105 protein-coding genes, 3 tRNA genes, 1 rRNA gene, 1 pseudogene and 1 riboswitch (1 of these 111 cut by a window edge) are annotated in these 111,389 nt (G+C 65.0%); of the genes and pseudogenes, 58 read left to right on the top strand and 52 right to left on the bottom strand.

All coding sequences use genetic code 11. The features are described from left to right. The 6 genes from AB7G19_RS38555 to AB7G19_RS38530 form a co-directional block, all read right to left on the bottom strand. Nucleotides 1-211 carry the 5' end (the start) of a peroxiredoxin gene (locus AB7G19_RS38555; protein ID WP_007597501.1) on the bottom strand. Its footprint begins 275 nt before the window's first position, so the window shows 211 of its 486 coding nt (coding positions 1-211); the start codon lies at nt 209-211; its stop codon lies off the left edge, out of view. Between the two features lie 96 nt (nt 212-307). After that, nucleotides 308-862 carry a DUF924 family protein gene (locus tag AB7G19_RS38550; protein WP_085400955.1) on the bottom strand — a complete coding sequence of 185 codons (555 nt, stop codon included), beginning with the start codon at nt 860-862 and terminating at the stop codon, nt 308-310. Nucleotides 863-878: 16 nt separating this feature from the next. Further along, nucleotides 879-2,564 (bottom strand): long-chain fatty acid--CoA ligase, encoded by a 1,686-nt coding sequence (locus AB7G19_RS38545; protein ID WP_085400957.1) that lies wholly within the window; start codon nt 2,562-2,564, stop codon nt 879-881. A 191-nt stretch (nt 2,565-2,755) separates the two neighbouring features. Then, entirely contained in the window at nt 2,756-4,225 is a 1,470-nt protein-coding gene (locus tag AB7G19_RS38540) for a D-alanyl-D-alanine carboxypeptidase family protein (RefSeq protein ID WP_135215749.1), read from the bottom strand. Nucleotides 4,226-4,401: 176 nt separating this feature from the next. Continuing rightward, complete coding sequence (locus AB7G19_RS38535) at nt 4,402-6,198, bottom strand: glucan ABC transporter ATP-binding protein/ permease (protein WP_085400960.1); 1,797 nt, start codon at nt 6,196-6,198, stop codon at nt 4,402-4,404. A gap of 91 nt (nt 6,199-6,289) precedes the next feature. Further along, complete coding sequence (locus tag AB7G19_RS38530; RefSeq protein ID WP_085400962.1) at nt 6,290-7,339, bottom strand: ABC transporter substrate-binding protein; 1,050 nt, start codon at nt 7,337-7,339, stop codon at nt 6,290-6,292. 227 nt (nt 7,340-7,566) lie between these two features. Between AB7G19_RS38530 and AB7G19_RS38525 the strand changes: the two genes are divergently transcribed. The 7 genes from AB7G19_RS38525 (at nt 7,567) to AB7G19_RS38495 (ending at nt 13,333) form a co-directional block, all read left to right on the top strand. After that, nucleotides 7,567-7,944: a hypothetical protein gene (locus AB7G19_RS38525; RefSeq protein ID WP_441268782.1), complete on the top strand. Its 378-nt coding sequence runs from the start codon at nt 7,567-7,569 to the stop codon at nt 7,942-7,944. 133 nt (nt 7,945-8,077) lie between these two features. Further along, nucleotides 8,078-8,482: a phosphoribosyl-ATP diphosphatase gene (gene hisE / locus AB7G19_RS38520; protein WP_028147364.1), complete on the top strand. Its 405-nt coding sequence runs from the start codon at nt 8,078-8,080 to the stop codon at nt 8,480-8,482. 133 nt (nt 8,483-8,615) lie between these two features. Further along, nucleotides 8,616-9,218 carry a YqaA family protein gene (locus AB7G19_RS38515; protein ID WP_081369120.1) on the top strand — a complete coding sequence of 201 codons (603 nt, stop codon included), beginning with the start codon at nt 8,616-8,618 and terminating at the stop codon, nt 9,216-9,218. Between the two features lie 122 nt (nt 9,219-9,340). Continuing rightward, nucleotides 9,341-9,880, top strand: coding sequence for a hypothetical protein (locus tag AB7G19_RS38510; protein ID WP_085400964.1), 540 nt, complete (start codon nt 9,341-9,343; stop codon nt 9,878-9,880). A gap of 27 nt (nt 9,881-9,907) precedes the next feature. Next, complete coding sequence (locus tag AB7G19_RS38505; RefSeq protein ID WP_014491544.1) at nt 9,908-11,308, top strand: aspartate ammonia-lyase; 1,401 nt, start codon at nt 9,908-9,910, stop codon at nt 11,306-11,308. Between the two features lie 155 nt (nt 11,309-11,463). Then, nucleotides 11,464-12,432, top strand: coding sequence for an NAD(P)H-dependent flavin oxidoreductase (locus AB7G19_RS38500; protein WP_085400966.1), 969 nt, complete (start codon nt 11,464-11,466; stop codon nt 12,430-12,432). Nucleotides 12,433-12,559: 127 nt separating this feature from the next. Further along, entirely contained in the window at nt 12,560-13,333 is a 774-nt protein-coding gene (locus AB7G19_RS38495) for a thioesterase family protein (RefSeq protein ID WP_085400967.1), read from the top strand. A 422-nt stretch (nt 13,334-13,755) separates the two neighbouring features. On the opposite strand, the gene AB7G19_RS38490 is transcribed toward AB7G19_RS38495, so the two are convergent. Continuing rightward, the gene (locus AB7G19_RS38490) at nt 13,756-15,318 is read right to left on the bottom strand and encodes an AMP-binding protein (protein WP_085400969.1); all 1,563 of its coding nucleotides are present in this window, start codon (nt 15,316-15,318) and stop codon (nt 13,756-13,758) included. Between the two features lie 108 nt (nt 15,319-15,426). Here AB7G19_RS38490 and AB7G19_RS38485 point away from each other — a divergent pair, with 108 nt between their 5' ends. The 7 genes from AB7G19_RS38485 to AB7G19_RS38455 all read left to right on the top strand — a co-directional run bounded on the left by AB7G19_RS38485 (nt 15,427) and on the right by AB7G19_RS38455 (nt 21,143). Then, nucleotides 15,427-16,392: an NAD(P)H-dependent flavin oxidoreductase gene (locus tag AB7G19_RS38485; protein WP_085400971.1), complete on the top strand. Its 966-nt coding sequence runs from the start codon at nt 15,427-15,429 to the stop codon at nt 16,390-16,392. 169 nt (nt 16,393-16,561) lie between these two features. Next, entirely contained in the window at nt 16,562-16,810 is a 249-nt protein-coding gene (locus tag AB7G19_RS38480; RefSeq protein WP_028147356.1) for a hypothetical protein, read from the top strand. 131 nt (nt 16,811-16,941) lie between these two features. Next, nucleotides 16,942-17,649: a hypothetical protein gene (locus AB7G19_RS38475; RefSeq protein ID WP_085399489.1), complete on the top strand. Its 708-nt coding sequence runs from the start codon at nt 16,942-16,944 to the stop codon at nt 17,647-17,649. A gap of 87 nt (nt 17,650-17,736) precedes the next feature. Further along, entirely contained in the window at nt 17,737-18,420 is a 684-nt protein-coding gene (locus tag AB7G19_RS38470) for a hypothetical protein (protein WP_085399483.1), read from the top strand. Nucleotides 18,421-18,550: 130 nt separating this feature from the next. Next, nucleotides 18,551-18,772: a hypothetical protein gene (locus AB7G19_RS38465; protein ID WP_144030652.1), complete on the top strand. Its 222-nt coding sequence runs from the start codon at nt 18,551-18,553 to the stop codon at nt 18,770-18,772. 8 nt (nt 18,773-18,780) lie between these two features. After that, nucleotides 18,781-19,248, top strand: coding sequence for a hypothetical protein (locus AB7G19_RS38460; protein WP_085399481.1), 468 nt, complete (start codon nt 18,781-18,783; stop codon nt 19,246-19,248). 2 nt (nt 19,249-19,250) lie between these two features. Next, nucleotides 19,251-21,143 (top strand): PQQ-binding-like beta-propeller repeat protein, encoded by a 1,893-nt coding sequence (locus tag AB7G19_RS38455; protein WP_085399480.1) that lies wholly within the window; start codon nt 19,251-19,253, stop codon nt 21,141-21,143. A gap of 131 nt (nt 21,144-21,274) precedes the next feature. On the opposite strand, the gene AB7G19_RS38450 is transcribed toward AB7G19_RS38455, so the two are convergent. Further along, a complete protein-coding gene (locus AB7G19_RS38450; protein ID WP_014491555.1) occupies nt 21,275-21,499 on the bottom strand; it encodes a hypothetical protein in 225 nt (74 codons plus the stop codon). A 226-nt stretch (nt 21,500-21,725) separates the two neighbouring features. Between AB7G19_RS38450 and AB7G19_RS38445 the strand changes: the two genes are divergently transcribed. Further along, nucleotides 21,726-22,007: a hypothetical protein gene (locus tag AB7G19_RS38445; protein ID WP_085399488.1), complete on the top strand. Its 282-nt coding sequence runs from the start codon at nt 21,726-21,728 to the stop codon at nt 22,005-22,007. 137 nt (nt 22,008-22,144) lie between these two features. Here AB7G19_RS38445 and AB7G19_RS38440 read toward each other — a convergent pair whose 3' ends face one another. The 5 genes from AB7G19_RS38440 to AB7G19_RS38420 form a co-directional block, all read right to left on the bottom strand. Beyond that, complete coding sequence (locus tag AB7G19_RS38440) at nt 22,145-24,082, bottom strand: sensor histidine kinase (RefSeq protein WP_085399479.1); 1,938 nt, start codon at nt 24,080-24,082, stop codon at nt 22,145-22,147. After that, the gene (locus AB7G19_RS38435) at nt 24,079-24,762 is read right to left on the bottom strand and encodes a response regulator (protein WP_038933185.1); all 684 of its coding nucleotides are present in this window, start codon (nt 24,760-24,762) and stop codon (nt 24,079-24,081) included. Before AB7G19_RS38435 ends, AB7G19_RS38440 begins: the two co-directional genes overlap by 4 nt. A gap of 121 nt (nt 24,763-24,883) precedes the next feature. After that, nucleotides 24,884-27,631 (bottom strand): DUF2235 domain-containing protein, encoded by a 2,748-nt coding sequence (locus AB7G19_RS38430; protein WP_135215747.1) that lies wholly within the window; start codon nt 27,629-27,631, stop codon nt 24,884-24,886. A gap of 273 nt (nt 27,632-27,904) precedes the next feature. Further along, nucleotides 27,905-28,156 (bottom strand): GCG_CRPN prefix-to-repeats domain-containing protein, encoded by a 252-nt coding sequence (locus AB7G19_RS38425; protein WP_085399477.1) that lies wholly within the window; start codon nt 28,154-28,156, stop codon nt 27,905-27,907. Nucleotides 28,157-28,180: 24 nt separating this feature from the next. Then, the gene (locus AB7G19_RS38420) at nt 28,181-28,423 is read right to left on the bottom strand and encodes a hypothetical protein (RefSeq protein ID WP_063985829.1); all 243 of its coding nucleotides are present in this window, start codon (nt 28,421-28,423) and stop codon (nt 28,181-28,183) included. A 297-nt stretch (nt 28,424-28,720) separates the two neighbouring features. On the opposite strand from AB7G19_RS38420, the gene AB7G19_RS38415 reads away from it, so the two are divergent. Beyond that, nucleotides 28,721-29,680, top strand: a complete 960-nt coding sequence (locus AB7G19_RS38415; protein ID WP_135215746.1) for an AraC family transcriptional regulator — start codon at nt 28,721-28,723, stop codon at nt 29,678-29,680. A 7-nt stretch (nt 29,681-29,687) separates the two neighbouring features. Here the strand turns inward: AB7G19_RS38415 and AB7G19_RS38410 are convergent, their stop codons facing one another. Next, complete coding sequence (locus tag AB7G19_RS38410) at nt 29,688-29,918, bottom strand: hypothetical protein (protein WP_063985827.1); 231 nt, start codon at nt 29,916-29,918, stop codon at nt 29,688-29,690. A gap of 125 nt (nt 29,919-30,043) precedes the next feature. Between AB7G19_RS38410 and AB7G19_RS38405 the strand changes: the two genes are divergently transcribed. Beyond that, a complete protein-coding gene (locus AB7G19_RS38405) occupies nt 30,044-30,505 on the top strand; it encodes a DUF6314 family protein (RefSeq protein WP_085399475.1) in 462 nt (153 codons plus the stop codon). A gap of 35 nt (nt 30,506-30,540) precedes the next feature. On the opposite strand, the gene AB7G19_RS38400 is transcribed toward AB7G19_RS38405, so the two are convergent. Together AB7G19_RS38400 and AB7G19_RS38395 are read right to left on the bottom strand one after the other, a co-directional pair. After that, a complete protein-coding gene (locus AB7G19_RS38400; RefSeq protein WP_085399474.1) occupies nt 30,541-30,843 on the bottom strand; it encodes a hypothetical protein in 303 nt (100 codons plus the stop codon). 192 nt (nt 30,844-31,035) lie between these two features. Beyond that, nucleotides 31,036-31,120 (bottom strand) — tRNA-Leu (locus tag AB7G19_RS38395). 158 nt (nt 31,121-31,278) lie between these two features. Here AB7G19_RS38395 and AB7G19_RS38390 point away from each other — a divergent pair. Continuing rightward, complete coding sequence (locus AB7G19_RS38390) at nt 31,279-31,818, top strand: disulfide bond formation protein B (protein ID WP_085401904.1); 540 nt, start codon at nt 31,279-31,281, stop codon at nt 31,816-31,818. Nucleotides 31,819-31,987: 169 nt separating this feature from the next. On the opposite strand, the gene AB7G19_RS38385 is transcribed toward AB7G19_RS38390, so the two are convergent. Both AB7G19_RS38385 and AB7G19_RS38380 read right to left on the bottom strand, forming a co-directional pair. After that, entirely contained in the window at nt 31,988-33,073 is a 1,086-nt protein-coding gene (locus AB7G19_RS38385) for an AbrB family transcriptional regulator (protein WP_085401905.1), read from the bottom strand. Nucleotides 33,074-33,174: 101 nt separating this feature from the next. Next, a complete protein-coding gene (locus tag AB7G19_RS38380; RefSeq protein ID WP_085401906.1) occupies nt 33,175-33,462 on the bottom strand; it encodes a PsiF family protein in 288 nt (95 codons plus the stop codon). A gap of 199 nt (nt 33,463-33,661) precedes the next feature. Between AB7G19_RS38380 and AB7G19_RS38375 the strand changes: the two genes are divergently transcribed. Next, nucleotides 33,662-34,153, top strand: coding sequence for a hypothetical protein (locus tag AB7G19_RS38375; RefSeq protein WP_063985822.1), 492 nt, complete (start codon nt 33,662-33,664; stop codon nt 34,151-34,153). Between the two features lie 40 nt (nt 34,154-34,193). On the opposite strand, the gene AB7G19_RS38370 is transcribed toward AB7G19_RS38375, so the two are convergent. Continuing rightward, nucleotides 34,194-34,742, bottom strand: coding sequence for a TetR/AcrR family transcriptional regulator (locus AB7G19_RS38370; RefSeq protein ID WP_085401907.1), 549 nt, complete (start codon nt 34,740-34,742; stop codon nt 34,194-34,196). A 111-nt stretch (nt 34,743-34,853) separates the two neighbouring features. Here AB7G19_RS38370 and AB7G19_RS38365 point away from each other — a divergent pair, with 111 nt between their 5' ends. From AB7G19_RS38365 to AB7G19_RS38355, 3 genes are all read left to right on the top strand, one after another. Then, nucleotides 34,854-35,279 carry an acyl-CoA thioesterase gene (locus AB7G19_RS38365; RefSeq protein ID WP_014491606.1) on the top strand — a complete coding sequence of 142 codons (426 nt, stop codon included), beginning with the start codon at nt 34,854-34,856 and terminating at the stop codon, nt 35,277-35,279. A gap of 3 nt (nt 35,280-35,282) precedes the next feature. After that, nucleotides 35,283-35,759, top strand: a complete 477-nt coding sequence (locus AB7G19_RS38360; protein WP_085401908.1) for a PaaI family thioesterase — start codon at nt 35,283-35,285, stop codon at nt 35,757-35,759. Nucleotides 35,760-35,857: 98 nt separating this feature from the next. After that, nucleotides 35,858-36,517 (top strand): DsbA family protein, encoded by a 660-nt coding sequence (locus tag AB7G19_RS38355; RefSeq protein WP_028147336.1) that lies wholly within the window; start codon nt 35,858-35,860, stop codon nt 36,515-36,517. A 78-nt stretch (nt 36,518-36,595) separates the two neighbouring features. Here the strand turns inward: AB7G19_RS38355 and AB7G19_RS38350 are convergent, their stop codons facing one another. The 3 genes from AB7G19_RS38350 to AB7G19_RS38340 all read right to left on the bottom strand — a co-directional run bounded on the left by AB7G19_RS38350 (nt 36,596) and on the right by AB7G19_RS38340 (nt 38,962). Then, nucleotides 36,596-36,802, bottom strand: a complete 207-nt coding sequence (locus AB7G19_RS38350) for a hypothetical protein (RefSeq protein ID WP_085401909.1) — start codon at nt 36,800-36,802, stop codon at nt 36,596-36,598. Nucleotides 36,803-36,884: 82 nt separating this feature from the next. Beyond that, nucleotides 36,885-37,955, bottom strand: coding sequence for a phospholipase (locus tag AB7G19_RS38345; protein WP_441268781.1), 1,071 nt, complete (start codon nt 37,953-37,955; stop codon nt 36,885-36,887). 35 nt (nt 37,956-37,990) lie between these two features. Beyond that, nucleotides 37,991-38,962: a S1C family serine protease gene (locus AB7G19_RS38340; RefSeq protein WP_085401911.1), complete on the bottom strand. Its 972-nt coding sequence runs from the start codon at nt 38,960-38,962 to the stop codon at nt 37,991-37,993. Between the two features lie 284 nt (nt 38,963-39,246). Here AB7G19_RS38340 and AB7G19_RS38335 point away from each other — a divergent pair, with 284 nt between their 5' ends. The 6 genes from AB7G19_RS38335 to AB7G19_RS38310 all read left to right on the top strand — a co-directional run bounded on the left by AB7G19_RS38335 (nt 39,247) and on the right by AB7G19_RS38310 (nt 46,549). After that, on the top strand, nt 39,247-40,665 hold the full coding sequence (locus tag AB7G19_RS38335) for a M20 family metallopeptidase (RefSeq protein WP_085401958.1): 1,419 nt from the start codon (nt 39,247-39,249) through the stop codon (nt 40,663-40,665). 261 nt (nt 40,666-40,926) lie between these two features. Continuing rightward, nucleotides 40,927-42,717: a peptide ABC transporter substrate-binding protein gene (locus tag AB7G19_RS38330; protein ID WP_085401912.1), complete on the top strand. Its 1,791-nt coding sequence runs from the start codon at nt 40,927-40,929 to the stop codon at nt 42,715-42,717. A gap of 29 nt (nt 42,718-42,746) precedes the next feature. Beyond that, nucleotides 42,747-43,706 carry an ABC transporter permease gene (locus AB7G19_RS38325; protein ID WP_063985816.1) on the top strand — a complete coding sequence of 320 codons (960 nt, stop codon included), beginning with the start codon at nt 42,747-42,749 and terminating at the stop codon, nt 43,704-43,706. Beyond that, entirely contained in the window at nt 43,672-44,589 is a 918-nt protein-coding gene (locus AB7G19_RS38320; protein WP_014491615.1) for an ABC transporter permease, read from the top strand. The genes AB7G19_RS38325 and AB7G19_RS38320 overlap by 35 nt, the downstream gene beginning before the upstream one ends. After that, entirely contained in the window at nt 44,589-45,584 is a 996-nt protein-coding gene (locus AB7G19_RS38315; RefSeq protein ID WP_014491616.1) for an ABC transporter ATP-binding protein, read from the top strand. Before AB7G19_RS38320 ends, AB7G19_RS38315 begins: the two co-directional genes overlap by 1 nt. Continuing rightward, nucleotides 45,581-46,549: an ABC transporter ATP-binding protein gene (locus AB7G19_RS38310; protein WP_071909320.1), complete on the top strand. Its 969-nt coding sequence runs from the start codon at nt 45,581-45,583 to the stop codon at nt 46,547-46,549. Before AB7G19_RS38315 ends, AB7G19_RS38310 begins: the two co-directional genes overlap by 4 nt. Before the next feature lie 24 nt (nt 46,550-46,573). Here the strand turns inward: AB7G19_RS38310 and AB7G19_RS38305 are convergent, their stop codons facing one another. From AB7G19_RS38305 to AB7G19_RS38290, 4 genes are all read right to left on the bottom strand, one after another. Next, nucleotides 46,574-47,197 carry an HAD family hydrolase gene (locus AB7G19_RS38305; protein WP_244623344.1) on the bottom strand — a complete coding sequence of 208 codons (624 nt, stop codon included), beginning with the start codon at nt 47,195-47,197 and terminating at the stop codon, nt 46,574-46,576. Between the two features lie 129 nt (nt 47,198-47,326). After that, nucleotides 47,327-48,352: a helix-turn-helix domain-containing protein gene (locus AB7G19_RS38300; protein WP_085401914.1), complete on the bottom strand. Its 1,026-nt coding sequence runs from the start codon at nt 48,350-48,352 to the stop codon at nt 47,327-47,329. Nucleotides 48,353-48,581: 229 nt separating this feature from the next. Further along, the gene (locus tag AB7G19_RS38295) at nt 48,582-50,486 is read right to left on the bottom strand and encodes a sensor domain-containing diguanylate cyclase (protein WP_085401915.1); all 1,905 of its coding nucleotides are present in this window, start codon (nt 50,484-50,486) and stop codon (nt 48,582-48,584) included. 179 nt (nt 50,487-50,665) lie between these two features. Beyond that, a complete protein-coding gene (locus tag AB7G19_RS38290) occupies nt 50,666-50,887 on the bottom strand; it encodes a dodecin (protein ID WP_085401916.1) in 222 nt (73 codons plus the stop codon). A 146-nt stretch (nt 50,888-51,033) separates the two neighbouring features. Here AB7G19_RS38290 and AB7G19_RS38285 point away from each other — a divergent pair, with 146 nt between their 5' ends. Further along, complete coding sequence (locus AB7G19_RS38285; RefSeq protein WP_085401917.1) at nt 51,034-51,915, top strand: DMT family transporter; 882 nt, start codon at nt 51,034-51,036, stop codon at nt 51,913-51,915. Nucleotides 51,916-51,920: 5 nt separating this feature from the next. Here the strand turns inward: AB7G19_RS38285 and AB7G19_RS38280 are convergent, their stop codons facing one another. Next, nucleotides 51,921-53,168: a glycosyltransferase family 87 protein gene (locus AB7G19_RS38280; protein ID WP_085401918.1), complete on the bottom strand. Its 1,248-nt coding sequence runs from the start codon at nt 53,166-53,168 to the stop codon at nt 51,921-51,923. Between the two features lie 331 nt (nt 53,169-53,499). On the opposite strand from AB7G19_RS38280, the gene AB7G19_RS38275 reads away from it, so the two are divergent. Together AB7G19_RS38275 and AB7G19_RS38270 are read left to right on the top strand one after the other, a co-directional pair. Further along, the gene (locus AB7G19_RS38275; protein ID WP_085401919.1) at nt 53,500-54,501 is read left to right on the top strand and encodes a glycoside hydrolase family 16 protein; all 1,002 of its coding nucleotides are present in this window, start codon (nt 53,500-53,502) and stop codon (nt 54,499-54,501) included. A 2-nt stretch (nt 54,502-54,503) separates the two neighbouring features. Next, complete coding sequence (locus tag AB7G19_RS38270; RefSeq protein ID WP_085401920.1) at nt 54,504-55,997, top strand: GH1 family beta-glucosidase; 1,494 nt, start codon at nt 54,504-54,506, stop codon at nt 55,995-55,997. Between the two features lie 42 nt (nt 55,998-56,039). Here AB7G19_RS38270 and AB7G19_RS38265 read toward each other — a convergent pair whose 3' ends face one another. Next, nucleotides 56,040-58,181, bottom strand: coding sequence for a WG repeat-containing protein (locus AB7G19_RS38265; RefSeq protein ID WP_135216228.1), 2,142 nt, complete (start codon nt 58,179-58,181; stop codon nt 56,040-56,042). A gap of 158 nt (nt 58,182-58,339) precedes the next feature. Between AB7G19_RS38265 and AB7G19_RS38260 the strand changes: the two genes are divergently transcribed. Further along, nucleotides 58,340-59,629 (top strand): NAD(P)/FAD-dependent oxidoreductase, encoded by a 1,290-nt coding sequence (locus AB7G19_RS38260; protein ID WP_245344110.1) that lies wholly within the window; start codon nt 58,340-58,342, stop codon nt 59,627-59,629. Nucleotides 59,630-59,719: 90 nt separating this feature from the next. On the opposite strand, the gene AB7G19_RS38255 is transcribed toward AB7G19_RS38260, so the two are convergent. The 7 genes from AB7G19_RS38255 to AB7G19_RS38225 form a co-directional block, all read right to left on the bottom strand. Further along, entirely contained in the window at nt 59,720-60,277 is a 558-nt protein-coding gene (locus AB7G19_RS38255; RefSeq protein ID WP_063985805.1) for an HNH endonuclease, read from the bottom strand. A gap of 221 nt (nt 60,278-60,498) precedes the next feature. Next, nucleotides 60,499-61,476 (bottom strand): peptidyl-alpha-hydroxyglycine alpha-amidating lyase family protein, encoded by a 978-nt coding sequence (locus AB7G19_RS38250; RefSeq protein ID WP_085401923.1) that lies wholly within the window; start codon nt 61,474-61,476, stop codon nt 60,499-60,501. 129 nt (nt 61,477-61,605) lie between these two features. Further along, nucleotides 61,606-63,381: a flavin-containing monooxygenase gene (locus AB7G19_RS38245; RefSeq protein WP_085401924.1), complete on the bottom strand. Its 1,776-nt coding sequence runs from the start codon at nt 63,379-63,381 to the stop codon at nt 61,606-61,608. Between the two features lie 77 nt (nt 63,382-63,458). Continuing rightward, nucleotides 63,459-64,544, bottom strand: coding sequence for a DUF2855 family protein (locus AB7G19_RS38240; RefSeq protein ID WP_085401925.1), 1,086 nt, complete (start codon nt 64,542-64,544; stop codon nt 63,459-63,461). Between the two features lie 98 nt (nt 64,545-64,642). Next, complete coding sequence (locus AB7G19_RS38235; RefSeq protein WP_085401926.1) at nt 64,643-66,169, bottom strand: acyl-CoA synthetase; 1,527 nt, start codon at nt 66,167-66,169, stop codon at nt 64,643-64,645. 10 nt (nt 66,170-66,179) lie between these two features. Continuing rightward, nucleotides 66,180-67,355, bottom strand: coding sequence for an ABC transporter substrate-binding protein (locus tag AB7G19_RS38230; protein ID WP_085401927.1), 1,176 nt, complete (start codon nt 67,353-67,355; stop codon nt 66,180-66,182). A 51-nt stretch (nt 67,356-67,406) separates the two neighbouring features. Further along, nucleotides 67,407-68,381, bottom strand: coding sequence for an NAD(P)H-dependent flavin oxidoreductase (locus AB7G19_RS38225; RefSeq protein WP_085401928.1), 975 nt, complete (start codon nt 68,379-68,381; stop codon nt 67,407-67,409). A gap of 180 nt (nt 68,382-68,561) precedes the next feature. Between AB7G19_RS38225 and AB7G19_RS38220 the strand changes: the two genes are divergently transcribed. Next, on the top strand, nt 68,562-69,449 hold the full coding sequence (locus tag AB7G19_RS38220; protein ID WP_085401929.1) for a LysR family transcriptional regulator: 888 nt from the start codon (nt 68,562-68,564) through the stop codon (nt 69,447-69,449). A 149-nt stretch (nt 69,450-69,598) separates the two neighbouring features. Here the strand turns inward: AB7G19_RS38220 and AB7G19_RS38215 are convergent, their stop codons facing one another. After that, entirely contained in the window at nt 69,599-70,252 is a 654-nt protein-coding gene (locus tag AB7G19_RS38215) for a DNA-3-methyladenine glycosylase family protein (RefSeq protein WP_085401930.1), read from the bottom strand. A 224-nt stretch (nt 70,253-70,476) separates the two neighbouring features. Between AB7G19_RS38215 and gluQRS the strand changes: the two genes are divergently transcribed. Both gluQRS and AB7G19_RS38205 read left to right on the top strand, forming a co-directional pair. After that, nucleotides 70,477-71,349, top strand: coding sequence for a tRNA glutamyl-Q(34) synthetase GluQRS (gluQRS, locus tag AB7G19_RS38210; protein ID WP_441268780.1), 873 nt, complete (start codon nt 70,477-70,479; stop codon nt 71,347-71,349). 103 nt (nt 71,350-71,452) lie between these two features. Further along, the gene (locus AB7G19_RS38205; protein ID WP_085401931.1) at nt 71,453-72,727 is read left to right on the top strand and encodes an ATP-binding protein; all 1,275 of its coding nucleotides are present in this window, start codon (nt 71,453-71,455) and stop codon (nt 72,725-72,727) included. Here AB7G19_RS38205 and AB7G19_RS38200 read toward each other — a convergent pair. Continuing rightward, the gene (locus AB7G19_RS38200) at nt 72,654-73,547 is read right to left on the bottom strand and encodes a YihY/virulence factor BrkB family protein (protein WP_085401932.1); all 894 of its coding nucleotides are present in this window, start codon (nt 73,545-73,547) and stop codon (nt 72,654-72,656) included. The two genes, AB7G19_RS38205 and AB7G19_RS38200, sit on opposite strands and share 74 nt — an antisense overlap. A gap of 241 nt (nt 73,548-73,788) precedes the next feature. Here AB7G19_RS38200 and AB7G19_RS38195 point away from each other — a divergent pair, with 241 nt between their 5' ends. The 6 genes from AB7G19_RS38195 (at nt 73,789) to AB7G19_RS38170 (ending at nt 77,901) form a co-directional block, all read left to right on the top strand. After that, nucleotides 73,789-73,983 carry a twin transmembrane helix small protein gene (locus AB7G19_RS38195; RefSeq protein ID WP_085401933.1) on the top strand — a complete coding sequence of 65 codons (195 nt, stop codon included), beginning with the start codon at nt 73,789-73,791 and terminating at the stop codon, nt 73,981-73,983. 2 nt (nt 73,984-73,985) lie between these two features. Beyond that, nucleotides 73,986-74,558: a cob(I)yrinic acid a,c-diamide adenosyltransferase gene (locus AB7G19_RS38190; protein WP_085401934.1), complete on the top strand. Its 573-nt coding sequence runs from the start codon at nt 73,986-73,988 to the stop codon at nt 74,556-74,558. Nucleotides 74,559-74,683: 125 nt separating this feature from the next. Next, nucleotides 74,684-75,433, top strand: coding sequence for an electron transfer flavoprotein subunit beta/FixA family protein (locus AB7G19_RS38185; protein WP_071909337.1), 750 nt, complete (start codon nt 74,684-74,686; stop codon nt 75,431-75,433). Further along, entirely contained in the window at nt 75,433-76,377 is a 945-nt protein-coding gene (locus AB7G19_RS38180) for an electron transfer flavoprotein subunit alpha/FixB family protein (RefSeq protein WP_063985793.1), read from the top strand. Before AB7G19_RS38185 ends, AB7G19_RS38180 begins: the two co-directional genes overlap by 1 nt. A 210-nt stretch (nt 76,378-76,587) precedes the next feature. Next, nucleotides 76,588-77,469, top strand: coding sequence for a 3-hydroxybutyryl-CoA dehydrogenase (locus tag AB7G19_RS38175; RefSeq protein WP_063985792.1), 882 nt, complete (start codon nt 76,588-76,590; stop codon nt 77,467-77,469). A gap of 237 nt (nt 77,470-77,706) precedes the next feature. Then, nucleotides 77,707-77,901 carry a hypothetical protein gene (locus AB7G19_RS38170; protein ID WP_014491648.1) on the top strand — a complete coding sequence of 65 codons (195 nt, stop codon included), beginning with the start codon at nt 77,707-77,709 and terminating at the stop codon, nt 77,899-77,901. Between the two features lie 10 nt (nt 77,902-77,911). Here AB7G19_RS38170 and tlpA read toward each other — a convergent pair whose 3' ends face one another. Beyond that, complete coding sequence (gene tlpA, locus AB7G19_RS38165) at nt 77,912-78,577, bottom strand: thiol:disulfide interchange protein TlpA (RefSeq protein ID WP_063985791.1); 666 nt, start codon at nt 78,575-78,577, stop codon at nt 77,912-77,914. Nucleotides 78,578-78,686: 109 nt separating this feature from the next. On the opposite strand from tlpA, the gene argH reads away from it, so the two are divergent. The 3 genes from argH to lysA all read left to right on the top strand — a co-directional run bounded on the left by argH (nt 78,687) and on the right by lysA (nt 81,760). Beyond that, a complete protein-coding gene (gene argH, locus AB7G19_RS38160) occupies nt 78,687-80,084 on the top strand; it encodes an argininosuccinate lyase (RefSeq protein WP_135216224.1) in 1,398 nt (465 codons plus the stop codon). A gap of 93 nt (nt 80,085-80,177) precedes the next feature. Then, nucleotides 80,178-80,471, top strand: a complete 294-nt coding sequence (gene lptM, locus AB7G19_RS38155; RefSeq protein WP_063985789.1) for an LPS translocon maturation chaperone LptM — start codon at nt 80,178-80,180, stop codon at nt 80,469-80,471. A 23-nt stretch (nt 80,472-80,494) separates the two neighbouring features. After that, entirely contained in the window at nt 80,495-81,760 is a 1,266-nt protein-coding gene (gene lysA, locus AB7G19_RS38150; protein WP_085401935.1) for a diaminopimelate decarboxylase, read from the top strand. Between the two features lie 209 nt (nt 81,761-81,969). Here lysA and AB7G19_RS38145 read toward each other — a convergent pair whose 3' ends face one another. Further along, nucleotides 81,970-82,878: an NAD(P)-dependent oxidoreductase gene (locus tag AB7G19_RS38145; RefSeq protein WP_085401936.1), complete on the bottom strand. Its 909-nt coding sequence runs from the start codon at nt 82,876-82,878 to the stop codon at nt 81,970-81,972. A gap of 117 nt (nt 82,879-82,995) precedes the next feature. Then, complete coding sequence (locus tag AB7G19_RS38140; protein ID WP_014491654.1) at nt 82,996-83,379, bottom strand: carboxymuconolactone decarboxylase family protein; 384 nt, start codon at nt 83,377-83,379, stop codon at nt 82,996-82,998. 178 nt (nt 83,380-83,557) lie between these two features. On the opposite strand from AB7G19_RS38140, the gene AB7G19_RS38135 reads away from it, so the two are divergent. Together AB7G19_RS38135 and AB7G19_RS38130 are read left to right on the top strand one after the other, a co-directional pair. Continuing rightward, a complete protein-coding gene (locus AB7G19_RS38135; protein ID WP_085401937.1) occupies nt 83,558-85,675 on the top strand; it encodes a TIGR02302 family protein in 2,118 nt (705 codons plus the stop codon). 3 nt (nt 85,676-85,678) lie between these two features. Continuing rightward, nucleotides 85,679-86,584 (top strand): DUF4175 family protein, encoded by a 906-nt coding sequence (locus AB7G19_RS38130; protein WP_071909343.1) that lies wholly within the window; start codon nt 85,679-85,681, stop codon nt 86,582-86,584. 32 nt (nt 86,585-86,616) lie between these two features. Here AB7G19_RS38130 and AB7G19_RS38125 read toward each other — a convergent pair whose 3' ends face one another. From AB7G19_RS38125 to AB7G19_RS38115, 3 genes are all read right to left on the bottom strand, one after another. Continuing rightward, a complete protein-coding gene (locus tag AB7G19_RS38125; RefSeq protein ID WP_085398134.1) occupies nt 86,617-87,792 on the bottom strand; it encodes an IS481 family transposase in 1,176 nt (391 codons plus the stop codon). 199 nt (nt 87,793-87,991) lie between these two features. Next, on the bottom strand, nt 87,992-88,366 hold the full coding sequence (locus AB7G19_RS38120; RefSeq protein ID WP_028147294.1) for a response regulator: 375 nt from the start codon (nt 88,364-88,366) through the stop codon (nt 87,992-87,994). 59 nt (nt 88,367-88,425) lie between these two features. Then, nucleotides 88,426-89,304 (bottom strand): MJ0042-type zinc finger domain-containing protein, encoded by an 879-nt coding sequence (locus tag AB7G19_RS38115; protein ID WP_085401938.1) that lies wholly within the window; start codon nt 89,302-89,304, stop codon nt 88,426-88,428. 181 nt (nt 89,305-89,485) lie between these two features. Here AB7G19_RS38115 and ftsE point away from each other — a divergent pair, with 181 nt between their 5' ends. The 4 genes from ftsE to AB7G19_RS38095 all read left to right on the top strand — a co-directional run bounded on the left by ftsE (nt 89,486) and on the right by AB7G19_RS38095 (nt 92,668). After that, complete coding sequence (gene ftsE / locus AB7G19_RS38110) at nt 89,486-90,145, top strand: cell division ATP-binding protein FtsE (protein ID WP_014491659.1); 660 nt, start codon at nt 89,486-89,488, stop codon at nt 90,143-90,145. Then, a complete protein-coding gene (locus AB7G19_RS38105; RefSeq protein WP_063985782.1) occupies nt 90,138-91,106 on the top strand; it encodes a cell division protein FtsX in 969 nt (322 codons plus the stop codon). Before ftsE ends, AB7G19_RS38105 begins: the two co-directional genes overlap by 8 nt. 72 nt (nt 91,107-91,178) lie before the next feature. Further along, nucleotides 91,179-91,883 (top strand): YdcF family protein, encoded by a 705-nt coding sequence (locus AB7G19_RS38100; protein ID WP_085401939.1) that lies wholly within the window; start codon nt 91,179-91,181, stop codon nt 91,881-91,883. Nucleotides 91,884-91,894: 11 nt separating this feature from the next. Then, entirely contained in the window at nt 91,895-92,668 is a 774-nt protein-coding gene (locus AB7G19_RS38095) for a lysophospholipid acyltransferase family protein (protein ID WP_085401940.1), read from the top strand. On the opposite strand, the gene AB7G19_RS38090 is transcribed toward AB7G19_RS38095, so the two are convergent. Next, nucleotides 92,665-93,276, bottom strand: coding sequence for a gamma-glutamylcyclotransferase (locus AB7G19_RS38090; RefSeq protein WP_028147288.1), 612 nt, complete (start codon nt 93,274-93,276; stop codon nt 92,665-92,667). The two genes, AB7G19_RS38095 and AB7G19_RS38090, sit on opposite strands and share 4 nt — an antisense overlap. Before the next feature lie 110 nt (nt 93,277-93,386). Between AB7G19_RS38090 and AB7G19_RS38085 the strand changes: the two genes are divergently transcribed. Continuing rightward, on the top strand, nt 93,387-94,571 hold the full coding sequence (locus AB7G19_RS38085) for a DUF2125 domain-containing protein (protein ID WP_441268779.1): 1,185 nt from the start codon (nt 93,387-93,389) through the stop codon (nt 94,569-94,571). Between the two features lie 111 nt (nt 94,572-94,682). On the opposite strand, the gene AB7G19_RS38080 is transcribed toward AB7G19_RS38085, so the two are convergent. Genes AB7G19_RS38080 through AB7G19_RS38070 form a run of 3 tightly spaced genes read right to left on the bottom strand, consistent with a single transcriptional unit; the run spans nt 94,683 to nt 97,597 of the window. After that, a complete protein-coding gene (locus tag AB7G19_RS38080; RefSeq protein ID WP_014491665.1) occupies nt 94,683-95,621 on the bottom strand; it encodes a prephenate/arogenate dehydrogenase family protein in 939 nt (312 codons plus the stop codon). Continuing rightward, on the bottom strand, nt 95,618-96,712 hold the full coding sequence (locus AB7G19_RS38075) for a pyridoxal phosphate-dependent aminotransferase (RefSeq protein ID WP_441268778.1): 1,095 nt from the start codon (nt 96,710-96,712) through the stop codon (nt 95,618-95,620). The genes AB7G19_RS38080 and AB7G19_RS38075 overlap by 4 nt, the downstream gene beginning before the upstream one ends. A 36-nt stretch (nt 96,713-96,748) precedes the next feature. Beyond that, nucleotides 96,749-97,597: a chorismate mutase gene (locus AB7G19_RS38070; protein ID WP_085401942.1), complete on the bottom strand. Its 849-nt coding sequence runs from the start codon at nt 97,595-97,597 to the stop codon at nt 96,749-96,751. A 204-nt stretch (nt 97,598-97,801) separates the two neighbouring features. Then, nucleotides 97,802-97,881: riboswitch (SAM riboswitch) on the top strand. A gap of 91 nt (nt 97,882-97,972) precedes the next feature. On the opposite strand from AB7G19_RS38070, the gene metX reads away from it, so the two are divergent. Further along, nucleotides 97,973-99,175, top strand: a complete 1,203-nt coding sequence (gene metX / locus AB7G19_RS38065; RefSeq protein WP_085401943.1) for a homoserine O-acetyltransferase MetX — start codon at nt 97,973-97,975, stop codon at nt 99,173-99,175. Nucleotides 99,176-99,190: 15 nt separating this feature from the next. Beyond that, nucleotides 99,191-99,853, top strand: a complete 663-nt coding sequence (gene metW, locus AB7G19_RS38060) for a methionine biosynthesis protein MetW (RefSeq protein WP_014491669.1) — start codon at nt 99,191-99,193, stop codon at nt 99,851-99,853. A gap of 59 nt (nt 99,854-99,912) precedes the next feature. On the opposite strand, the gene AB7G19_RS38055 is transcribed toward metW, so the two are convergent. Continuing rightward, entirely contained in the window at nt 99,913-100,776 is an 864-nt protein-coding gene (locus tag AB7G19_RS38055) for an alpha/beta fold hydrolase (RefSeq protein WP_085401944.1), read from the bottom strand. 215 nt (nt 100,777-100,991) lie between these two features. On the opposite strand from AB7G19_RS38055, the gene AB7G19_RS38050 reads away from it, so the two are divergent. After that, nucleotides 100,992-101,678 carry an NlpC/P60 family protein gene (locus AB7G19_RS38050; protein ID WP_063985774.1) on the top strand — a complete coding sequence of 229 codons (687 nt, stop codon included), beginning with the start codon at nt 100,992-100,994 and terminating at the stop codon, nt 101,676-101,678. A gap of 125 nt (nt 101,679-101,803) precedes the next feature. Here the strand turns inward: AB7G19_RS38050 and AB7G19_RS38045 are convergent, their stop codons facing one another. Further along, a complete protein-coding gene (locus AB7G19_RS38045) occupies nt 101,804-102,592 on the bottom strand; it encodes an MOSC domain-containing protein (RefSeq protein ID WP_085401945.1) in 789 nt (262 codons plus the stop codon). 241 nt (nt 102,593-102,833) lie between these two features. Between AB7G19_RS38045 and clpB the strand changes: the two genes are divergently transcribed. Then, a complete protein-coding gene (gene clpB / locus AB7G19_RS38040; protein WP_085401946.1) occupies nt 102,834-105,473 on the top strand; it encodes an ATP-dependent chaperone ClpB in 2,640 nt (879 codons plus the stop codon). Nucleotides 105,474-105,552: 79 nt separating this feature from the next. On the opposite strand, the gene AB7G19_RS38035 is transcribed toward clpB, so the two are convergent. From AB7G19_RS38035 to AB7G19_RS38025, 3 genes and pseudogenes are all read right to left on the bottom strand, one after another. Further along, a complete protein-coding gene (locus AB7G19_RS38035; protein WP_071909352.1) occupies nt 105,553-105,819 on the bottom strand; it encodes a hypothetical protein in 267 nt (88 codons plus the stop codon). A gap of 83 nt (nt 105,820-105,902) precedes the next feature. Next, a pseudogene (locus tag AB7G19_RS38030) lies at nt 105,903-106,157 on the bottom strand (hypothetical protein); the annotation flags it as partial. 95 nt (nt 106,158-106,252) lie between these two features. Next, nucleotides 106,253-108,316: a M23 family metallopeptidase gene (locus AB7G19_RS38025; RefSeq protein ID WP_085401948.1), complete on the bottom strand. Its 2,064-nt coding sequence runs from the start codon at nt 108,314-108,316 to the stop codon at nt 106,253-106,255. Nucleotides 108,317-109,450: 1,134 nt separating this feature from the next. Between AB7G19_RS38025 and AB7G19_RS38020 the strand changes: the two genes are divergently transcribed. The 3 genes from AB7G19_RS38020 to AB7G19_RS38010 all read left to right on the top strand — a co-directional run bounded on the left by AB7G19_RS38020 (nt 109,451) and on the right by AB7G19_RS38010 (nt 111,313). Next, nucleotides 109,451-110,939 (top strand): 16S ribosomal RNA (locus tag AB7G19_RS38020). A 188-nt stretch (nt 110,940-111,127) separates the two neighbouring features. Next, nucleotides 111,128-111,204 (top strand) — tRNA-Ile (locus tag AB7G19_RS38015). 33 nt (nt 111,205-111,237) lie between these two features. Beyond that, a tRNA-Ala gene (locus tag AB7G19_RS38010) sits at nt 111,238-111,313 on the top strand. The last annotated feature ends 76 nt before the right edge of the window (nt 111,314-111,389 follow it).

The raw sequence follows: 111,389 nt of genomic DNA, 5'->3' as shown, positions 1-111,389 counted from the left end.
TGTCGACGCCCTTGTCCTTCATGGCATAGGCGTTGAGGAAGATGCTCGGCAGATGCATCTTGTGGCAGGTGCCGGTGTAGGCGCCGGGCACTGCGAACAGCGCCACTTTCTTGCCCTTGAAGATGTCGTCGGTGGTCTTCACCTGCGGACCCTCGGCCGTCATCACGCGGAATTTCGCCTCGGGCAGCTTGTCGCCAGTCTGGATCGCCATCGTCAGTCTCCCTGAAAATCGGTCCCGCTTTTTAGACCGTGCGGCGGCGCTGCACAACATTGGCGGCGAGGGTCGTGGTCCTTCACCGTTATGTCATCAGCCGGCAAAACCGCCGGCGTCGAGGAAGGCCTGTTCTTCCTCGGTGGTGGCGCGGTCGAGCAGGCGGTTGCGGTGGGGAAAGCGGCCGAACCGCTGGATGATGTCGGCGTGCTCCCGCGCGTATTTCAGGTTCTCGGCATTGTCTGTGTTCTGAAACAGCGCGACGCAATGTAACTGGTCGGGCAGGTGCTCGGAATGCATGAAGGGCAGATAGAGGAATTCGAGCAGGATGGGATCGATCCTGCGATCGACGCCCCGATCGATTGCGCGGCGGGCGACGTCGCGCGCCGGCGCGTCGCTGGCAAAGGCTTCCGGCGTGCCGCGAAACATGTTGCGGGGAAACTGGTCGAGCGCGATGATGAGCGCGAGCGCGCCCTCGTCGCTTTCTTCCCAGGAGGCCAGCTCGCCGGCGGTCGCCCGCTTCCATAGCGGAAGAAAGCGACGCCCGACCTCCGCGTCGAAAGCGTCGCTGCGCTTGTACCAGCGCTCGCGGCCGGCCTCGCGCCAGAAGGCGAGAATGCCTGATGGCGTGATGTCGCCGACGTCAGTCATGAACCCAAGGCGCGGCTTACGCCGCCTCCGCCTTCTTCTCGTCGCGGAGCTGCCGGCGCAGGATCTTGCCGACATTGGTCTTCGGCAGGTCGGTGCGGAATTCGATGTGCTTGGGCACCTTGTAGCCGGTGAGCTGCTCCTGACAGAACTTGATCACGGCTTCCGCGGTGAGGTTGGGATCCTTCTTCACCACGAACGCCTTCACCGCCTCGCCCGACTTGGAATCGGGGATGCCGATCACGGCGCATTCGAGCACGCCCGGATTGCTCGCGATCACTTCCTCGATCTCGTTCGGATAGACGTTGAAGCCCGAGACCAGGATCATGTCCTTCTTGCGGTCGACGATCTTGGTGTAGCCCTTCTCGTCCATCACGCCGATGTCGCCGGTGCGGAAATAGCCGTCGGCGGTCATCACCTTGTCGGTCTCTTCCGGCCTGTTCCAGTAGCCCGACATCACCTGCGGGCCCTTGGCGCAGATCTCGCCGGGCTGGCCGAGCGGGACTTCGTTGCCGTCGTCGTCGCGGATCGAGATCCAGGTCGAAGGCACGGGGATGCCGATCGATCCCGAGAACTCGGTCGTGGTCGCGGGATTGCAGGTCAGTGTCGGCGAGGTCTCCGAGAGGCCGTAGCCTTCGGCGATGAAGCAGCCGGTCACGGCCTTCCACTGCTCGGCGACGGGGCGCTGCACCGCCATGCCGCCGCCGTTCGAGATCTTCAGCTTGGAGAAGTCGAGCTTCTTGAAGTCGGGATGGTGCATCAACCCGTTGTAGAGCGTGTTCACGGCCGGGAAGCTGTTGACCTGGTACTTCGCCAGCTCCTTGACGAAGCCCGCGATGTCGCGCGGATTGGGGATCAGCAGATTGCAGCCGCCGGCGCGCACCGCGAGCAGGTAGCAGGCCGTCAGCGCGAAGATGTGATAGAGCGGCAGCGCGCAGACGATCATCAGCTGATCGACATGCGGCGGCGCGGCGAGTGCCGGCTGGAGCCAGGCGTCGTTCTGCAGCACGTTGGCGACGATGTTGCGGTGGAGCAGGGTGGCGCCCTTGGAGACGCCGGTGGTGCCGCCGGTATATTGCAGGAAGGCGACGTCGCCCGGCGACAGCTTCGGCTTGTTGAACGTCAGGCTGCGGCCGGCCGATACCGCGTCGTTGAAGGACACCGCGCCTGGCAGCGACCAGGCCGGCACCATCTTCTTGACGCGGCGGACGACGACGTTGACGATCATGCCCTTGAAGCCGAGCAGGTCGCCCATGCTGCCGACGATGACATGCTTGACTTGCGTCTTCGCGATCACCTGCTCGACCGTGTGGGCGAAATTCTCCAGCACGATGATGGCTTCGGCGCCGGAATCCTTGAGCTGATGCTCGAGCTCGCGCGGCGTGTAGAGCGGGTTGACGTTGACCACCGCGAAACCGGCGCGCAGCACGGCAGCGGTCGCGACCGGATATTGCAGCACGTTCGGCATCATGATCGCGACGCGGGCGCCACGTTGCAGGCCACGGCCCTGTAAATAGGAGGCGAGCGCCAGCGACATCTGGTCGAGGTCGCGATAGCTGATCGCCTTGTCCATGCAGATGAATGCCTTGCGGTCGGCGAACTTGGCGAAGCTCTCCTCCAGAAGGTCGACCAGCGATGCGTATTGGGTCGGCTCGATATCAGCAGGGACGCCGGGCGGATATTGCTTGAGCCAGATGCGCTCCATGGAAAACTCCCCTCAATTTACCAGAGCCCGTTGTGTCTCGGGCTTGCCTCATTGCGGCCAGTATCGAGCCTGCCGGAACGGGTGGCAAGCCGGTCGAGGCTTAGGACAAAGGTCAGGGAGTGGCTACTGGAATTGTCGCAAGCCGCTCTGCCGCAGGTGCGAAGCGCGGGCGCGGCTTGCGATGGGTGCCGTTAACTGTTGTTGGCCGGCTTGGCGGCGGGCTTGGTCGCGGCCTTGGGCTTGGCGGGCTTGGCCGCCTGATCGCCGCCTGCCGCAGGCTTCTCGGCGGGTTTCGCCGCCGCATCGTGCTTGGCCGCGGCATGCTTGGTCCCGGCCGGCTTCGCAGCGGACTTGGTATCGCTCTTGGCGTCAGGCTTGGCGGCAGCCGGCTTTGCCGCCGCCGTCTTGGCATCCTTCGGCTTGTCGGCTGGCTTGTCGGTCGCGTCGGGCTTCCTGGCGACGCGCGACTTCTTGCCACGCGGCTTTGGCGTGGCCTGCTGGTCGGCATCGGCCGCGACCGCCGCGATCAGGGCAGTGCCGGTGCGGGTCGGGCCGGTATAGACCAGCACGGGCTCGGCCGCCGCGGGCGCCGTGGCCATCAGCTCGGAGGCCTTCATCAGGGGCGGCTGAAGGCCCGCGGTGAAGAAGGTCACCTGGGCTTCGCCGCCGGTGGCGGAGGCCGATCCGGACGTGCCGCCATTGGTGGCGATCAGCGCGTCGTCATCGTCGCTGGCCGGCCGCTTGCGATGACCGCCGCACATGTCCTCGCGCAGGTTCGGCGGCGAGGCGTCGACCGGCACCAGCCTGTCGACGGTGCCGAGCGAGGGGCGGAGCCAGGTAAGATTGTCCTGGCTGAAGCCGCGCTCGAGCAGCTGCGCCGCCTTCACCGCACGCGCAGTGCCGGAGTTGGCGCCGAGCACGACGGCGATCAGCCGGCGGCCGTTGCGCGTGGCCGACGCCACGAGATTGTAGCCGGAGGCGCAGATGAAGCCGGTCTTGAAACCGTCGGCCCCGGGGTAGCGGCCGATCAGCTTGTTGAAATTGCCGGTGACGCGCTTGCCGAAGCGGATTGCCGGGATGTGTACGAAATATTCGTATTCCGGCAGGTCGCGCAGGAACGAGCGCGCGAGAATGCCGAGGTCGCGCGCGGACGTGATCTGGCCGTCAGCGGGCAGGCCGTTCGGATTGACGTAGCTCGTCTGCGTCATGCCGAGCTTCTGCGCGGTGTCGTTCATCATCGCCGAGAAGCCGTCGATCGAGCCGCCGACGCCTTCGGCGAGCACCACGGCCATGTCGTTCGCCGACTTCACCATCATCATCTTCAGCGCGTTGTCGACGGTGAGCTGCGTTCCCGGACGGAACCCCATCTTCGACGGCGATTGCGAAGCCGCCGTCGGCGACACCGTGATCAGCGTGTCGAGCGTGAGCCTGCCGTCCTTCACCGCCTTCAGCGTCACGTAGGCCGTCATGATTTTGGTGACGGAGGCCGGATACCACGGGATGGTCGCGTTCTCGGCCTGCAGCACCTTGCCGCTGTCGGCTTCGATCAGCAGCAGTGCTTCGGCGCTGGCCGTGCGCGGCGCAAGCAGCACCGCGGATGCGAGGGCCGCGGCGAACAGGTTGAACAGGGACTTGCGAAGCAGCGGGCGAAGGGCGTGCACTATCCGATTCCGGTCCTTGGAGACCCGCCGGTTCCGGTCGGCTCTCGTGATCTGATGTTCGGTTCTGAAATCCGGCGCCGCCGCTTGCGGCGTCGCAAACCTATACCGGCTTGTGCGTCGAGAATAGGGGCTTCGGCCGGGTATTCCGTGATGAAATAGGCCGAATTTCGACGATGCTATGGGGACTTGACCGCAGTCGCCGCAGCCTCAGCGGCCGTCACGCTGGCCCGTGCATTTTCCTGAACCATGAACTGGGCCCTGGCGAGCTCGGCAAAATGGCCGCCTTTGGCCACGAGTTCATCGAAAGTTCCGCTTTCGATCACGCGGCCGTTCTCGAACACCAGGATCCGCGTGGCGTTGCGGATGGTGGAGAGACGGTGGGCGATCACGAACGTGGTACGTCCCTTCATCACTTCGTCGAGAGCGGCGTTCACCTTGGCCTCGGTGACGGCGTCGAGCGCGCTGGTGGCCTCGTCCAGGATCAGGATCGGCGGATCCTTCAGCAGCGCGCGGGCGATCGACAGCCGCTGGCGCTCGCCGCCGGAGAGCATGCGGCCGCGCTCGCCGGCGTTGGTCTCGAAGCCGCCGCTGCGCTCGATGAATTCGAGCGCCTGCGCGCGCTCCGCGGCCTTGCGCATCTCCGCTTCGGTCGCATCCGGCTTGCCGACGTGCAAATTCTCCGCGATCGAGCGGTTGAACAGCAGCGCCTCCTGGAACACCACGCCGATGTTCCGGCGCAGCGACGTCAGCGTCACGCCGCGGACGTCCATGCCGTCGATCCTGATGAAGCCGGACTGCGGATCGAAGGCGCGATGCAGAAGCGCGATCGCGGTCGACTTGCCGGCGCCGGTCGCACCGACCAGCGCGATGGTCTGGCCGGGCAGCGCGGTGAAGGAGAGGTCCTCGACCGCCGGCCGCTTGCCGTCATAGGAGAAGGTGACGTCGTTGAATTCGACGAGGCCGGAGAGCCGCCCCGCATCGATCGCGTCGGGGCGGTCGTGGACTGTGGGCACGGCGTCGAGCACGTTGAAGAACTCGCGCAGCCGCGGGGCTTCCATGAACACGTTGTTGATGAAGCTCACGACCTGCTCGAGCTTCTGGATCAGCATCGTCGCGAAGCTCACGAACATCACGATCTCGCCGACGGAGGTCAGCCCCTGGTCGTGCAGCGCGATGCCGAGCGTGAAGATCGCGAGCACCGTGATGGTGGTGGAGGCGCGCGTGATGACGGTGACGAGCGCCCACCACGACAGCACCGGCATCTGCGCCGCGAGCAGGTCATCAGCGACGGAGCGCAAGCCCTTCACCTCGGATTCGACGCGCACAAAACTCTGCACCAGCGCGACGTTGCCGAGCGCGTCGGAGGCGCGCGCGGAGAGCTCGCTGTAGTGCTCCTCGACCTGCATCTGCATGCCGAAGGTTCGGCGCACGACGAAGGTCGTCAGCGCGGTGAAGACGACGCAGAGCACGAACAGCAGGACCGCGAGCCGCCAGTTCAGGTAGAGCGACAATGGCAGCAGCACCACGACCGACAGGATCGCGGCAAAGTGCTCGCGGAAGAAGCCGAGCCACAACCGCCACAGCGCATCGGTGCCGTTGAGCATCACCTTCATGAGCCGGCCCGAATGGGTGCCTGAGTGGAAGGTCAGCGGCAGTTGCAGAATATGCTCGAAATAGTCGGTCAGCACCGCTTGGCGCTGGCGGTGGGAGAGCCGGTCGGCTTGCAAAGCCACGATCGCGCTGCAGCCGATGGTGAACAGCCCGAACGCCACCCAGGCCAGCAGGAACGGCCAGGCCGAATTCGACCCGGCGACCGACTTGCCGGAGAGCACGTCGACGATCCGGCCGAACAGCACGGGTTCCGCGAACTGCGAGGCGGCGAGCAGCAGATTGGCGAACGCCAGCAGCCAGCCCAGCCGCGCCTCCTTGCCGAGCAGCTCGAGAACGCGGGTGTAGAGGCTGAAAATGGACATGCGGGCGAGGAACTCAGGCGGATCGAACGAGGTGAGTCCACATTCTAATCAGGGATCGCCCGCGAGATACAGCGGAAGCTGCGGGTTTTGCTCAGTTGATCAGTCGTCCCGCGACCGGCGGCAGGAACCGGTCGTCGAAGATATCGCCGGCCGCCGGCCGTTTGCGAAATTTGAAATCCTGCGCGATCTGGTCGATCGAGCGGTCCAGGCGCGCCGGGTCGATGCCGCCGAGGCCGTTGCGCTTGACCTCGTCCGTCAGGATGTTGTCGATGAGCACGCTGCGCAGGCGTTCCCGCTCGAGGTCGCGGTCGCCGTCGTCGATCCGGCTCGTGGCTTCGTCCGCCGCACGGGCCGGCTCTTTGATGGTCGCGTTGACGCCGGCGATCAATGCGCGGACGAAGCCCTTCACGGCGTCGGGCTTCGCGGCGGCGAAAGCGGGGTTGGCCACAACGGCGAAGCCGTAGGCCTCGCAGCCATAGTCGGCATAGCGGAGTACCACGAGATCGCCACCGGGAACGCCGCGGTCGCGCAGGTTCACCGCCGAGAGATAGCTGAAGCCGGCGACGGCATCGACCTGGCCCGCGGAGAGGAGCGGCTCGCGGACCGCGGCGCTGATCTTGTGGAATTTCACTTGCGACGCGTTGATGCCGTTCTGCTGCGCCAGCGCCGGCCACAGCCGCATCGACAGATCGCCGTCGGCGACGCCGACGGTCTTGCCGTCGAGGTCGGGCAGCAAGTGAATGCCGCGGCTCCTGCGCGCGACGATCGCGTAAGGCGCGCGATTGAACAACACGAACACGGCTTTGACCGGCGCCGCATCGTCCTTGTCGCGAAAGCGGATCAGCTCGTTGATGTCGACGAGCGCGAGCTCGCTGTCGCCCTTGGCGACGCGCGCGAGCGCCTCCGGCGATCCGGTGGCGCTCTTGAAGGACACGTTGAGACGCTCGGCGCCGAAATTGCCGTCCTTCGCGGCAAGGAAGAACGGCGCCATGCTCGCATCGACAGGACGATCGAATGTGAAGTGGATCGCGGTGGACGGCGCAGCAGTCTCGGCCGCGCTGACGTCGCGCGCAGCCAGCGCGGCGAGCGAGATTGCAATGGCCAGCAGGCCGCGAAGGGCGATCGTCTTGAATGCAAACATCAGTGGCGCCGGTCCCGCATTGTTGTGGTTTCGTGACGCTCGCAGCGCCGGCCAGCGACGAGCCTGCGCGCGCCAACATGAACGGCGGATGAGCGGGGGTTGCGTGATCATGACGCAACCCCGTTCAGCTTCTGTTGGGGTTCCGGAACCCAACATGGGCTGCGGGTGTTTGAAAGACATGAGCCTGTCGTCAGGCACCATTCGAGGTCCCAAGGAGGGTCCAGGACATGTTTGACCGATTTTCGAGATTTGCCGGCCGCAAGGCCGTCTTTGCCACCGCCGCGGTGCTGGCGCTGACCGCGGTCGCCCCGACCGCCTCATACGCAGGCGGCCGCCACTGGCATGGCGGTGGCGGCGGTGCTGCGGCTGCCGCGGCCTTTGCCGGCATCATCGGCACCGGCCTTGCGATCGCTGCGACCCGTGACGCCTACGCTTATGATTACGGTCCGGGTCCGGGTTATGGCTATTACGGCGGCCCTGCCTATTACAGTGGCCCCGCCTACGGTCCTTACTTCGGCCCGGGCCCGAACTACCAATATCAGCGCTATGGCGGCACGGCTCCGTCGGAGCTCTGTGGCCAGGGCTACATGCAGAACTGCTACTAGCCTTGGCTACCAAGTCCTTGGCTACCAAGTCTTGACCACAACGGGCCGTCGCGCTTGCCGCGGCGGCCTGTTTTTCGCTTTTAACCCTGCGCGTTAACGCGCTCGCCATTGGTTTAGGGTAGTTTTGAGTACCATGAGTGATTCGCTTGAGCGGCTATATCTGGCTGTGCTCGCGGCCAAGGATCTTGATCCGGCAACATCGCGTACCGCCCGGCTGTTTCAGCGTGGGCCATCCAAAATGGCGAAGAAACTGGCCGAAGAAGCCATTGAGGTCGTCATCGACGCGGTCAATGGCGATAGCGAGGCCGTGATCCGGGAAAGCGCCGACCTGCTCTACAATCTCACGGTGCTCTGGGCCTCGGCCGGCGTGCGCCCGGAGGATGTCTGGCGCGAGATGGCGCGGCGGGAAGACATGCTCGGCATTGCCGAGAAGCTGCCGAAGTCGCCGATGAAGCTGCCCAAAGTCGCGTCACCGCGCGTTGCCGCCAGGCGGCCAATTGTCGCGCTGGAAGGGCGCGTCTCGCGCAAGCGCCACTAAAGCGCGGTGAAACCGGAGCAAAGCGTCATCGCGCTTTAGGTTGTTGTTTGCGCGCGATCTTTCGGAAAACCGCGACACACTGTTCCGGATCACGCCAAATCGTCACAAAACTCGCGATGGACAAATCCGTCCCATGGTGCTTCATCGCGGCGCCATGCTGAAACGTATCTACGACTGGTGCATCGACGCCGCCCACAAGCCCTACGCGCTCTGGATCATGGGAGCCGTGGCTTTCGCAGAAAGCTCCTTCTTTCCGGTCCCGCCGGATGTGATGCTGATCCCGATGTCGCTGGCGCGCCCGCAGCGCGCCTGGCTCTACGCCGCGGTCTGCACCGCGACCTCGGTGGTGGGCGGTCTGCTGGGCTACGCCATCGGTGCGCTGCTGTTTGACTCGGTCGGCCATTGGCTGATCCAGGTCTATGGTCTCGGCGACAAGGTCGATGCCTTCCGCGCCTCCTATGCGGAATGGGGCGCGGTGATCATCCTGCTCAAGGGCCTGACACCGATCCCCTACAAGCTCGTCACCATCACCTCGGGCTTTGCCGGTTACAATATCGGCCTGTTCATCCTGTGCTCGATCGTCGCGCGCGGCGGCCGTTTCTTCATCGTCGCGATCCTGCTCAACCGCTATGGCGACTGGATCCGCGTCAGGATCGAGAAGCATCTCGGTCTCTGGGTGGCGCTCGGCGCCGCCGTGCTGGTGCTCGGCTTCGTCGTAGCGGTCAAGCTGATCTAGGGAATGATCCGGACCCGAAGGGCCGCCTCAGCGCAACGTGTGAAGCCGTTCTCCGCAAAGATCATGTTCGCTCAATAACCCCGCGCTTTGCCGCTGCGCCGGGTTCGGCTACGGTTGCCGTCATGATGGTTCGATCCGGCAATCCGGTCCTCCGACCGGGGACGCTGATATTCGCAGTGCTTTCGCTCCTGCTCGGTGCCGGCAGCACCAGCTGGCCGCAATCCGCGCCGCCGGCGCTCGGCTTGCAGGAGCAGGGACCGCAGACCGCGCCGCCGCCCTCGACATCAGCTCCTTCGTCGCCGCCGGCGCGCGAGGAAAATCCCGGACTGATCAACGAAATGGGCAAGCTGTTCGACAAGCTGCCCTCGATCCTGCCACCGATCAAAAGCCCGAGCGAGACCATGAACGACCTGTCGCGGCTGGCGACGCCGTCGGCCATGGTGTCGGGGCGCATGGCCTGCCCCGCCTCGTCGAATGGCGCGCCCGACTGCAAGCAGGCCGCCGACCAGCTCTGCCAGAGCAAGGGCTACAAGGAAGGCAAGAGCCTGAACGCCGATTCCGCGGAAAAATGCTCGGCCAAGGTTCTGATCCCGGGCCGGCAACGCAAACCGGATGACTGCCGCACCGATACCTTCGTCACCAGCGCGCTGTGCCAGAACTGAGGACGTAGCGCCAGCAAAGGAGCGCCCATGAGCCGCACGGAGCAGGACTTCCTCGGACAGCGCGAGATCGCCGACGACATCTACTACGGCGTCCAGACCATCCGCGGGAAGGAGAACTTCCACATCACCGGCATTCCGATGAACCAGGAGCCTTACTTCGTGAAGGCGCTCGGTTACGTCAAGAAGGCTGCCGCGATGGCCAACCGCGACCTCGGCGCGGTCGATGCGAAAGTTGCGGACGCGATCATCCAGGGCTGCGACCGCGTCATCGCCGGCGACATGATGGATCAGTTCGTCACCGACTTCATCCAGGGCGGCGCCGGCACCTCCACCAACATGAACGCCAACGAGGTGATCGCCAATCTCGCGCTGGAATCGCTCGGCTTCAGCAAGGGCGACTACCAGCATGTCAGCCCGAACGACCATGTCAATTACGGCCAGTCGACCAACGACACCTATCCGACCGCGTTCCGGCTGGCGCTGATCCTGCGGCTCGAGAGCTACATGACGGCGCTGCGCCAGCTCCAGGAGGCCTTCTTCACCAAGGGCCGCGAGTTCGAGCGCGTGCTGAAGATGGGGCGCACGCATCTTCAGGACGCCGTGCCGATGTCGCTCGGCGCCGAATTCCGCGGTTGGGGCACCACGATCGGCGAGGAGGTCGACCGCATCTCCGAGGCGCGCGCGCTGCTGCGCGAGATCAATCTCGGCGCCACCGCGATCGGCACCTCCGTCACTGCGGCTGTCGGCTATCCAAAACTCGCGGTCCGGCATTTGAGCGCGCTGACCGGCGTCGACTTCATCCTCGCCGGCGATCTCGTCGAGGCGACCTCGGACACCGGCGCCTATGTGCAGCTCTCCGGCGTGCTCAAGCGCACGGCGAGCAAGCTGACGAAGATCTGCAACGACATCCGCCTGCTGGCCTCGGGCCCGCGCGCCGGCTTCAACGAGATCAACCTGCCGCAGCTCCAGCCGGGCTCGTCGATCATGCCGGGCAAGGTCAACCCTGTCATCCCCGAGGTCGTCAACCAGACCAGCTTCCTCGTCATCGGCCTCGACACCACGGTGACGCTGGCCGCAAGTGCCGGCCAGCTTCAGCTCAACGTGATGGAGCCGGTGATCTCGTTCGCGCTGTTCTTCTCGATCCGCACCATGGAGCGCGCGGTCAACAGCCTGCGCGAGAACTGTGTTGTCGGCATCACCGCCAACGAGGAGCACACCCGCAACATGGTGCTGAACTCGCTCGGCATCGTTACGGTGCTGAAGCCGCTGCTCGGCTACAAGCAATGCGCCGAGATCGCGCGCGAGGGCTACAAGAGCGGCAAGTCGCTGCACCAGATCGTGGTGGTCGAACGCAAGCTGCTGACGCAGGAGAAATGGGACGAGATGTTCTCGTTCGAGCGGCTGATCAATCCGGATTTGATCGGGTGATGCCGCCCGCGTTTGCGTAGCGAATTCCGCATGTTGGAATTGCGGTAACGGCATCCGCCACGGCGTCAAAACGCAATACTTGACAGTGGAAAGATTGCCTTGTTGGTATGGCCTCCAGCTTTCGATTTGCTCGCCACCAAAGGATCGTTTCGCCTATGTCCATGCCTGCCTTGTTCAAGGGGCGCTTGTCGATCCCCGTGATCGGTTCGCCGCTCTTCATCATCTCGGTGCCCGATCTCGTGATCGCGCAGTGCAAGGCCGGCGTGGTCGGCTCGTTTCCGTCGCTGAACGCACGGCCGCCGGAGCTGCTCGACGAATGGCTGGCGCGGATCACCGAAGAGCTCGCGGCCCATGACCGTGCCCATCCCGACAAGCCGTCGGCGCCGTTCGCGGTGAACCAGATCGTGCACAAGTCGAACAACCGGCTCGATCACGACATGCAGCTCTGCGCCAAGTACAAGGTGCCGATGATCATCTCGTCGCTCGGCGCGCGCGAGGAGCTCAATCAAGCGGTGCACGGCTGGGGCGGCATCGTCTTCCACGACGTGATCAACCAGAAGTTCGCCCACAAGGCGATCGAGAAGGGCGCCGATGGCCTGATCCTGGTTGCGGCCGGCGCCGGCGGCCATGCCGGCACCATCTCGCCGCTGGCCTTCGTTGCAGAAACGCGAAAATGGTTCGATGGCCCGATCGCGCTGTCGGGTGCGATCGGCAACGGCAAGGCGATCCGCGCCGCGCGCATCCTCGGCGCCGACTTCGCCTATATCGGCTCGGCCTTCATTGCGACCAAGGAAGCCAACGCGGTCGAGAAATACAAGGAGATGATCGCGGGCTCGACGGCCGACGACATCGTCTACTCCAACCTCTTCACCGGCGTGCACGGCAACTATCTGAAGCCGTCGATCCTCGCGGCCGGCATGGATCCGGAAAACCTGCCGACGTCCGATCCGTCCAAGATGAACTTCGGCACGGATGCCTCCGGCGAGCGCGCCAAGCCGAAAGCCTGGAAGGAGATCTGGGGTTCGGGCCAGGGCATCGGCAGCGTCGACGGCATCATCCCCGCCGCCGATCTGATCGCGCGCTTCAAGAAGGAATATGACGAGGCGATCGATCCGCCGCTCTAACCGCTCTCGTGTCCCGGACGCGCTGCAGCGCGCAACGCTGCTGCGCAGAGCCGGGACCCATCGCTGCAGCACATGACCCCGGCGCTGCGCTGCGTCCGGGGGACGCCAGCCGAGATACCGTGCAAACATGACCGCCATCTACCGCGTCGACGGCAACAACGTCGTCACCAGCCCTAATGCTGCCGGTCCGTGGGACCGGCGCATGCAGCACGGCTCAGCGCCGTCCGCGCTGGTGACGTGGGCGGCGGAACGCATTCCGACGCCGGTGCCGATGAATGTTGCGCGCGTCACCATCGACTTGATGCGCCCGGTGCCGGTGGCGCCGCTCACGATCGAGAGCGAGGTTTTGCGCGAGGGGCGCAAGATCCAGCTCTGCGAGATCAAGTTGTTCGCCGACGGTATTCAGGTCGTCGATGCCACCGTGCTCAAGATCAAGCGGCAATCACAGCCTTTGCCGGACGACGTCAAGGAGTTGCCGGTCACGCTGCCGTCGCCCGAGGACTCGCTGGTCGAGGACGGCCATGGCGCGACCAGTCCGTTCGCAGGCATGGTCTCGATGCGCGCCGCGCGCGGCCGGTTCGGCCAGGCCGGGGCCGGCGCGATCTGGTTTCGCCTCGACCATCCGCTGGTCGAAGGCGAAGCGGTCTCGCAGGCGATGCGCGCCGTGGTCGCTGCCGATTTCTCCAACGGCACCGCCTCGACGCTCGACTTCCGCGCCTGGACCTACATCAATGCCGACCTTACTGTGAACCTATCGCGCCAGCCGGTCGGCGAGTGGATCTTGCTCGACGGCGAATCCTGGATCGGTCCCGACGGCGCCGGCCTCGCGATGTCGCGGCTCGCGGATCGTCGCGGCTATTTCGGCCGGGCGGTGCAGAGTCTGGTGATCGAAAAGCGGTAAGCGTGTCGGCAAGCGCCGTGATCGCTCCTTGCGCCGATGGAACGGCAGACTTCCGCCGCCGCGGAAGGGATGCCCTGGTCGCGAACCTCTTCTTGTCCGGAGGTCTCTGTTCGACGCCAGCGTCCTGCCAGTTCAGCTGCCGTAGACGATCTTGATCTCCCACAGCAGGACGATGATAGCCGTGATCAACGTGATCGCGGCCAACGCACTTTCCAAGGAAGCGACTCTCATTTGATACTCCGCTTCCCAGCCCCGTCAGCGGTCTAATTGATTCGTTGATTCGCCTGCAATTGCGCGGACGGCGTGCCTGAAAAGTCCCTTCCGAGCTGTTGTTCGCGGGTCACAGCGACCCGTAGAACCCCGGAGTGCGGCCGCGGGAATACGTGCGGTGCTACCTGCCACAAGTTGCAGATCGGGGATGACTACCCCACCATCCGGTCCCGTCCACTCCAGAAGCCCGCGCGCAGCACCTTCTTGTCGACCTTGCCGACGCCGGTCATCGGCAGCTGCTTGACGAACTGGATCTGCTTCGGTGCATGTGCCGAGCCTTTTCGCGTCCTCACCAGATTGATCAGCTCGTCCGGATCGGGCTGTGCCCCCTCACGCGGCACGACGATGGCGGTAACGGCTTCGCCCCATTTCTCGTCGGGAATGCCGACGACCGCGACCATCGCGACATCCGCATGCTGCGACAGCACGTCCTCGACCTCGCGCGGAAAAATGTTGAAGCCGCCGGAGACGATCATGTCCTTCTTGCGGTCGAGGATGAACATGTAGCCGCGCTCGTCCTTGCGCGCGACGTCGCCGGTGTGGACCCAACCATGCTTCAGCGTCTCGGCCGTGATGTCGGGCCGCTTCCAGTATTCGGCCATGACATGCGGCGCGCGCACGCAGATCTCGCCGGCTTCGCCCGTCTTTACTTCCTGGTCGTTGTCGTCGAGAATCCTGACCTCGCAGGTCGAGATCGGGAAGCCGCAGGACAGGAACAGCTCCGGCGTCCTGGGATCGTGATCAGCCTTTCGCAGCACCGAAATCGGATAGCATTCGGTCTGCCCGTAAAGCTGCGAGAACACCGGCCCAATGCGTTCGATGCCCTCGACCAGCCGGCTCGGCGACATCGCGGAGGCGCCGTAGAGCACGAGCTCGAGTGAGGACAGATCGGTCCTGCTCAGCGCGGGATGATCGAGCAGCACATAGATCATGGTCGGCACGAACAGCGTGAAATTGATGCGCTCGCGCGCGATCGTCGCCAGCACCGCCTCGGGATCGAAGCCTTTCAGCATGTGCACGGTGCCCCCGCGCATCAGGGTCGGCACTACTTTCGTGCCGGCGACATGGCTGATCGGGGCAACCGCGAGGTAGTGCGGGGTGTCAGGGATCTCGAAGTCGGCGAGGATCGCGGCAGCACCACCGGCGTTCTCGCGGTGATAGCGCAGTGCGCCCTTGGATTTTCCGGTCGTGCCACCGGTGTAATTCAGCGTTGAGAGATCGTCGGGGCCGGCGAAGCAATGCGCGCCGGCGTAGCCTTCGATCTCGATCGCCTGCAACAGGTCGACGCCATAGTCGGCCGGTCCCGTGGTGAAGACCGCCTTGAGCCGGCTCGCACTCGCGGCAAGCTCGCCGCCGCGATCGCGGAAGGTGGCGGCATCGACCACCAGCATCTCGGCCTCGGAATCCTCGAGCTGGAAGAGCTGGTCTGCCCTCGATCCCAGCGGATGCAGCCAGGTGACGCAGAGCCTGGATAATTGCGCGGCGACACCGGCGCACCAGGTGTCGGCACGGTTCGCGGTGAGGAACGCGACGCGCGCGCCGGGCTGCAAGCCCAGCCGCATGAACACGGCCTGGATGCGTCCGATCAGGTCGATGGTGCCCTGATAGCTCAGCGATCCACCGGGCCAGGCGAAAGCGGTGCGGCCGGGATAGCGCGACAGTGCCCGCAGCGTCTGCGCGCAAGTCGGGGACGATGCGTGGAGCGGATCGGACATATGTTTCCCCGTTGTTTTGTCATCGGCTTTTGACGTGCCAATGTTTGTGCGCAACGCTAGCACAGAGAATGCGGGATGGAACGACAAAGCCCGTGCAAGGAGGCGTGAGTGACATCCGATCGACTGCAACACTTCCGTGATCGTCTCGCTCTGCCCTTGATCGCGGCGCCGATGTTTCTGGTGTCGGGCGTCGAGCTCATGGTCGCGGCCTGTCGCAATGGCGTGATCGGCAGCTTCCCCACCGTGAATTGCCGCGGCACGGAACAGCTCGAGGCGTGGCTCACCGAGATCGAAACGCGACTGCGGCAACACGAAGATCACACAGGTCGTAAGGCCGCGCCGCTTTGCCCGAACCTGATCGTGCATCGCTCCAACGCGCGGCTGGAGCAGGATCTCGCGGTGCTGCTGCGACACAAGCCGGAGATCGTCATCACCTCTGTTGGATCGCCCGCGCCGGTGTTGAAGCCGCTGCACGATGCCGGCGCGCTGGTGCTGGCGGACGTGGCCTCGATCCGCCACGCCCAGCGTGCGGCGGAAGCCGGCGCCGACGGGCTGGTGCTGCTCACCGCGGGCGCAGGCGGGCAGACCGGCTGGCTCAATCCGTTCGCTTTCGTCCGCGCGGTGCGCGCATTCTTTGACGGCATCATCGTGCTCGCCGGAGGCATCAGCGACGGCCGCGCGCTGCGTGCGGCTGAAGTCCTCGGCTGCGATCTCGGCTACATGGGCACGAAATTCATCGCGACGCGCGAGAGCATGGCGGACGAGCGCCACAAGGAGATGCTGGTCGACAGCAGCGCCGACGACATCCTGCTGACCACCGCGTTCACGGGGTTGCAGACCAGCATGCTGAAGCCGTCGATCTTGGCTGCGGGCCTCGATCCCGACGATCTGCCGGCACGTGGCGCGATCGATATAGGCAAGGACATTGACGTCGACGCGCGCGAAAACCGCCCGAAACGCTGGCGCGATATCTGGAGCGGGGGACACGCGACATCGGGCGTGACCGACGTGATGGCGGTCGACGATCTCGTGGCGCGGACCCTCGCCGAATATCGCGATGCGGGCGGGCGGTAGGCGGCGTCCTTCCCCTCGCCCAGCTTGCGGGGGAGGGAGAGGAGGGGCCGTCGCTCCCGATCACAGTTAATCGAGCGCTCCTCCGCGGCCCCGTACTTAACGGCAGATTAACCAACGCCCGCCAAGAATCCCCCTCACGGCCGCCAATCAGGACCGAGAGGGACAGGCGATGGACTTCGATTTTCTCAATAGCAAGACAGCCGCGACGCTGGACGAAATCCGGGTCCGCGTGGCCCATGCTCTGGCCCGTCATCCGCTGTGCCGCAACGTGCGCTTCGACATCCTCAGCGTCCCCCGCACCCGCCGGGGCGGCAATTGGACGGTGACGCTGCAATCGGTCGAGCCGCGCGCGGTCTGGGAGGCCTCCGAGATCGTCGCCGACATCCAGGATGCCTACGACCTGGCGCTAGCTGCCTGATTTCCTTGAGATTTCGGGGCATGTCGCCACAGTCCGCGCGATTGCCGTCGCGATGGCTCGGTTAAGCCTTATTTACCGCCCAGTTTCCGGGCACTCGTCACGTGGACTTGAAGCTGGGCCTGGAGAGACGTTTGTCCAAAGCCATCACCATCGTCGTGCTGACCTGTTTCCTCGTCCTCGGCGCCGCCACCACCGCCATCCTCGGCCGTGACAGCGTGCCCAGCGTCAGCGCGGAGATGATCACGCAGGCCCCGCCGCCCAAGCAGCTTTCGACAAATCGCGCCGCCAAGGCCGACCGCCTGGTCCCGACGCTGGCACTGGCCTCGGCCGCGATCGATCCGGTCCAGGTCTCCGCCGACAAGCTTTCGCAGGCGCCGGTGCTGACCGAGCCGCTGCGCCAGGCGTTTGCCGCCGCAACGCCCGCCGATTTCCCGATGCCCAAGGCGAGTGTGCATGAAGCGCCCGCTGCCGCAGAGGCTCCCGTCGAAGCTCCGGCCAAGCCGAAAGCCGCCGCCAAGCCGCAGCCGCAGAAAAACTATTCGTTGCTGTCCGACGTGCAGATCGCGGGCATCAGAGATCGCCTGAAACTGTCGTCGTCGCAGGAATATTACTGGCCCTCGGTCGAGACCGCGCTGCGCAATGTCGTCCGCAAGATCTCCGCGAACAAGCTCTCCAATCCGAACGCGCCGGGCGTGCCGATCGATCCGAACTGCGACGAGGTCCAGCAGTTGAAGTCGGCCGCAATGCCGCTGCTGTTCCAGCTGCGCGAGGATCAGAAGGAAGAAGTTCGCAAGCTCGCCCGAATCATCGGGCTTGAAAAAGTCGCGCAGCAGATCTGACGCGCAAGTTCCTCCGGGAACTGCGTCCCGCATCGGGAACATCCGGCAATCGACAAACGTTGCCCGCTCCAAAGAGGGAGTGGACCAATGCGCGCCTCGACAGCTTATTTCGTCGGTGCCGGAACGATCGTCGCGGCCATCGCCATTGGTCTCGGTGGCGGCATCGTCGCCGGCAATATCATGAATCCGGTCGCGCCCAAGCAGGGGCCGGACACGAGCAAGATGGCGCAGCGCGCTGAAGCTGCCAAACCCGCGATGACGGACGCGCCTTCCGAGCGCTTGCAATATCTCACCGGCTCGCAAGCCTTCGGCGCCATGATCGCCGCGCCGGCGCAGGCCGAAGCCAAATCCGAACCCGCAAAGCCCGACACGCAGGCAAGGCAAGCGAACGCCGAGCCGCCAGCGCCGCAGCCTTCCCAGGCGGCCGCGGCCGAGCCGCCCAAGCCGGCACCGGCATTGCCTCCGCAAGTCGCAAAGCCTGCCGAGCAGCAGGCATCGACAGAGCCGCCATCCTCACCCGACAACGCCTATGCCAAGGCCAGAGATTCCGACATGAAGCGCGCCGCGTCCGAACGGCGCCGCATGGAGCGCCGCGAGCGCTGGGCCGAGCGCCGGCACTACGATCCCCGCGAGCCGCGCGGCATGCGCGACCGCACCGATTGGGATGACGTCGCGCGCAACATCCGCGAAGATTCCGATGCGCGCGATGTCGCGAGCCGGCCGCGCAGCGGCTTGCCGCAGATCAGGCTGTTCGGGCCCGACGACGACTAGCGCCCATCCTCGCCGTCGTGCACGCGATCGTGAGCGACGGTTCGTTCTGCGGACGCGCTTGCCTCGAATTTCAACTTCCAGACGATCTCCGTTCAATGCATGATTGGCGTGGCTAGCCAAAGGCCTCGTCATGGGCGTAGCGCTGTTAGCTCGGGGTCGCTTCTTCGCGCCGTACCGCGAAGGCGTCACCGTGCCGACGCCGGTTGATAGAGCCGGCATTGCCTGGCTGCTCCACTTTCTCGCGCGACACGCGCGGAATCGCGGTTTCACCGCGCTGCAATTGCCCTCGAAGGCGGACGACGGGGCGGCCTTCTCGACTGACCTCACTTATCTCGCATTGCAAACCTTTTAGAGGTTTCCATGTCGATACATCTGTTGTGGACGTCCGCGGACAGTCTCATCGTGGCCTTTGCGCTCGCACTCATCGTTCCGCAACCGCATGTGCTGCCGCTCATTCTGATGTTCGGCGCTTGCGATGCGCTGGGTTCCGCGCTCGGCGTCACGATGCCGGTCGCGGGCGGGCTCGCAGCGATCCTGTTGATCGCGTGCGGCGCATCGCTGGTGGTGCGCCACCCCATCGCGCAACGTCTTTTGAATGCGCCGGGGTGGTTCTATGTGCTGCCACCGCTGCTGGCGATCGACAATCTCGTGTCGCGCACGCCTGATGCGCCGGCCGTTGCCGCACTGTCGAGCGCGATGATGGCCGGGCTCGGCTTTGCCTGCGGAGCCGTCGTGTCGCGCGGGTGGCGCGCAGGCTTGCGCGACGTACGACCGCTTGCAGCGGCTTGCCTGATTGCGGCCGGAAGCCTCCTCGCCTACGGAGCCTGAGCATGGTCGCCTCCGTCACGACCCGCAGCTACGACCGTGCCCGTACCGGTACGAACAATTCCGAGACGGTGCTGACGGCGACCGCCGTCCGCAGCAGGGGCATCGTCAAACTCTTCAGCCTTCCGATTCCCGACGATCCCAGGCTCGAGGCGCAGCCGCTGGCGGTCGGCGGCCTGCACACAGCCGACGGCAAGATCCGCGACCTGATCTTCCAGGCCAGCATGGGCAATTGGGTCTATGCATTCGACGCTGTGACCGGCGAGAAGATCTGGGCGACCAACTTGGGGCGTCCCATCGTCGGAACGAGGGCGATCGACGGCCACATGACCAACGTCCATTGGGGCATTCTCTCGACCCCGGTGATCGACGAGGGGGCGGGCATTCTCTATGCCTGCGCCTGGATCAGCGACGACGGCAGCGTCGCCAAGGGGCAGCATTTCCTCGCGGCGCTGCGGATCCGCGACGGCTCGAAGGTGCACGGGCTGCTGAACCTGGAGGGCGCGGTCTACACGCCGCCGAGCGGCCTGCCGGTGCAGAAATTCGTCTCGGCCCAGCGCAAGCAGCGCAGCGCCCTGACGCTGACGCGGAACCACGTGCTGATCCCCTTCGGCACGATCGCCGAGACCTCGAAGACGGCGCGCGGCTGGCTGCTCGCGGTCGACGTCCATGCCTGGCGGCTCGCTGCGTCGTGGTGCTCCACCGTCACCGGCTCCGGCGGCGGGCTGTGGCAGAGCGGGGCCGGCCCGGCCCTCGCTCCCGACGGTTCAATCTACGTCATCACCGGCAACGGAGCGTTCTCGCCGCAGCATGGCGATTTCGGCGAGAGCATCGTGCGGCTCGCCTTGCACACCGGAAGCCATGCGCATTTCGAAGTCATGTCGTGGTGGGCGCCATGGACCGACGCCAACCGGGTCGGCGCGGCTGCGGACGCAGCAACCGCCGACGATGACGACAATGACGAACTGCCGCTGCCGTCGAACGTTTCCCTGCCCTCCGTGATCGCGCATGCAAGGCGTATGGGAATGACGCTGAAGCCTCGGTATGCGCGCGAGATGCCGCATGTCGCGGTCACCTCGGGTCGCAGTGCAACCGATGCGCAGATCGCGCCGGTCGTGGCGCATCACATGGAGGCGATGAACGAGTCGATGTGGGGCGACCAGGATTTCGGTTCCGGCGGTCCGGTCTATGTCGCCTCCGCCCATGCCATTCTGGCCGCGGGCAAGGACGGCATCCTCTACACCGGCAATGCCAATGCGCTCGGCAAGACGCAGCCGGGCGAACTTGCGGCCGGCCATTTCGCGGCGAACTACAACAGGCTTCTCATGCCACCGATCCTGTACACGTATTTCGATCCCGCCGTGCCGCCTGCGCCGGCGTCACCGATGGAGCTGAACGTGTTTCCCGGCGGCGCGACGCGGCATCTGCATGGCACGCCGCTGCTGTTCCAGTCCGCCACCCACGGCACCATGCATTTCGTCGGCGGCGAGAACAGCGCCTTGCGGGCATGGTCGATTGCGGCCGACGGGAGAACGACCTATCTCGCCGGGGGCAACGAGATCGCCTCGCCGCAATCGCCGCGTCCGCCGGGCGGCATGCCCGGCTGGAGCATCACGCTTGCCGCCAACAACGGCACTGATGGCATCATCGTGGCGATGGTGCCCTATCAGGACAGCAACATGATTCTCAGTCCGGGCCGCTTCCTGGTCTACGATGCGCAGAATTTCGCCACCAATCCGGATGGTTCCAAACGGCTCCAGGTGATCTGGGACAGCGAGGACTGGGGCCCGGAGCACGCCTTCATGCATCCCAAGTTCAACCGTCCGATCGTCTGGAAAGGCCGCATCTATCGCCCGACTTATGACGGCCGCATCGACGTCTATGGCCTGACGAATTAGCTGCTGTCCCTCTCCCTTCTTCGCGGGAGAGGGTGGCTCGCGGCAGAGAGTCTCTGCTCTTGGTGCGTCGAGGCAGCTCTCATCCGCCTTGCCATCGGCAAGGCACCTCCCACAGGAGGGAAGGAAGAAGATCACCCGCCGTGCGACTCCACCACCTTGCGGCAGGCGTCCGAGAGCTTTGTCTTGTTCTCGCGCAGGCAGGCATTCATCTGCGGCGGCTTGCCGATATGTTCGGCGCAGAATTTGCCGGCGTCGCCGCGGCAGGCCATCTGCTCCTGCGGCGTCGGACCGGATTGGGCAGCGGCGGGCAGGATGGCCGCAGCGAGCAGCAGCGCGGCAAGAACTGAAGTCTTCATGAAACACCTCTTTGGGATTGTGAAGGGTCCCGCTGGGATCGGGTGAGCCGGACCATCTCGCGGAGGGCCGTTGCCGGTCCATGCCATGTTCATGGCATCGGCTCGCTCGGCGCACCCCCATCTTCATGGCATGTATCCGCGCGCCGTCTTTTGCCATTCAGGCTGCACGTCGGCTGCGAAACCCGGTGATTGCATCGGGGCGCCGAACGGGAAGCAGGAGAGCAAGATGTCGAAAAACGTGGGAGCGCTGAGCGCCGGGCTGACGGTCATGATGCTCGCGGGCGCGGCGATGGTGTCGCTGGGCACGAGCCCGGCGCAGGCGGTGGTCTATTGCAAGACGGTCGGCGTGCCCAAGGGCTGCGTGGTGCGGCCGGCCGGGGCGGTGGTGGTCGCGCCGGCCGCCGCGGTCGCGGTGGCGACGCCCGGAGTCGGCGCGCCCGGCGTCGGCGTTCGTGCGGGAACGCCGATGAATCGCGGAGGCCCGGTCAATCGCGTCGGCGTGCGCTGACGATCTCGTTTGATTGAGTTGATTGCATTGCTTCGGGCGAAAGGATGATCTGCGGACGACCCCCCCGTCCTCCGCATGACGATAATCCGGCCCGTCCCCTCTCTCCGTGCGTCCCACACGTTCGGGGAGGGGGCTTTTCAGCCCGCGGCGGCGGCGTCGCTATCGGGAAAGATTTTCGGCAGTTGCAGCCGCACGCGCGTCCCCGAGGAATCCGAGGCCAGATCCAGCACCGCGCCGCAGCGCGCGGCGCGGCTTCGCATGTTGCGCAGACCCCGCGCGGTCTGGCCCGCACTGCCGGCTTCGCCGTTGCCGGACAGGGCAAAGCCCTTGCCGTCGTCCGCGACGCTGATCATGCCACACGGCCGGTCACCATCTCCTTGGCCATCGTCGAGCGTCTCGATGGTAACAACGATATGGCGCGCCTGCGCGTGCTTGACCGCGTTGGTCACGGCCTCGTCGAGGATGCGCACGATCTGGATGACGTGCCATGGCCGCAGTTCGGGATGGAGCGGCAGGCCCTGCGGCGTCGCCACGTGCCATTCGAGTGCGACGTCGTGTGGCCGCAATTGTGCCGCCGCACGCTCGCGCCAGGAGCCGAGCGCAAGCATCAGGTCGCCGCCGATGTCGTCCATGGAATCGATGACCAGGCGCAGATCCTTCAGCGCGGCGCGCGCAGCGTCCGTGATGGTCGCGCCCTCGTGTCCACGCTCGGAGAGCGCGACGATGCTGACGAGCTGACCGCCGAGGCCGTCATGCAGGTCGCGCATCAAGCGCGTGCGCTCGTTGGCGAGTGCGGCGGCACGGGCGCGCTCTTCTTCGCGGGCGAAGCTTGCCTTCAGCCGCTCCTCCGCCTCGCGCACGCGTGCGATGAGCTGGCCGGCGAAGCTGTCGACCTCGTTGAGCGCGCGGGCGAAGCGCCAGGTCAGTCCGGCGCCTATCGCCACCAGCATCGCGGAATAGGACAGCCGCGTGACGAAGGTGCGATCGTCCGGCACGAACTCGAACGCCGAGAGCATGTCGTGAAACCAGCAGGTCAGCACGATGGTCACGGCGCAGCCGAAGGTAAAGCTCGCCGCGTCCTGCCGCCTGATCACCGCCCACGTCAGGATGACGACCAGCAGCATCAGGCACAGGCCCACGGTCGGCACGCCGAGGAACAGGAAGGTGATGCGCGGGATCGGCTGGCCCGCAAAGAGCCCGACCAGCAGGATGACGAGCCCCGGCGCGAACAACAGCAGCCCGTAGCGCGGCCAGCGCCAGCCGAAGAACAGCACCGCGAACGTCACGACCAGCGCGCTCTCGATCGGCGCGGACGCCAGCAGGATGGCGGCCAGCCGCGGATAAGGCGCGGGCGGCAGCGGCGCCGGCGCGAAGGCCTGCATCGCGCCGACGAGCATTCCTGCCGCCAGCACGCCATAGACCGGCTCGCGGCGTCGCATCAGCCACATGATGGCGAGGATCACCGCCAGCAACGATTGCCAGGCCGAGAACACCACGGGCAGCGTCACGAACAGCAGCGTGCGCGTCTCGTAGGCTCCCCGCAGGCTTTCGTCCGGCCCGACATAGACGGTGTCGAGGAAGCCTCGCAGCGGACCCCACACCAATAGCCGCACGGTGATGGCGTTGCTGCCGTCGCGCAGCAGCGACGACGGGATCACTGTGATCTCCGGCGTGTTGCGGTCGGGCCGGTTGGCGGTGGGATCGCGCCGGGAGTCCAGGATCGCGACGCCGTTGACCGCGACCTCCACGCCATTGCTGAAGCGCGGCAGAAAGACCGACCAGGCCGTGTTTGCCGCATCGGGCTTGAAGACGAACGTGCCCGAATAGAGCGGCGGGTCCTGGAGCGCGTAGCGCGACGACGTGAAATGCGGCAACGTCACCGCCCGGGTCGTGCCGTCCTCCCGCAGCGAAAATTCGCTCACGGCAAAATCGTCGGGGTCGCTGGGCTGGAGCAGCCGCAGCCCCTGGATGGTGACGATCACGATCAGCGCCTGGAGCAGCAGATAGGGCACGAGGCGCGCCGCGATCAGCCGGCGCCGCGGTCGCGCAGGTGCTTTCGCTGCAATCTCGCTCACAGCTTGATCAGGCCCTGCTGCACCGCCTCGAACACCGCTTCGCTGCGCGTGTGCACTTCGAGCTTGCGATAGATGTTCTTGATGTGGCCGGGCACGGTCTGCCTGGACAGGCCGAGATGGCTAGCGATCTCGGCGTAGCTGAAACCCTTTGCGATGCCCCAGAGGATATCGATCTCGCGCGGGGTGAGTCGTGCGGTGTTGAGCACGGGCCCGCGCGGCGGCTCGGCCGAACTCGGCGCGGCGCCTTGCGTTCTGCGCACGATGAAACGGGCGATCGAGGCCGAGATCGGCGAATGGCCGGCGACCAGATCGCGCACGGTGGTGGCGATGTCGGTCGGGAAGGCGTCCTTCAGGAGATAGCCGGTGGCGCCGACGGTGATCGCCGAGATCACGCTCTCCTCGTCGCCGAGCGCCGAGATCACCATGATCTCGGTGTCGGGAAAGCGCTGCCGGGTCTCGCGGATCAGCTCGATGCCATGGCCGTCGGGCAGCCGCAGATCGGTCAGCAGCACGCGCGGTGCGCCGCCGTTCAGGGCCTGGCGCGCCTCGCCGAGCGTTCCTGCGCTGCGCACCTTGTAGCCGGCCTTGACCAGCGCATCCTGGAGCCGCCAGCAGGTCGGCGCGTCGTCCTCGACGAGGAGGATGGTGATGGCCTCACCCGTCTCGCCCTGTTCGCTCATGTTCATCGTCCCGCACCGCGTGTCCCCCGCGGCGCGAGGCCAAGTTTAGCCGCGGCGCGGACGCCGCGACACCCATAATCATGGGGGCGTTGTCACTCTTCCGCTCCGGTGTGGCCGGCGCCTACTGCTTTGCCGCAGCCGATGGCGTCGGCGGCGCGGGCAGACGCTGTACCGTGATCCGCGCCGTGCCGCTGTTGTTCTTGTAGTATTGTTCGTCCGGCCCGAAATAGTCGACGTATTTTGCCGGGGCCAGCCATCGCAGGAAGCCCGGGACGATCTGCACGGCGTCGTTGACGTAGAAGAACAGCTCGCCGGAATCAGGTGCGGTGAATTCGGCCACCATCCGGTCTGCAAGTTTCTGCGTGTCCCAGACCTTGCGTGCCGACTCGTCTGGCGGAAGCGCATCGAATGTGCCCATCTTCGCGATGTCAGCCTTGAGTGTCGTCAGCTTCGCCGCATCGTCCGTGCTCGATTCCTCAGCGTTTTCGATGCGGACGGGATATCTGTTTTTTGGCTCATCCTGAGCATTTTCCTCGGGAAGGGTCGGGTCAATGCGGCGCGGCAGTTCATCTGCCGACATCACGTTCATGGCCTGCAGCGGCTGATCGTTCAGGCCCTTCTCGCCGACGCGTACGACCGGCTGGAACCAGTCCGCGCCGAACAGTCGCCGGGTCGGGAGAGCGAGGTAATGGTGGTTTTCGTAGGTCTGGAATCCGGTGACGCCGGTCATGATCGTGCGGTCGAACCAGCGTTGGTCGATATCGATCCAGACCCGGTATTTGCGGCCCTTCTCCACGGCGAGCCTGCTTGCCCAACAGAACTGGTTGACGTTGAAAAGCTCGACCGCAGGAAGCGCGTTGTCGCCCACCGGCTTGGCAGGCGGAATGTCTACCGCGACGTTCGCTCCCTTTCTCTTCGCCTCTGCGGCTTTTGTTTCCGGGGTTTCACAAACCTGTCCGGTCGCGACGCGCCAGGTGAAGAAGCTGCTCGAGGCGATCAGCAAGGCCGCGGCGTAGATGACGACGATGGAGACGATGGGAAAGATGATCTTGGTGAACGGAAAGCTCATCCACCGCGCATTTCGCTGCATCAAACCGCCAAACCTGAACAACAAACTCATCCGGCTGAGGTTTTTTGCGCTCGCCTTCCGTTCCGGCCGGTACCAGGCGAGTCGCGCCCGCTCCTGGATGCCATCACGCAGCGAGGCGTTGATGCTCCAGACCCACCACGTGACCAGCACGACGAGTGCGGTCGCGACAGGATAATAGAGTGCGATATTGAGCCATGGCCCCGCATAGGAGGGCAACACGTTCTTGAGCAGGTTCGCGACGGAGCCGAGTATGGCGCTGAAACCCCAGTCGATGTTGCTGACAAAATCGCGCAGGCTCTTGCCGGATGTATCTATGATCTTGCGGGCGATCCACGGCCAGGCGGCGATGATGCCCGTCATGATCAGGAGCGAGAAATAGGCCACGCGTCGCCACCACACGGCGCCGCGCGCCAGATTCGCCATGTCCGCGTCTGGCGCTTTCATTCCAGTGAAGGCGTCGGATTCCTCCTTGCTTATCGGGCGCCTCGCTTTCTTCGCGTAGGCGTCATGCATGGCTTGGTGCGCGCCGTCATTGGTGAGCTCCCTGATGCTTCCGTCGGGCATCAGCACCCGCGCGTTCGCCGGCAGCATGATCGGCGCATAATCGTCGCATCCGAACAGCATTCGTTCGACCACGGCGAAGTGAACGACCGGTTTGCCGCCGTTCACATCGCCTTCGAGGATCGGCCGCGGACCGTAGCGGTAAAGCACGGCGGCGCCGCTGCGTGAATCGTGCTTTGGCCCGATCGCCGATTGATACTCGCGGAAGCGCTCGATCGTGCCGTTCTGGAAGCGCAATTGGCCACCGAGCTGCTCGGTCATCCAGACCAGCGGAACGAAGGAGAGGGTGGATTCCGGGTAACCGCCGCCAATGTCGGAATGGACGCCCGCGAACCACACCTCCTTGACAGTCTGGTCATTCGCTAGACGGCTCTGGTCGATCCGCAGCGGATGAAAGGTGGTGCGCTCGTCGTCGAGCGCGAGCGCGTGACAGATGTGCTTCGCCTTGCGCGAGGGCCGGTGATTGCGGAACGAAATCGGCCAAATTGCCCAGTCGATCGCGACGCGCAGCTCCTCGATCGGTACGCCGAAAGCCTCGACGGTGTCGAACAGCCCGAGGAATTCGATCTTGACGTTCTTGCGGCCGGCCATGGCCTTGCGGACCGTGCAATAGGAGCGGTGCCCGCAGACGAAATGGTAGATGATGAGCAGCAGGTCGCGAATCCAGCGCGTAATCCAGATCGTCGGCAGGCTGCGATAGCCCACCGATTCCTTGCGGTATTCCCGCCATGCGGACATGGCGTTGCGCTCCATCTCGGCATGCGAGACCGGCTCGCCCTTGATTTCCGCCGGCACTAACCCCTGACTCGCGATCAGCGCCGCCAGCGTGCGCGCAGTGAAGGCGCCGCGGCTGAAGCCGAAGATGTAGATCTCGTCGCCCTCGCGCCAGTTCCAGCACAGGAAGCGGTAGAGCTTGCGGACGTTGGAGGGAACGCCGATGCCGGTGGCGCCGTCGATGGCTGCGAGCGGCGCCCAGCCGGCGGTGCCGACACCCTTGATGTAGTGGGCGATCTGGTCCGGCTGGGTGTGGTCGAGCGCTTCATAGAGCCGCCAGACGCTGGATTCCTGGGCGGTGAACGCGTTGCCCGTGCCGTCGGCGAACAGCACCAGCTTGCGCTTCGACAGGGTGGTGGCGGTCGTCCCGCCGGCGCTTGCATCGTCATGCGTGTGCTTGGGTCTGGCAGAATCACCATTCTGCGCGCCATCATGCTGGGTCATGGGGCCCCTCTGGCAATCGACGGTGAAGCACTTCGGGCTGGAGCCGTTCAGCACTCCACGATTTCAATCAATGGTTGTGTTATGAAAAACAGGTGCATTCTGTGCATAGTCCCGTTGAGGTAGCAAGCGGGATCGCGCCGCCGCCCTGCCGCGGTCGGACGCCGCGGCATGACGGTTACGAAAACGTTTGGTCTTGCTGGTGCCGGTGGCGAGAGGCGTGATGTCGGCGGACGCCTCTCCCCTGCGAGCGGGGAGAGGCGGAGTGTTCAGCTCCTACCTGCCATTGCCGCGGCAAGCGCCGCCGGGGCCGATATGGTAGCCGCGCGGGCAGGCATGCGCGGCGGGGTTGGCGTAGTTCCTGAGGCAGCCGCCATAGGGGCCGCGGTGCCAGCCGGGGCCGCAGCCGCCGGCGACCGCGATGACGTCGCCGTTCGCGCCTGCGTTGAGCAGGGTGAGCGGCATGGCCTGGGCAACGCCCGTGATCACGCCGAGCGTGAGAGCCGTGGCAAACAGGGTGCGTATCATGTCTTCCTCCCGAATGCCCTTGCTTCAATGGCCGGCGGCGAACGCGATGCCGGCGCGTACTTCGGCGATCGCCTGGTCGATCATCCCGATCGCCTTCTCGCGATGACCGCCCTTGTTCGGCTCTGCCTTGCCGAGCTCGGCGCGGGCCGATTGCAGGATCGCGATGGCTTCGTCCATGTGCGGCTGCGCGCCAAGCGCGTAACCGATGCAGAGGCTGGTCGCGATGGCGCCGCCGAGCACGAGGCTGCGGGGTAGAGAGGTTCGCATGTCGTTGTCTCCTCCAGCGGGCGTCAGGCTGGGGCCGCCCGTTTGCCCGGATGCAGTCCTTGTGTGGCGTGCCGCATCCGCTGCCTGAATAGGGCCCGCTTGTGTGGGGCGTCTTGGACTGTCCGGCGCCAGCGCCGTCGCAGCTTGGACTGACCGGCGCGGCTTGATTCACGTTGGCGTGCTGATAGCTTGCGGTATGCTGGTCTTCTGCGGGCGTCTGTTTGGCGTGCGAGGTTCGGCGAGCGCCAAGCCTTTTTTTAAGAACTTAGAAAAGCCATTCTCGAAAAGTCGTTCTCGATGTCCGTCATCAGGAAGTCGCTCTCGACCGAGATGCTGCCACAGGACTTGTCCGACCGGCAGCGCTTCATCCGCTTCGCGGAGCTGTTCGAGCATTTCTCCAACACCGGCGAGCTCGATCCGGCGTCCGACGTGCCGTTTCGCGCCACGATGAACTCGATCCATATCGGCACCACCATGCTCGGCCGTTGCGACGGCAGCTTCGTCACGGTCCGGCGCGAGAAGCGCCAGGTGATCGAGACCGGCGACGACCGCTTTTGCCTCGCGCGCAACACCGGAGATCTTCCGTCTCAGGTGATCCATCGTGGCCGCGAATTCACCATGCGGCCGGGAGCGATGGTGCTGCTCAAGCTGGACGAGCCGTTCTTCGCGGCCGACGGCGCGAGCCAAAAGCGTTTCACCAACGTGCATCTGCCGGTCGATACGCTGCGCGCGATGGTCGCCGACATCGACGATCTCGTCGGCTGCGAGCTCGAGCCCGGCGGCGCGCTGTTGCTGGCGATGGATTACAGCGATCTCCTCCTCCGCAATCCCACGGCCGCCGACGAGGCCGGCATGGCGATCGCCGGCCATCTGCTCGACCTTGCCGCGATCGGTCTCGGTGCCCGCAGCGATATCGCCACTGCCGCGCGACGCGGGGGCCTGCGCGCCGTGCGGCTCAAGGCCGTGCTGTCGATTCTTGAGGCGCGCTTCCACGAGCCGGGTTTTTCCGCCCAGAAGCTTGCCGCCGCCGGCGGCCTTTCCGAGCGCTACGTCAACGAGCTGCTGTTCGAGGCCGGCGCCAGCTTCACCACCCGCCTCACTGAGCTGCGTCTGCGCAAGGCCGCCGACCTCCTGGCACATCGCGAGGGCCGCATCAGCGACATCGCCTTTGCCTGCGGCTTCAACGATCTCTCTTATTTCAACCGCTGCTTCCGCAGGCGGTTTGGGTTGACGCCGACCGCGGCGAGGGGGAAGTGAGAGAGCGCTAGGTCTCCACCCTCGGTGGCGGATAGCGGCGCGCCAGCGCTGACAGCGGCAGGTGCCGTTCGCCTTCCGGCAGCTCGAGAAAGGCCAGCACTTGCGGCCGCTTCCAGTCACCGATGCCGAAATCCATCGCCATCCATTTCTGCGGCTCGGGGCCTTCGAGGCCCCGGACCCAGACGAAATAGCGGGGGAGGTCGTCGGCGTCCGCTTCCGTCGTGCGTCTCCTGGCCATCGAAGCTGCTCACTGCATCACCATTTCGTTGCGATAGGATATAGGTATCGGCTCGCTGAAGTCGAACTCCCGGCTGCGGGTCCTGAGAGGCTGGGCCGGCTGGTTAATTGCGCAGGTCTGAAGATATGAATGAAGTGATGATCGACGGCTGGGGTGACGCCTCGGACGTCACGAAAAGGCTGATCGGCTCGTGGTCCTTCAACCGTGTCATCGAAGGCCAGGCTACGATGCAGGGTATCGCGATCTTCACGCCACTGGACGGGGGGCGGTTGGCCTATCGCGAGCAGGGACATCTGAAGCTCGCGAACGGCGCCATTGTGCAGGCCGAACGCGAATACGTCTTCAGCAACAGCGAGGGCGGATTCAAGGTCTTCTTCAGGGAAGATCCGCCGCGGCTGTTTCACGAGATTTCATTGTCCGCATCTTCCGGGGGAGAGCTGAGCGGACGTGCGCGCCATCTTTGCAAGCACGACGACTATCAGTCGGCCTACATGTTTCGGCCGGATGGAACGTTCGTCGTCCGTCATGTCGTATCGGGTCCACGCAAGGACTACACGATGAACACGACCTACACGCGTCTCGCGTGATCAAGCCGGGGCGATGGCGACGGCCGTGCCGCCTCTCACCGCCAGAGCTCACTCTCCGCCACGCGGTTGATGTCGGCGAGCCGGCGGTCGGCGTCGCCGTGAATATCGATGCTCTCGACCAGCGTTAGCAGACGCTGATATGCGCCATCGGCGATTTCGACCGGCAGCGGCTCCTCGTCAAAGGCCTCGACATAGCTGCCGACGAGGCCGCTCAACAGGCGGCAAAGACCGCGCTGGGCGGGATCGTCCCGGCCGAGCGTCTCGAGCTTTTGCTGAAATGTCCGGAAGGTGCGCAGGCCGTGGTGCTGCTGCGAAAGCCACGTATGCAGGTCGTTCATGTGAGCTCCTTCGAGTTACAGAAGAAGCTACCGGTTTATACAGGTTGGATGTGACGATTGGAAGGGGAGGGAAATACCGGACTCGTTGATCTAGTCCGCCTTCGCCAAGGCTTCGGCGGGACAGCCTTCCCTGCTTCGCATGGATAGACCTCCGCCCGGCTCGCCCAGCCGTAGCTGCGAAGCAGCGAAGGCTGGTGCCCCTGGCCGGAATCGAACCAGCACTCCTTGCGGAACTCGATTTTGAGTCGAGCGCGTCTACCAATTCCGCCACAGGGGCTCCCGGTCGGCCCCTGGAAAAGGGCCTCGCAAAGCGGGCGGACTATAGCCATGGACAGGGCAGGGTCAACCCGCGCCAAAGTGATCCCGGCCGTTCTCGACAGCCGCCTGGGCCGGGGTTAGAGCCTTAAGAAAGCGACCCATCCGGAAGAGGCTGCCGTGACGACCCAGAGTGCCGCAATACCTGCATTCAGGCCGGCTGGGACCGGTCCCGCGCTGACCGCCTCGGTGCTCGTCACGCTGATTGCCGCCGCGACCATCGCCGGCGCCTGGTTCTTCCAGCTCGTGCTGGAGATCCTGCCCTGTCCGCTGTGCCTGGAGCAGCGCTACGCCTATTATCTCGCGATCCCGGTCGGTGTGCTCACGGCGCTTGCGGCGCGGAGCGGGGCGCCGCGGCCGCTGCTGCTCGCGGGCCTTGCGATCCTCGCGCTGGCGACACTCGCCAATGCCGGCCTCGGCACCTACCACTCCGGCGTCGAATGGGGTTTCTGGAAGGGCCCGACCGATTGCTCCGGTCCCGTCATCAATCTCGGCAATGCCGCCGACCTTCTGTCCAAGCTCGATACCGTGAAGGTGGTGCGCTGCGACGAGGTGCAGTGGCGGTTTCTCGGCCTTTCGCTCGCCGGCTACAACGTGCTGATCTCGCTGTTGATGGCCGCGATCGCGGCGTGGGGATTTTTGCGGACGGCGAGGCGTTAGGTAAGCTGCCGTAGGGTGGGCAAAGCGACTTGTCCGCCGTAGCTCGAAGAGCGAAGGCGGAAGCGTGCCCACCATTTTTAGCGATATTGCGGGAGCATAGTGGGCACGGCGCTAGCGCGCCTTTGCCCATCCTACGAGACCGGAGCTCCGCTACGACTGCGGCGCTTCGCTAATCATCCACATCGTCCTGCGTGCGGCCGAACAGGTGCACGATGCCCGGGGTCGCGATCGTCACGAACACGAAGCGCGACAAATGATGGGCGCCGACGAAGATCGGGTCGATGTGCAGCGTGAGCGCGAGCGCCAGCATCGCATCCATCGCGCCCGGCGCGAAGGCGACGACGACATCCGATAATTTCACCTGCGCGGTGAGCGCGACGATGCCGACGAAGATGGCCGAGACGGCGATGGCCACGGCAAACGAGCCCAGCGCCGCATGGATGTGGCCGGCGAGCGTCTTGATCCGCATCCGCGCGAAACGGCTGCCGATCAGCGCGCCGATGCCGATCAGCGCCACGCCGCGCACCCAGTTCGGCAGGCCGCCCTCGACCCAGCCTGCGCCATGCAGCACGCTGGAGGCGATCATCGCGCCGAACATCCAGCTCGCCGGAAACTTGATCAGCCGCAGCAGGAGCGCCGCGGCCAGCGAGGCCGCGACCAGCTCCACGAGCTCGAGCGGCGAGGCGATCGTCGTCGTCAGCGACGGCGCGACGGAGGGCGCCACGCCCGCGAACGCGAGCACCATCGGCAGCGCCGCGGTGAGGATGATCACGCGCAGGGTCTGCACCACCGCGATGCCGGGCAGGTCGGCGCCGCGCTCGACCGCCAGGATCGTGATCTGCGACAGCGCGCCGGGGCTGCCGGCGAGGAAGGCCGAGGTGCGGTCCCAGCCATGAATGCGCTGGAGGTAATAGCTCGAGCCGAAGGTCGAGCAGAAGGTCGCGAGCGCAAGCAGGCCGATGGTGAGGGGATAGGCGCTGACCTGTTGCAGCAGGTGGCGCGAGACGACCGAGCCCAGTGAAATGCCGAGCAGCACCAGCACGGTCTGGGTCAGGATCGGCGGCAGTGCCAGCTGGCGGCCGGCGATCGCGGCGATCCCGACCGCGATCATCGAGCCCGAGATCAGTCCCCCGGGAAGTCCGGCGACCAGAAACACGAGGCCGCCGGCGGTGCCGATGACGAGCGTCTCCACCGTGCTCAAGATCTTGGCACGGCTTGGCCATTCGAACGGCAGGGAGGCGGTGATTTGCTTCACGCCACCTTATCGCAAATCAACGAGAGGCGCACAATTGCAGCCTCGTCATGCCGCAATGCGCGCGCCTCTCACGGATGCTCGCGAGCCGTAGTGTGACGGATTTACTTCTTGTCGGCGGCGGGGGCGGCGGTGCCGGCCTTCGCTTCCTTCATGCACTCACGGCGGAATTTTTTGCGCTCCTTGCCCTTCAGTGCCTTGGCGTCCGCTTGCTTGGAGCATTCGAGCGACTCCGCCGAGCGCTCCTTCGACGCCTTCTTGTCGGCGGGGGCGGCGGCAGTTGTGGTCTTGGCGTCGGTCTTGGCAGCCGGCGCGGCGGTCTGCGCGAAGGCGGTGCCGGTGGCGAGCAGGGAGGTCAGGGCGACGATGGCGAGGCGAGACGTGAAGGTCATGGTGGTGCACTCTTGCGAGATTGCGGAGGGTTGGGAACGTCGGCTCGCCTTGCTGAACGCGACATGAATAATCCGAACCGGGGGGATCACTATATTTTGGCGGCAGGCGCCATCGCTTCCTTGTCGCGGCCGGGCGGCACGCTAGGATAGCAATCCTCGTTTCGCTTCCGTCGGGGAAGACCAAGGAGGAGGACCAAGGATGACCATTCAATCAAAATTGCTGTGTGCGGTTGCATTGACGGGCTTTGCCGCGCTGGTCGCGAGCGCGCCGGCGCAGGCGCTGACCTCGCAGGAGTGCAGTGCGAAATACCAGGCCGCCAAGAAGGACGGCTCGCTTGGCACAACGAAGTGGAATGACTTCCGCAAGGCCCAGTGCGGAGCGGATGCGACGCCTGCCGCCGCGCCGGCCGCCGCTGCTCCGGCTGCGCCCGCCGCTCCCGCCGAGCCGAAGCAGGCGAAGAAGGAGGCGGCCCCCGCTGCCGCGCCAACCCTGCCGGCCGGACCTGCGATCTATCCGAACGCCGTCGATCCGAAATACGCCAAGGAGACCGCCGGCAAGGCGCGCCTCCACACCTGCGTCGACCAGTACAACGCCAACAAGACCACCAACGGCAATGGCGGCATGAAGTGGATCGAGAAGGGCGGCGGCTATTACAGCGAGTGCAACAAGAAGCTGAAGGGCGCCGCCTGAGCTTCGACATGATGCGATGGCCGGAGCAAAGCTCCGGCCATTAGCCCAACAGCTTCTCGGCCGACTTCGCCACGAGCTGCGAGCGTTTGCGCGGACCGCGCTCGACGAACAGCAAGCTCTGGCCGAAGATGAAGCAATAGAAAAGGAAGGCCTGCGCCTCGGCCGCCTCGGCCTCGAGGCCGGTGGCGCGGTAGAGCTCGGCGACGTGCTTGAGCCGCGCCGCGTCCACGCTCGCGACTGCCGTGGCGGCGTTTTCGTCCGAGCGGGCCCATTGCCGGATCGCGAGCTCGATCGCCATACCCTCCGGATTGAGCCGCTCGGAATAGAGCTGGATCACCGCCTTCAGCCGCTCGCGGGGCTCTTGTCCATCGAGGCTTGTCTGCTGCGCGATCGACGCCGCGCGTCCCTCGCGCCAGCGTTCCAGCATGGCATCGAGCAGCGTGGCACGGTCGGCGAAGCGGCGGTAGAAGCCGCCCTTGGTGACGCCGAGATTCTTGGCGAGCACCTCGACCCTGACACCCTCGACCCCCGAGCGGGCAAGCTCGGTAAACCCTGCCTCGACCCAGACATCGCCCTTGCCGTCGTTCATGAAGGAAGCCTCACCGGTTCTTGATACGGTGCCGTATTGCTAACGCGAGGAGGCGCTGATACGCTACCGTATCAATGATCAGAGGGTGGAAAAACAGCAGGAGGAATTGCGATGCAGGAGGCGACCTATCGCGGCACGGTCTATCCGTGGCAGTGCGATCATGTCGGTCACATGAACATCATGTGGTATGTCGGCAAGTTCGACGAGGCCAACTGGAATCTGTTCGCCCGCCTCGGGCTGACGCCGAGCTATCTGCGCTCTTCCGGCCGCGGCATGGCCGCCGTGCAGCAGAACATCACCTACAGGCGGGAGCTGCTTGCCGGCGACATCGTCGAGATCCGCAGCCATTTGCTGGAGGTCCGCGACAAGTCGATCCGCTTCCGGCACGACATGACCAATGCCGAGACCGGCGAGATCGCCGCGTTCTGCGACATCACCGGCGTGCACATGGACCGCAGCCAGCGGAAGTCGGCGCCATTCACGGATGCGATCCGCGCGGTCGCTCTGCAGCATCTTGCCGAGCCGGCCGAGGCCTGAGCCATGGCCGCGTTCGAGCCGAAAAATCCGGGCTATCGCGCTGCTACCATTGCCATGTTCGACGGCCAGCCGGCGATGCGCACGCTCGGCATCGTGATCGTCCGCCTCGCGCCGGGCGAGGTCGAACTGGCCATGCTGCATTCGGCGGCCTTCACGCAGCAGAACGGTTTTGTCCATGCCGGCATCATCACGGCAGGCCTCGACAATGCCTGCGGCGTCGCCGCCTTCACCCTGATGCCGCGCGAGGCCGACATCCTGACCGTCGAGTTCAAGACCACGCTGCTGGCACCCGCCCGCGGCACGCGCTTCGTCTTCAAGGCCGAGGTGGTCAAGCCCGGCCGCACGCTCACCTTCTGCGAGGCCCGGGCCTTTGCCGAGCACGAGGGTAACACCACGCTGATCGCCACCATGACCGGGACGCTGATGGCGATGCTGCCCCGCGCGGCGGCTTCGCCAGCGCCGGCGGCGATCCGCGCATAGCATGGCGATGACATCGCGCCCGCAACGCTCTATATGACGCGTAACAGGTCCCGGTCGCGAACCGTATTTGCAGCGATGGGACCGAAACGGGACGAGATATGGCTGGATTCAGGAACAAGGGCCTCGTGGCGACGCGGCGTGCGGCGCTGACGCTGATCGGGGCTGGTGCCCTTGCGGCAGGTCGGATCACCTCTGCGCGCGCGGCCGCCGCCGATGACGAGGTGCTGACCGAAGCCAAGGTGTTGCGCGACCCCGATGTTCCCGTCGCCGGTAATCCCGACGGCAACATCAGCATTATCGAATGGTCCGACTACAATTGTCCCTATTGCCGCAAGCTCGAACCGGAGCTGCGCCAGGTGGTCCAGGACGACGGCAAGGTGAGGCTGGTGATGAAGGATTGGCCGATCCTCGGGCCGGTCTCGGTCACCGCGGCGCGGATCGCGCTCGCGGCAAAATTCCAGGACAAATACCATCAGGCGCATGATGCCATGATGGGTGTCAGCTCGCGCCTGACAGAGCCGCGCATCAACGAGCTGCTCGCGGCCGCCGGCGTCGACATGGACCGCCTGAAGCGCGATCTCACCGACCGTGCCAAGGACATCGACGCCGTCCTCAAGCGCAACAACGAGCAGGCCGAAGCCTTCGGCTTTAGCGGTACCCCCTCCTTCATCGTCGGCAAGTATCGCGTGCCGGGCGTGCTCAGCATGACCGAGTTCGAGCAGGTCATCGCCGATGCCCGCAAGGCCAAGATGAACTGACGCGACCGCATCGATCGCCGTCAATACAAAGGCGCCGCCGCGGACCCGCGACGGCGCCTTGTTCGTGATACGGCGTCGTTACTTCGACGAGATGCGGACCCAGTCCTTGTGCGCGCGATCGCGCAGCGCATCCCAATCGGCCTTGGCGACGTCCCAGTTCACGATGGTGCGATTGGACGTCGCGACCTCGCCATTGGCGACCGACGACGTCTGCATGGAGTCATAGACGTACACGCCGCAACCGAGCAGCAGCGCGCCCAAAATCATTCCGAAAAACGTCTGCATCTGCGAACCTCCGGTGACGGGCGATAACGTCGGCCCGGAGTGATGGTTCCGCGGCAGTACGGCGCAGATAAGGACGACCCGTTCATCCGCGGTTCAGCCACTCCAGCAGCTCTGCGTTGATCTCGCGCGGATAGGTGTGGCTGAGGTCGTCGATCTCGCGATAGGTGACATCGGCGCCGGTGGCGGAGAGGGCCGCCTGCGTCTGGCGCGCGGTCTGTACCGGAAACATCCAGTCGAGCTTGCCGTGGGTGATGAAGATCGGCAGCCCCTGCAGGCGCACGGCGTCCGCCATCTCCGCCATCAGCGGATGGAAGGTCGCCGACACCGGCGCGAGATGCGTGAAGGGCGAGGCGCCGTCGAGCCCGGTGACGTAGCAGAAGGTGCCGCCGTCACTCATGCCGGTCAGCAGCAGGCGCGAGCCGTCGATGGTCCAGCGGCTGCGCACCGTATCGAGAATGCGCATGAGGTTCGGCGTGTCGCTATCGTCGCCCATCAGCGCCCATGTCGGGCCGGTCGCGGTCGGCGCCACCAGGATCGCGCCAAGGCTGCGGGCATCGCGCAGCCAGCTCCAGAGAAAACCGCGGCCGTTGCCGCTGCCGCCATGCAGCGCCATCACCAGCGGCATGGCGCGCTCCGGCGAATAATATTCTGGCACATAGACCGAGAAGCCGCCGCGGCTGCCGGGCTCGTTGTGGTCGTGGAAGATGCCGGTGTGTTCGTCCGCGCCGGCTTCCAGCCGCGCCAGCAGATCGTCATTCTCGCGATTGGCGGCATTGAGGAAGAAGCTGCTCACCGGCGGAAACTGGGTCGACAGCGGATACAGCGCCTCCTGCGCACGAGGCAGATGGCGTAGCGCGCGGAAGACCGCGACGAGATCGCCATTGCCGCGCTCGACCTCGCGTATGCCGGCAAAGGCGGCGAGCGTCTCGTTGCAGGCGCGGTCGAGCCGCTCGCGCAGCCCCGTGAACTGCTCGGGCCAGGCGCCGATCGCAGCGTGCGCCGCCTGCAGCGCCGCGTCGGGCGCGCCGATCGCATTCATCACCGAGGCAAAGGCCGGCGGATGCAGATTCCGGGTGAAGAAGCCGAGTGCTTCCAGCGCGTTGAGCAGCGGCGGCAGCACGGTCACGATGTCGTCAACGACGGCCTCGCTCATCGCCGCTTTCCTTGCCTGATGTCGGTTCGATCTCGTCAGTGCAGCTTCGGCGCCTTCAAGAGCTTGAAGCGGTCGGTCGACGTCACCGTGACGTCGAAGGTGACACCTTCATGATGCACGGTCAGCGGCACGTCGACGCCGGCGGCGCCGAGCGCCCACATCGTCTTGTAGAAGGCGGTCTGGCTCGTCACCTCCTGGCCGTCCACCGCAAGGATGACATCGCCGGTCTTCAGCTCCGCGCGCGCGGCCGGGCCGTTGGTGGAAATCCCGATCACCACCAGGCGGTTGTCGATTTCGGTCGAATAGAGCCCGAGCCAGGGGCGCGACGGCTTGTTGACGCGGCCGAATTTGCGCAGATCGTCGAGCACCGGCTTCAACAGGTCGATCGGCACGATCATGTTGACGTGCTCGGCCTTGCCTTCGCGTTCGCGTTCGAGCTGCAGCGAGCCGATGCCGATCAGCTCCCCGCGCTCGTTGAGCAGCGCCGTGCCGCCCCAGTTCGGATGTGCGGGATAGGTGAACACGGCCTCGTCCAGCAGATATTCCCAATAGCCGGCGAATTCCTGCTTGGCCACGATCTGGCTCGCGACCGATCGGGTGCGCCCGCCGGCGCCGCCGACCACGACGCGGTCGCCGACCCTTGTTTTCGCCGAGTTGCCGAGCGGCAAGGGTTCGACGTCGAGCTGACCGAGCGCCTGCACGAGGCCGAAGCCGGTGACGGAATCGAAACCGAGCGCATGCCCTTCGACGACGCGCCCGTCGGCGAGATGCAGCCACACCGATTCCGCCTCGGTAATGAGGTAGCCGATGGTGAGCACCAGCCCGTTGTCGATCACGACGCCGTTGCCGGCGCGTTCGGTGCCCAGCGTTTCGGCACTGAAGGCGTCGGGCGGGATGATGGCGTGCAGGCCGACGACGGACGCGAGCGAGCGGTCGAGATCGAAACCGTAGTCGCTCGCGCGCGGCTGATTGGCCGGCGGCACTCTCCATTCGGTCAGGGCGGGCATGGAGTTCTCCTGGCTGAGAGCATTGCTCCGCCTTGGCCGGCGGAACGACGCGCGAAGCACTCATAATTTAGGCTGGAGGAGGCCGTCTTGAAAGCCTCGTTCCCAACTATTCCGGAGATCGCCGCGTGAAATCTTCGACAGGCACAGGACGCCCGCACAGGTGGCAAGCGGCCGCGCGATCCAGCACCGGCCGCATGGCTGCTGTCCCGCGACGTGCTAGGCGGGGTGCAATGAAGCTGCTAACCATTGCCGCTTCGTTTGACCAAGAGATCACGGACCGAAGCATGGATAACCGCAGCGACATCTGGCGTGGCGTCGACACGATCAAGGCGCGTTTCATCGACCTCAGCGACAGGGTCTGGGGCATGCCCGAGGTGTGCTACACCGAGGCGCGGTCCGCCGCCGAGCATCTCGCCGAGCTGCGCCACCAGGGTTTCCGCGTCACCGAGAACGTCGCGGGCATCCCGACCGCGGTGATGGGCGAGTGGGGTGAGGGCGGTCCGGTCATTGCCTTCATGGGTGAATATGACGCGTTGCCGGGCCTTAGCCAGGAGGCCGGCGTCGCCGAGCACCGTCCGGTCGAGACCGGCGGCCATGGCCATGGTTGCGGCCACAACCTGCTTGGTTCCGCGGCCCTGCTCGCCGCGACCGCGATGAAGGACTGGCTCGCCGAGAACAAGGTGCCCGGCCGCGTTCGCTATTACGGCTGCCCGGCGGAAGAGGGCGGCGCAGCCAAGGCCTTCATGGTGCGCTCGGGCGTGTTTGAAGACGCCGACATCGCCATCACCTGGCATCCGCATAGCTTCTGGGAAGTCGCGGTAACGCCGTCGCTCGCCAACACGCGTGCGGATTTCATCTTCACCGGTCGTACGTCGCACGCGGCGGCCTCGCCGCATCTCGGCCGCTCCGCGCTCGACGCGGTGGAGCTGATGAATGTCGGCGTGAACTACATGCGCGAGCATATGCCGAGCGACGCCCGCGTGCATTACGCCGTGCTCGACACCGGCGGCATCGCTCCCAACGTGGTGCAGGCACATGCGCGCGTGCGCTATTCGATCCGCGCCCGCGATCTGCCCGGCATGAACGAGCTGGTCGGACGCGTCAGCAAGATCGCAGAAGGCGCAGCGTTGATGACCGAGACCAAGGTCGAGATGAAGATCATCTCCGCGGTCTCCAACATCCTGCCGAATACGCCGCTGGAGCAGGCCTTGCACCGGGTGATGGAAGAGCTGGGGCCGCCGCATTTCGACGACGCCGACAAGGGGTTTGCCAGCCAGATCCGCGCGACGCTCAGCGACAAGGACATCGCGTCGGTCTATTACGCGATCGGCATGGAGCCGACCGATCGGCCGCTGGCCGACTTCCTGGTGCCGCTCGATGCCAAGCGCAACCCGCTGGTCGGCTCGACCGACGTCGGCGACGTGAGCTGGGTGGTGCCGACCGTGCAGGTTCACGCACCGACGGTTGCAATCGGCACGCCGTTCCACACCTGGCAGGTGGTGGCGCAGGGCAAGAGCGGACACGCTCATAAGGCCATGGTGCAGGCGGCCAAGGCGATGGCCGGGATCGGCATCAAGGCGTTGACCGATCCGGAGCTGATCAAGGCCGCGAAAGCGGACTTGCAGAAGCGGACCGCCAAGACACCTTATGTCTGCCCGCTGCCGGACCACGTCGCGCCGCCGCTGACCATGTCCGTGGCGTAGAATTTCGCCTCGATACTTCGTCTGATGCCGCGAACAAATTTTCCGCAGTGCAACGTGGATTCCGGCGCGATTTAGCGCCGGATTGCCGAACGCTTGGGCTGCGGAACAGAGTTTTGCCCAACAGACAGCCAGAACACCGTTTGCATACACATGGTCGCAGTTGACGCGCGGCCTATTCGGTGTGCCATCTACCGCCAGCAAAAACCCGGCGGCCGCGGTGCGGCTGCCTGCATCCATACGGGAACCAGACGGGGGACAACCATGCTGGATAAAGAACTGCGTTCGATGATCGGTGACGTGAAGGACGGCCGGATGGACCGCCGTGCCTTCATCATGCGTATGGCCGCGGTCGGCCTCACCGCCCCCCTCGCCAACCAGATCCTCGCGCTCGGCGGCGTCGCCATGGCGGAAGGTGCCCAGACCTACAAGCCGACCAAGCGCGGCGGCGGCGGTGCGCTGAAGCTGCTGTGGTGGCAGGGGCCGACCCTGCTCAATCCGCATTTCGCCACCGGCACCAAGGACCAGGACGGCGCGCGCCTGTTCTACGAGCCCCTCGCCTGCTGGGATCCCGACGGCAACATGAAGCTGGTTCTGGCGGCCGAAATTCCCTCGATCGAGAACGGCGGCCTCGCCGCCGACGGCAAGTCGGTGACCTGGAAGCTCAAACCAGGCGTCAAATGGCATGACGGCAAGCCGTTCACCGCCGATGACGTCGTGTTCAACTGGGAATATGCCAGGGATCCGGCGACCTCCGCCCTGACCATCGCGACGCTCCGCGACATCACGGTCGAGAAGGTGGATGACCTCACGGTTCGCATCCTCTTTAACAAGCCGACGCCGTTCTGGGCCGACGCCTTTGTCGGGGCTCCCAACACCATCATCCCCAAACATTTGTTCGCCGACTACAAGGGGTCCAAATCGCGGGAAGCGCCCACCAACCTCTCGCCGGTCGGCACTGGCCCCTACAAGTTCGTCGAGTTCAAGCCGGGCGATCTCGTCCGCGGCCAGCTCAATCCCGATTACCACATGCCGAACCGGCCTTATTTCGACACGGTCGAGATGAAGGGCGGCGGCGACGCCGTCTCTGCGGCGCGCGCGGTGATCCAGACCGGCGAATATGATTTCGGATGGAACATCCAGGTCGAGGACGACGTGCTGCTGCGCCTCGAAAAGGGCGGCAAGGGCAAGACCGTTTATGCCGTGGGCGGCGACACCGAATTCATCGCGCTCAACTTCACCGATCCGAACACCGAGGTCGATGGCGAGCGCTCCTCGATGAAGACCAAGCATCCGCTGTTCTCCGATCCGGCGGTACGCAAGGCGCTGTCGATGCTGGTCGACCGCGAGTCCATCAAGAAGGCGATCTACGGCCGCGCCGGCCGCACCACCGCCAACTTCCTCAACGGTCCCGAGAAGTTCGTCTCCAAGAACACGACCTGGGAATTCAGCATCGAGAAGGCCTCGAAGCTGCTCGACGACGCCGGCTGGAAGCCCGGCGCGGATGGCATCCGCGAGAAGGACGGCAAGAAGCTGAAGCTTCTGTACCAGACCTCGATCAACGGACCGCGTCAGAAGACCCAGGCGATCGTCAAGCAGGCCTGTCAGAAGGCCGGCATCGACGTCGAGCTGAAGTCGGTGGTGGCGTCCGTGTTCTTCTCCTCCGATGTCGCCAACCCCGACACCTACGCGCATTTCTACGCCGATCTCCAGATGTTCCAGATCCCGCTGAGCCAGCCGGATCCGTCTCAGCATATGCGCCGCTATCTGTCGACCAACGTCGCCACGAAGGAGAACAAGTGGCAGGGCACGAACTTCCCGCGCTGGGTCAACAAGGACTATGACGCAGCGATCGAAGCAGCCGAAGGCGAAATGGATCCGGTCAAGCGCGCGGCGCACTATATCAAGGCCAACGACCTCATGTTCCAGGACACCGTGTTCATCCCGGCGCAGCATCGCCTAAAGGTGGAAGCGGCAGCCAACAATCTGCGCCCGATCATCAGCGGCTGGGCCAACGAAACCGACAATCTGCACGATTGGTACCGCGAGGAATGATCCCCCAGCTCTAGACGGGGTCTTTCCCTATGAGTCAGTACGTCCTGCGTCGCCTCCTGATCGCGATTCCGAGTCTTCTCGGAATCTCGGTTGTGCTGTTCGTCGTGCTGGCGCTTGCGCCAGGCGATCCGTTCTCGGAACTGGCGACGAACCCGAACGTCCCGCCCGAGGTGCAGGCCGCACTTCGGGCCAAGTTCGGCCTCGACGATCCGATCCACCTCCGTTACCTGCACTGGCTCAACGCGATGCTGCACGGCGACTGGGGTTTCTCCTTCGTCAGCCGGATGAATGTCGACACGCTGATCCTCCAGCGTCTGCCGGCGACGCTCTACGTGATCGGCTCGGCGCAGATCCTGGCGCTGCTGATCGCGATCCCCGTCGGTGTCTATGCGGCAACAAAGCCCTATTCGCTGTTCGACCAGATCGCCAATACGCTCGCCTTCGTCGGCTTCTCGCTGCCGACCTTCTTCACCGGCATTCTGTTCATCCTGATCTTCTCGGTTACGCTGGACTGGCTGCCTTTCGTCTATACGACCGACATCAAGGGCACCGGCATCCATTGGGTGCTGGAGATGATCCGGCAGGCGATCATGCCGGTGGCGGTGCTCGGTCTGTTTCAGGCGGCGTCGATGACGCGTTTCGTTCGCTCGGCGATGCTCGACGTGATCCGGCTCGACTACGTCACCACGGCGCGCGCGAAGGGCCTCGGACAGGCCACGGTCATCGTGAAGCACGTGATGCGAAACGCGATGATCCCGGTCGTCACCCTGATTGCGCTGCAGATGCCGGCCGTGTTCGGCGGCGCCATCGTCACCGAGCAGATCTTCCGCATCCCCGGCATCGGCTCGCTGCTGATCTCCTCCATCCTTTCCAACGACACGCCGGTGGTGATGGCCGTTACCTTCGTCTTCGCGTGCCTCGTCGTGCTGTTCAATCTCATCGCGGACGTCCTTTATGGCTGGCTTGACCCTCGCATCTCCCTCCGCTGAGCGGCGCGTCTACTCGCCCTGGCGCGAGATGTGGCGGCGCTACAGCCGCCACAAGCTCGCCGTGGTCAGTGCGTTTCTGCTCCTCATTCTGATCCTGGCGGTGGTGGCCGGCCCCTTCGTCTGGCGGGTCAAGATCGACGACATCGATATCGTGGCGGGCATGCAGGGGCCGTCGCTTGCCCATCCGTTCGGCACCGACGATCTCGGGCAAGACATCCTGGCCCGCATGATCTATGGCGGCCGCATCTCGCTCGCGGTCGGCCTTGCCGCGATGCTGGTCTCGGTCTTTATCGGTGTCCTGATCGGTGCGCTCGCCGGCATGTCGCGCGGCGCGCTCGGCCACGGCCTGATGTGGCTCACCGATCTCTTCCTGTCCCTGCCGCAACTTCCGCTGCTGCTGCTGCTGATCTATCTCTTCCGCGACGGGCTGAAGCAGATGTTCGGTCCCGAGGGCGGCATCTTCATCCTGATCGTGCTCGTGATCGGCGGCTTGCGCTGGATGCCGGTCGCGCGGCTGGTGCGCGCACAGTTCCTGTCGATCCGCGAGAAGGAGTTCGTCGAGGCCGCCCGTGCGCTCGGCGCAAGTCCGGTGCGCCAGGTGGTGCGGCACATCCTGCCCAATGCGCTCGGTCCCGTGATCATCGCCGGCACCATCGACGTCGCTGCCGCCATCATCGCGGAATCGACGCTGTCCTTCCTCGGCCTCGGCTTCCCGCCGGATACGCCGACCTGGGGCCGGCTCTTGTACGATGCCAAGGATTTCCTCGACATCGGCCCGCACTGGGCGCTGTTTCCGGGCGGCGCGATCTTCATCGCGGTGGTCGCCATCAACTTCATCGGCGACGGCCTGCGTGACGCGCTCGATGCGCGACGGGTGATCTGATGGCGCCGCTGCTGGAAATCAAAGGGCTGAAAACCCACTTCTCGACCGACGACGGCATCCTGCAGGCCGTCGACGGTGTCGACATCTCCATCAACAAGGGCGAGACGCTCTGTGTCGTCGGCGAATCCGGCTGCGGCAAGACCGTGACCGCGATGTCGATCCTGAAGCTGATCGCCATGCCGCCGGGCCGCATCGCGGCGGGCCAGATCATCTTCGAGGGCCGCGATCTCGTGCCGCTGACGAGCCGTCAGCTCGACGAGATCAGGGCCAAGGAGATCGGCTTCATCTTCCAGGAGCCGATGACCTCGCTCAATCCGGTGCTCACCATCGGCGAGCAGATCGCCGAGAGCCTGCGCCGCCATGAAGCGGTGACGAAGAAGCAGGCGCTCGAGCGCACCATCGAGATGCTGAAGCTGGTGCAGATCCCCAACGCCGAAGGCCGCGTGCACAACTATCCGCATCAGTTCTCAGGCGGCATGCGCCAGCGCGTGATGATCGCGATGGCGCTTGCCTGCAGGCCGAAGCTGATCATCGCCGACGAGCCCACCACCGCGCTCGACGTCACCATCCAGGCGCAGATCCTCGACCTCCTGCAGGATATGAAGGAGCGCTTCGGCATGGCGGTGATGCTGATCACCCACGCCATGGGCGTCGTCGCCGAGACCGCGCAGCGCGTCGTCGTGATGTATGCCGGCAAGGTGGTGGAGGAAGCGCTCGTCGACGACCTCTTCGGCAATCCCGGTCATCCGTATACACAGGGCCTGATCCGCTCGATCCCGCGCATCGATCTCGACAGCGAGCACAAGACAAGGCTCGAAGCGATCGGCGGCTCGGTCCCGATCCTGATCAATCCGCCGGTCGGTTGCCGCTTCGCCCCGCGCTGCAAGTTTGCCATGAACGTCTGCACCGAGAAGGAGCCGCTGCTGCGCGAGATCGCGCCCGGCCACCGCATGGCCTGTCATTTGGGAGATACGCAGTTGGGAGGCACGGCATGACCGAGCCCTTGCTCCGCGTCAGCGGCCTGAAGAAATATTTCCCCGTGCACGGCGGCCTGTTGTCGCGCCAGGTCGGCAGCGTCTATGCGGTCGACGGGGTCTCGTTCTCGGTCAACCGCGGCGAGACGCTCGGCCTCGTCGGCGAATCCGGGTGCGGCAAGTCCACCACCGGCCGCTGCGTGCTGCGCCTGATCGAGCCGACCGACGGCGAGGTCGTGTTCGACGGCCAGGACGTGCGCCAGCTCAGCGGCAATGATTTGCGCGCGATGCGGCGGAACATGCAGCTGGTGTTCCAGGATCCGTTCGCCTCGCTCAATCCGCGCATGACGGTCGGCGCCATCCTCGGTGAGGCCCTGATCATCCATAAGCTCGGGTCGTCGGCCAAGGAGCGCGAGGAGCGCGTCGCCAGCCTGCTCGTGAAGGTCGGCCTCAAGGCCGAGCACATGCGCCGCTACCCGCACGAATTCTCGGGCGGCCAACGCCAGCGCATCGTGATCGCGCGGGCGCTCGCGGTCGAGCCGAAGCTGATCGTCTGCGACGAGCCGGTGTCCGCGCTCGACGTGTCGATCCAGGCGCAGGTGATCAATCTGCTGGAGGATCTCCAGGCGGAGCTGAACCTCACCTATCTGTTCGTCGCGCACGACCTGTCGGTGGTCGAGCACATCTCCGACCGCGTCGCCGTGATGTATCTCGGCCGGATCGTCGAGCTGGCGAAAGCGAGCGATCTCTACCGCAATCCGCAGCATCCCTACACCAGGGCGCTGTTGTCGGCGGTGCCGGTGCCCGATCCCAAGCTGAAGCGTGAACGCATTCGCCTCAAGGGCGACGTGCCGAGCCCGATGAAGCCGCCATCCGGCTGCCACTTCCACACCCGCTGCCCGATCGCCCAGCCGCGCTGCGCGGAAAGCGCACCCGAGCTGAAGGAAGGGGCGGGCGGGCACTTCGTGGCGTGCCACCTCGCCTGACGTCGCGCGAGGCGGTGCGCCCGTTCATCCGTCCCTGAGCAGGCCGTGCGCCGAAAGGGCCTGCCGGAAAGCCTCCACCGACGTGTGATGATGCGCGGAGAGGCCCGCTTCCCGCGCGCCGGCGACATTTGCCGCGAGGTCGTCGACGAACAGAACGGTCTGCGGCGTCCTCTGTAGCTCCGACAGGCAGAGGCGATAGCAGCGCGGGTCCGGCTTGGCCGCCTTGAACCGGGCCGACGTGTAGATGCGGGAGCCGAACAGCGGACGCAGTTCCGGCAGCAGCGTGTCGATATGGTCGGCGACCAGCGTGGTATTGTTGGTCAGGACGGCAACATCGACGGTTTCATGCAGGCGGCGGGCAATCTCCAGCACCGCGCGATCGGCCTTCATCGAACGGCGGCGTGCCTCCACCCACTCATCGAGCGACAGGGGATAGCCGATGCGCTCGCCAAATCCCCGCAAATAGTCGGCGGCATCGAGGGTGCCGGAGTCGCCTAGAAGCTCGAATCCGCTCTCCCAGATCGCCTTGTAGACGAACTCACTGGTGGTCCCCGCAAGCTCCGCCAGAAACGCGACGCGCCTTCCTCTGTCGTATTCGCAGAGGACATTGTCCATATCAAAGAGGACAAGCTTGATCTCGTCAGGCACGGGAACGCTCCCGGCCGGACCGAAACATCCGGCCGTGCTCAAAGTCATATCCCACTGGAACGCGGGCGACAAATCCGGGCACAAAGGCCGGACGTTGCGATACTGGTGTCGAGCGTAGCAGCTTCATGGCTACGAGGTGCGGCGGCGGGCCAGTTGATGCAGCACCGTGTCGATGGTCGGGACCGCACCGGTCTCGCGGAGCCAATTGTCGGCCAGCTCCCTCAGTTCGCCCGGCGTCAAGCCGAACTTGCGGCGGAATGCGCGAATGAATGTGGAATCGCTGCTGAAGCGCATGCCGACGGCGAGGTCGATCAGCCGCGTGTCCTCCGCGGACGGCGATATCAGCTGGCGGAAAGCGAGATTGAGGCGCTGCTCCCTCACATAGTGCGAGAGCCCGCCATCCGCCTCGAACAGCCGATAGAGGGTCGCGCGCGAGATCTGGAAGTGGCGGCACAATTCGTCTGCGGTGAGCGCGTCGGTCTCGAGATTATCCGCGATGCGGCGCTTGATCACCGCAAGATAAAGATGTCGCTCGGCGCGTTCGACTCCGGCCGCAATGTCGGCGGTCCCGCCGGCGGCCGCGGCAACGATGTCGGCGATCGCGTCGATCGTAGCCTCGGCGCTGCCCGCCTCGGGCTCGGGTGGCAGCGTAAGCGCCGCGTAATGGCTGGCAAGCAGGCGCGTATGAGGATGGTTTGACGGCAGCAAGGTAGCCGTCGCCGAATCCGGATGAGCAAGCCGTGGTGCCAGCATGGCGCGTTGCAGGATGATCGCCATCAGGCGGGTACGACTGCCGCCGCCGCGCAACACCGTCCGGTTCGGCTGCGCCATGTCGATCAGGCAGATGGCGCCGGGCCCCATCGTCACCTCGCGCCGGCCCGAGCTGAACCGCATCTCGCCTTCGACACACAAGGTGATCTGAAAGTGGTCCATCGCACCGCGGGCGACGTGCGCGGGCGTCCGGTCGTATTCCTGATCGGTCGCGCGGGTATCGACCAGCAACGCATTGCGGGTCATCATCGTCACGGTGGTGACATGGAAGTCGTCCTCCGTGGTGAGCGGAACGACATCGCAGATGTCGGCTGTCATGGCGCGCAACTGTCTCAGCGCGTCCACCCCGCGCCCCGGGATGTCCGCCGGCATGGTCTCGTTCACGGCCGTCTCGTCTGCATTGCCCCACGATGAGGCCGTGCCGCATGGACCCGATCGTCGAAGTCCGGCGGCCCCCCAACATCGCCTCGGGATGTAGCCATTCAGAAATCAGTGCGCAAGCGATGGTGGGCAGGAATTGGCGCGCGCCGACGTGCCGCATGTGCACACCGCGTTAGCCGCGCTTGCCAGCTACGCAGGAAAGGGCGGCGTTCGCTACGCCTGGCAGGATTCGTCACGCGCTCTTCGCGGGCCAGGGCACGACCTGTCCCGACATCACCATACGGTCGCGGCCGCTGTCCTTGGCGGCGTAGAGTGCGCGGTCGGCGCCGGCGACCAGCGTGTTGCAGTCCAGCGCGGTCTGAGATGGAAGGCTTGTCGCAGCGCCGATGCTTGCCGTAACCAGCCGGGAGGGCGGATTCTGCGCATGCAGCATGGCGAGGTCGTGCAGTGCCTCGCGAATCCCTTCGCCGACTTCGGCGCAACCATCCGGGCCGGTGTTCGGCAACAGAACGGCGAATTCCTCGCCGCCGTAGCGCGCCGCGAGGTCAGCCGGGCGCCTGGCCTGAGCGGACAGGATCCGGCCGAGCGCGCGCAGGCAGCCGTCGCCCGCCTGATGTCCGTAATGATCGTTGAATTTCTTGAACTGATCGACGTCGATCAACAGGAGCGAGATCTGCGTGCCGTCGCGCCGGGCGCGCGCCCATTCCTCCGCGAGGCGTTCGTCGAACGCGCGGCGGTTGGCAAGGCCGGTCAGGCCATCGGTGGTCGCGAGCGATGCCAGTTTGTCCTGCAAGTCCTTCTGCTCGGTCATGTCGCGCACGACCGCGACGACACCGTCGACCTCGCCGCTGTCGGAGGCTCGGGTCACGTGCAAGGCCGCCTCGGCCCAGATATCGCCCTTGTCGCGATGGCGCTGGCGATAGACGAACCGCGCTTCCTCGGCCTCGCCGTTCTTCAGCGCTGCGATAGCCTGCTCGACCCGCTCCATGTCGTCCGCGTGGATACCGGCCACCGCCGACGTGCCGAGCAGCTCCTCGGGAGACCAGCCGGTGATGCGCGCGCACGAGGGAGAGACGTAGAGCAGCCGGTTATCCAGCCCGATCCGGGATACCATGTCGCTGGATTGCTCGGCGAGCAGGCGGAAATGGGCTTCATTCGCGACTAGGGCCTGCGCCATTCGCTGCCGCTGCCAGAGCTGGCGGACCAGGTAGAAGCCGATCACCGCGATCAGCGCGACGAGGCCGAGCACGAAGGCCGTGCGTGCGGCTGCCGCGCGTCGCCAGGGCGCCAGCACGTCGTCCTGCGACTTGCTCGCCAGCACCATCAGCGGATAGCGGCTGCTGCGCTGATAGTAGCTCAGCCGCTGCACGCCATCGAGCGGCGACTTGAAATAGTAGACCGCAGCCGCCGGGCGACTTTTCCATTCCCTGAACAGCGGCGCATTGGAGAGGTCGCGCCCGATGAAGGCGCCGCTCTCGTCGTGGCTGCGCGCCAGCATGATACCGGCGTCGTTGAGCAGCGATGCCGAGCCGTTCGACCCGACGTCGAAGCGCTCGTAGAATTTCGCGAAATAGGCGACGTCGATCGTGAGCAGCGCGACACCGGCAAAGCTGCCGTCGGGGTGGTTGATCCGGCGTGACGCGGTGATGATCCACTGGCCGCCGGCGCGGCTCTTGATGGGCCGCCCGATCAGCGTGTCCTTCGCCGGGGAATCACGGTGCTGCCGGAAATATTCGCGATCGCTGTTGTTGAGCTTGGAGAAGTCGACATGCTCGGTCGTGGCAAGCCATCGGCCGGTTTCGTCATAGACGAAGATGCCGCGGATGCGCTCCGATGATTTGCGGGTCGGCAGGTAAGTCTGGAGCTTCGCGATCGTGTCCGGGCCGGTTCCGTCGAGTTCGAGCCGATGGACCAGTCCGACCAGGATCGTATCGGCGAGCTCGAACGTGTCGTCCGCGTGCTGGACCAGCGAATGCGCGAGGTTGGCGACGTCGATCTCGGCGTTCCTGAGATCGGCGTTGTGCGTTTCCCATTCGCGCCAGACGCTCAAGCCGAGGATCGCCACGCAGATCAGCACGACGAATCCCGCCGCCCAGAGCGGAAGGCGCGTCTTGCCGAGTTCGCGGTCCGTGACCATCGGCTTGCTCCAAATCGGAGCAAACCTCTCACTTTGGTCTTAACGGCCTGTTGCAACTTCCGCGATGATTTTGCGCGTCCGTAGTCAGCCGGAGGAGATCGTCGATATTTTGATCGACTCTCATCGTCGGATGTTAACTACGCCGCCGCGGCGTGATGTTTCGTGCGGCGTCTGCCGCGTCAGTCCATCAGCGTGAAGCCGACGCGCAGCGTCACCTGGTAGTGGCGGACGGCGCCATTCTCGATGTGACCGCGTGTCTGCACCACCTCGAACCATTTCATCTCGCGAACGGTCTTGGCGGCGCGGCTGATCGCGTTCTTGATCGCATCCTCGATCGAGGTCTCGGATGATCCGACCAGCTCCAGGATCTTGTAGACGTGATCCGACTCGGCTGTGGGCATGGTACGTCTCCCTCGTTTGCGTTGCGGCACCACCGCCACCCGCTCCCATTTGAACGGGTACCGGCGTTCCGGGTTCCATCGTCCGCCATGGCCCGCATGCGCCAGCCGAGGTGGAGTGCGCCGCACCCGCCTGCTAAGCGCTGTCCATGGATACGGCGCGGCGCGACAGGACGATCGGCTCTCTCTGCCTCGGCGTGACGGCGTTCGGCTGGGCGCTGAACTGGCCATTGATGAAGCTGCTGCTCCAGCAATGGCCGCCGCTGTTCGCGCGCGGGCTGGCCGGCGTCTGCGCCTCGCTCATTCTCGGCGCGCTGGCACTGAGCCGGAAGGAATCCTTCGCCGTTCCGCGCGAGGCGATTCCGCGGCTGTTGTTTGCGACCCTCACCAACGTCCTTGCCTGGATGGGGCTCGGCACGGTCGCGATGAAATATGTGACCGTGAGCGAGGGGGCTCTGCTCGCCTATACGATGCCGATCTGGGCCATGCTGTTCGCCTGGCCGGTGCTGGGTACGCGGCCGACCATGCGGGATATTTTGGGTCTCGTCCTCGGTGTCGCCGGCGTCGCGCTGCTGCTCGGCGGCAACGGCTTTGCGTTCGGCGCCGACAAGCTGCTCGGCATTGCGCTCGCACTGCTCTGCGCCATCCTGTTCGCGCTCGGCAATGTGCTCAACCGCAAGCCGCTGCCGATGCCGCCGCTCGTGGTCGTCGCCTGGCAGGTTGGGCTCGGCTGCGCCACGATGCTGATCCTCGGTATCCTGTTCGAGCATCCCGACATCACCGCGATCACCCCGCTGGGACTCGGCTGCTTCGTCTATATGACGCTGGTGCCGATGGGCGTCTGTTACGTCACCTGGTTCGAGACGCTGCGCCGCCTGCCGCCAACCTCCGCCTCGACCGGCATGCTGATCGTCCCCGTGATCGGCGTCGTCTCCGCCGCGGTCATCCTGGGCGAGCCGCTGGGCCTGCGCGAATGGGCGGCGATGGCGCTCACGCTCGGCGGCGTGACGCTGGCGTTGCAGCGGGCGTAGAGGCGTTATTCCGCGGCCTGCGACAGGATGGGCGCCGACTGCGTCCCGCGCCACAGCAGCCGCAGCAGCAGGACCAGGAGCGCCATCAGGGCGAAGCCGCCCAGGGCGGGCGCGAAATGTTGGTCGGGATCGGCCTTCTGCCCGAATTGCACTGCGAGCCGCCCCGATTGCAACAGCCCATAGGCTCCGGCGAACAGGATCAGCCCGTATATGACGCTCCGCTCGCGCGGGCTCGCCATCCTGGCGAGATCGGGCAGCATCAGGGCCAGGCCGATCCCGACCATCGGCAGATCGTAATCATACGCATAGGGGCTGATCATCACGGATACCATTACGGCGGCACCGAGCGTGAAGGCCGGTGAAGCGCCCCGCGCCGCACCGAGAAGGACGGCGAACAAGGCCAGCCCGGCAACGGCCGTCTGTCCCCAGAAGGCGGCGCTTGCGGGAAGGCCGGCCTTGTACAGCGCCGCATAGGTCGAGATCATGCGGAAGAGTGGGTAGAAGCCCTGCTCGAGATAGCCCGCCGATTCCCTGATCGCTCCGAGCCACGCGAACCAGATCTGCCACCCGAAGAGGAGCGTGCAGAGCAGTGAGCTCGTCAATACGACGGCCGCGGCCGTTCCGAGCGCAATCCAGCGCCGCGTCACCAGCAGATAGACGCCGGCGGCAATCGCCAGGTGCGGCTTGATCACCATGGCGCCGAGCGCGAGGCCGGCCAACAGCTGACGACGCTCAACGTTGAGGCAGACGAGCCCGATCAGCGCCCCCGTCAGAAAGCCGTTCTGCCCGCAGCCGATGGTGATCGCCATCGCCGGAAACAGGATCACCAGCACCTGCGCGAAATTCCGGTCGGCGATCGCCCGGAGCGTCACGAGATAGAGCGCAAGTGTCGCGGCGGTGAAGAGGAGATAACCGACGCCGACCGGCAGGAATGCGAACGGCGCGAGCAGGAGGTCGTATTGCGGCGGATAGGTCCAGGGCATGAAACCGGTGGCGCCGCCGGCGGCCTCCATCTGCATCTTCAGCAGGGCATCGAAATGATAGACTTGGTCGAGATCGCCGCGCCAGACGTGCTGCGCGACGATGTGAAAGGCATCGAAATCGGCGAGCTCGCGATCCGTCCAGCCGCCGAAACGTGCGAACCAGAAGGTCTTGAAGACGGCGATCGACGCCAGCGCCGCCAGCACGTAGCGGATATAGGCAGTCCGCTTCGACGGCGAGGACTGAACCGCTTCCAGCGTCTCGGCAAACATGAGCGACGACCTTGGACCTGATGGATCGGCGGTTGGGCGGGCAGGGCCGCGGATCCCGCCCAAACTGCCATCGGAGGCTTAAGGGACGGTAACGAATGCGGAAGGATTTGGCGCCGGCGCCCCTCTGGCGGAGCCGGGCGCGCGGAACTGGCCCGGTTAACCGCCGATCTTGCGCCGGGGTGACGCGATTCCCGGCCGGCCCGAATGCGATGTCGAGATGACCATTTCGAAATCGCCCGCCGGCACAGATGGCCGTGCTTGCCCGCTCGAAGACAGGCGAGCTAACCTGCGCATATCCTGCGAAGCTTTCTGCCAAGTTCGATGTGCGGTGATGATCGACAGTTGGACGAAGGGCGCTCTGGTTGCGATCGGCCTGTCTGCCGTGCCTGCGCCGGGCGTCGCGCAGGACGATCTCGATGCTGCGCCCGGCACGATGACGCTGCAAGTGACCACCGATCCCTCCATGATCGAGTGCCGCAAGCTTGAGACGGTCAATCCCGCCTTGCTCGCGTTCCTGCCGCTGCGCCGGACTTTCAACGATGACTTTGACGAGCATCCGCTTGCGACAGGTCGCTGGGTGCCGCATTACGCCGGCGGTGCGGCGTGGCCGGAAGCGCGCTATTGGGGCGGTGACGGCTCCGACTTCAAGCGCAAGACCAGCGCCAATGGCGAGCAGCAGATCTACGTCGATCCGCGCTATTCGGGGCGTGCGGGGATGCCGCTTGGGCTCGATCCGTTCAAGGTGAAAGACGGTGTGCTCTCGATCGTCGCCAGCCGCACGCCGCCGGAACTGAAGTCCGTTCTGTTCAACAACGAGTACATCTCGGGAATCCTGACCACGCAGGGCACGTTCGCGCAGAAGCACGGCTATTTCGAAATCCGCGCCAAGGTGCCGGTCGGTCACGCCGTGTGGCCGGCGTTCTGGATGCTGGCGGACGACGGCGGCTGGCCGCCGGAGGTCGACGTGCTGGAAGGCCGGGGCGAACGGCCCGGCGATCTCGTGATGACGACGCATTGGCGGATTCCGTCGACCCAGAAGATTCAGTCCTGCGGCTTTGACTATGCGGTCGGCGATGCCTCCAGCGTGTTCCACAATTACGGTGTGCTGTGGGAGGAGGATCGCCTGGTCTATTTCATCGACCGCAAGCCGGTCTCCGACATCAAGGTGCCGATCGGCTTCGACGATCCCATGTACATGATCGTCAATCTCGCGATCGGATCGAAATTCTTTCTCGGTGTCGGTCCGGTCGATGCGGAATCACCGCCCACCGTCGCATTCGAGATCGACCGGATTTCCGCCTATCAGATCGACATGGAGCAGGCTCGGAGATAGCGATGTCAGCTGATGTCTCGCGGCGCGATCTTGCGAAGCTCGCGGGGCTCGCCGCGCTTGGTGCAGCGGCGGGTGCCAAAGCTGCAGATAACAAGGCTGCGGATAACAAGGCTGCAGATAATGAGACGCCCGCATCGGCCGATCGCCACGCGCCCTTTCCCAAGGACTTTTTGTGGGGCACAGCGACCTCGTCCTACCAGATCGAAGGCGCCGTCGATGAGGACGGCCGCGGCCAATCGATCTGGGATGTCTTCAGCCACACGCCCGGCAAGATCGAGGACGGCTCGACTGGCGACCGCGCCAACGAGCATTATCACCGCTACAAGGACGACGTCGCGCTGATTAAGGCGCTCGGCGTCAAGGCCTACCGCTTCTCGATTGCGTGGCCGCGGGTGTTTCCGGATGGATCGGGCCAGCCCAATCCGAAGGGGCTCGATTTCTACAACCGGCTCGTTGACGAGCTGCTCGCGAACGGCATCGAGCCCTATGCGACGCTCTATCATTGGGACCTGCCACAGGTGCTCCAGGATCGCGTCGGCGGCTGGCAGTCGAGCGACACGTCGAAGGCTTTTGCAGATTACGCCGCCTATGTCGCCGCGCGCCTGACCGATCGCGTCAAAACCATCTTCACCGTGAATGAGGTCGGGCGCTTCGTAAATTTCGGCTATGGCTGGGGCATCGACGCGCCCGGCCTCAAGCTGCCGGCGGCGCAGCTCAACCAGGCGCGCCATCACGTCGCGCTGGCGCATGGGCTTGCCGTGCAGGCGATCCGCGCGTCGGGCCGCGCCGGCACCCGCGTCGGTGCCGCCGAAAACATCGCGGCCTGCGTGCCCGCGATCGCAACGCCGGAAAATATCCGCGCCGCCGAGATCGCGACGCGTGAGCTCAACGCCGGCTTTCTTGGCGTGGTGCTGGAGGGCAAGTACACCGACGGCTTCCTCGCCTATGCCGGCGCGGATGCGCCGAAATTCACCCCTGAGGAATTGAAGATCATCGGCACGCCCAACGATTTCGTCGGGCTCAACATCTACGCGCCGCAATACTACGTCACGGCCTCTGATCGCGCGCCGGGCGTCCGCGTGCTGCCGTTCCCAACCTCGTTCCCGCACATGAACTCGGAATGGCTGCGGGTCGGCCCTGAGGTGATCTACTGGGCCCCGCGTCTCGCCGCAAAAATCTGGAACATCGAGACCATCTATATCAGCGAGAACGGCACCTCGTCCGAGGACAAGATTTCCGCCGACGGCCAGGTTTACGATCTCGACCGCATCATGTTCCTGCGCAATTACCTGACCCAGATGCAGCGTGCGATCGCCGAGGGCGTGCCGATTCGCGGCTATTTCCTGTGGAGCCTGATGGACAATTTCGAGTGGATCTACGGCTACGGCAAGCGCTTCGGCCTCTACCGGGTCGACTTCGAGACCCAAGCGCGCGTGCCGAAGCTGAGCGCGGCGTTCTATCGCGACGTGGTGATGCGGAATGCGATCGGGGTGTGAGCCGAAGGCGACGCTTCTATCGTCGTCTTGCGCACATCGAACTTACGGCTCGATCTTGCATTCGAACGGGGGCGCCAGGGATGGCGCGGGATTGACATCGGAGCATGCGATCCCCGGGACCGAATGGTTGCGCCGGTCGATCGGGCACCATCTACCTTCTTGCCTGGCCCAGGCGATGCCACGATTGCGTGGCGCGAAATAGACGGGTTCGTCATATTGCGGCTCGACCATCACGTGTCCTGCCGTGTCGACCAGCCCCCATTTGCCGTTTCTCAAGAACGTCAGAAGTCCGAAGTCGAGATTGGCGCCGACGCGCTCGGCATCGGCGTCGATCCAAACCTCGCCGGCGGGAGACAGGATCACGCGCTTTCCGCCAGCCTGCGACATGAGCGCGCTGCTGATATCGCACATGACGCCCGGGCGAGGTTGCATGACCCAGGATTGATCCTTGAGCCGCATGATGCCTGTCGCTCCGTCGGTCGAAGCAAAGACGGTGCCGTCTTGTCGGATTCGAACGGCGTCGAATTTGGGCTCGATCAGCCATGTCCCATCCGATTTCATGACGCCGCGCTTACCGTCAATGGACGCGACAAAGGGATCGGGATTGGTCGAAAGGTAGTCGAATCGGGGCTCGACGAGCCAACTCCCGTCGGACCTGATGCGTCCCCATTTGCCATCGACTTTGGCATTCCTGGCATCCCGTCCAATTCGCACGACTGCCTCGAACTGCATCGGCGCGATAGGCTGCAAGCGTGCGTCAACAAGCTGGAACGTGTCTCCGGTTTGCAGGGTGTACGGCGGTGCGGCGCCGCATGTCGCATCGATCAACCGGCTTCCAGGAGGTTGCAGAGGATTTCCGCCTTCCGTGAAATACAGCCATTGCTTGTTCTTGTAGGCGATCAGCCGCTTGTCTTCACAATGCTGGACGGGTTGATCGAACGCTGCGTCGAGCACAGTACGGCCGTCGAGGTCCAGAAGACCCCAGTGGTCCGCCTGCTTGAAGTGCCATCCGTACGGCACCTCGGAGGAGCCTTCGTTACGGGCAATCGCCAGATAAATTTGCTGGTGACTGGTTTGGAATATCCAGGATCCGGACTTGTCAATCACGCCGAAGCTGCCGTCTCGTTCTGCCGATGTGCGCCCAACGCCGAGCCTGAACGGCCAGGCCGTGTCGAAGACGGGCTCGATGGCGAATTTCCCTGTGCCATCAATGAAGCCAACCTTGCTGCTGAGAGTCACGCGCGCCAGGCCGTCACTTAGGGCTTCCGCCCGCTGAAACTTCGGCTCGACCAGCCAGCTTCCATCGGCTTGCAACAACCCCCACAATCCGCCTCTTTCGACCCAGCGAACTGATGGACTTGTCTTGTCGAATTCGCGCGATGGCGGCGCCGCCGGTTCTATCCATTGTCCGGAGAGATCGATCACGCCATTCGTCTTGAATTCGAAGGGGGCGGAGACACTGACGCTGTTTGAGGTGTAGGTGGTCCTTATCCCCGAGAAATCCTCGGCGCCAATGGTTCCGCCGCGTCGCGGAAAATCCGACACGCGGAAGCGGTCGGGACCGATCGCCTCGATGAAGCCGTATGTCGGCGCGAAGATCATCTTGCCGTCACGATCGATCAGGCCCGACTTGCCCCCGACCTCGACTTGCGCAAAGCCAAACTTGTAGTCGTCCACGAGGCCGTATTGCGGTGCGGCGACCTCGTGCCCCTCGTCGTCGACGAAGCCGTACAGTCCTCCGCTGCGAACTGCGGCGCGTTTGTCCGAGAAGTCGCCGACCCAATCGTATCGCGGCGGCACGGCCACCGAACCGTCAGGCCGAACCGCGCCGCACAGGCCGCCCGGGAAGGTGCACACGGCCAACGGAGAGTCCACCGGCTTGCCGGATCCCGAGCGGTCCTTGGCCGCGATCTCGGCTTGAAGGACGGCCTTGCCGACAGGCGTAAGCTCCGACGGCATGTCCTGTGCAGTCGCGCCATTCGTGAACGCGAGAACAAACAATGCGACTCTGAACCAGCTGCATGCACCCATCGCGACTTTCCCGGTATTCCGATTTTGGTCGAATACCGATGATCCGTGGCGAGAACGTGTCAGAACATGGTGTTGCAACCTAAGAGATTGCGCCGCATCGAGTCTGGCGAGTACCGCAGCTGAACGCGGCGTTCTGTCGTAACGCTTGGGCATCGCGGCCGCTCCGTTGCAATCGAAACAAAGATCCCGCGATTGGAAACATTCCCGTAGTGCGGTCCACGCACAGAAAGGTGGTGAATCGAACCAAAGGAATAAGTATGAGCCGTCATTTTGGGCAACGCGCGGTTGTCATCGGAGCGGGGATTGGAGGATTGTCTGCCGCCGGTGCGCTTTCTTCCGCCTTCCAGGAAGTCGTCATTCTCGAACGCGATGTCCTGCCGGCTTCGATCATGTCCCGCGCCGGCGTTCCCCAGGATCGGCATCCGCATCTTCTTCTGGCCGGTGGGCTGCAGGCCCTCGACTCCCTTTTCCCGGGTTTCGCGCAGGATCTTGCCGCCGCCGGTGCAGTTCCCGTGAATGTCTTCAAGGACGTCCAGTACGAGCGGCCAGATGTCGGCGCGCTGCCAAGGCGCGACTGCGGGACGTCGCTGCTGTGCGGCTCGCGGCCGCTGATCGAGCATACGCTGCGCCGAAAGGTGACTGCGATCGCCAATGTCAAAGTGCAATCGCAGAGCCGCGTGATGGAGATTGTGCCGGCTGCAACCCGGCCGATGGTGAAGTTCGAGAACGACGCAGGCGTTGGTGCGGCGATCGAGGCGGATCTCGTGGTGGACGCATCCGGCCGCGGCGCGCCGACGCTCGGCCTGCTCGATGTGCTTGGCTGGGAGCGGCCGCAGGAGACCGTCGTGGGCGTCGACATCAGCTACACCACCGCGGTTCTGCGGCCGGGGCGAACCTCGTTCGACTGGCAAAATCTGGTCACGTTGCCCGATCCCGCCGCGTCGGCGACAGCCGGCTTGATCATTCCTCTCGAAGGCGGGCGCTGGTTTACATCGATCTCCCATCACGGCGCGACGAATTGCCCCGGCACGTGGGAGGACTATCTTGCGGCTGCGCGCCAATTGAAGACGCCGGCGATCTACAACGCAGTCTACAAGCTCTTGCCACCCGGAGGCCTCCGGCATTTCGTGTTTGACGCGAGCCGCTGGCGGCATTTTGAACGGCTCAAGCGGCTGCCGCGCGGGATTCTCCCCGTGGCGGACTCGCTGTGCCGGTTCAATCCGGTCTACGGGCAGGGCATGACGGTCGCCGCGCGAGAGGCAAAGTTGCTGCGCGAGATCCTGGATCGCGTCGCCGGGGAGGCGGACCCGATCGAGGCCCTCCAGGCTGGGTTCATGTCCGAAGTGGGCGCGCTGCTTCAGGCACCCTGGAACATGGGCGTGAACGCTGACTTCGCCTATCCAACCACGCGCGGCGAGCGCCCGGAGCGGTACGAGGAAAGCCGGCAGTTCGAAGCCGCTCTATTCCGGGCTGTCGTGGCCGATCCGGTGGTCCAGCGCGCGTTCTCGGATGTCGTGCAACTCATGGAGCCGTTCGACCTGATCAATTCGCCCGATATCCGCCAACGAATCGAGGCTCATTCGCTGGCGCAGAATGCGTGACGTTCGATAAAACGAACCGAGGACCCGACGGGTCCTCGATCTTTCGATTTCAGCAGGTCGCACGAACGGCCGAGCGCGAACAGCGTCGCCCTACGGATCCAGCTCCGTATCCCAGTAGAGATAATCCAGCCAGCTGTCGTGCAGATAGTTCGGCGGGAACAGGCGGCCGTTGCGGTGGAGCTGGTGCACGGTCGGCGCGAACGCGCTCTGGCGCGGAAACATTTTTGCCTGCGCCGGCGTCAGATTACCCTTGCGCAGATTACAGGGCGAGCACGCCGCGACCACGTTCTCCCAGGTGGTCTGGCCGCCTTTGCTGCGCGGGACGATGTGGTCGAAGGTGAGGTCTTCGGGCGAGCCGCAATATTGGCAGGCAAAACGATCGCGCAGGAAGACGTTGAATCGGGTGAACGCGGGATGCGTGGTCGGCTTGACGAAGGATTTGAGCGAGACGACGCTGGGCAGCTGCATTTGCAGCGTGGGACTGTGGACCGCCTGATCGTAATGCGCGACGATGTTGACGCGGTCGAGGAACACCGCCTTGATCGCGTCCTGCCACGACCAGAGAGACAGCGGGTAGTAACTCAGCGGCCGGAAGTCCGCATTCAGCACCAACACCGGCCAACTGCCTTGCGAGACATGTGCGTTCAAGTAACGCTCCTGGCCTCCAATATACGCTGCGAAGCAGCATGTACTGACATACTACATGCAGCGTGACGGGATTGTGAAGCCCGTTGAGCGACTTATTCAGATGCACGCAATGCGGCGGCGGGGTGGCAAAGCGCTCAAAACCGCCGTGATTTGGGGGGCGAGGACGACGCCGGGGGGAGGCAGGGTCGGCCCGACAGCGCATCGCGGCTTCGCCCGCCCAACTATTCCCGCACCCGCTCCAGCTTCTGCAAGCACCGCGTGGCGCGCACCACGGCCGGCATCTCCTGGTCCGGAAAACTCGTCTTCCAGTCGGTGACGCCGACCTCGCCGACATAGATGTCGCCCTTCGAATCCAGCGCGATGCCGTGCGGAGCCAGGAATTTTCCGCTGGCGACACCCGGCCCTTCTTCGCCGCCGAGCCGCGCGATGCGTTTGCCTTGTGCGTCCACGATCGACAGCCGCGGGCCGAGATTGGGCACCTTGCGGTTGACGGCGAGGCCCGGGCCGAGCTCGCCGATTACGAATGTCGGGCTCTTGCCGCCACCACAGCAGCACAGTGCGCAGGGCCGGTGCAGGTTGTTCCACTGCGTCTCGTACCTGCCCTCCCCATCGAACACCTGCACGCGATGGTTCTCGCGGTCGGCGACATAGACAAAACCGTCGGCGTCGGCGGCGATGTTGTGCACGATGTTGAACTGGCCGGGATCGGTGCCGGGCTCGCCCCAGCTCTTGAGCAGCTTGCCGTCCGGCGTGAACTTGTGCACGCGCGCATTGCCATAGCCGTCGGAGACGTAGATATCGCCCTTCGGCGACAGCGCGGTATGGGTGCAGCGATGGAACGGATCGCCGCTCATGAACGGCGACGGCTTCTCGGGGATGCCGATCGTCAGCAGGACCTTGCCGTCGGTGGTGCATTTGCGCACGGTGTGGTCGCCGTCATCGGTGCAGTAGAGATTGTCGTCGGCATCGATGTGCAGGCCGTGCGCGCGGGAGAACAGGCCTTCACCCCAGCTTCGGAGGAAATTGCCCTCGCGATCCAGCACCACCATCGGATGGCCCCCCCGGTTGAAGACGTAGACGCGGTCCTTGCTGTCGACGGCGACCGAGGCGACGTCGGTCAGCGTCCAGCCGTCGGGCAGCTTCGCAAAATTGTCGACGACGCGGTAGCGGTGCTCGCCGGTGCCGAGAATGGCAGGCATTTGTTTTTCCTCTTCTTCGTTTCAGCGGCGCGATCGTCTCTACACTGTCATTGCGAGCGCAGCGAAGCAATCCAGACTGTCTTCGCGGAAAGATCCTGGATTGCTTCGCTGCGCTCGCAATGACGAGGCTTAAGCGGCGCCCGCCTCACGCCCCAAAATCCCTTCCTCGATCGCCTTGATCTGGAGCGCGAGATATTTCGAGTTGATCCGGCACTGCGCGAGGCTGCCGGCGATGAACCACAGGCCGGGCTGCTTCGTCCGCGCGTACATGTTGCGCAGCTCCAGGCCGTCGCCAAAGCCCCAGACCGGGCCGACGCGGTCGGCGACGCCGTCGCCGAACAGTTTTCGCACCAGATATTCCTGCGGCTTGTAGCCGGTGGAGAGCACGATGAGGTCGGCCGGAATGGTCGCGCCGTCCTTCATCCGTGCGCCTTCGGCCGTGAAGCTCTCGACGTCTGCAAACTGCCTGAGCCCGATCGCGCCCTCGACGATCAGGTTGGAGCAGCCGACATTGAAATAATAGCCACCACCGCGGGTGAGGTATTTGAACTGCCAGCCGGTGCCGGCCTCGCCGAAGTCGAGCTTGAATCCGACTTTGCGCAGGCCGTCGAGCAGCTCCTTGTCGAGCTCCTTCGACTGCTCGGTCAGCATCACATGGGTTTTCTTCGCGAGCGGCGTCGGCATCGAGGTCGCGATCAGGTCGTTGTCCTCGAGCGTGCCTTCGTTGTAGGTCGCATAGGCGAGCTGGGCCGACGGCTCGATATTGGTGACCAGCGTCGGCGAGCGCTGCACCAGTGTCACCTCGGCGCCGCTGGAGCAGAGATCCTGCGCGATGTCATGGCCGCTGTTGCCGGTGCCGATCACGATGGCGCGCTTGCCGGTCCAGTTCTCGCCGTCCTCGTAGCGGCTCGAATGCAGCAGCGTGCCTTTGAAATTGGCGAGGGTCGGAATATCAGGCACATTCGCGATGCCGCTGACGCCAGTCGCCATCACCACATGGCGCGGCCGCATGGTGCGCTTGCTGCCGTCGGCGCGCCGCAGCGTGACGGTCCAGCAGCCCTTCGCGTCGTCATAGCTGCCGCCCTCGAACTCGGCGCCGGTCCAGAAATCCAGCTCCATCGCGTCGACATAGGCTTCGAACCAGTTGGCGAGCTTGTCCTTCGGGATGTAGGTCGGCCAGTTCGGCGGGAACGGCATGTAGGGCAAATGATTGACCTGCACCTGGTTATGCAGGGTCAGCGCGTGATAGCGCTTGCGCCAATTGTCGCCGATCCGCGTCTCGCGATCGACGATCAGCGTGTCGATCTTCAATTGCTTCAGCCGTGCTGCAATCGCAAGGCCGGCCTGGCCGCCGCCGACCACCAGCACGGCAGGATCGCGATCGGCGTAGTCGCGGGCTGCGTTACGCAAATCGAGCCAGTTCGGCCCGCGGAAATCGCGTGAATAGGCCTGCCCCCGCGGACGCGACGTGCCGAGTTGCTCCTCGAAGCCTTTGAGCTCATCGAGCGCGGTGAGCAGCGTCCACGCCTTCAGCCGGTCGCCATCGGCGGTATCGGGCACGAGCCGGACGATGCCGCTGCCGCGACCGATCACGGTCTCGAAATTGAAGATGATCTCGATATTGCTGGTGCCGGCGCGCGTAACCCAGCGCGGCGCCGCGCGGTTGGGCGCGATCGTGAAGCTGGTCGGCGCCGCCCGTGGCGCGAGCGCCCTCAGCGCTTGGGCAATCCGGTCGTGGCCCGCGATCGTTTGCAGGTTCCAGCTCAGCGCCAGCACATCGCGCCAAAAACTGTCGGCGAGGAAGAGATGGTCCAGTGCGGCCGGATCAGGCTTGCCGAGCGAGCGCTCGAACTCATCGAGCCAGGCTTGCGCCGAGACGGAAATATCCTTCGTCTTGTCCAGCATGCGCGACCTCGTGGCCGTCTTCGCGGCGTTTCCTCTGAGGTTGACGCTATACCGGTTCGAGGAGCCTCGAAAGCGGTTTACCCGAGCAGAGAGAGCATGTGGCCCTGCTCCGGCGGAATACGCCCTTTCAGCGTATCGAGAAACACCTGCCGCACCGCGTCGGGTCCGCGGCTCTCGACCACGGTCAGGCTTCTCTCCAGGAGCGGCGCAAAGCCGGACCATGCCGCGCCAAAGCGCTGCTCGATGCCGCCCGGGCCCCATTCCTTGGCGCGCTTGCGGATCTGGTCGGGCGCGAAGAACCAGCGCGGCTTTGCACCGGGCAGCTCGCCTTCGTCGGGCTCGGTGGCGCGATGCGTCAATCCGACGCGTACGGAGCATTTCATCCGGTCGCCGAAGTGCCGATGCAATCCGGCGCGCAGCGCACTGTTGCCGGCCATGTCAACGAAGGCGATCGGCGCGCCCGATGGCAACGACGCAATGCGGTCATAGGTGACGACCTCGTCACAGCAACCGAGCGACGAGACAAAGTCGACATTGCCGGCGGACGTCAGCCCGATCACCTTGCGGCCGCGCGCGTGCAACAGATGCGCAAGGCCGAACGCGGTCTTGCTCGAGGCGCTGGAGAGCAGCACGGTGCGGGCGCCGAAATCGTCGTTCTCGGCCAGAAAGTCGTCGACCAGGAACGACAGCATGAATAGCGGCCGCAGCAGCGCCTGGTAATCGCCCTTCCGGCCGGCGTAAGCGGGATCGCCGCTGACGCGGGCATAGGCGTTGTAGACCGGCGCCACGCCCTGCCGGTGTGCGGCACCGTCGCGAAGGCCGCGCTTGCTCACGTCGGTCGCCTCGATGACGAGATGCGTCGCCATCGGGAAATAGCCGAACAGGCGCTCGCCCACGGCGATGTTCGGATGACTGGACGCGAGCACCTCGCCAAAGCCCCATACCGGAATGTTGCCAAAACCGTTCGGCGCGGGAAAGAGCTGCCAGTATTTCAACTCGTCGCCCATCACCGCATAGGTGATGTTGTTGGCGGTGAAGGCGAAGCGGTCGACCTTCACGAGCAGGGCGTCAGGCGGCAGCGTATCCGCGCCGGGAAGCTCGGTCGTGACCACCTTGCACTGGTCGAGGTTATCTTTCGCAACGACGAAGTCGATCGATGTCATGGCTTTGATCCGGGCTCTGTCTGCGCCGGCATTTCATCGTTCACCCATGATCTTTTTGCAACAGCAACATAGTTTAAAACGCCGTTCGCAGCCGTTCGTTACGCGCCGGCGCGTGCGTGGCCCGCCCAATAGGGCTCACGCAGCTTGCGCTTGAAGATCTTTCCCGTCGCCTCGCGCGGCAGCGCGTCGCGGAATTCGACGTCCTTCGGCACCTTGAAATTGGCAAGCCGCTCGCGCAGGAACGACTGGACCGCCGCGGACGAGAGCGCTGCGCCCGGCTCCGGCTCGACATAGGCGCAGAGCCGCTCGCCAAATTCCGCGTCGGGAATACCGAACACCGCGCAATCGCGCACGCCGGGCATTCCGATCAGCGCATTCTCGATCTCCGCCGGATAGATGTTGACGCCGCCGGAGATCACCATGTCGCGCTTGCGGTCGCACAGGAACAGATAGCCGTCCTCGTCGAGATAGCCGACGTCGCCGACGCTGACGAGACCGTCGCGGCCCGCCTCGGCGCGGGCCTCGGCCTTGCCGTGATAGTCGAAATCCGGCACCGAGGCCTGCCGCATGTAGATTTCACCGGGTTCGTTGACGTCGCACGGGCTGCCGTCGGCGCGGAAGATCTTGACGACACCGCCCTCGATGGCGCGGCCGACGGTGCCGGGCTTCTTCAGCGCCTCCGCCGCGGAGTGCCACACCGGAATTCCGGTCTCGGTCGAGCCGAAATATTCGTTGATGACGCCACCCCACCAATCGATCATCGCCTTCTTCACGTCGGGCGGGCAGGGCGCCGCGCCATGAACGACAAAGCGCAGCGACGACAGGTCGTAACGCCGCTTCACGTCGTCGGGCAGCCGCAGCAAGCGGACGAACATCGTCGGAACCATATGCATGTGCGTGACGCGATGGCGCTCGATCAGTTGCAGCAGGTCTTCGGGATCGAAGCGCGGCTCCAGCACGATGGTGCAGCCACTGCGATAGGCTAGCATGCCGTAGGAGTGCGGAGCGGAATGGTACATCGGGCCGTTCATCAGCACGACCTGATCCTCGTTCGGCTTCACACCGTAGGCGATCGCCCCGACGCGCTCGGAGGCTGCGACCTGCTCGGGGCGCATCGGCATGCGCCGCACCCCCTTCGGCATGCCCGTCGTGCCCGACGTGTAGAACATCGGCGCGCTGCGGCGTGGCGGCTGGGTGAGTTCCGCCTGGCTGTCCCGCCATTTGTCCCAATCGGTCAATCCGTCCGGCACCTTTGCGAGTGCAGCGGGGATGTCGAACGCGCCGGCGATCTCCGGCGGCGTCGGCACGACCATCAGCGCCAGTTCCTCCGGCAGGCCGTCGCGAATCTGCGGCAGCAGGTCGGCATGGCAGATCAGGATGTCGGCGCCGCTGTCGGCCAGGATATAGCGGACTTCGGCAGCCTTCAGATGCCAGTTGATCGGCACCACCGGTCGGCCGAGCGCGGCGGAAGCCGCGACCACCTCGAACAGGGCGAAGTCATTGCGCAGCATCATGGCGACCGGCGTGCCCTCGCGCCCGCCGAGCGCGCTGATCCCGCCTGCGGCCCGCCTGATCCGCGCATGGAGTTCTGCATAATCGATCCTGCGCTCGCCGCTGATGATCATGGGATGTCCTCTACCGGTCATCGAGAATGCCGCCGAACGGCACCCAGCTCTTGCCGTTGAAGCGGCGGAGCTGCAGCTGCTGGAACGGCAGATAGTCGTCCGGACCGGTCGACACGCTCATTCCGGGCAACAGCAGCGGCAGCTTCACCTCTTTCAGCGACGCGGCCTGCTTCAAGATGTTGTCGCGGCTGACATCGTCCTTGCAGGCGTTCAGCACCGTCATCAGCAGCGTGGCATAGTGATAGCCCGCGGCGTAGTTGGAGTTCGAGAGATCCGCGGTCGGCATGTATTGCTTCATGAACGCGAAATATGACTTCACGCCGGGATCGTCGGCCCATTGCGGGTCCATCGTGTCCTTCTGGTTGCTCGACGAGATCAGCCCGACCGCATTGTCCAGTCCCGCCGGCTCCAGGAACGAGATCGAGGAGGCCGAGGTCGGCACGAACAACAGCTCCGGCTTCCAGCCGATCTCGGCTACACCCTTGACCATCTGCGAGGTGAACTTGCCGAGCACCACGCCAAACAGCACGTTGGCGCCTGACGCTTTCAGCGTCGAGAGCTGCGAGCTGATCGTCGGCGCGCTGGTCTCGTAGCTCGCCTCCGCGATGATCATGCTTGCGGCCTTGGGCCCGAGCGCGCGCTTGAAGCCCGCGACATAGTCGCGGCCGAAATCGTCGTTCTGGGACAGGATCGCGATCTTCGCGTCGGGCTTGGCCTGCAAGATATACTTGGCATAGACGACGCCCTCGGATTCGTAGGCCGCCATGCCTGGCATCGTCCAGGGATTCTTCTGCGGATCGGCCCATTTGGTGGCGCCCGAGAGCACGAACAGCTGCGGCACCTTCTTGGCGTTGAGGTAACGCTGCACGGCGCTGTTGGTGGCGGTGCCGAGCGAGCCGAACATCATCAGCACCTCGTCCTGCTCCACCAGCTTGCGGGTCTGCTCGACCGTCTTCGGCGGCGAGTAGGCGTCGTCCAGCGTGATGAACTTGACCTTGCGGCCGTTGATGCCGCCCTCCGCGTTGACCTTCTCGAAGAACGCCTCCTGCGTCCGTCCGATCGCGCCGAAGCCGGATGCCGGACCGCTATAGGGCAGGGTCTGCCCGATCCGGATCTCGTCCGCACCGGCGCTGCCGGCGGCAAGCGTCAGCAAAGACAGGCCTGTCAGCGCGGCTGTCAGCTTCATGATGTCCTCCCGTTTGTCTTGTCAGTCCAATTTTCTTGTCGGACCAAGCCGTCAGGCGCTGGCGCGCATCAGGAAATCCTGCCGGGCCTGATCGAATTCGCCCTTCATCCGGTCGACCAGCTCGGCCACCGGCGGCGCATCCAGGATCTGGCCGATGCCCTGGCCCGAGCCCCAGATGTCGCGCCACGCCTTGGATTTCATGTTGCCGCCGGAGCCGAAGTTCATTTTCGTCTTGTCGGCAACCGGGAGATTGTCCGGATCGAGCCCGGCGGCGGCAATCGAGGGGCCGAGATAGTTGCCGTGCACGCCGGTGAACAGGTTGGTGTAGACGATGTCGTGCGCGGCGTGCTGCGTCAGCGCGGACTTGTAGGCTTCGTCGGCATTGGCTTCCTGTGTCGCGATGAAGCGCGTGCCCATATAGGCGAGGTCAGCGCCCAGCGTCAGCGCGGAGGCGATACCAAAACCGTCGCTGATTGCGCCCGACAGCAGGATCGCGCCGTCGAACCATTGCTTGACCTCGCGCACCAGCGCGAAAGGCGACAGCATGCCGGCATGCCCACCCGCGCCGGCGCAGACCAGGATCAGGCCGTCGACGCCCTGCTCGGCGGCTTTCCGCGCGTGCTTGACGTTGATGACATCGTGGAACACCAGCCCGCCATAGGAGTGCGCGGCCTCGACGATCTCGGCGGGCGGCCGCAGCGAGGTGATGATGATGGGCGCCCTGTGCTTCACACAGGTTTCCATGTCCTTCATCAAGCGGTCGTTGGAGGCATGGCAGATCTGGTTGACGGCGTAGGGCGCGACCTTCTTGCCGGGATTGCGCGATTTGTATTCGCCGAGCTCGTCCTCGATGCGGCTCAGCCACTCGTCGAGCTTTTCCACCGGACGGGCGTTGAGCGCCGGAAACGAGCCGACGACACCGGCCTTGCATTGGGCGATCACCAGCTCCGGCCCGGAGACGATGAAGAGGGGCGAGCCGACCACGGGCAGCTCCAGATTGTTCTTGAGCAGAGCGGGCAGTGCCATCCGATCCTCCTGACGACGCGCGTCAACGGCCTGCCGGCCGGGGTGAGCGCTTCCATGTCGATTGTCGCGCCGGCGGGGTGTCCGCCGCTTGCGTGTTTGACCCCACTATAGGGTTGGACGGCGCGCAGGGGATCGTTCAATATTGAACAAGCGGATATTCAGATTTGTACGGAGCCGGCGGTGGATTGGGATCTCTGCAAGACCTTCGTCGCGGTCGCCGACACCGGCAGCTTCACCGCGGCGGCAAAGCGCCTGCACGCCAGCCATCCGACCGTCAGCCGCAAGATCGCGGCGCTGGAGGCGCAGCTCGGCACCAAGCTGCTGGCGCGGGCCGCCGATGGCTTCGTGCTTACCGCCGATGGACGTACGCTGCGAGAGCATGCCGAGGCGATGGCGGCTGCCGCGCTCCGCGCCGAAGCCGCCGTAGGCGCCGGCGGGCGTAAGGCGCGCGGCACGGTCAAGCTGTCGATCGGCGCAACGCTGGCCTCGCACTGGCTGATGCCGCGGCTGCGCTCTTTTCTCAGCGCACATGATCACATTCGGCTCGAGATCATCACCCATCCGTTTCCGGCCAGCGTGCGCCGCCGGGAAGCCGACGTCGTGCTGCGCCCGGTCGACAGCGGTGAGGAAAATCTGGTCGGTCGCAGGGTCGGCCGCCTCGGCACCGGCTTCTATGCCTCGCGCGACTATGCCGCGGGCCGGTCCATGCCGGAGCGGAGCAGCGAGTGGAAGGGGCACAGCGTCATCGGCTTCGCCGACCAGGATTCGAACGCGCAGCTGGCGCGCTGGAGCGATGCGATCACCCGGCAAGGCACCATGGTGATGCGCTGCTCGTCGCAGGGCGACATGCTGGCGGCGGTGCGCGCCGGAATCGGAATCTCTGCGCTGTCCTGCTTCGTCGCGGAGAGCTATCCGGACCTCGTGCGCGTCGCGCCGCAGAAACTCGTCAGCGTCGCCGATCTCTGGCTGCTCGCCCATCCCGATCTGGTCGAGTTGTCCGCGGTGCGGGCCGTCGTCGACTTCGTGGCCGAATGCGCCCGCGCCGATCGCGAGCGGCTGCGAGGCTAGGGGGCCTGGTGCCCCGGACGCAGCGCAGCACGCAGTGATGCGCTGCTGAGCCGGGGCCCATGCTCCAACTCGCCAAGCCCATGGGTCCCGGCTCTGCGGTGCGTCACTTCGTGCCGCACCGCGTCCGGGACACGACCTATCTGTCGTCGTCAGGCCTGACCTGCGATGACACCTTCGCGCTTCTTGATCACGCGATAATAGCTCCACCACAGATGCGCGGCTGCTCCGCGCAGGGGACGCCAGGGTTCGGCGAGTGGCGCCATCTGCTTTTCCGTCGGCCGCGCCTTGAGCCCCAGGCCAACTTTGATCCCCTCCTGCACGGCGATGTCGCCGGCCGGCCAGGCATCGCCGTGTCCAAGGCAGAACAGCAGATAGACATCGGCCGTCCACGGACCGATGCCGGGCAGCGCGATCAGCGTATGGTGCGCGGCCTCGGCGTCTTCCTCGGCGAGCACGTCGAGGTTCAGCCGCTGCGCATTGATCTCGCGCGCGAGATGTTTCAGCGTCTTGATCTTGGCGGCGGACAGGCCGAGCCGTCCCAGCCGGTCGGTGCGGGCGCGGCTCACGGCCTCATGGTCGAACGGATCGAACGCGGCCGACAGCCGCCCCCAGATCGCTGCGGCGCTCGCGGTCGAAAGCTGCTGCCCGCAAACGATGTGGGCGAGCCCCGTAAAACCCGGCTCACGCCGCCGCAAGGCGGGCATGCCGGCGATCTCGAGCACGGGCTTGAGGCGCGGGTCGCGCTTGATCAGCGCGTGGACGGCCTCTTCGAGATCGGACTGGGTTTCGAGGTGGATGGTCATTTGGGTCGGCAAACTCTCTCCGGCGTCAGGGCCGGGCTTGACCCGGCCATCCACGTCTCTCTAACCACACGACATGTCTAGCATGGGTGACAGTGTTCGTATCTGTCCACGACTTGACACGATCGCTGTATCGCACCGAAGAACGTGGATGGCCGGGACATAGGCGAGCGGAAGCGACGCCGTCCCTTCGGACGGCTATGCCCGGCCATGACGAGTTTCACCGCATGGCGCCACCCGTTTTCCGTTTTGCCCCCAGTCCGAATGGCCTCTTGCATCTCGGCCACGCCTATTCGGCGCTGCTCAATTTCGACCGCGCGCGCGAGACCGGCGGGCGGCTGTTGCTGCGGATCGAGGACATCGACGCGACGCGCTGCCGGCCGGAATATGAGACGGCGATCTACGACGACCTCGCCTGGCTCGGCATCGCCTGGGAAACGCCGGTGCGGCGGCAGTCGGAGCATCTCGCGGTTTATCGCGCCGCGCTCGAAAAACTCTCTGCACTTGGTCTCGTCTATCCCGCGTTCGAAAGCCGCGCGGAGATCGCCAGGCTCGTGACCGCGCGCGAGGCCGCCGGGCCATGGCCGCGCGATCCCGATGGCGCGCCGCTTTATCCGGGTGACGCCAGATCGCTGTCGGCCGGCGAGCGCGACCGGCTCATTGCATCTGGCGTGCCTTACGCGCTCCGGCTCGACATGGCGGCCGCCTGCCGACACGTTGCCGGTCTGACCTGGAACGAGCTTGGCGAGGGGCCCGATGGCGCGCGCGGCATCGTCGCGGCGCGACCGGAGGCCTGGGGCGACGTCATCCTGGCCCGCAAGGAGACGCCGACCAGCTACCATTTGTCCGTCGTCGTCGACGACGCGCTCCAGGGCATCAGCGAGGTCGTGCGGGGGCAGGACCTGTTTCACGCCACCTCGGTTCACCGCCTGCTCCAGGTCCTGCTCGATCTGCCGGAACCCGCCTATCGCCACCACGCGCTGATTCTGGACGAGGCGGGCCGGAAGTTGTCGAAATCGGGTCGCTCGACCGGCCTGCGCGAGCTGCGCGCTGCCGGCGCCACGCCCGCCGGCATCCGCCGGTTGGTGGGATTAGGTTAAGTTTCTCTGGGGGTTAGCGAAACGCCGCCGTGACTCCAGGGGTTCCGCCGTGCGATGCTTGCTTGAGAGCCTGGGGATCGAAGGGGACCCTTCGAAGGGATTCATGGCGGCGAAAACGCGCTCAGCGCGCACCACGCGAACGTCCAGGCGACCGCCTCGGAAGCGGTCCGGGGCGACCGGCCGGTTGCGCAAGCGCAGCGCCAAGGCCGTGGCGCCGGACGTGGTCCAGGCCGCGCTCGCCGCCTTCGCCCATGAGGTCCGTACCCCCCTGACCGGCATTCTCGCGATCAGCGACCTGCTCGCCACCTCCGATCTCGGCGAGCGGGAGCGGCGCTGGGCCGACACCATCAAGGCCGGTGCCGAGCATCTGGCGAGCCTTGCCACCCTGTTCGTCGATGCCGCCAGGACCGGCAAGGGGGCGGGCAAGGGTGGAAGTGCCTTGCGGCAGGACTTGTTCGATCTGCGCGCGCTCGCCCGCAGCGCCGGCGATTCGCTCGCCGGACGCGCCGCGGCCAAGGGCCTCCAGGCCCAGGTCGATATCTCCGAGAAGCTGCCGGGGCTGGTGGTCGGCGATTCCGTCCGCCTGCGCGCCGCGCTCGAGAACCTGATCGACAATGCCGTCAAATTTACCGAGCAGGGCGGTGTCGCGCTCGCGGTCGCGCCTTGGCGTCCCGCCAAAGGCAAGGCCAGAGACAAGGCGAAGGGCAAGGTCGGCGTCGCCTTCGCGGTGTCCGACAGCGGCATCGGCCTGACCATGGCCGAGATCAAGCGGCTGTTCCGCCCCTTCACCCAGGCCAATGTCACCATCGCCTCGCGCTTCGGCGGCGCCGGCTTGGGCCTTTCCTCGGTCAAGCAACTGGCGCGCGCGATGGGCGGCGACATCACGGTCGCACCGCGGCGCGGCGGCGGCGCCACCTTCACGTTGACGATGTCGCTCGACGCGACGGAATCGCGCAAGTCCCGCAAGTCGAAGGGCGAAGCCGAGGCGGATGCGATAGCCGCGCTGCGCGTGCTCAGTGTCGAGGACAATCCGTTCGGCCGCGTCGTGCTCAACACCATCCTGACCGAGCTCGGCCACCATGCCGAGTTCATCGGGCGCGGCGAGGACGCGGTGAACCGGCTCGCGCAGGGCGCGTTCGATGCGGTGCTGATGGACATGGTGCTGCCTGGCATCGACGGCGTCGAGGCCATCAGGCGGATCCGGACCATGCCGGCGCCGCTGGCTCAGATCCCCATCATCGGCGTGTCCGGCCGTGGCGAGGACGAGGCGGCCTCGCGCGAGGCCGGCGCCGACGCCTTCCTGGTCAAGCCTGTGTCTCCGCGCGCTTTAGCGACTGCGCTGCTTGAAGCGAAACGCCGTGAGGAAGCTGCGACTTGATGATCGCGGCGTTGAGTTCGCCGCCGTAGACGAATATCGCGGCGATGAAATACAGGAACACCAGCGCGATGATCACCGAGGCGAGCCCCGCATACATCGTCACGTAGTTGTTGGCGAAGCGCGCCAGATATTGGCCGAACACGATGCCCGAGATCAGCGACGCCACGATGGTGAAGACGATGCCGGGCAGGATCTGGAGGAAGGTGCGCCGTCCCGCCGGCAGCCAGGCATGCAGGATGATCAGCGCCACCACCAGCGCACCCACGGTGATGCCGTAGCGCAGCCAGGTGAGGATGCTCTCGTTCGACTCGACGACCAGCGGGATATGGCGCCGCGCCGCCTCGATGAAGAGCGGGCCAAGCACGATCAGGAACGCCATGGCGAGCGCGGTGAAGGCCGCGACCAGCGTGTAGCCGATCGATTCAAGGCGCAGCCAGTACCAGCGCCGCATCTCCACCACCGCATAGGCGCGGTTCAGCGCGACGCGCAGCGCCTCGACGCCGTTGGAGGCGAAATACACCGACAGCGCTGCGCCGATCGTCAGCACGCCGGTGCGGGTCGTGGTCAAAACGTCGTGGACTTCCCCCGAGATCGAATCGGCGACCTGCTTGGGCCAGACCTGAAGCATCAGGCTTGCGGCCTGATCGGCAAGTTCCTTGGAGCCGAAGAAGCCGGCGAGCGAGGTCAGCACGATCAGGAACGGGAACAGCGCCATCAGCGTCGACAGCGCGATATGGCTCGCGATCGCCCAGCCGTCGTCGGCGAGGAAGGTGTAGAAGGCGTCTTCCACGACGACGTAGATGGTGCGGATTGCCCTCACGCGCCCACCTACACGACAGGTGCCGCTCGCTCGCCCCGTGCGCGGGGAGAGGCGAAAAAGCCGGGCAATTGGCGCAGACCAGAAATCATCGCACTACCATCTGATATTATTGACCTAAAAGCCAGATCGCGAAGCGCCCCCGCCGTCATTCCGGGCTCGATGCTTCGCATCGCCCCGGAATGACGGCGGCGGCTGCCGCGGCACCATGGCGCATCCGCAAGCACGGTGTTATCTACCCCAAATGGCATCTCTCCTGAGTACTTTCATCCTGCCGGTAGCGGCCGGCGCCGTGGCGGTGGTGCTGCTGCTCGGTCTCGTCAACATGATGCGCGGCGGCTCGCCAAACACCTCGCAGAAGCTGATGCGCTGGCGCGTGCTGCTTCAGTTCGTGGCGATCGTGATTGCCATGCTCTCGGTCTGGGCGATGGGGCGTTAAAAATGGTCACGCTGAATCGCATCTATACGAAGACCGGTGACGACGGCACGACGGCGCTCGGAACGGGCGAGCGCCGTCCGAAATACGATCTGCGCATCGAAGCCTATGGCACCGTGGACGAGACCAATGCCGCGATCGGCGTTGTCAGGCTCCACACCCATGACATGTCCGAGTTCGACGCGATGCTCGGCCGCATCCAGAATGATCTGTTCGACCTCGGCGCGGACCTCGCGGTGCCCGAGCGTGAAGGCAAGGCCGAGCGGCTGCGGGTGGTGGCAAGCCAGGTCGAGCGGCTCGAACGCGACATCGACGCGCTCAACGACAAGCTGGCGCCGCTCACCTCCTTCGTGCTGCCGGGCGGCACGCCGGCCGCCGCCTACCTCCACGTTGCCCGTACGATTTGCCGCAGGGCGGAACGCGTGATGGTGGAACTGGCGGCCCGGCCCGGCGAGCCCGTGGGCGCTGCTGGCATCCAGTATATGAACCGCCTGTCGGACTTCCTGTTCGTTGCCAGCCGTGCCGCCAACGATAATGGTGCCGGCGACGTGCTCTGGGTTCCGGGCCAGAATCGCTGACCCATTGAGGTCGATATTTCTAAGGTCTAAAATTTGGCCCTGTCGCGCGTTGACCGGGCCGGATCAGGCCTTTAGGTTCCGCGCCAGTTGATAACCCCCCTCCCAAATTGAGTGAAAGAGGATCGATGAAGGTCTTGGTGCCGGTAAAGCGGGTGGTTGATTACAACGTCAAGGTCCGCGTCAAGGGCGATGGATCGGGCGTTGAACTCGCCAACGTGAAGATGTCGATGAACCCGTTCGACGAAATCGCGGTCGAGGAAGCGTTGCGCCTGAAGGAAGGCGGCAAGGCCACCGAGGTCGTCGTGGTTTCCATTGGACCGGCGCAGGCCTCGGAGACGATCCGCACCGGTCTCGCCATGGGCGCCGACCGCGGCATCCTGGTGAAGGTTGATGGCACCGTCGAGCCGCTCGCGGTCGCGAAGATTCTGAAGAAGATCGCCGACGAAGAGCAGCCCGGCCTGATCATTCTCGGCAAGCAGGCGATCGATGACGACAGCAACCAGACCGGTCAGATGCTGGCCGCGCTGCTCGGCTGGTCGCAGGCGACGTTTGCTTCGAAGCTCGAGGTCGAAGGTTCTGACTTCAAGGTCACCCGCGAAGTCGACGGCGGTCTGCAGACCGTCAAGCTGAAGGGACCGGCGATCGTCACCACGGATCTCCGTCTCAACGAGCCGCGCTATGCCTCGCTGCCCAACATCATGAAGGCCAAGAAGAAGCCGATCGCGGAGAAGACCGTCGCCGATTACGGCGTCGACGTCGCCGCGCGTCTCGAGGTTCTCAAGACGACGGAGCCGGCGGGCCGCAAGGCGGGCGTCAAGGTCAAGGACGTCGCCGAGCTGGTGTCGAAACTCAAGAACGAAGCCGGGGTGCTCTGATGACGACGCTTCTGATTGCCGAACACGACAATGCGTCGCTGAAGGACGCGACCAACAAGGCCCTGACCGCGGCTGCCGCACTCGGCGCGGATGTCGACGTGCTGGTGGCCGGCCAGAACGCCAAGGCTGCGGCGGATGCCGCCGCCAAGCTTGCCGGCGTGAAGAAGGTGCTGCTTGCCGAGGGCGAGACCTACGCCCACGATCTTGCCGAGCCGCTGGCCGCGCTGATCGTCTCGCTGGCTTCCGGCTATGACGCGATCGTCGCGCCCGCGACCTCGCGCTTCAAGAACGTGATGCCGCGTGTCGCAGCCCTGCTCGACGTCATGCAGGTCTCCGAGATCACCAAGGTGGTCGCCCCCGACACCTATGAGCGCCCGATCTATGCCGGCAACGCCATCCAGACGGTGAAGTCGAAGGACGCCAAGAAGGTCATCACGGTGCGCACCTCGACCTTTGCGGCGGCGGGTGAAGGCGGCAGCGCCGCCGTCGAGAACGTCGCTGCGGCGGCCGATCCGGGCCTGTCGTCCTTCGTCGGCGAGGAAGTCGCCAAGAGCGACCGCCCCGAGCTGACCTCGGCCAAGATCATCGTCTCCGGTGGCCGTGCCATGCAGAGCCGCGAGAACTTCGCCAAGTACATCGAGCCGCTCGCCGACAAGCTCGGTGCCGGCGTCGGTGCCTCGCGCGCGGCGGTGGATGCCGGCTATGCGCCGAACGACTGGCAGGTCGGCCAGACCGGCAAGGTGGTGGCCCCCGAGCTCTATGTCGCGGTGGGCATTTCCGGCGCGATCCAGCATCTGGCCGGCATGAAGGACTCCAAGGTGATCGTCGCGATCAACAAGGACGAGGACGCGCCGATCTTCCAGGTCGCCGATTACGGCCTGGTCGCCGACCTCTACCAGGCGGTTCCTGAGCTCACCGAAGCGCTCGCCAAGCTCGGCAAGTAAAAACGCGCTAAAAACACCGGCCGGAGTGGTACACTCCGGCCGGTTTTTCTTTTTCAAGGCGTTTTCTTTGGCGTGGGGCACGCCGGGGAAGCGATCCAATCTAGGTTTCGAGCCAGGATTCTGATCTAATCGAGTTTCTGATTAAATCGGACCTCCCGGCTCGGGGGATGAGGCAGGCGCGATCTGCGCGCCGTTCCGGTGGATGACATTATGGCGGCAGTGATCAAGAAGGTCGGCGTGATCGGCGCGGGTCAGATGGGCAATGGCATCGCGCATGTCGCGGCGCTGGCCGGTTTCGACGTGGTGCTCAACGACGTCTCGGCCGACCGGCTCAAGTCGGGCATGGCCACCATCAATGGCAATCTGGCGCGCCAGGTCTCCAAGAAGGCCGTCAGCGAGGACGACAAGACCAAGGCGATGGCGCGCATCAAGCTCGCCGAGAAGCTCGACGACCTCGCCGATTGCGACCTCGTGATCGAGACCGCGGTCGAGAAGGAAGAGGTCAAGCGCAAGATCTTCCACGAGCTCTGCGCGGTGCTGAAGCCGGAGGCGATCGTCGCCTCCGATACCTCCTCGATCTCGATCACGCGGCTAGCCGCCGCCACCGACCGGCCCGAGCGCTTCATCGGCATTCACTTCATGAATCCGGTGCCGCTGATGGAGCTGGTCGAGCTGATCCGCGGCATCGCCACCGACGACCAGACCTTCGAGGCGTCCAAGGAATTCGTCTCCAAGCTCGGCAAGCAGGTCGCGGTCTCCGAGGATTTCCCGGCCTTCATCGTCAATCGTATCCTGCTGCCGATGATCAACGAGGCGATCTACACGCTGTATGAAGGCGTCGGCAATGTCGAGGCCATCGACGCGGCGATGAAGCTTGGCGCGCATCATCCGATGGGCCCGCTCGAGCTCGCCGATTTCATCGGCCTCGATACCTGCCTGTCGATCATGCAGGTGCTGCATGAGGGCCTCGCCGACTCCAAATATCGCCCGTGCCCGCTGCTGGTGAAATACGTCGAGGCCGGCTGGCTCGGTCGCAAGACCCAGCGCGGCTTCTACGACTACCGCGGCGCCAAGCCGGTTCCGACGCGCTGATCCAATTTCCGGTGCCGTAGGGTGGGCAAAGGCGCAAAGCGCCGTGCCCACCATCTCTCCAATGATGCGGTGGAAATTGGTGGGCACGCTTCCGCCTTCGCTCTTCGAGCTACGGCGGACAAGCCGCTTTGCCCACCCTACGGCGCTCTCGCCCTCCGGCCGCGCATCCGCACCGTGACAATTCATGTCGCATTAACCCATCGCCCCTAGGCTGCGCCCGGTAAGAGGGTTTGCGTAATGGACATGATGGCGATGGTCAGCACCATGCTGGCCGCTCAGCAAGGCGCGCTGCAGTCGAATATCACGGCGACGCTGATGAAGCAGAATGCGGACGCGGAAAAATCCACCGTCCTGACGCTGCTCGGCGCTGGTCAGCCCTCGCTCGCCAATGTCGGCGCCGGCGTCGGCGGCAACCTCAACGTCACCGCTTAAGACACACCGCCTAGAGCGACGCGGCGGCCTTGCCCGTCGCAGCCCGGATCAGCTTGAGCGCGTCCTCGCTCGCCCATTCCGCCGGCCCCGCGATCGTCGCGATCTCGCAGCCCTGCGGGTCGACCAGCACCGAGGTCGGCATGCCCAGGGCCCGGCCTATGGCTTTAAGATCCTGGAAAACCTTGGCTTTCTGATCGCTAAAATAGCCGAGCCGGGTCAGATTGGCCTCTTTCAGGAACGTCTTGGGCTTCTCGGCGTCGCGGGTGTCGATGTTGATCGCCACCACCTCGAAATTCGGGCCCGAAAGCTTGCCCTGGAGCTCGTCCAGCGCCGGCATTTCCTTGCGGCAGGGCACGCACCAGGTGGCCCAGAGGTTGACCAGCAGCGTCTTGCCGCGGAAATCGGACAGCTTCTTCGGCTTGCCGTCAGCGTCCTCGAAGACCAGGTCGGGCAGTTTTAGCGGCGCGCTCGCCACGGTCAGGGCGGCCAATTCTCCATGGGCGAGGGGAGCGATTTTTTGCGCCGTTGCCACCGCGGCCCGGCAGGCCGGATCGCCTGAGGGCGCCCGGTTCAGGCCCAGCCCGTACAGCGCGGCGAAGCCGGCCAGCCCCCCGATCGCCACAGTGGCGATGACGAGGGGGATCCGGCGCGTGGCGGAGGGCGTCTTGTCGAGCATATCGTTTGTCATCCGGTCGCAGATATGGCTATCAGGGGCCTCTTAATACGGCTGGCTCCGGCCAGCAAACGTGCGGCAGCAGCGGCAAGCAAGGCGTGAGCAGGGGATCATGAGCAACAAGATGTGGGGCGGCCGGTTCTCGGAGCGCCCCGATGAGATCATGGAAGAGATCAACGTCTCCATCGACGTCGATCGTCACCTCTTTGCCCAGGACATTGCCGCATCCAAGGCGCACGCCGCGATGCTTGCCGCGCAGGGCATCATCACGGGCTCTGATGCGAAAAATATCGGCAAGGGTCTAGACACGATTTTGTCAGAGATCGGCAAGGGCGGCTTCACGTTCAAGCGCGCGCTCGAAGATATCCATATGAACGTCGAGAGCCGCCTGTCCGAGCTGATCGGCCCCGCCGCCGGCCGGCTGCACACCGCGCGTTCGCGCAACGACCAGGTTGCGACCGATTTCCGTCTCTATGTCCGCGACGTTCTCGACGAGACCGATGCCGCGCTCGCCGCATTCCAGGCCGCGCTCGTCAATCGCGCGCTCGAACATGCCGCGACCGTCATGCCCGGCTTCACGCATCTGCAGACCGCGCAGCCCGTGACCTTCGGCCATCATCTGCTTGCCTATGTCGAGATGGCCGCGCGCGACCGCGGTCGTTTCCAGGACGCCCGCAAGCGGCTCAATGAATCGCCGCTCGGCGCCGCCGCGCTCGCCGGCACCTCGTTCCCGATCGATCGCCACGCCACCGCGAAGGCGCTCGGTTTCGACCGCCCGATGGCGAATTCCCTCGATGCGGTCTCCGATCGCGACTTCGTGCTGGAGACGCTGTCGGCGGCCTCGATCTGCGCCGTGCACATGTCGCGCTTTGCCGAGGAGATCGTGATCTGGACCTCGCCGCTGGTCGGTCTCATCCGCCTCAGCGACAAGTTCACCACGGGATCCTCGATCATGCCGCAGAAGCGCAACCCGGATGCCGCCGAGCTCGTGCGCGCCAAGACCGGCCGCGTCATCGGCGCGCTCAACGGCCTCCTGATCGTGATGAAGGGCCTGCCGCTCGCCTATCAAAAGGACATGCAGGAGGACAAGCAGGGCGCGATGGAGGGCTTTGCTGCCCTGTCGCTCGCGATCCGCGCCATGACCGGCATGGTCCGCGATCTCGTGCCCGACGAAGCGAAGATGAGGGCGGCGGCGGGCGAGGGCTATGCCACCGCGACCGACCTTGCCGACTGGCTGGTGCGGACGCTGAAGATGCCGTTCCGCGACGCCCACCACGTCACCGGCCGTATCGTGGCGAAGGCCGCCGAGGGCGGCGTGGCGCTACACGAGCTGCCACTGAAGGAGATGCAGGCGATCGAGCCAAAAATCACCAAGGACGTGCTCGGCGTGCTCTCGGTCGAATCGTCGGTGAAGAGCCGGACCAGCTACGGCGGCACCGCGCCGAAGAACGTGGCGTCGCAGGCCAAGGCCTGGGCGAAGCGGCTGGAAAAAGAGCGAAAATTGGGCTGAGGGCAAAATTTCGCTTATGTTTCATGGTCATCCGGCTCTCGCCAGAGCGTGCCAATCTCTGTATGGTGCGGCCCGCGTAGTGGGGATTTCGTCGTGACGTCAAAGTTTCGCCCGGCCGGCTCGGGGTGGGCCATCATTGTCTTGAGCCTGACGGCGCTCGCGCTTGCCGGCTGCGGCCGCAAGGGCCCGCTGGATCTGCCGCCGACCGCCTCCAGTGCATCCACGGCCAATGTCGCAGCTCCAACCGACACCGAGACCGAAGCCCAGAGGACGCCGAGCGTGTTCAATCCCGGCTACGGTGCGGACGCAGCGCCTGCCGCCGCCAAGGGCAAGAAGAAATCGTTTATCCTCGACCCGCTCCTGGACGAACCTCCCGGCAAAAAATGAGCCGGGATAGCTGAGCCGACGCCATGAACCATTTTGACTATCGCAACGGCGTGCTGCACGCCGAGGCCGTGAACCTGTCCGAGCTGGCCGCAACCGTCGGTACGCCGTTCTATTGCTATTCGACCGCGACGCTCGAGCGGCACTACCGCGTCTTCGCCGACGCCTTCGCCGGCGAGAAGGTGCTGGTCTGCTACGCCATGAAGGCGAATTCCAACCAGTCGGTGCTGCGCACGCTGGCCAAGCTCGGGGCCGGCGCCGACGTGGTCTCCGGCGGCGAATTGAAGCGCGCGCTGGCCGCCGGCATCCCCGCCAGCAAGATCCTGTTCTCCGGCGTCGGCAAGACCGAAACCGAATTACGTGCCGCGCTGGCCACCGACATCCTCTGCCTCAACGTCGAATCCGAGCCCGAGCTCGAGCTGTTGTCGCGGCTTGCGACCGAGATGGGCAAGACCGCGCGCATCTCTGTGCGCGTCAATCCCGACGTCGATGCCGGCACGCATGCCAAGATCTCGACCGGCAAGTCCGAGAACAAGTTCGGTATTCCGATCGCCTATGCCCGCGAGGTCTATGCGCGCGCTGCAAAACTTCCGGGCATCGAGGTCACAGGCACCGACGTGCATATCGGCAGCCAGATCACCGATCTCTCCAAGATGGAGACCGCGTTCCGTATCCTCTCCGAATTCGTGCAGACGCTGCGCAGCGACGGCCACAACATCTCGCATGTCGATTTCGGCGGCGGCCTCGGCATTCCCTATTACATGGACCGCGAGGCGCCGCCGGCGCCCGACGCCTATGCCGCCATGGTCAAGCGCGTCAGCCACAATCTCGGCTGCACGCTGATGTTCGAGCCGGGCCGCATGATCGTCGGCAATGCCGGCATCCTGGTCGCCAGGGTGATCTATGTGAAGCACGGCGACGGCAAGAATTTCGTCATCATCGACGCCGCCATGAACGATTTGATCCGCCCGACGCTGTACGAGGCGCATCACGACATTCTGCCGGTGACGCAGCCGGCCGCGGGCGCCGCCACGATCATGGCCGACGTCGTCGGCCCGGTCTGCGAGACCGGCGACTATCTCGCACTGGATCGCACGCTGCCGACGCCGAAGCCTGGCGATCTCATCGCCATCATGACCGCGGGCGCCTATGGCGCGGTGCAGGCCGGCACCTACAACACGCGGGCGCTGGTGCCGGAAGTGCTGGTGAAGGGCGATCAATACGCCGTGGTGCGCCCGCGTATCGAGGTCGAGCAGCTGATCGCGATGGACACGCCGGCGCCGTGGTTGTGAGGGATTGAGGGGCGGTAAGGCCGCGCCTCATCCTCGCTGTCGTCCCCGCCTAGTGCGCAATTGCGCACGGGGGGCGGGGACCCATAACCACAAGAAGTGGTTGTTTGGCTAAGCTGTAACTCCGAGTCCCCGTTACCATATCAGCCTGTGGTTATGGGTCCCGGGCTCGCGCTTCGCGCGCCCCGGGACGACGAGCTGAGTGTGTGGCGCTACTTCCCGGCCAATCCACCTTTCGCGCCGCCAACCACAACCCCCGCCTTCTTCTCGATCGGCTTGATCGCCGCGGTGAAATCGGACTCGGCGCCTTCCGCGCTGATTACGGTCTCCCATAGCCGTCCGACCGCGTCCGCGACCTCCATCGACAGGCCGAGCGACTTCATCTCCTCCAGCGCCAGCCGCACGTCCTTCACCATCAATCCGGTGGCGAAGCCGAAGTCGAACGTTCGCGGCAAAACCGAGCGCGGAAACTTGTCGCGGCTCGCGGTGTTCATGCCGGAGCCGGCATTGATGACGTCGATCATCACGGCGGGATCGAGCCCCGCCTTGACGCCCATCACCACCGCTTCCGAGGTCGCCACGATCGCGGTCGCCGACAGGAAATTGTTGGCGAGCTTCATGGTCTGCGCCGCGCCCGGCTTCTCGCCGATGAAGAACACTTTTCCGATCACGTCGAGCGCGGGCTTGAGCAGCTCGAACTCGGCTTTGGGCCCTGAGACCATCACCGCCAGGGTGCCCTTCTCGGCGCCGCCGACGCCGCCGGAGACGGGGCAGTCGATCTGCACGATGTCGCGTTTTGCCAGCAGGCCGTGGATCTTCGCCGCCATCGTCGAGCCGACGGTGGAGAGATCGATGAAGCGTCTGGCGCGGCTCCCTTCGATCACGCCGTTTGCTCCCGTGGCGACCTCGAGCGACGCCTGCAGCGAGGGCAGGCTCGCCATGACCGTCTCGACCTGGTCGGCAACGTCCTTCGGCGAGGTTGCAGCGGTGGCACCGCGCGCCACGAGCTTGTCGACGACCTCCTTGCGCGTGTCGAACACGACGAGCTTGTGCCCCGCCTCGATCAGCCGCCGCGCCATCGGGAAACCCATGTTTCCGAGGCCGATGAATCCGATGTGCATGGTGTTTCCTTCTTTCTTCTTCGTTGTTCGTTGGATGTGAAACGGCGATCATTCTCCGCTCGTCGTCCCGGGCTCGCGCTCGGCACCCCCCGGGACGACGGCGGAGAGAGGTCGGCCTCACGCCTTGCCGTCGATCTCCGCGAACACCTCGCGCGCGATGCGAAAGCTGTCGACTGCGGCCGGCATGCCGCCATAGATCGCGACCTGCATCAGGATCTCGCGGATCTCGTCGCGGGAGACGCCGTTGGTCAGCGCGCCCTTGAGATGCGCGCGAAACTCGTGCTGGCGGTTGAGGATCGCGATCATGGCGATGTTGAGCATGCTGCGGGTCTTGCGCGGCAGCTCCTCGCGGCCCCACACGGTGCCCCAGCAATATTCGTTGAGCATCTCCTGGAACGGACGGTTGAAATCGTCGACGTTCTTCAGGGCATTGTTGACATAGGCCTCGCCCAGCACCGCTTTGCGGACTTCCAGGCCCTTGTCGTGCATCTTCTTGTCCATGGCGTTCCCTCTATTTCCCTTGCGTTTCCATTGGGAATGGCGCGTGGAAATTACGGGGTTGCGCCCGGCCAGTCACGTCCTCGTGTTATGCGGGAAAAGGGGTCTCTCCCGTACCGGAACGGATGCCTCAGTGCTGCCGTTGTGATACGCTTCTCTACCGGGCAACCTGGAGAATTGATTGAACGGCGTCACCCCCGACCCGTCAGACCCGATCCGCGATGGCGACGCTCTGTCGCGGCTGAAGCTGACGCAGGCCCTCGATCGGGCTATTTATGCCATCGCGTGGGAACGTGCCTGGCCACATCTGGCGCGGGTGTTGACTGTCGTTGGCCTGTTCCTTGTGGTGTCGTGGGCCGGCCTCTGGCTGGCGCTGCCGTCCGTCATCCGTGCCATCGGTCTCGTGGTTTTTGCCGGCGCCGCAATCGCCGCTCTGGTCCCGCTGCTTCGTTTCCGCTGGCCGGGCCGCGACGAGGCTCTGAGCCGGCTCGACCGTGGCTCCGGTATCCGTCACCGCCCGGCGACGACGCTGACGGACACGCTGAGCTCGAAAGACCCGGTTGCGCTGGCGCTGTGGCAGGCGCAGCGCGAGCGCACGCTGGCTTCGCTCAAGCGCATCCGTGCCGGCTTGCCGCATCCGCGCCTCGCCCTGCACGATCCCTGGGCGCTACGCGCGCTGGTCATGGTGATGCTGGTCGCGACCTTCTTCGCCGCCGGCGACGAACGCGCGATGCGGTTGGGTGCCGCGTTCGACTGGAACGGCGTGCTGGCGCCGACCAACGTCCGCGTCGATGCCTGGATCACCCCGCCGCTCTACACCGGCAAGCCGCCGGTCATCCTGTCGGCCGCCAACAAGGAGGCCGCAGCGCTGCCTGCCAGCGGCCCACTCGCAGTTCCGGCCGGCTCGACCCTGATCGTGCGCTCCTCCGGTAGCAGCCTCGATGTCGTCACCTCCGGCGGCCTCAAGGAGGTTGCGCCCAGCGAGGCCGCGCCGAAGGGTACCAACGAGAAGCATTTTACCATCACCGGCGACGGCACCGCGCATGTCCGCGCGCCCTCCGGCCAGCCGCAATGGGCCTTCGCGGCGACGCCCGACCGCCCGCCGACGATCGCGCTCGCCAAGGATCCCGAGCGTCAGGCCTACGGCGCGTTGCAGCTCTCCTACAAGATCGAGGACGATTACGGCGTCACGGGCGCCGCCGCGCAATTCGTTCCGCGCGCAACCGAAGACAAGGACGGAACCAAGGACGCGGACGGCAAGGCCGCGCGGCCGCTGTTCCAGCCGCCGCAATTCGCGCTGACCCTGCCCAATGCGCGGACCCGCAACGGCGTCGGCCAGACCGTGAAGGACCTCAGCGAGGATCCTTATTCCGGTGCGGACGTGACGCTGACGCTCACCGCCAAGGACGAGGCCGGCAACGAGGCGAAGAGCGAGCCCTTCAACATGCGCTTGCCGGGCCGGCTGTTCACCAAGCCGCTCGCCCGCGCGCTGATCGAGCAGCGCCGCATCCTCGCGCTCGACGCCAACAAGAATTCCGACGTCTACGCCGCGCTCGACGCGCTGATGATCGCGCCCGAGATGTTCACGCCGGAAGCCGGGCAGTATCTCGGTCTGCACAGCGTCGCACGCCAGCTCGAGGCGGCGCGCACCGACGATTCCCTGCGTGAGGTCGTGGCGAGCCTGTGGGCGCTTGCGGTGACGATCGAGGACGGCAACATCAGCGACGTCGCCAAGGCGTTGCGCGCGGCGCAGGACGCACTCAAGCAGGCGCTTCAGCGCGGCGCCAGCGACGAAGAGCTCAAGAAGCTCATGGACAATCTGCGGACCGCGCTCGACAATTACATGCGCCAGTACGCGCAGCAGATGCGCAGCAATCCGCTGGCGCGGCCGGCCATCGGCCTCGACGACCAGATGAAGCGCATCGAGCGGCTGATCCAGCGCGGCAATCGCGAAGCGGCGGCGCGCGAGCTGGACCGCCTGGCCCGCGCGCTGGAAAATCCTCCGGGGCCGCCCAGCGCCGAGCAGAAAGAGATGGACGAGATTGCGCGCGAGCTGAACGACCTGCTCCGGGAGCAGAACGCGCTTCGCGACGAAACCGACCGGCAGAGCAAGGACTCCAAGCGCGGCCAACGTACCAAGCCTCTGCCGCCCAAGGTTGCGGAGATCCTGCGCAAATCGAGAGAGCTGCGGCAGAAGACGCGCGGCGCGACCAGCGATCAGCTGGAGGACCTGGCAAGGCAGCAGGACGCCTTGCGCGAAGAGCTCAGGACCTGGCGTGAATCCCAGGGAGCGAGATAGCTCATGAAACACACCTCAATCTGGCAGAACGGCAAGGTCGCGCGCGGAAGGCTCGCCACGGCTTGTCTCGTGCTTATGCTGTCCTGTTCCACGGCTTCGATTGGCCTCGCCCAGTCGTCGCGCGCCGACCAAAAGAGTCTGGATGCACTGCTCGACAGCGCCGAGCGGTCGATGAAGCAATCCGCCGACAACCTGAAGGACAAGAACTCGGACGAGAGCATTGGCCAGCAGTCCCGGGCGATCCGGGACATGGAGAAGTATCTCTATCCCGATCCGAACGATCCCTCGGCGTCGCGCGAAGGGTCGCAGGATACGCAGGGCCGGCAGGAGCAATTGAAGAAGCGGCTGGAGGCCCTCAAGAAGAAGCTCGCCGAGATGGGCTTGCAGCAGGATGGCCAGAAAGGCCAGCGCGGGCAGAAACAGCCGGGGCAGCAGGGCCAACAAGGTCAGCAGGGCCAAGGTCAGGGTCAGGACGGCGACCAGGATGGCGATGACGGCTTCGACGCCGCCGAGAACGCCATGGGAGATGCCGGCAATCAGATCGGCGAGGGCGATGCCGACGGTGCGACGGCATCGCAGGGCAAGGCCATCGACGCCCTGCGCAAGGGCATGCAGGATCTCGCCGACGCGCTCGGCGGGCAGCAGAACGGCGAAGGCCAGGATCCGGGCGACGGTGACGGCCCCGGTCAGGCTGTCGGCCGCCAGCAGAGCGGCGGCGAACGGACCGACCCGCTGGGCCGGCCACTGCGCGGCAAGGAATACAGCGACGACTACACGGTCAAGATTCCCGGCGAGATCGATGCCCAGCGCGCGCGCCGCATCCTCGAAGAGCTCCGCCGCCGCCTGAGCGATCCCGCGCGTCCGCAGATCGAGCTCGATTACCTCGAGCGTCTGCTGAAGGATTTTTGACGTCACACTCGGTGTCATCGCCCGCGCAGTGTTTAGCCCGGAGACATGGCTGACACCTGTTCGGACACATCACTGACAGGTTGGCCATTGGTCAAGTCGATCGATGCGACCTGCCAGCTGGCGAAGAAGATTCCGTAGTGGCCGTCACGATCCAGCGGCCGGATGGCAAGGCGTTCGCGGGCGAAGGCCTGGGGAACTTTCCAGAAGTGTCCCTTGAAGGAGATGTAGGGTCTTGTCGATGAGACCCTGCGCACGATCTCGCCGCTGTCGTATTCGACGTTCGGAACGCGGGCCGGCATGGGGCGAGCACTTGGCCGGAAGCGATCGGCAGGGACCTGCATATCGAGGCCTTGGTGAGGCCGCTCCAGATTGTAGACCGGCCGCCAGGCGTCGAAGGCGCGCTGGACTTCCGGGAGAGTTCGGAAGCGGCGCATTGCAAACACCTCGGCCTTCAGGGTGCGATGGAAGCGTTCGTTCTTGCCGCGGGCCTGTGGGTGGCATGGCCTTGCGTGCACCACCCTGACGCCAAGCTTGAGCAGCCACACCTTCAGTCCGGTCCAACGAATGCCGGACGTATCGCCCCAGGGTGAGCCATTGTCGGTGTAGAAGGCCTCCGGCAGGCCATAGCAGCGGAACGTCGTCGACAGGTGATTCTGCACGGTGAGGCGCTGCTCGTCGGCACATGCCTTCAGGCACAGCACGTAGCGCGAGTGATCGTCGACGATCGTTAGCGGATGGCACCGCGTCCCATTGGCGAGCGGCAGGTGACCCTTGAAGTCCATCTGCCACAGCAGGTTGGGAGCTTCCTTCTCGAACCGGTGGCCCGGATTGGGCGGCGCATTCTCACTCGGTTTGATCCGGTCGTTCCGACACAGGATCTGGTGCACCGTTGATGGCACAGGCACCGTCTGCCCGCCCCGCTTCAGGCAATGGGCAATCTTCCGTGCTCCCCAAGCCGGATGCTTGTCGCGTACAGCCAGGACTTCTGCCTCGACCGCAGCCTCACTCCGCTTGGGCATCGCATGCGGGCGCCGGGAACAGTCGGCCAGCTCCCGATCGCCGGCCTGCCAGCGCGCCAGCCACTTGTAGCCGACGTCAGGACTGATGTTGAACCGACGGCACAGTTCGCGCCGGTTGGCGCCCTCCTGCAAAGCCAGCCGCACAAACTCGTGGCGCTGATCCATCACTGACACCTCGCTCCAAGGCATGGACGGCCTCCCGAATCGGACCAATCCAGCCAATGTTGATGTGTCAGCTATGTCTCCGAACACCCGTCAGTGATCTGTCCGGGCTAAACAGCAGGCGGGCGATCCAGTATTCCAGAAACGGTTGTGATTGAATGAGAGGCCGCGGCGTACTGGATGCCCCGGTCAAGGCCGGGGCATGACAGCGGAATACGCCGTGCCGCTACGCCTTCTTCGCTGCCAGCGCGTCCGCGACCGCCGTACGGATGTCGGCCACCGAGAACGGCTTGGTCACGACGTCATGCACCAGCGCATTCAAATTCGAGGCGCGCTCGCGCTGGTCGGCAAAGCCGGTCATCAGCAAAATGGTCAGGTCGGGGAAATCGCGCGCGGCGGAGAGCGCCAGCGCGATGCCGTCCATCACCGGCATCTGGATGTCGGTGAGCAGGAGATCGAACGCGCCGTTCTCGCGGGTCAGGATTTCCAGCGCCTCGGCGCCGTCCTGCGCGGTGACGGTCTCGTGGCCGTCCATGGCGATAGCGCGCGCAACCAGCTGGCGCATCGAGTCCTCGTCGTCGGCGATCAGGATTTTCGGCATGAGACCAACCTTGAGACCAATCTTGGGACCAGCCTCCCGTGCGGGATATGCAAAATCGATTATACGCTGCCGCCGGCAATGTCGCGCCGGTTGAAGAAGCGAACGTCGATATTGCGACCCTCCGGCGGCGGCGAGGCCAGGCGCGAGCGGAAGAAGGCGCGCTCACCCGGCTGCAGCACGGTCTGCTCCAGCACGGTGTTCCAGGCGTAGATTTCCGCTCCCTGCGCGTCGCGCACCGCAAAGCGCAGCCGCGGGATATCGAGCGGCTTCTTGCTTTGACCCACGATCACGCCCTCGATCACCAGCACCTGCTTACCGTCCACGGTCTCGCTGGAGAGCTTGACGTCCTTGAACGCCAGCCCGCGCAAATTAACTTCGAGTCCGACCATCTTGTAGAACGCCGCCGTCTGCGGCAGCAGTCGGACCATGTCGCCGCGCCAGATGACCAGCGCCAGCACCAGCGCGCCCATGGCGGCGCAGGCGGTCGGCAGACCGAAATGGGATTTTCGCGGAGCCTCGGTGGGGGCCTGACGCCTCACCCGCGCCCCGCGGCGGCTGAACAGGCTGCGGAACCAAGACTGGTGCTGCGCGCCGACGACGTCATCCTCGGCGGCGCGGGCCGCCGCTGACCATTCGTCCTCGGTCGCCTGGGCGTCCTCGGCCGGCCAGTCGCTGGCGATCGAGGGGCTGTCGACGACAGGCGTGTCAGCGGCGCCGTCGTCCCTGGCGTAGGAGTTCCACTGATCGGCGAGGTCGGACTGGTCGTCGGCCTGGCTGGCGGCCGCCATGGCCGGGACGGACGCCTCCTCGATGGCATCCTCGGCATAGGCGACCCAGGTCTCCTTGCAGCGGGAGCAGCGGACCGTTCGTCCGTTCGCCCCCAGGCTCGCGGGCTTGATGGCGTAGGATGTCGTACAATGGGGGCAGACGATATGCATGGACACGAGCCTTGATGCACGGACTGGTCTTGACGATGCTTCGGTCGCGGAGAACCGGGCATCCCAGATGCTACAGAGCGACCGTTAACGAACCGGAAACCATAACGGTCGCAAAACCCGTTGATCGCGTGTGGCGGAGCGCAGCAGCGCGGCCCGCGCCCCCTCTCGAACGGAGCTGAGCTTGGTTCGGTTCGAAAATGTCGGATTGCGTTACGGACTGGGGCCGGAGATTCTGCGCGACCTCAGTTTCGAGATTCCGGCGCATTCCTTCCAGTTTCTCACCGGCCCGTCCGGCGCCGGCAAGACCTCGCTGCTGCGTTTGCTGTTCCTGTCGCACCGGCCGACGCGCGGCCTCGTCAACCTGTTCGGCCACGACATCTCGCAGCTCGGCAAGGACGAGATCGCGGATTTGCGCAAGCGCATCGGAATCGTGCTCCAGGACTTCCGCCTGCTCGACCACATGACGACCTATGAGAACGTCGCCTTGCCGTTCCGCGTCATGGGCCGCAGCGAGTCGAGCTATCGCAAGGAGGTGATCGACCTGTTGCGCTGGGTCGGCCTCGGTGACCGCATGGACGCGCTGCCGCCGATCCTGTCCGGCGGCGAGAAGCAGCGCGCGGCGATCGCGCGCGCCGTGATCTCGCGGCCGCAACTCCTGCTCGCCGACGAGCCGACCGGCAGCGTCGATCCGACGCTCGGCCGCCGGCTGCTGAGGCTGTTCATCGAGCTCAACAAATCAGGCACCGCCGTCATCATCGCCACCCACGACATCGGCCTGATGGACCAGTACGAGGCGCGACGCTTCGTGCTGCACCAGGGGCGGCTGCACGTCTATGAGTAGGCCCGACGACCGCGGCGTGCTGGTAGATCTCGGACAGGAGCGTCCGCAGCTTCCGCCCAAGGCGCGCAACATGTCGCCGATCGTGCCGCGCGCCTCGATCCACGGCCGCGCGCTGGTTGCCGTCGTCGCCATCATGACCTTCCTCGCCTCGATGACCACGGGCACGGTGCTGCTCGTCAGTGCCTCCGCCGCGGAATGGCAGTCGGACGTTGCAAGCGAAATCACCATCCAGGTCCGCCCGCAGACCGGCCGCGATCTCGATCGCGACACGGCGGCAGTGACGGAGGCCATCCGCGCGCAGGCCGGCATCATCGAGGTCAAGCCGTTCACCAAGGACGAGAGCGGCAAGCTGCTCGAGCCCTGGCTCGGCACCGGCCTGTCGATGGACGATTTGCCGGTGCCGCGGATGATCATCGCGCGCGTGCAGCCCGGCACGCCGCTCGATCTCGGCGCCTTGCGCGCGCGCGTGACCCAGGCCGCCCCAAGCGCCAGCGTCGACGATCACCGCGCCTGGATCGAGCGGATGCGCTCGATGACCAACGCCACCGTGCTCGCCGGCATCGGTATCCTCGCCCTCGTCATCATCGCGACCATCATCTCGGTCTCGTTCGCGACCCGCGGCGCCATGGCGGCGAACCAACCGATCGTCGAGGTCCTGCATTTCGTCGGTGCCGGCGACCGTTACATCGCCAACCGCTTCCTGCGTCACTTCCTCAGGCTGGGCCTGGAGGGTGGCGTGATCGGCGGCGGCGCCGCCATGCTGGTGTTCGGCTTCTCCGAGTCGATCGCCGGCTGGTTTTCCGGGACCCCCGTCGGCGACCAGTTCGCAGCTCTGCTCGGCACCTTTTCGCTGCGGCCGTCGGGCTACATCGTGCTCGCGGTGCAGGCGGTGCTGATCGGCGCCATCACCGCGGTTGCTTCGCGCCAGACGCTGTTCGCGACGCTGAATGATGTCGATTGAGCCCGATAAACCGGACTCCACTTCGCCTCAAAACGTCCTAAAATCATCCGGGGAAGGGATCACCGACATCATATGACCTTGCCGACCGACGATCGATCGCCGAAATTGCCGCGCGGCTGGCTGCGCGCGGCATTGGTATCGACGATCGCGTTCGTCTTCGTCGGCGCGGCGGCGGGCTTCATCGCCTTCCTGGCGCAATTGCGCGGCGCCGAGATCGCGCCGGACCGCAAGGCGGACGGCATCGTGGTCCTGACCGGCGGCTCCTCGCGGGTGTCGGATGCGATGGAGCTCCTGGCGGCCGGCTACGGCAAGCGGCTCCTGATCTCCGGCGTGCACCCGACCTCGACGGCGAGCGACATTTCCCGGACGCTGCCGGAGAACCAGTCCTTCATGCATTGCTGTGTCGATCTCGACCGCACTGCGGTCTCGACCCGCGGCAACGCGGCGGAAGCGCGGCGCTGGGCCGAGGGGCGCGGCTTCAGATCGCTGATCGTCGTCACCTCGAACTATCACATGCCGCGCGCGCTGGTGGAGTTCTCGCATGCGATGCCCGAGACCACGCTGATCCCGTTCGCGGTGGTCGGCGAAAAATGGCGTGAGGAGCCGTGGTGGACCTCGGCCTCCACCTTGCGGCTGCTCTTGTCCGAATACGTCAAGTACATCGCCGCCGAGCTGAGGGTGCGGCTGGAGGATTTCGGGATTGACCTTTCCCCCGAGATGTCGGAGCAGCCTGCTGGCGTGGCGCCGAAGCGGCCCGCCACGGCACAGGCCAATTGATCGGACCATCGATGTTTTTGATTTTCCTGCGCTCGCTCCTGTTCAACGTGCTGTTCTACGCCGTGCTCGTATGCCTCGCGATCGTGGCGCTGCCGACCTTCGCATTGCCGCCGCGCGCCATGCTGACGATCGCGCAATGGTGGGCGAAGGCGACGCTGTTCCTGATGCGCGTGATCTGCAACATCAAGGTCGAATTCCGTGGGCTGGAGAAGATTCCGGCAGGGCCACTGGTGATCGCGGCGAAGCATCAGTCGTTCTGGGAGACGTTCGTGCTGCCGGGCTTCTTCAACCGTCCGATCTTCATCCTCAAGCGTCAGCTCATGCAGATCCCGGTCTTCGGCCAGTTCCTGGTCAAGACCGGAATGATCGCGATCGACCGCAAGGCCGGCGTGAAGGCGCTGCTGGACATGACGCGGCGGGCGCGCGACGCGGTGCGCGCAGGCGGGCAGCTCGTGATCTTTCCGGAAGGCACACGCCGGGCGCCCGGCGCCGCGCCCGATTACAAGACCGGCTTTGCGCAGATCTATTCGTCCTGCGGCGTGCGGTGCCTGCCGATCGCGCTCAATTCCGGCCTGTTCTGGCCGCGCCGCACCTTCATGCGCTATCCCGGCACGCTGGTGGTCGAGTTCCTCGATCCGCTGCCATCAGGCCTTCCGAAAGACGAGTTTCTCTCGCGCGTGCAAACCGCCATCGAAGACGCGACCGGCCGCCTCGTCGAAGCGGGCCGGAAAGAGCAGGAGCAGTTGATCGGCTCGTCGCCGAGCTACGCGCCGTCGCAGAGCTAGCGGTTCTCTCGATCTTCTGCGGGAGCCGGCGCGTGCAGCGAATGCGCATCACCGTGCAGCATGGTCGCGAGCTGATGCAATTGCGTGTCGCGAAAACCTTCGGCCTCGATCGCCTTCACCGTTGCCGTCACGTAGTCGCGGTTGGCGCCGGACTGGCCATGACCCTGGACGACATGGCGATGCTGGTCGGCGAGCGACAGCCGGCCGGCATACTGGACGTGGCCGCGATCGACGACATAGGCGAGCGCGGAGACGCGCTGTCGCGCATCGTTCTCAAGCCACACCGAGCGCATCACCTCGCGATAGACGGAGGTGACCTGCTCGCGCGCCCGCAGATAGGCGACGACGTCGGCGCGGTCCTTCTCGGCGACGCGAAAAGCAATGCCGCGGCAGGCGCCGCCGCGGTCGAGCCCGAGCACCAGGCCCGGCTGCTCCGGCGTGCCGCGATGCACGAAGGAATAGACGCACAGCGCGCGGTGCTCGCCGACCAGCCGCGCCGGGACGCGTTCCCTGAATTCGAAGCCCGGCCGCCACATGAGCGAGCCATAGCCGAACACCCAGAGGTCGCCCTTGGCTGTGGTGACGGAGGGGAGGGTGATTTCCGACATTTCGGGCACGGCTACCAGAACGACGCCCCCAAGCGAAGCGAATTCTCGGCCTTTCGGCGCGGCCGAACCCCGCTTACATTTGACAAAATCTGGGGTCAAAGGGTCGCCGCATGTCAGATATGACCGTTGCCACAGGCCGCCGCCCCCGTTGGGGCCTTTTCATCGCCCCCATTATCCTCCTGATCCTCGCCGTCGCGTGGAGCTGTTTCTGGTTCTATGCGGCCTCGCAGGCCGAAATCGCCGCAGACGCCTGGCGGGCGCAGGAGGCCAAGTCCGGCCGCATCTATGATTGCGCCAAGCGCTCGATCGCCGGCTTCCCGTTCCGCTTCGAGGTCCAGTGCTCCGGCGCCAGCGTCGCCCTGGTGTCGCAGAACGCCAGCAAGACGCCGTTCACGGCGAAGCTCGACAACATCCTGGTCGTCGCCCAGGTCTACGATCCCAAGCGCGTCATCGCCGAATTCTCCGCGCCGGCGACGCTCACCGACGGCGTCACGCAAAACACCTTCGTGGTGAATTGGAGCAAGGGCCGCAGCAGCGTGTTCGGCCTGCCGGCGGTGCCGGATCGCGCCTCCATCGTGTTCGACGATCCCGTCATCAATCGTCTCGACGGCAGCGTGCAGGTGCCGCTCGCGAGCGCCAAGCAGGTCGAGCTGCACGGTCGCCTCGCAGACGGGTCGCGGTCGGATCATCCTGTGATCGAGACCGTGCTGCACGTCGCGCAGGGCAGCATCCAGGGCGTTCATCCCTTGCTCGCCGAGCCGTTCGAGGCGGATACGCGTGCGAAGATCACGGGCCTCTCCGACCTCACCCCAAAGCCGTGGCCGCAACGCTTCCGCGAGATCCAGGCCGCCGGCGGTCACATCGAGATCGTGCAGTCGCGCGTCCAGCAGGGCGAGATGATCGCGGTTGCGGCCGGCACGCTCGGCCTCTCGGCCAATGGCCGACTCGACGGCGAATTGCAGATGACCGTGACCGGCCTCGAGCGCGTGATCCCGGCGCTCGGCATCGAGAAGATGCTGGAGGAGGGGGTGCCGCAGGCAACCCTCGACCGCGTTGCGCCGGGCGTGAAGTCGCAGGACCTCAACAATCTGTTCGGCGCCCTCGACCGCGCCGTTCCCGGCCTCGGCAAGGTCATCAAGCAGAACGCCAATGCCGGCGTTGCGGCCGGCATCAATTCGATCGGCACCGAGAGCACGCTTGAAGGCAAGAAGGCGAGGAGCTTCCCGCTGAAGTTCGTCGACGGTGCCGTGCTGCTCGGCCCGGTCAAGGTCGGGCAGATCCCGCCGCTGTATTGATCCCCGTCATTGCGAGCGAAGCGAAGCAATCCAGACTTTCTCTTCCTCTTCGGAAACAGTCTGGATTGCTTCGTCGCTACGCTCCTCGCAATGACGAAGGCGAGAGGGGTGCTACGGCTTCTTGCCGAGCTGCGCATGCGGCCGGCCGAAATCCGGCGCTGCCGAATCCTGGCCGATCTCGACGATGCCGCGGCGGATGGCGCGCGTGCGCGTGAAGTGGTCGAACAGCGCCTCGCCGTCGCCGCGCCGGATCGCGCGGGTGAGCTTGGCGAGATCCTCGGTGAAGGTGCCGAGCATCTCCAGCACGGCTTCCTTGTTGGCGAGGAAGACGTCGCGCCACATCGTCGGGTCGGACGCTGCGATGCGGGTGAAGTCGCGGAAGCCGCCGGCCGAGAACTTGATGACCTCGGACTCCGTCACCTGCGCCAGCTCGTCGGCGGTGCCGACGATGGTGTAGGCGATCAGATGCGGCAGGTGGCTGGTGATCGCGAGCACGAGATCATGATGATCCGGCGTCATGATCTCGACCTTGGCGCCCATCGCCGCCCAGAACGCGCGCAGACGATCGGTGGCCGCCGCATCGACGCCTTCCGGCGGCGTCAGGATGCACCAGCGGTTGATGAAGAGCTCGGCGAAACCGGAATCGGGACCCGAATGCTCGGTGCCGGCGACGGGATGCGCGGGCACGAAATGAATGGTCTTCGGCAGATGCGGCGCCATGTCCCTGACGATCGCGCCCTTGACCGAGCCGACGTCGGAGACGATCGCGCCCGGCTTGAGATGCGCAGCGATCTCCTGCGCCACCGGCCCGCAGGCGCCGACGGGAATGCAGAGGATGACGAGATCGGCATCCTTCACCGCTTCCGCATTGGTCGCCACGACCTGGTCGACGATGCCGAGCTCCAGCACCCGCGCGCGCGTCTTCTCCGAGCGCGCGGTGGTGACGATCTCGGAGGCCAAGCCCTGGAGCTTCGCAGCGCGCGCGATCGAGCCGCCGATCAGGCCGAAGCCGATCAGCGCAACGCGCTGGAAGTGCGGTGTGGTGCTCATTTGCCGGCCATGAAGTCGCGCAGGCCCTCGACGACGAGGCGGTTGGCCTCCTCGGTGCCGATGGTCATGCGCAGCGAATGCGGCAGGCGGTAGTTCTTCAGCGCGCGCAACACCAGCCCGCGCTTGGTAAGATACGCGTCGGCCTCGTCCGCGGTCTTGCCATTTTCCGGGAAGTGGATCAGCACGAAATTGGCGACGCCGGGCGTCACCTTCAGTCCGAGCTTGCCGATCTCCTCGGAGAGCCAGTTGCGCCAGGTCTCGGTGAACTGCTTCGACATCGCCTGGTGCGCAGTGTCCTCGATCGCTGCGACCGCGGCATACATCGCCGGTGTCGACACGTTGAAGGGACCGCGGATGCGGTTGACCGCGTCGATGATGTGCTCCGGACCGAACATCCAGCCGACGCGCAGCGCGGCGAGGCCGTGGATCTTGGAGAAGGTGTGCGTCACCACGGTGTTCTCGGTGGTGGCGACGAGCTCGATCCCCATCTCGTAGTCGTTGCGCGAGACGTAATCGGAATAGGCGGCATCGAGCACCAGCAGCACGTGCGACGGCAGGCCGGCGCGCAGCCGCTTGACCTCGTCGAACGGCACATAGGTGCCGGTCGGATTGTTGGGATTGGCGAGCCAGACCAGCTTTGTCTTCGGCGTCACCGCCTTGAGGATGGCGTCGACATTGCAGGTGAGGTTGGTCTCCTGCGCGACCACGTTCTTGGCGCCGACCGCCATGGTCGCGATCGGGTAGACCAGGAAGCCGTGCGTGGTCGAGATCGCCTCGTCGCCGTGGCTGAGATAGGTGTGGGCGAGCAGATTGAGGATCTCGTCCGAGCCGGCGCCGCAGATGATGCGGTTGGGGTCGAGCCCGAAAGAGCGCCCGATCGCTTCGCGCAGCACGCGCGAGGTTCCTTCCGGATAGTCTTCCAGATGCGCCGCCACGTTCCTGAACGCCTCGATCGCCTTGGGCGAGGGCCCGAACGGCGTCTCGTTGGCCGAGAGCTTGAACACCTTGCGGCCCGGCTCAGCCACCGGGCTCTTGCCGGGCGTGTAGGGCGCAATATCGAGAATGCGGGGATTCGGCACGGGGCGGGACATCTTCAACTCCGGAAGTAGCTTTAGGCGGTTCGCGATCTACGATTTCGACCCGGTCGAGGGCACCGTATAGCGCGTTGCGTGGCTGCCGACGAGGGCCGTGGAGCGCACCGAGGCCCCCGCTTCGATCAGGGCAGCCTTGATCTTGTCGATGCTGGTCGCGCTCGTGACCGAGACCAGCAGCGCTGCGCCGTCGAAGGCGGTATCGGGCACTGCCACGATCTCGGCGAGCGGCGACAGCGCCCGCGCGACCTCGGCGTTCCACCCGGACACGCGCACGCTGAAGGTCTCGACCTCCGTCACCACGGCGCTGTCGGCGACGCGGGAGATCGCGAACACCGGCAGCGCGGCCGGATGGTCGGCGCGCTCGACGAAGGGCATCCGCGCGATGATCTTCGGTGCGCCGTCCGCTTCCAGCTCCAGCCACCATGGCGTGCGGCTCGAGGTCGCCGAGACCAGCGCCAGATCGCCCTTGGACTTCGCCACCGCTTCGACCGCGGCCTGCGCGCTGAAATGCGCGACGTAAGGCACCGTGAAGCCGAAATGGAAGCGCACGGAATCGCGCATCGCCGGCTCGCTCACCGAGATGTCGGCATGCACGGAGAACGGCGCTTGGACGTAAGTGAACGTCGAGATGATGACGCGCCAGATGCTCTCGACCGTGTCGAGCGGCAGGATGCCGCGATGACGCTGGACGATGTCACGCATCATGGCGGCCTCGCGCGCCGGGCGGAACGCCGAGCCGACCTCCTGGGTCTGCTTTACCTGGATCAGGCGGTCGATGATGTCGCCGCGCTGCATCAGGAGACGATGCATGCCCTCGTCGATCGCGTCGATCTCCTTGCGCAATTCCTGGAGCGATGGTGGCGCGGGCGGACGGTGGGACATATCTGACTGGACTGTTGAGAGGCGTTCCAATGCGGATCGGCCAGGCAAGCTGGTAGGTTCGGATCCGCTGCGATCGATATCCTGATTAGGCAGTCGGGGCGGCGAAAGCAAAGAGAAATGACGTCCTTTTGGGCTGATGTGACAGAGACGAATTTGGCTAATCCGGACCGCGACTTGACGAAAACCGCCCAAGACAGTAGGTTTTGCCTGTTCCGTGGTCATTTGAGCCGGCCGGCTTGCAGCCACGTTAAAAAACTCGCTAAACAGGCCGGGGACCCTTTCGATCCCGGCCGAACCTATCGTTCAGGCCGGGTTTTTCATGGCCTGATGTCACTGCGATCGAACGTCTGATCGCAAACGAGGGCGATGTCAGAGATGGGTGGCGTCAAGTCTGTGCCGAGTCCCGCGATCAGTGCCGACGACCGGTCGCATGAGGCGGATCATCCGAATTCGCAGGTCGCGCAGTTCGGCGCCGAGCAGCCGCTGCGGCTCGATTGCGGCATCGATCTCACCCCGTTCCAGATCGCCTACCAGACCTATGGCGAGCTCAACGCTGATCGCTCCAACGCGGTGCTGATCTGCCATGCGCTGACCGGCGATCAGCATGTCGCCAACGTGCATCCCGTCACCGGCAAGTCGGGTTGGTGGGAGACGCTGGTCGGTCCCGGCCGACCTCTTGATCCTCAGCACTACTTCATCATTTGCGCCAACGTGATCGGCGGCTGCATGGGCTCGACCGGGCCGGCCTCGATCAATCCCGCGACCGGCAAGGTGTGGGGCCTGGATTTCCCCGTCATCACCATTCCCGACATGGTGCGCGCGCAGGCGATGCTGATCGACCGGCTCGGCATCGACACGTTGTTCGCGGTGGTCGGCGGCTCGATGGGCGGCATGCAGGTGCTGCAATGGACCGCGGCCTATCCCAAGCGCGTGTACTCCGCGCTGGCGATTGCCTGTTCGACACGGCACTCGGCGCAGAACATCGCCTTCCACGAGCTCGGCCGCCAGGCCGTGATGGCCGATCCCGACTGGCACAACGGCCGCTACACGGATCAGGGCATCCATCCGCATCGCGGACTTGCGGTGGCACGGATGGCCGCGCACATCACTTATCTCTCCGACGCCGCGCTGCATCGCAAGTTCGGCCGCCGCATGCAGGACCGCGAGCTGCCGACGTTCTCGTTCGACGCCGACTTCCAGGTCGAGAGCTATCTGCGCTACCAGGGCTCGTCCTTCGTCGAGCGGTTCGACGCCAACTCCTATCTCTATCTGACCCGTGCGATGGACTATTTCGACATCGCCGGCGACCATGGCGGCGTGCTGGCGAAGGCGTTCGCGGGCATCGAGACGCGCTTCTGCGTGGTCTCCTTCACCAGCGACTGGCTGTTCCCGACCGCGGAATCGCGCGCACTGGTGCATGCGCTGAACGCGTCGAGCGCGCGGGTGTCGTTCGCCGAGATCGAGACCGATCGCGGCCATGACGCCTTCCTGCTCGACGTGCCAGAATTCTTCGATATCGCCCGTGCTTTCCTGCAATCGGCAGGGAAGGCGCGCGGGCTCACCGGCAGGATTGACTGACAAGGACGGCTAGCGATGTCTGTGCAGGAAGTGCTGCCGCTGGGCGGCGTTGCGACGGAGCAGTCAGGCCAGTTTCGCGCCGATCATCTGCTGGTCGCCGAGATGGTCAAGCCCGGCTCGAAAGTGCTCGACGTCGGCTGCGGCGAGGGCGATTTGCTCCAGCTTCTGGAGACCCGCGGCATCGACGGGCGCGGCATCGAGCTGTCGCGCGAGGGCGTCAATCGCTGCGTCGCCAAGGGCCTCGCGGTGGTGCAGGGCGATGCCGACACCGATCTCGTCAATTATCCCGACGACGCCTTCGATTACGTCATCCTGTCGCAGACGCTGCAGGCGACGCGGCAGCCGCGGGTCGTGCTGGAGAATCTGCTGCGCATCGGCCGCCGCGCCATCGTGTCGTTCCCGAATTTCGGCTTCTGGAAGATGCGGCTCCAGCTCCTGGTCGGCGGCCACATGCCGCGCACCGAGAATCTGCCGGCGACCTGGTACGACACCGCCAACATCCATTTCTGCACCATCAAGGATTTCGTCGAGCTCTGCGACGCGATCGACGTCAAGATGGAGCGCGCCGAGGCGCTGGATCTCTACGGCCGTCCATTGCGGCTGCGGTTGCCGTGGTGGGTGTGGAACATGTTCGGCGAGCAGGGTGTGTTCTTGCTCACGCGCGGGCAGGGGAAGTAGCTGCCGTCATTCCGGGCCTGCGCCTGTCGGCGCATCCCGGAATGACAGCGGCTGGCAGTCTAATGCGCCGCCAGCGACCGCGGATCGCGCACCGGCCAGCGCCCGGCTTCCACCAGCGTCACGAACCGCTCCACGCTCTCGTTGAACAGCGCGGGCTCTTCGAGATTGAGCACGTGGCCGGATTTCGGAAACATCGCGAGGCCCGCCGCGGGCAGGTGCTTCTTCAGGAACAGGCTTGCTCCGACGCAGGGATCGTCTTCGTCGCCGCAGATGATCAGCGCCGGTGTCGCTACGCCTCTGATCGCGTCGGTCATCGCAAAGATCGATGGCCTGCCGCCCTGGAAGCCGCGCATCGTGTTCGCGGAGCCCTTGGCATCGTGGCGCGCCAGTGCGGCGTAGAAATCGGCATGGCCGCGCGGATCCTTGACCAGGAAGGGAATCCGGCTCGGCGCCTCGCGCGTGACCTTTGCGACCTCGGCGGAGCCGAGCGTCTCGAACTGCTCGGCGTTGGCGCGGCACTGCTTGCGCCAGTTGTCGAGATTCTCGATCTCCGATCCTGAGCCCACGCCGGCCAGCGTCATCGACAGCGCGCGCTGCGGCGCGTTCAACCCGATCTGGAGTGACGAATAGGCGCCCATCGACAGGCCGACGAGATGCGCGCGCTCGATCTTGAGATGATCGAGTACCGCGAGCGCGTCGGTGTAGAAATGCTTGTAGGTGTAGACCTCGCCATCAGGCACGTCCGACGGCGTGTAGCCGCGCGCGGAATAGGTGATGCAGCGATGGCTGCGCGAGAAGTAGCGCATCTGCGGCTCCCAATTGGTGTAGTCGGCCGCGAACTCATGCAGAAAAATAATCGGCGTTCCCTGACCCGCTTCTTCGAAATAGATGCGGACGTCGTCTCTGGTCGTGGCGTGGGGCATTAACTGTTTCCCTCTCTTCAAGCCGCCTTTGGAGAATTGCAGTTAACGTTGTTGTCCGCAATGCGGCAGCCTCAAGCCAGCACCGGCACAAAATCATCGCAGCTATTCGCGGGCGTGGCGTCTTTTTCTCGCCACATCCGGCGGCTTAACGGCCAGACGGATGCCGGCCATCGCACGGGCCGATTGGGGAAGTGGGGTGTCAAGAAGGATGAAGTATGTTGGAGTTGTTTGCGTCTCGCCTGTCGCGTTGTGTTGTCGCGCTGGCGATTTTCTTCGCGGCGGTTGCCGCGTTCGTTTCTCCGGCCTCAGCGCGGCCGCATCATCGTCATAGCGCAGAGCGGCACGCTTACGTGCATCACGCCAGACATCATCATTACCGTCATTATCGCCACCATGCCCGCAGCTCGCGCTTCGAGCGCGGCGCGGCGCAGTTGCAGGCGAGCGGCTTCGCCGACACCCAGGCGAGCTACAATCCGAACGCCAATGTCGGCGGCATGGCCAACAACGGAATGACCAATCCTGGAATGGCCAATAGCGGTGGCGGCTTCGGCGGCGGATCCGGCCTCGTGTCCGAGGCGCGTCGCTATATCGGCGGCAATCCGACCGGGCGCGGCAGCCTGTGGTGCGCGCGCTTCATGAACATGGTGCTGCAGCACACCGGCCATCAGGGCACCGGCTCCGACATGGCGAGCTCGTTCGCGCGCTACGGCACGCGTGTCTCCGGTCCGCAGGTCGGCGCCATCGCGGTCATGTCGCGCGGTCGCCGGGGCGGCCATGTCGGCATCATCACCGGCGTGGACGCGCAGGGCAATCCGATCATGATTTCCGGCAACAACGGCAATCGTGTTCGCGAGGCGCCGGTCTCGCGCGGCCGGATCTATGCGTATGTGATGCCGAACTGACGACGGAGCCGTAGGGTGGGCAAAGGCGCGCAAGCGTCGTGCCCACCGGCGGTGCAACGGAGTTAGATGGACCGGAGTGGTGGGCACGCTTTCGCTTTGCCCACACTACGGCAGCGGCGGACGGCTCACACCAGCTTCGGCGCTTCCACCGCGATCGCGTCACCGACGCCGATCTCGCCATCGGCGATGACCTCGGCATAGATGCCGCAATCCATGTGGCCGAGATTGCGCGACAGCGTCGGCGGTATCTCGAGATCGCGCTGCGCGGTCTTGGGATCGACGTTGACCGCCGGGCAGCGGACGATGCGCTTGACCACCTTGAGCCGGGCCTCGCCGATCGCCAGCGTCTCGCCGACGAGCTCGAGCTCGGACCAGGCCGGCCAGCCCTTCACGTAGAGATTGGCGCGGAAGCGCAGCGGATTGACTGCGGCGCCGCCGAGCATGGTCTCGATCGCCCGGACACTGCCGAGGTTGATGATCGACACGACCTTGCGGGCGACGTCGGAAAAGCTGTGGTCGCGGCCGGACAGAACTTTTGGCGGGCCCTTCAGCTCCGGCTGAAAATTCTCCGTGAAATAATCCTCGATGGCGGCGCGCCCGGCAGTGGTCTCGAGGTTCCCGCTGGCGACGATCTGGCCGTCCTTGCGGATGGTCAGGCGGTTGGTCGCGTCCTCGAACCGGCTGTCGAGGGACGCCAGCCGCTCATTGCGTGCCAACATCAGGAACTGGATTTTCGGCTTCCAGGCCGGCGCCTCCGGATCGAAGCCGCTCGGTCCGTTCTCGATGGCGTAGCGGCGGTCGGCGGGCAGGGTCTGGCCGGTCCGCAGGGGGACCCGGGGCAGGGATTCCGGCGTCAGGCCTTTGATCGGGTAACGGTAAAGGCCGGTGATTTCGGCGGTCTGGCTGGCTGTCATGTCGCTACTTAAGGGATTCGACCTGCTGGCGCCAAGCAGGCGGACCCGTGCACGAAATTGTGAACGCGCCTCTTCCGATCCGAGGCCAAGCTTCCCACATCTGGGTCAGGCCGGCGCCAGCGCCGGCTGATAACGACCGCTGCCGGTTGAGGAACGTCAACGCGTCCAGCGGAAACCCAATGAAGATGCCGTTTGGAGTGCCTTAGAGGGCTCCAGGGGCAGGCCGAGGGAAAGAAAAGACATGAACATCGACAAGTACACCGAACGCTCCAGGGGCTTCGTTCAGTCCGCGCAATCGCTTGCGGTACGCGAGGGGCATCAGCAGTTTTCGACCCTGCACGTCCTGAAGGTTCTGCTGGACGACAATGAGGGCCTCGCTGCCGGGCTGATCGACCGCGCCGGCGGCAATTCCCGCGCCATCCTGAAGGCGACCGAGGACGCCCTCAACAAGGTGCCGAAGGTCTCCGGCGGCGGCGCCGGCCAGATCTATCTGGCGCCCGAGCTCGCCCGCACTTTCGACGCCGCCGAAAAGGCCGGCGAGAAGGCCGGCGACAGCTTTGTCACCGTCGAGCGGCTGCTGCTCGGCCTTGCGCTGGAAAAGACCAGCGAGGCCGGCACGATCCTGGCCAAGGGCGGCGTCACCCCGCAAAATCTCAATGCTGCGATCGAGGCGCTGCGCAAGGGCCGCACGGCGGACTCCGCGACCGCCGAGAACGCCTATGACGCGCTGAAGAAATATGCCCGCGACCTGACCCAGGCTGCGCGCGACGGCAAGCTCGACCCGGTCATCGGCCGCGACGAGGAGATCCGCCGCACCATCCAGGTGCTGTCGCGCCGGACCAAGAACAATCCCGTGCTGATCGGTGAGCCCGGCGTCGGCAAGACCGCCATCGCCGAGGGCCTCGCGCTGCGCATCGTCAACGGCGACGTGCCCGAGACCCTCCAGGACAAGAAGCTGCTCTCGCTCGATCTCGGCGCGCTGATTGCGGGTGCGAAGTACCGCGGCGAGTTCGAGGAGCGGCTGAAGGCCGTGCTCCAGGAAGTCACCGCGAGCGAGGGCAATTTCATCCTGTTCATCGACGAGATGCATACGCTGATCGGCGCCGGCAAGGGTGACGGCGCGATGGACGCATCCAACCTGCTCAAGCCCGCGCTCGCGCGCGGCGAGCTGCACTGCATCGGCGCCACCACGCTCGACGAGTACCGCAAGCACGTCGAAAAGGATGCGGCGCTGGCGCGGCGCTTCCAGCCGATCTTCGTCAGCGAGCCCTCCGTCGAGGACACCATCTCGATCCTCCGCGGGTTGAAAGATAAGTACGAGCAGCACCATGGCGTGCGGATCACCGATTCCGCGCTCGTGGCGGCGACGACGCTGTCCAACCGCTACATCACCGACCGCTTCCTGCCGGACAAGGCGATCGACCTCATGGACGAGGCGGCCGCGCGGCTGAAGATGCAGGTCGATTCCAAGCCGGAAGAGCTGGATTCGCTCGACCGCGAGATCATCCGGCTCAAGATCGAGCAGGAAGCTCTCAAGAAGGAGAGCGATCTCGGCTCCAAGACCCGTCTCGAGGGGCTTCAGAAGGAGCTCATCGAACTCGAAGAGAAATCCGCGGCCCTGACGTCGCGCTGGAGCGCGGAGAAGAACAAGCTCTCCAACGCCCAGAAGCTGAAGTCAGAGCTGGACGCGCTGCGTGTCGATCTCGCCGACGCACAGCGACGCGGCGAATTCCAGAAGGCCGGCGAGCTGGCCTATGGCCGGATCCCGCAGCTCGAGAAGCAGCTCGCGGACATCGAGGCGCGTGAGGGCTCCGGCGATATGATGGAGGAGGCGGTCACCGCCAACCACATCGCGCAGGTGGTGTCGCGCTGGACCGGCGTGCCCGTCGACAAGATGCTGGAGGGCGAGAAGGAGAAGCTCCTGAAGATGGAGGAGCAGCTCGGCAAGCGCGTCGTCGGCCAGGCCGAGGCCGTGCGTGCGGTCGCGACCGCCGTGCGCCGCTCGCGTGCGGGCCTGCAGGACCCGAACCGGCCGACCGGCTCGTTCATGTTCCTGGGGCCGACCGGCGTCGGCAAGACCGAGCTGACCAAGGCGCTGGCGGAGTACCTGTTCAACGACGAGACCGCGATGGTCCGCCTCGACATGTCCGAGTACATGGAGAAGCACTCGGTCTCGCGGCTGATCGGTGCGCCTCCCGGCTATGTCGGCTATGACGAGGGCGGCGCGCTCACCGAAGCGGTGCGGCGCCGGCCCTATCAGGTGGTGCTGTTCGACGAGATCGAGAAGGCGCATCCTGACGTCTTCAACGTCCTGTTGCAGGTGCTCGACGACGGCCGCCTGACCGATGGCCAGGGTCGCACCGTCGATTTCCGCAACACGCTGATCATCATGACCTCGAACCTCGGTTCGGAGTATTTGGTGAATCAACCGGAGGGCGAAGACACCTCAGCGGTGCGTGAACAGGTGATGGGAATGGTGCGTGGGCATTTCCGGCCCGAGTTCCTGAACCGTGTCGACGAGATCATCCTGTTCCACCGCCTGCAGAGGAGCGAGATGGGCCGGATCGTCGAGATCCAGTTCGCCCGGCTGCAAAAGCTCCTGACCGATCGCAAGATCGTGCTGACGCTCGATGCCGCCGGCCGCGACTGGCTCGCTGCCAAAGGCTGGGATCCCGCCTACGGCGCAAGGCCGCTGAAGCGGGTGGTCCAGCGCTACGTGCAGGATCCGCTCGCCGAAATGATTCTGGCTGGCGATATCAGGGACGGCGACACGGTCGCGATCTCCGCCGCAGGCAACGTGCTGACCTTCAACGGCAACGCGCCGCAGACCGCGGAGATCGCCCAGTTCGAGGCGCCGGTGTCGAAGCGGAAATTGAACTGATCGTCGCGCTCACTGCAAAACGAAAAATCGCCCCGGAGAGGCCAACTCTCCGGGGCGAATTGCTTTGACGAGGTTCGCTCTAGTTGACCGCGGATGTTGAGCCGGGTTCGGCTGGACCTTGCTCGTCGCTGTCCTCATCGAGCTCCGACAGGATGTCGACAAGCTCGCGCACGCGTCCGTGCGCCAGCGGGCGCAAATCATTGATCATCGGCTCGTCATTGGCGAGCCAGGCCTGGGCTTCGGCGAGTTCCTCGACCGTCGCGCCGGTTCCGATGATCTGGGCGATGGTGACTTCGTCGGCTCGATCCACGGTCTTGACGACATCGTCGCGTGAGAGGCGCCGCATGGGGATCCTCCTGTTGGTCGGCTTCCGTCAGCATTTAACCGGGAAACGCGTGTGCCGGTTCCACCGGGCTGGTTTCCTCCGCGCTACTTCCTGGTGACCTTGTAGATCGCGTTCTCGATATCGGAGGAGAAGTAGATGACGCCGGAGGCGCCGATGGCGACGCCAGTCGGGATGTTGCTGGGCAGGCCCCCGGGTGCGCCCATCAGCCCGATCGGAAGATTGGCAGCGATCTCGGTGACCTTGCCGCTGTCCGGCGCGATCTCGATTAGTCGCCTGGCGCCCACTTCCGCCACGATCAGCCTGCCGTCGCTCCCGCGCGCGATGCCTTGATGCCGCTTTGGCAAACGAAACTTGACGTTGTAACGCCGTGAAACGACGTCGCATCCAGATCATGTTTTCCAGAGATGTCCGGTCGATTTCGGCCGGTTAGGGATCAGCGGTTGGTGACCTGCAACGGGCCGCCGGTTGCGTCCGAAATGCGGGCGATGGCGCCGTTGCGGCCGCTCATCATGGCGTCGAGCCGGTCGCGTTCCTTCTCGAAGCCCGCGAGCACCGTGCCTTCCAGCGAACGGCCGCGCGGCAGTTTCACGCGCAGCGGATCGACGAAGCGGCCGTTGACCAGGATTTCGTAGTGGACGTGAGGGCCGGTCGACTGGCCGGTCGAACCGACGAAGCCGATCACCTGACCCTGCCGCACCTTCTTGCCGATCTCCATGCCCTTGGCGAAGGCCGACATGTGGCCGTAGGCGGTCTCGTAGCCGTTGGAGTGCTTGATGCGGATATATTTGCCGTAGCCGCCTTCGGGGCCGACCTTCTCGAGCACGCCGTTGCCGGAAGCGAAGATCGGCGTGCCGTAGGAGGTGGCCCAGTCAACGCCGGTGTGCATCTTCACATAGCCCAGGATCGGATGGCGGCGGCCGCCGAAGCCGGAGCGCATGATCGCGTTGTTGACGGGCTTCCTGACCAGGAATTTTTTCGCGCTCTTGCCGGTCTCGTCATAGTAGTCGACGACGCCGTCGTCGGGGCTCTGGTAGCGGTAGTATTTCTTGGTCTCGCCGCCGACCGTGAGGGAGGCGAACAGCACGTCGTTCTTTTCGTTCGACGTCGTGCCCTCTTCTTCGCCGGCGTAGAACACGTCGAATGAATCGCCCGGCGCGACCTTGCGCTGGAAATCGACGTCGTAGGAGTAGATCTTGATCATGTCCTCGATGACCGGCATCGGGACTTTGTTGCGCATCGCGGTCTCGTAGATGCTCTGGTAGAGCCGCACGCCGGTGCCGTCATCGTCGTCATCGTCGTCGCTGTTGGCGCTGGCCGCGGCATCGGCGACGGTGTTCATGCTGGAGACGTCGACCGCGACGTATTTGCCGAGATCGGACAGCGCCGCGATCGCCTCGACCATGGTGTCGTTTGCAACCACGACGCGATAGGGTTGGAGGCGGGCGCCGGGGCTTGCGGGCGCCATCAGGATGCGGAGCTTTTCGCCTTCCTTCAGGCCGCCGTCGCGGCCGCGCGGACCGAGCGTCGCGGTGATCGCCTTGATCTCCTCGGCCGTCGCGCCGAGATCGCGCAGGACGGAGCCGACGCTGTCGCCCTTCTTGACCACGTGGACGCGTTCGCCGTTGGGATTGCCGCCGGTGATCTGCTCCTTGGTCTTCGGCAGCAGCGTGACGTTTTCCGGCACCACGCGCGTCTCGAAGCCGGCATAGGGATCGGACGCCGACGCTTCGGTGGCGTAGGCCATCTTCATGTCGGAGGGGCCGGTCGCGCCGGAGACGTCGGCGGTGGCATTGGCGAGCGAGGCGTAGCGCACCCCGCCATTGCCGCGCCAGTTGGCGGCGTCGCGCACCCGCATCAGGATGTCGTCGAGCGCCACCACGGCGGAAATCTTGGCCTTCGGCAGCACCGGCGACAGGTCCTTGGTGACGAAGGAGACTTCGGCATCGGGCTCGACGGCTTCGGGATTGTTCGGATCTTCCGCCGCGGTCTTCGGATCGGAGCCGACATCGGTGAGCAGGCGCTGGGCGTTGAACGGCGGGATTTTCGCCGACAGATCGCTCGTCGTCATCGACAGATTGCCGGCGATCCGGACGAACGGGCGCACTCGCATCACGTCGCGGTTGCCGACGCGGGCGACGGTGGAGACGCGCACGATGTTGCGCGAGGCCGTGGATTCGTTCGGCGGCGGCAGGCGGTCGCTCTTGTGCAGCGTGGCGGCGCGATCGGCCGCGCCGAATGCGCCGCGCAGCGCGCCTTCGACGCGCTCAGGCACCTTGGCGAAGGTCATCTCACCGTCGAGAGAAGCGAAAACGGCGCCGCCGATCAGGGCTGCGCCGCAGAGTCCGGTCAGAATTGTCCCGCTGAACCATTGCACGGAAACGCGGCGGCGATCGATGACGGCGGCCTCGGAACCATCGACGGACAGCGGCGGCTCGTGGCCGAGATCGATGATCCCGGTCTCACGCCCGTAAGCGCCGCGCGACGTCCTGTGGTTCAAACCAAGTCCCCCAATCAACGACCCAAGATGCCTGCTTTCGAACCCTTCCTGGCCGCCCTCTTGAAGGGGGATCGCCGGAAAAGGCAAGCCGCACAGGCGCCCGCGCTCAGAAGGCCCTCGATGGGGCCGGCCGAAATTACGAACAGCTGGACGGGTAAAGGTCTCTCGATGTCTCTCGAATGTCGAAGGAAGGCCGCGTCATCTGCAAGATGCCTTCCTCTGACCCCATGAAAATCGCCGGCAGCCCCCACTGGCATCCCGCGATTCAAGCTTGTCTGTACCAGAACGCCGCGGGATTGTGGCTCTAGTACGGCGCCTAATATGGAAAAAGTTTCCTGAACGGCCGGGCGCAAGAAGCCCGTCTGGCCGGGTCCGGGGGACTAGGTTTGGCCTGGGGTGGAGCTCGGTCCAGCCTTGGATGGGGCTCGTCTGCCATGGACGAGGGCTCGGTCCGGCCTGGATGGGCCTCCGCCTGTCCGGCCCCGGGGGCGTCTGGAAGGACGCAGGGGGAGGGTGCCTGGAGAGGCGTCCAAAGCCCCCTCCGGAGCCGGCCGGCGGGCAAACTTTTTTCGAGATTTTTTGCGGTGCAGCTTTGATCCGGCCATTGGCGGCCCTTCTAATTGACTGGAATCGCGGGATTTTTTTTCGATGATCCACCGTGCGACGATTTGTTGACAATGGGCGTTGACAATCCCGGGCGGGGGGGCCTATAACCCGACCACTGAGCGCGGCGCCGCCGGGTCACTGACCGAGGCGAGCGAACGCGCCACTGATGCTCCTCACCTTGTTGAGTGACACAACAGTCGACGTAAGTCGATTGGAGTTCATTCATCGTCGGTAAGGGTGTCGGAACCCTTCCACTCTGGAAGGTTGGGGCCTCGTGGTCCCGGGCTGTTTGACAAGTGAAGATGAAGAAAGAGAAACGTGGACGGCGGAGTCCTTGCGCCTCTCGGACACTGAAGAGCTTCGGCTTTTGAGTTCTGAGAGGGGACGAAAGACTTCGGCGGTACACGTTTTAAAGGAAACACCATCGCTGCCAGCGATGTGAATCGCGGGCAGCTCGGCGACTTCGGTTGTCGAAATAATGGTGGGACCTCGTCAAACGTTGTGATCAGCCGGTTCAAAGTTCAAGTCCAACTTGAGAGTTTGATCCTGGCTCAGAGCGAACGCTGGCGGCAGGCTTAACACATGCAAGTCGAGCGGGCGTAGCAATACGTCAGCGGCAGACGGGTGAGTAACGCGTGGGAACGTACCTTTTGGTTCGGAACAACACAGGGAAACTTGTGCTAATACCGGATAAGCCCTTACGGGGAAAGATTTATCGCCGAAAGATCGGCCCGCGTCTGATTAGCTAGTTGGTGAGGTAATGGCTCACCAAGGCGACGATCAGTAGCTGGTCTGAGAGGATGATCAGCCACATTGGGACTGAGACACGGCCCAAACTCCTACGGGAGGCAGCAGTGGGGAATATTGGACAATGGGGGCAACCCTGATCCAGCCATGCCGCGTGAGTGATGAAGGCCCTAGGGTTGTAAAGCTCTTTTGTGCGGGAAGATAATGACGGTACCGCAAGAATAAGCCCCGGCTAACTTCGTGCCAGCAGCCGCGGTAATACGAAGGGGGCTAGCGTTGCTCGGAATCACTGGGCGTAAAGGGTGCGTAGGCGGGTCTTTAAGTCAGGGGTGAAATCCTGGAGCTCAACTCCAGAACTGCCTTTGATACTGAAGATCTTGAGTTCGGGAGAGGTGAGTGGAACTGCGAGTGTAGAGGTGAAATTCGTAGATATTCGCAAGAACACCAGTGGCGAAGGCGGCTCACTGGCCCGATACTGACGCTGAGGCACGAAAGCGTGGGGAGCAAACAGGATTAGATACCCTGGTAGTCCACGCCGTAAACGATGAATGCCAGCCGTTAGTGGGTTTACTCACTAGTGGCGCAGCTAACGCTTTAAGCATTCCGCCTGGGGAGTACGGTCGCAAGATTAAAACTCAAAGGAATTGACGGGGGCCCGCACAAGCGGTGGAGCATGTGGTTTAATTCGACGCAACGCGCAGAACCTTACCAGCCCTTGACATGTCCAGGACCGGTCGCAGAGATGTGACCTTCTCTTCGGAGCCTGGAACACAGGTGCTGCATGGCTGTCGTCAGCTCGTGTCGTGAGATGTTGGGTTAAGTCCCGCAACGAGCGCAACCCCCGTCCTTAGTTGCTACCATTTAGTTGAGCACTCTAAGGAGACTGCCGGTGATAAGCCGCGAGGAAGGTGGGGATGACGTCAAGTCCTCATGGCCCTTACGGGCTGGGCTACACACGTGCTACAATGGCGGTGACAATGGGATGCTAAGGGGCGACCCTTCGCAAATCTCAAAAAGCCGTCTCAGTTCGGATTGGGCTCTGCAACTCGAGCCCATGAAGTTGGAATCGCTAGTAATCGTGGATCAGCACGCCACGGTGAATACGTTCCCGGGCCTTGTACACACCGCCCGTCACACCATGGGAGTTGGTTTTACCTGAAGACGGTGCGCTAACCAGCAATGGAGGCAGCCGGCCACGGTAGGGTCAGCGACTGGGGTGAAGTCGTAACAAGGTAGCCGTAGGGGAACCTGCGGCTGGATCACCTCCTTTCTAAGGATGGTTCTTCAGAAGCTTGCTTCTATCGAACCGTTTTAGAAACATCAGTGGCCAACGATCGTCAGGATTGTTGAGCTGCATTGGCGGGATTTCGCCGTCTTCGTTTCTCTTTCTTCGCGGACGAACACGCGCTGGGGCTGCAGGCTTGCAGAATCCCTGGTCCTTGACTGGATATGCGTTAGGGGCTTGTAGCTCAGTTGGTTAGAGCGCGCGCTTGATAAGCGTGAGGTCGGAAGTTCAAGTCTTCCCAGGCCCACCACACTCATCGAGTGAGCATTCGTCTTCTGGTTACGGGGCCATAGCTCAGCTGGGAGAGCGCGTGCTTTGCAAGCATGAGGTCGTCGGTTCGATCCCGTCTGGCTCCACCAGATGGTTTGATCATCGACTGATCGTGCATCTAAATCGTCCGCGAAACATCACTTCGCACTTACTAGTCCGGATGGA

It is taken from the genome of Bradyrhizobium sp. 215_C5_N1_1 (genome assembly GCF_052075935.1).
Taxonomy (GTDB): Bacteria; Pseudomonadota; Alphaproteobacteria; order Rhizobiales; family Xanthobacteraceae; genus Bradyrhizobium; species Bradyrhizobium barranii.
This window is presented reverse-complemented; position numbering and strand designations above follow the sequence as displayed.

Coding starts and splice junctions, on each gene's coding strand:
- AB7G19_RS38315 (WP_014491616.1), top strand. CDS start 44,589: ATGGCGCCGCTGCTGGAAATCAAAGGGCTGAAAACCCACTTCTCGACC.
- hisE (WP_028147364.1), top strand. CDS start 8,078: ATGAGTGATTCGCTTGAGCGGCTATATCTGGCTGTGCTCGCGGCCAAG.
- AB7G19_RS38400 (WP_085399474.1), bottom strand. CDS start 30,843: ATGAACGACCTGCATACGTGGCTTTCGCAGCAGCACCACGGCCTGCGC.
- AB7G19_RS38375 (WP_063985822.1), top strand. CDS start 33,662: ATGACCATTCAATCAAAATTGCTGTGTGCGGTTGCATTGACGGGCTTT.
- AB7G19_RS38490 (WP_085400969.1), bottom strand. CDS start 15,318: ATGTCCGATCCGCTCCACGCATCGTCCCCGACTTGCGCGCAGACGCTG.
- argH (WP_135216224.1), top strand. CDS start 78,687: ATGAGCAACAAGATGTGGGGCGGCCGGTTCTCGGAGCGCCCCGATGAG.
- AB7G19_RS38235 (WP_085401926.1), bottom strand. CDS start 66,169: ATGATCATCAGCGGCGAGCGCAGGATCGATTATGCAGAACTCCATGCG.
- AB7G19_RS38085 (WP_441268779.1), top strand. CDS start 93,387: ATGTCAGATATGACCGTTGCCACAGGCCGCCGCCCCCGTTGGGGCCTT.
- AB7G19_RS38335 (WP_085401958.1), top strand. CDS start 39,247: ATGGATAACCGCAGCGACATCTGGCGTGGCGTCGACACGATCAAGGCG.
- AB7G19_RS38460 (WP_085399481.1), top strand. CDS start 18,781: ATGTCGATACATCTGTTGTGGACGTCCGCGGACAGTCTCATCGTGGCC.
- AB7G19_RS38100 (WP_085401939.1), top strand. CDS start 91,179: ATGACCTTGCCGACCGACGATCGATCGCCGAAATTGCCGCGCGGCTGG.
- AB7G19_RS38080 (WP_014491665.1), bottom strand. CDS start 95,621: ATGAGCACCACACCGCACTTCCAGCGCGTTGCGCTGATCGGCTTCGGC.
- AB7G19_RS38035 (WP_071909352.1), bottom strand. CDS start 105,819: ATGCGGCGCCTCTCACGCGACGATGTCGTCAAGACCGTGGATCGAGCC.
- AB7G19_RS38115 (WP_085401938.1), bottom strand. CDS start 89,304: ATGCATATCGTCTGCCCCCATTGTACGACATCCTACGCCATCAAGCCC.
- AB7G19_RS38445 (WP_085399488.1), top strand. CDS start 21,726: ATGTCGAAAAACGTGGGAGCGCTGAGCGCCGGGCTGACGGTCATGATG.
- AB7G19_RS38535 (WP_085400960.1), bottom strand. CDS start 6,198: ATGTCCATTTTCAGCCTCTACACCCGCGTTCTCGAGCTGCTCGGCAAG.
- AB7G19_RS38045 (WP_085401945.1), bottom strand. CDS start 102,592: ATGACAGCCAGCCAGACCGCCGAAATCACCGGCCTTTACCGTTACCCG.
- AB7G19_RS38240 (WP_085401925.1), bottom strand. CDS start 64,544: ATGACATCGATCGACTTCGTCGTTGCGAAAGATAACCTCGACCAGTGC.
- AB7G19_RS38420 (WP_063985829.1), bottom strand. CDS start 28,423: ATGCGAACCTCTCTACCCCGCAGCCTCGTGCTCGGCGGCGCCATCGCG.
- AB7G19_RS38070 (WP_085401942.1), bottom strand. CDS start 97,597: ATGTCCCACCGTCCGCCCGCGCCACCATCGCTCCAGGAATTGCGCAAG.
- AB7G19_RS38500 (WP_085400966.1), top strand. CDS start 11,464: ATGTCCATGCCTGCCTTGTTCAAGGGGCGCTTGTCGATCCCCGTGATC.
- AB7G19_RS38055 (WP_085401944.1), bottom strand. CDS start 100,776: ATGCCCCACGCCACGACCAGAGACGACGTCCGCATCTATTTCGAAGAA.
- gluQRS (WP_441268780.1), top strand. CDS start 70,477: ATGGCGCCACCCGTTTTCCGTTTTGCCCCCAGTCCGAATGGCCTCTTG.
- AB7G19_RS38425 (WP_085399477.1), bottom strand. CDS start 28,156: ATGATACGCACCCTGTTTGCCACGGCTCTCACGCTCGGCGTGATCACG.
- AB7G19_RS38470 (WP_085399483.1), top strand. CDS start 17,737: ATGCGCGCCTCGACAGCTTATTTCGTCGGTGCCGGAACGATCGTCGCG.
- AB7G19_RS38505 (WP_014491544.1), top strand. CDS start 9,908: ATGAGCCGCACGGAGCAGGACTTCCTCGGACAGCGCGAGATCGCCGAC.
- AB7G19_RS38050 (WP_063985774.1), top strand. CDS start 100,992: ATGTTGGAGTTGTTTGCGTCTCGCCTGTCGCGTTGTGTTGTCGCGCTG.
- AB7G19_RS38435 (WP_038933185.1), bottom strand. CDS start 24,762: ATGAGCGAACAGGGCGAGACGGGTGAGGCCATCACCATCCTCCTCGTC.
- AB7G19_RS38225 (WP_085401928.1), bottom strand. CDS start 68,381: ATGGCACTGCCCGCTCTGCTCAAGAACAATCTGGAGCTGCCCGTGGTC.
- AB7G19_RS38130 (WP_071909343.1), top strand. CDS start 85,679: ATGAAACACACCTCAATCTGGCAGAACGGCAAGGTCGCGCGCGGAAGG.
- AB7G19_RS38280 (WP_085401918.1), bottom strand. CDS start 53,168: ATGTTTGCCGAGACGCTGGAAGCGGTTCAGTCCTCGCCGTCGAAGCGG.
- AB7G19_RS38355 (WP_028147336.1), top strand. CDS start 35,858: ATGGCTGGATTCAGGAACAAGGGCCTCGTGGCGACGCGGCGTGCGGCG.
- AB7G19_RS38120 (WP_028147294.1), bottom strand. CDS start 88,366: ATGCCGAAAATCCTGATCGCCGACGACGAGGACTCGATGCGCCAGCTG.
- AB7G19_RS38415 (WP_135215746.1), top strand. CDS start 28,721: ATGTCCGTCATCAGGAAGTCGCTCTCGACCGAGATGCTGCCACAGGAC.
- AB7G19_RS38075 (WP_441268778.1), bottom strand. CDS start 96,712: ATGTCCCGCCCCGTGCCGAATCCCCGCATTCTCGATATTGCGCCCTAC.
- AB7G19_RS38230 (WP_085401927.1), bottom strand. CDS start 67,355: ATGAAGCTGACAGCCGCGCTGACAGGCCTGTCTTTGCTGACGCTTGCC.
- metX (WP_085401943.1), top strand. CDS start 97,973: ATGGGTGGCGTCAAGTCTGTGCCGAGTCCCGCGATCAGTGCCGACGAC.
- AB7G19_RS38205 (WP_085401931.1), top strand. CDS start 71,453: ATGGCGGCGAAAACGCGCTCAGCGCGCACCACGCGAACGTCCAGGCGA.
- AB7G19_RS38515 (WP_081369120.1), top strand. CDS start 8,616: ATGGTGCTTCATCGCGGCGCCATGCTGAAACGTATCTACGACTGGTGC.
- AB7G19_RS38310 (WP_071909320.1), top strand. CDS start 45,581: ATGACCGAGCCCTTGCTCCGCGTCAGCGGCCTGAAGAAATATTTCCCC.
- AB7G19_RS38365 (WP_014491606.1), top strand. CDS start 34,854: ATGCAGGAGGCGACCTATCGCGGCACGGTCTATCCGTGGCAGTGCGAT.
- lysA (WP_085401935.1), top strand. CDS start 80,495: ATGAACCATTTTGACTATCGCAACGGCGTGCTGCACGCCGAGGCCGTG.
- AB7G19_RS38450 (WP_014491555.1), bottom strand. CDS start 21,499: ATGAAGACTTCAGTTCTTGCCGCGCTGCTGCTCGCTGCGGCCATCCTG.
- AB7G19_RS38285 (WP_085401917.1), top strand. CDS start 51,034: ATGGATACGGCGCGGCGCGACAGGACGATCGGCTCTCTCTGCCTCGGC.
- AB7G19_RS38170 (WP_014491648.1), top strand. CDS start 77,707: ATGGACATGATGGCGATGGTCAGCACCATGCTGGCCGCTCAGCAAGGC.
- AB7G19_RS38545 (WP_085400957.1), bottom strand. CDS start 2,564: ATGGAGCGCATCTGGCTCAAGCAATATCCGCCCGGCGTCCCTGCTGAT.
- AB7G19_RS38270 (WP_085401920.1), top strand. CDS start 54,504: ATGTCAGCTGATGTCTCGCGGCGCGATCTTGCGAAGCTCGCGGGGCTC.
- AB7G19_RS38275 (WP_085401919.1), top strand. CDS start 53,500: ATGATCGACAGTTGGACGAAGGGCGCTCTGGTTGCGATCGGCCTGTCT.
- AB7G19_RS38250 (WP_085401923.1), bottom strand. CDS start 61,476: ATGCCTGCCATTCTCGGCACCGGCGAGCACCGCTACCGCGTCGTCGAC.
- AB7G19_RS38195 (WP_085401933.1), top strand. CDS start 73,789: ATGGCATCTCTCCTGAGTACTTTCATCCTGCCGGTAGCGGCCGGCGCC.
- AB7G19_RS38245 (WP_085401924.1), bottom strand. CDS start 63,381: ATGCTGGACAAGACGAAGGATATTTCCGTCTCGGCGCAAGCCTGGCTC.
- clpB (WP_085401946.1), top strand. CDS start 102,834: ATGAACATCGACAAGTACACCGAACGCTCCAGGGGCTTCGTTCAGTCC.
- AB7G19_RS38530 (WP_085400962.1), bottom strand. CDS start 7,339: ATGTTTGCATTCAAGACGATCGCCCTTCGCGGCCTGCTGGCCATTGCA.
- metW (WP_014491669.1), top strand. CDS start 99,191: ATGTCTGTGCAGGAAGTGCTGCCGCTGGGCGGCGTTGCGACGGAGCAG.
- AB7G19_RS38465 (WP_144030652.1), top strand. CDS start 18,551: ATGGGCGTAGCGCTGTTAGCTCGGGGTCGCTTCTTCGCGCCGTACCGC.
- AB7G19_RS38175 (WP_063985792.1), top strand. CDS start 76,588: ATGGCGGCAGTGATCAAGAAGGTCGGCGTGATCGGCGCGGGTCAGATG.
- AB7G19_RS38405 (WP_085399475.1), top strand. CDS start 30,044: ATGAATGAAGTGATGATCGACGGCTGGGGTGACGCCTCGGACGTCACG.
- AB7G19_RS38145 (WP_085401936.1), bottom strand. CDS start 82,878: ATGCACATCGGATTCATCGGCCTCGGAAACATGGGTTTCCCGATGGCG.
- AB7G19_RS38380 (WP_085401906.1), bottom strand. CDS start 33,462: ATGACCTTCACGTCTCGCCTCGCCATCGTCGCCCTGACCTCCCTGCTC.
- AB7G19_RS38345 (WP_441268781.1), bottom strand. CDS start 37,955: ATGAGCGAGGCCGTCGTTGACGACATCGTGACCGTGCTGCCGCCGCTG.
- AB7G19_RS38190 (WP_085401934.1), top strand. CDS start 73,986: ATGGTCACGCTGAATCGCATCTATACGAAGACCGGTGACGACGGCACG.
- AB7G19_RS38295 (WP_085401915.1), bottom strand. CDS start 50,486: ATGGTCACGGACCGCGAACTCGGCAAGACGCGCCTTCCGCTCTGGGCG.
- AB7G19_RS38340 (WP_085401911.1), bottom strand. CDS start 38,962: ATGCCCGCCCTGACCGAATGGAGAGTGCCGCCGGCCAATCAGCCGCGC.
- AB7G19_RS38430 (WP_135215747.1), bottom strand. CDS start 27,631: ATGACCCAGCATGATGGCGCGCAGAATGGTGATTCTGCCAGACCCAAG.
- AB7G19_RS38125 (WP_085398134.1), bottom strand. CDS start 87,792: ATGCCTTGGAGCGAGGTGTCAGTGATGGATCAGCGCCACGAGTTTGTG.
- AB7G19_RS38370 (WP_085401907.1), bottom strand. CDS start 34,742: ATGAACGACGGCAAGGGCGATGTCTGGGTCGAGGCAGGGTTTACCGAG.
- AB7G19_RS38215 (WP_085401930.1), bottom strand. CDS start 70,252: ATGACCATCCACCTCGAAACCCAGTCCGATCTCGAAGAGGCCGTCCAC.
- AB7G19_RS38480 (WP_028147356.1), top strand. CDS start 16,562: ATGGACTTCGATTTTCTCAATAGCAAGACAGCCGCGACGCTGGACGAA.
- AB7G19_RS38185 (WP_071909337.1), top strand. CDS start 74,684: ATGAAGGTCTTGGTGCCGGTAAAGCGGGTGGTTGATTACAACGTCAAG.
- AB7G19_RS38510 (WP_085400964.1), top strand. CDS start 9,341: ATGATGGTTCGATCCGGCAATCCGGTCCTCCGACCGGGGACGCTGATA.
- AB7G19_RS38410 (WP_063985827.1), bottom strand. CDS start 29,918: ATGGCCAGGAGACGCACGACGGAAGCGGACGCCGACGACCTCCCCCGC.
- AB7G19_RS38320 (WP_014491615.1), top strand. CDS start 43,672: ATGGCTGGCTTGACCCTCGCATCTCCCTCCGCTGAGCGGCGCGTCTAC.
- AB7G19_RS38290 (WP_085401916.1), bottom strand. CDS start 50,887: ATGCCCACAGCCGAGTCGGATCACGTCTACAAGATCCTGGAGCTGGTC.
- AB7G19_RS38455 (WP_085399480.1), top strand. CDS start 19,251: ATGGTCGCCTCCGTCACGACCCGCAGCTACGACCGTGCCCGTACCGGT.
- AB7G19_RS38495 (WP_085400967.1), top strand. CDS start 12,560: ATGACCGCCATCTACCGCGTCGACGGCAACAACGTCGTCACCAGCCCT.
- AB7G19_RS38350 (WP_085401909.1), bottom strand. CDS start 36,802: ATGCAGACGTTTTTCGGAATGATTTTGGGCGCGCTGCTGCTCGGTTGC.
- AB7G19_RS38095 (WP_085401940.1), top strand. CDS start 91,895: ATGTTTTTGATTTTCCTGCGCTCGCTCCTGTTCAACGTGCTGTTCTAC.
- AB7G19_RS38090 (WP_028147288.1), bottom strand. CDS start 93,276: ATGTCGGAAATCACCCTCCCCTCCGTCACCACAGCCAAGGGCGACCTC.
- AB7G19_RS38140 (WP_014491654.1), bottom strand. CDS start 83,379: ATGGACAAGAAGATGCACGACAAGGGCCTGGAAGTCCGCAAAGCGGTG.
- AB7G19_RS38550 (WP_085400955.1), bottom strand. CDS start 862: ATGACTGACGTCGGCGACATCACGCCATCAGGCATTCTCGCCTTCTGG.
- tlpA (WP_063985791.1), bottom strand. CDS start 78,577: ATGCTCGACAAGACGCCCTCCGCCACGCGCCGGATCCCCCTCGTCATC.
- AB7G19_RS38525 (WP_441268782.1), top strand. CDS start 7,567: ATGTTTGACCGATTTTCGAGATTTGCCGGCCGCAAGGCCGTCTTTGCC.
- AB7G19_RS38265 (WP_135216228.1), bottom strand. CDS start 58,181: ATGCCCAAGCGTTACGACAGAACGCCGCGTTCAGCTGCGGTACTCGCC.
- AB7G19_RS38360 (WP_085401908.1), top strand. CDS start 35,283: ATGGCCGCGTTCGAGCCGAAAAATCCGGGCTATCGCGCTGCTACCATT.
- AB7G19_RS38330 (WP_085401912.1), top strand. CDS start 40,927: ATGCTGGATAAAGAACTGCGTTCGATGATCGGTGACGTGAAGGACGGC.
- AB7G19_RS38105 (WP_063985782.1), top strand. CDS start 90,138: ATGAGTAGGCCCGACGACCGCGGCGTGCTGGTAGATCTCGGACAGGAG.
- AB7G19_RS38325 (WP_063985816.1), top strand. CDS start 42,747: ATGAGTCAGTACGTCCTGCGTCGCCTCCTGATCGCGATTCCGAGTCTT.
- AB7G19_RS38180 (WP_063985793.1), top strand. CDS start 75,433: ATGACGACGCTTCTGATTGCCGAACACGACAATGCGTCGCTGAAGGAC.